Here is a 115,343-nt window from a genome sequence, read left to right on the forward strand (position 1 = left end):
ACCCCCCGACGCCCCTCACAGCGCCGGGCACCCCACCACGCCCACTCACCACCACATCTACGCGTCAGGTGAGAGCCGTGCGAGCTTGCTCGTACGGCCGAACCGATTGAGCCTCTGAGTGGCGAAGCCGCGATAGAGGCGACTGAGGTGAGAGCCGTGCGAGCTTGCTCGTACGGCCGAACCGATTGAGCCTTCGAGGGACTCGGCCGCGAGCGCACCGCAACGAAGCGCGAGCGCGGCGCCACGCTCGACCGAACGTGGCTGGACGCTGCCGTCTAGTCCACGCCGAGCGGGTCGAGCATGCCGACGAACACCAGTTCACGCACGCGCGACAGCAATTCCGCGCCGAGTTCCGCAGGATCCACATCGAGCAGGTCCGCGAGCGCCCCGACGATGACGCCAACCGGGAGGTCGCCGTCGCAAGCGCCGACGAAGGCCGCCAGGGCGGTGTCCGCCTTCAGGCGCCGACCGAATCCACCACCCTGGATCAGCGCGAGCATGGTCGGGTCGTCGTCGCCTGGCCAGTAGTGCCGCTCCTCCGTGACATCCCTCGCGGTGGTCAGGGTCGCAAGCCCGAGCTGTTCGTCGTCGACGGATGCCAGCCACTGCGCCATGCGCAGACCGCGCGCCAGGTGCGCCCCGAGTCCGCCCTCTGCCGAGCCGGCCGACGCGGGCGAACCCGTCGATGAGACGGATTCCAGTCTGCGCAGCGTGACGGACTCGTCGGCGGGACGCCGCAGGGTGACGTATCCGAAGCCGACGTGGCTCACTCCGCGGGCGGTGAAGTCGTCGAGCCAGGCATCCGTCAGCCGTTCGAACTCGACGCTGCCACGGCGCGTGCCGCCGTCGCGGATCCAGGTCTCGGCGTACTGCGCGGCATCCTGCAGCTCCCGTTCCACGATCCAGGCGTCCAGTGCTCCCGGCTCGCGCTCGTCGCCGAGCCAGGAACGCAACCGGTCGAACGCCTCACTCTCGCCGTGGTACTCCCAGTTGCCGAGGAACTGGGCAATGCCCCCCGGATTCAGATGTTCCCGCGTGCCGCGCACGACAGCCTTGACGATCGCGTCCCCCGTGAGACCGCCGTCGCGGTATTCGTACTCGGGAACCCCGGAGACCCGTGGTGTGATGACGAACGGCGGATTCGAGACGATCAGGTCGAACGACTCCCCCTCGACGGGCTCGAACAGGTTCCCGTGCCGGAACTCGACGGTGTGCACTCCGTTCAGCAGCGCGTTGAACTCCGCGAAGCGCAGTGCCCGGTTCGAGATGTCGGTGGCGACCACCCGGTCGGCGTGCCTTGCCGCGTGCAGTGCCTGGATGCCGCATCCGGTTCCCAGGTCGAGCGCCGTTCCGACACGATCGCGCATCATGATCGAGCTGAGCGTGTTCGACGCTCCCCCGACACCCAGCACGTGGTCCTCGCGGAGCGCTCGCCCCAGGGCGAGCTCACCCAGGTCCGAGCAGATCCACCAGCACCCAGCACCGCCATCGTCGACGTACGAATACGGTCGCAGATCTACGAGCGGACGGGCGAGGCCGCCCTCGGCGAATTCCTCGGCCACCTCGTCGAATGCGACGAGCCCGAGCATGCATGCGCCATCGAGTCCGAGTGCCGGCAGAGCGGATGCCAGTGGCCGCGCCCCCACCGGCAGCCCGAGCACGAACATGGTCGCGAGCACCGGCAGCGGCTCGAACCGGGCGACACCGGGTGCTACTGCACGTCGTGCCGCGACGCGCTGACCGCGGAACAGTGCGGCGGCCGCCTCGTCGCCCCAGAGGGCATCCAGTGCGTCGACCGTGAAGCCGGCCGAATGCAGGTCGTCACGGAGGCGCCCGATCAGAGCGGCGTCGACGGCGACGACGTTGTGCGGCCGCGCGGGCGGGGACTTGCAGGCGACGGAGGAGCTATCGAGAGCGTCATCCGGCATCTCGCCATTCAATCATGCGCGAGCACTACTCCTCCGTGTAGAACTGCCGCACCTCGACCAGGCCGCCACGGGCCATCGGGTGGCGTGACGCGATCTCCAGTGCACGGTCCAGAGATTCCGCCTCGATCACGTCGAATCCGGCGATCTGCTCCTTCGTCTCTGCGAACGGGCCGTCCGTCACCAACAGTCGGTCGCCTCGGCGGCGCACGACCTTCGCGGTTTCCGCAGGGAGGACCTCGCCGAGGATGCGTTCGCCGGACGCGTCCAGTTCGTCCACCCACTGGTCGATGGGCACGTCGGCGGATGTCTCGGGCTCGCCGGTCGGGTCGGTGCAGATCAGCAGCATGTATCGCATGAGCGTTCCTTTCGTCGTTCACTCACCACCACGTCGAGCGGATGCCCGCATGTTCGACAAACCGCTGCCACCGAGTCTCGATCTCGATGATCCAGCGCTTCGATCGGCCCCCGAGGTCGGTGATCGGAGGGCGCTTCATGCCTCCGACAGCCTCCGCCGACACCGAATCCGCCGACTCGGCATGAAGCCCGACTCCTGCTTCCCTGCTACTGCTGCCCTGCGCGCTCCAACACCAGCTCCCGCACCCGGGCGGCGTCGGCCTGACCCTTCATCGCCTTCATCACCGCGCCGATCACGGCACCTGCCGCCTGCACCTTGCCGTCGCGAATCTTCTGCAACACGTCCGGCTGAGCCGCCAGCGCCTCATCGATCGCCGCGATCAGAGGACCGTCGTCCGAGACGACCTTCAGGCCGCGCGACTCGACGACCGCAGCCGGCGAGCCCTCGCCGTCGATGACGCCTTCGAGCACCTGCCGCGCCAGGCGGTCGGTCAGGTCTCCGCTTTCGACGAGAGCGACGAGTTCCGACACGTGCAGGGGCGATACCAGTATGATCGCGGCCACGCCCCGCGTGTTGGCGATGCGGGTGATCTCACCGGTCCACCACTTGCGGGCGGATGCCGGTGCCGCACCCTCTGCGACGGTCGCCTCGACGGCATCCAGCAGGTCGCCGTTGACGACGTCCTGGAACTCCAGTGCCGTGAATCCCCATGCCTCGCGCAGACGTGCACGACGCTCCGACGGCGGCTCGGGCAAAGTCGCACGCAGCTCCTCGACCCACTCAAGGCTCGGCGCAACAGGAACGAGATCGGGCTCGGGGAAGTAGCGGTAGTCGTCGGCGTCGCTCTTCGGCCGCCCCGCTGAGGTGGTGCCGGTGTCTTCGTGCCAGTGGCGCGTCTCCTGCGTGATGGTGCCACCGGCATGCAGGACCGCGGCCTGCCGCTGGATCTCGTACCGCACGGCCCGCTCCACCGACCGCAGCGAGTTGACGTTCTTCGTCTCGGTGCGGGTGCCCAGCACGTGCGAGCCGCGTGGACGCAACGACACGTTCGCATCGCACCGCACGTTGCCCTCCTCCATGCGTGCGTTGGAGACGCCGAGCGCCTTCACCAGCTCACGGATGTGGGCGACATACGTTCGACCCACCTCCGGAGCATCTCCGTCAACCCCCTCGATGATCCTCGTGACGATCTCGACAAGCGGCACGCCACCGCGGTTGTAGTCCACGAGGGAGTAGTCCGCACCTTGGATGCGCCCGGTCGTGCCGGCGTGCGTGAGCTTGCCGGCGTCCTCCTCCATATGCGCGCGCTCGATGAGGATGGTGACCTGCCGGCCGCTCTCCAGCTCGACCGTCACCTCACCGTCGTGGGCGATCGGCTCGTCGTACTGCGACGTCTGGAAGTTCTTCGACGTGTCGGGGTAGAAGTAATTCTTTCGCGCGAATCGCGAGCTCTCCGCGATGCCGCAGCCGAGCGCGAGCCCTAGTCGGATGCTCGACTCCACCGCTTTGTGATTCACCTGCGGCAGCCCGCCGGGAAGGCCGAGGCATGTGGGGCAGGTGTTCGCGTTGGAGCCGGAGCCGAACTCGTTCGCGCAGCCGCAGAACATCTTGGTCTTCGTGTTCAGTTCGACGTGCACCTCGAAACCGAGCACGGGCTCGAAGAGTTCGAGCGCCCTGTCGTAGTCCATCAGCCGGTCTTTGGCCATCAGACCACTCCCTCTTCGCTCGCGAACATCTCGGTCTGGCTCAACTGCGGCGCGCGGCGGAGCAGCTGCCCGCCCCATCCGGACTCGAGCAGTCGTTCCAGCGCCGCGCCCACGGTGTAGAGGCGGGCATCCTCGCGGGCGGGAGCCATGATCTGCAGCCCGACGGGAAGGTCGTCCTCCGGTGCGAGGCCGATCGGCAGCGCAAGCCCCGGAACGCCGGCCAGGTTCGCCGGAATGGTGGTGACGTCGTTCAGGTACATCGCCAGCGGGTCGTCGATCTTCTCGCCGAGCTTGAACGCCGTGGTCGGCGCGGCGGGGCTGATCAGCACGTCGACCTGGTCGAACGCTGCGGCGAAGTCACGCTGGATGAGCGTGCGAACCTTCTGCGCGCTGCCGTAGTAGGCGTCGTAGTAACCGGCGCTGAGGGCGTAGGTGCCGAGGATGATGCGGCGCTTCACCTCTGCGCCGAATCCGGCGTCGCGCGTCGCCGACATCACGCGCTCGCTGGTCACCTGCCCGCTCTCCGGGGCGACCCGGAGGCCGAACCGCACGGAGTCGAATCGGGCCAGGTTGCTCGACGCCTCGGCCGGCAGGATCAGGTAGTACGCGGCAACCGCGTATTCGAAGCTCGGGGCCGACACCTCGACGACCTCGGCGCCCGCCGCGGTGAGCAGCTGCACCGTCTCGTCGAAGCGCTGCTTGACGCCGGGCTGGAATCCCTCGCCGCTGCCGGAGATCTCGCGCACGACGCCGACGCGCAGGCCCTTGAGGGCATCATCGCGCTGTCCTGCGCGGGCGGCCTCGGCCATGGACGGCCAGGCATCCGTGAGCGAAGTGGAATCGAGCGGGTCGTATCCGGCGATCACGTCGTGCAGGAGTGCCGCGTCGAGCACGCTGCGGGACACAGGTCCGACCTGGTCGAGCGAGCTCGCCAAGGCGATGGCGCCGTAACGGCTCACGCCGCCGTACGTCGGCTTGACGCCCACGGATCCGGTCACGGCCGCCGGCTGGCGGATGGATCCGCCCGTGTCGCTGCCGAGGGCGAAGGGTGCTTCGAACGCCGCGACGGCCGCGGCGGATCCGCCGCCGGAACCTCCCGGGATCCGCTCAAGGTCCCATGGGTTGCGGGTCGGACCGAACGCGGAGTGCTCGGTGGAGGACCCCATGGCGAACTCGTCCATGTTCGTCTTGCCGAGCGGGATCAGGTCCGCCTCGCGGAGGCGCCGAACGACCGTGGCGTCGTACGGTGGGATCCAGCCCTCGAGAATCTTCGACCCCGAGGTGGAGGGCATGTCGTACGTGCACAGCACGTCCTTGACGGCGACCGGAACACCGGCCAGCTCTCCCAGCTTCTCACCGGCGGCGCGACGTGCGTCGACGGCCTTCGCCGTCTCGATCGCCTTCGCGGATGCCACGTGCAGGAACGCGTGCACATCGGAGTCGACGGCCGCGATGCGGTCGAGGTGTGCACGTGTCGCCTCCTCGCTGGAGACCTCGGATGCGGCCAGCTTGCCGGCCAGCTCGGCGGCGGAGAGCCTCGTCAGGTCGCTCATCAGGCCTCCTCGCCCAGGATCGGGGCCACGCGGAAGAAGTCGCCCTCACGGTCGGGCGCCCCCGAGAGCGCCTGCTCGACGGTGAGACCTGGCACCACGACATCCTCGCGGAACACGTTGTCCATCGGGATCGGATGGCTCGTGGCGGGCACGTCGGGCGTCGCCACCTCACTCACCTTCGCCACGGATTCCACGATCTGCGCCAGCTCGGCCGTAAGGCTGGTCAGTTCGGCCTCGCTCAAGTCGATGCGGGCCAGGTCGGCTAGATGCCGCACCTGGTCGGCGCTGATCTGTGTTGCTCCTTGTCGGGCAGCACTGTTGTCGGGCATGCGTCTCCGTTGGTAGAACGTCGTACGGGATGCCGTCCAGTCTATTCGCGCGCGGTCATCGGTTCCGGGCTTCGCTCTGGCGCGGACCCCATGTTCTGGATCCCGCTTCCGGGCGACCGGATACCTCTGCGAGCGCGACCGCACGACGCACATCCGCGGCATACGCTTGCGGTTCCTCCCATGCGGCGAAGTGGCCCCCGCGCTCGTGCTGCACATATTCCTGGATGTCGACGAACCGGGCTGCGAAGCCGCGCGGCTCCGGCTTGGTGTCGTGACCGAAGACGCCGAGCACCGTCGGAGTCGGGACGAACGAGGGAGGTCGCACGGATTCCGAGTACGGCGCGAAGGAGGTGCTGATGGCGCCCGTGAACCAGTAGGCACTGACCCACGTCGCAAGGTCGTCGACCTCGAAGGGGGCGTCCGACCAGACGTTCAGCTTCTCGACGATCCAGGCGGCAAGGCCGGCGGGCGAATCCGCGAGACCCACCGCCAGAGTGTGCGGCTTCGACGACTGCTCGGCGATGTATCCACCTTCCGCACGCTGCCAGGCCGCGATCGCGTCGAGATAGGCGAGCTCCTCCCGACCGAGCTCGGAACGGTCCGCGAAGACGGCATGCAGCGGCGAGATGTTCGTCAGGTGCAGGCTGGCGACGTTGGCGGGGCGCAGCACGGCCAGGTGTTCGGCGATGTCCGCGCCGATGTCGCCACCCGAAACCACGTAGCGCTCGTATCCGAGTACCTGCATCAGGCCTGCCACGAGCGACGCGGTGGCCGCGACGGTCATCTCGGCGCCCGGCAACTCGATGCCGCCGGCCGATGCGCCGGTCAACTCGTTGTCAGCGGTGACGGCGAGGCCATGGCCACTCGTCTCCGCACTGAACGGGAAGCCGGGCAGTGCGGGCACGACGAGGTTCAGGTCGGCGAGCACGGGCAGAAGGCGCTCGAACCGCAGCACCGAGTCCGGCCATCCGTGCAGGAGGACGACCGTCGGAGCGTTCGAGGAGGATGCACGACTGTGCACGAAGCGCACGGCCCGACCGCCGACCTCCGCGGCCTCCCACGGCAGGTTCAGGATGCGCGCCTCGTGCGCCCGCCAGTCGTACCGCGCGCGCCAGTGCTCGAGGAGCTCGGTCAGCTCGCCGGCATCCATTCCCCTGACACCTGCGGTGCCGCGCACGAGGCGCGGCCGTTTCGTCGCGGCGAGACGACGATGCAGGTCGTCGAGTTCGTCGTCCGATACCGGGACAAGTGGGGCGAGAATACTCATGTGTACGACCATACACATGTGTATTCACGCGTACACATAGGCGAATGCCGCGGTACCCTTTCGGCGTGAACGGAGCCACGAGCAGACCGAGGGATGCCGAACGGACCCGCGAGCACATCCTCGCCTCCGCACGCCGCGAGTTCGCCCGCGTGGGGTTCGCCCGGGCCACCGTGCGCGCGATCGCGACCTCGGCCGGGGTGTCACCCAACCTCGTCACCCGCTACTTCGGCGGCAAGGACGGCCTCTTCGTCGCCGCGACGGAGGTGCGCCTCCGGTTGGACGACGTCTTCGACGGCGATCGCGCCTCGCTCGGCCGCCGACTGGCGGAGAGCATGGTCGCCCGCTGGACGACCGTTGAGGGCGACGACCCGCTCCTCGTGCTTCTGAGGGCTTCCGGAGAGCGTGAGGAAGCCGCGCGGACCTTGTCGGAGTTCCTCGACCGGGAGTCGATGGAGCCGTTCCGCGAACAGTTGCTGTCCTACGGTCTGACCCCTGACGACGCGGCAGCACGCGCAAAGGCGGTCGACGCCTTCGCACTCGGGGTCTCCGCGAGGTATCGCGTGCTCCGCGATGCACTCGGCGACACCGATGCGCTGACCGAGTGGATCGCCGTCACAGTGCAGCGACTCGTCGACGCTCCGTGAGGCTGCCGCCGCACGCCCATCGCGGCGTCCTCAAGGCCTACGACCCTGGTATCTCCTTATCGAGATCCAGCCCTCCCGGGCCCTCGGAGACCAGGACGGCGAACTGCGCTGCATCCAACACCGGGATCCCGAACTCCTCCGCCTTGGCGAGCTTGGAGCCGGCGCCAGGGCCGGCCGCCACGTAGTCCGTCTTCTTCGAGACACTCGACGCCGCCTTGCCACCGGCGGCGATGATCGCCTCCTGCGCCCCCTCCCTGGTGAATCCCTCGAGGGACCCGGTCGCCACGACGGTGATTCCGGCCAGTGGGCCACCGGCATCCTCCGCCTTGCCCGGTCCCGGATGCCCCGGCGTCGCGAACGGCACACCCGCCTCGGTCCACCGCTCGACGATGTCTCGGTGCCAGTCGACCTCGAACCAGGCCAGTACGGCATCGGCGATGATGCCGCCCACGCCGTCCACCGCGGCGAGCTCGTCTCTCGAAGACGAGCGGATGGCATCCAGCGACCCGAACCATCCGGCCAGCGCCCTGGCCGCAACAGGTCCGACATGCCGGATGTTCAGAGCGACGATGAATCGCCACAACTCCTTCTGTTTCGACGCGTCGATGTTGGCGAGCATGTCGTGCGCCGTCTTCGATGGAACGTGCGACGGAGTCCCTGCGAACACGTCGGCGTTCGGGTCGAACGGGCCGTCGGCATCCTTGCCGGTGAGCTTGCGCTGCCTGCGGAACGGCGTATCGGTGCGGACCCGGATGGTGACCCCGTCATCGGTCGTGAGCTCGTGCCCTGGCTCGCCAGGCTCGGCTTCTTTCGGCAGTCCGGTCTCGTGGTCGCGCACGATGACCTCGATGTCGAAGATGCGCTCCAACGTCAGGTCGAACAGGCCGGCCTCCGTGGGCAGCGACGGAGTCGGAGGATTCAAGGGTTGCGTGAGCGCCGCGGCCACCACCTCGCCGAGCGCCTCGATGTCGAGCGATCCGCGGCCGGCGATGTGCTCGACGCGCCCCCGCACCTGGGCGGGGCACGACCGCGAGTTCGGGCAGCGCAGATCGATGTCGCCCTCCTTCGCCGGAGCCAGACGGGTGCCGCATTCCGGGCAGAATTCGGGCATCCGCCATCGAACCTGCGTACCGTCGCGGCGTTCCTCCACGGCGCCGAGGATCTCGGGGATGACGTCGCCCGCTTTGCGCAGCACGACGGTGTCGCCGATCAACACGCCCTTGGCTTCGACCACCTGCTGGTTGTGCAGAGTGGCCTGCCGCACCGTACTGCCTGCCACCTTCACCGGCGTCATCACCGCGTAGGGCGTCGCCCGTCCGGTGCGACCGATGCCGACGAGGATGTCGAGCAGGGTGGTGAAGACCTCCTCTGGCGGGTACTTGTACGCGATTGCCCACCGCGGCGCACGGCTCGTCGCGCCAAGCTCCTCATGCGTGGCGAGGTCGTCGACCTTGACGACGACGCCGTCGATCTCGTGCTCGAGCGAGTGGCGCCGTTCCCCCATTTCGGCGATGTAATCGGCCACTTCGTCGAGATAGGCGAGCACGCGGTTGTGCGGCGACACCGGCAGCCCCCACGAGCGCAGCAGGTCGTACATCTCCGATTGAGTGCGCACCGGTGGATTCGCCCACGCGCCGATGCCGTGAAGGTACAGCGACAACCGTGCCTGCCGCTCGCGCATCAGGTCGAGTTCCTGGGCCGACTTGTTCTCCCGTCGCTGGCGCAGGCTCCCGGCCGCGGTGTTGCGCGCGTTCGCGAACTCCGGGTAGCGGGTCTTGATCTCGGCGTCCGGCTTCCCCTTCGCGCGTTGCGACAGAACGTAATTCTCCTGCAGCTGGTGCTGCCGTTCGTTGAGGAACTCGAAGTCGGCCGTCTTCAAGAACACCTCGCCGCGCACCTCGAAGAACGGCGGCCATGTGGTGCCTTCGAGCCTCCGCGGGATGACCGGAATCCAGTCCACATTCTCGGTGATGTCTTCGCCGACGGTCCCGTCGCCGCGCGTGGTCGCCGTCTCCAGCGCGCCGTCCCGGTACGCCAGGCTGATCGCCAGGCCGTCGATCTTGACCTCGGTGAGCCAGCGCACCTGGTGACCGGCGGCGAGTTGCGTCTTGTTGGTCCAGTCGCGCAGTTCGTCCACACTGAACACGTTGTCGAGGCTGAGCATCCTCTCGGCGTGCTCGTGCGGCGGAAATCCGGCGGACGCGATCTCCGCCCCCACCGTCTGCGTCGGGCTGTCCTGGCTGAGAAGTGCGGGGAACAGCTGCTCGATCGCCTCGAGCCGATGGATGTCGCCGTCGTACTCGGCGTCGCTGATCAAGCTCCCGCCGGCGTAGTACGCGATGCGGTTCAGCTCGATGTGCTCGCGCAGAGTGGCTGCCTCGGCACGAGCGGAGTCGAAATCTGCAGGGATGTCCGTCACGTCGCCATCCTAGGATCGGCCGCCGACGCCTCCGCCGCTGTCTCAGTGCGGCTCGCCGCAGGCAGCCGGACCCCGGCAGACTGGGCGCGAAGCACGTGCACCCCGAGGAGAGCCATGCGCACCATCATCGTCCCCGGCATCGACGATTCGCCCCGCGACCACTGGCAGTCGCTCTGGCAGGAGTCGCTCGGACCATCTGCTGTGCGCATCGCACCGGCATCCTTCACAGCACCCGTCGAAGCGGACTGGGTCGCCGCAATCGACTGGGTCACCGGCGTCGGCGATGTTCTTGTCGCGCACAGCCTCGGATGTCTCGCCGTGGCATCCTGGATCGCCCGCGGCGGTCGCGCGGCCGGCGCGTTCCTGGTCGCACCGCCCGACGAGTGCGGGCCGGCGTTTCCGGCCGCCGCGACCGGATTCGCATCACCGCGGAACGCTCTCGCGATTCCGTCGGTGATCGTCGCATCCGATGACGATCCGTACTCGTCCCCTGATCATCTCGCGCAGCTCAGCGCGCTGTGGGCTGCGCCGCTGATCACGGTGGGCAGGCATGGACACCTCAACCTGGCAAGCCGCCTCGGCGAATGGAACGAGGGGCGACGCCTGCTCGCCGCGTTCGGAGCCGGCCTCGGAACCGGCCTCGGAGCCGGCCTCGGAGCCTCGAACCGTAAGCCTGACCGTGGCGACGACTTCGTCTGATCGCCCCAAGGAGCGGCGATTCAACCGGCGGTCGCCGGAACCGCACTCACCGTGCGATCGATCGTGCACTGGCCGAGCACGCGAGTTCCCACGTAGACGACAGCGCTCTGCCCGGTTGCGATCCCGTTGATGGGCGTCGCCGGCCGGATGACCAGCTCGCCCTCGCGCAGAAACGCGGTGGCGGTCACCGGATCGGCGTGCGCGCGGATCTGCACCTCGCATGCGAAAGGCGTCGTGGCTTCCTCAGGCGGCAGCCCCGCCCACGTGACGCGCCGGCCGGCGAGCTCGGCGATGTCGAGTGCCTCCTTGGGTCCTACGACGACCGTGTTCTCCTTCGGGCGTACCTCGAGCACGAAACGCGGACGCCCGTCGGGAGCCGGCACGGTGATGCCCAGGCCGCGGCGCTGGCCGATGGTGTACGCCGTCGCACCGTCGTGGCTGCCGACGACGCTGCCAGCACGGTCGACGATGTCCCCTGGGGCTGTGCCGACATGCTCGGCCAGCCAGCCCCGCGTGTCGCCGTCGGGGATGAAACAGATGTCGTGCGAGTCCGGCTTCGACGCCACCGTGAACCCACGTTCGGCCGCCTCGGCACGCACCAGATCCTTCGACGGAGTCGCGCCCAGCGGGAACATCGCGTGGGCCAGCTGCTCGGCCGTGAGCACGCCGAGCACGTACGACTGGTCCTTCGCCCAGGCGGCCGCACGGTGCAGTTCCCGGTTGCCGCCGGCATCCGTCACGATGTCCGCGTAGTGGCCGGTGCACACAGCGTCGAAACCGAGTGCCATGGCCTTCTCCAGCAACGCCGCGAACTTGATCTTCTCGTTGCAGCGCAGGCACGGGTTCGGCGTGCGTCCGGCCGAATACTCGGCGATGAAGTCGTCGACCACATCGAGCTTGAACCGTTCGGAGAAGTCCCACACGTAGTACGGGATGCCGATCAGGTTGGCCACCCGCTGCGCATCCATCGAGTCCTCGATGGTGCAGCAGCCTCGGCTGCCCGTGCGCAGCGTTCCAGGCATGCGGCTCAGCGCCAGGTGCACGCCGACGACGTCATGCCCGGCGTCCACGGCACGCGCGGCTGCCACTGCGGAGTCCACTCCTCCACTCATCGCCGCCAGAACACGCATGGGGTACAGCCTACGAAATGGTCCCTGAACGCATGCGGACCCGCTACGCGGATCGGGGATTTCGCCAGTGCTGGGCGCCGCCGACATGACATCCGCCCGAGAACATGCCGGTTCGTCCTGCTCTCGGCAGGACAGCCCGATCCGTCATGTTGACGGAATCTGCAGGAGGTACGGACGAGGACTAGCGGGACTAGCGGGCGCCGAGCACGGACTCGCGGGTGGCGAGACCGGCACGGGATGCCTGTGCATACGCGGCAGGCAGCGCTGCCAGGAAGGTGTCGACGTCGGCGTCCGTCGAGGTTCGCCCCAGCGTGATGCGCAGTGCGCCGCGCGCCTCGTCCTCGGTCCGTCCCATGGCACGGAGCACGTGAGAAGGCTCCGGGATGCCCGCTTGGCACGCGGATCCCGTGGACACCTCGATGCCGGCCGCGTCCAGCAGAAACAGCAGCGAGTCGCCCTCGCAGCCGGGGAAGGTGAAGTGGGCGTTCGAGGCGAGCCGGGCATCCGGATGCCCGTCAGTCGCACCCGAGCCCGGTTCCGGGCCGCTGAGCAGCGCCTCGGGCACGGCACTGCGTACGCCGTCGATGAGACGGTCGCGCAGAGCGGTGAGCCGCTCCGCCTCTACGGCGCGCGCCTCGTCAGCTGATACTGCGGCTACCGCGAACGCGCAGGCGGCAGCCACGTCCTGCGTACCGCTGCGCACCTGCCGCTGCTGGCCGCCGCCGTGAATGAGCGGAACGATCGTGGCATCTCTCGACAGCACGAGTGCGCCCGCACCGACCGGACCGCCGATCTTGTGGGCCGACACGCTCAGCGCCGCCAGCCCGGCTCCCGCCCTCGAGTCGGTGCGCCTGCGCATCCCGGCGAAGTCCACAGGCAGATGCCCGAAGACGGAGACGGCGTCCACGTGCACCGGGACACCCGCGGATGCCGCCAATGCGATCATCCGTTCCGCGGGCTGCACGCTCCCCACCTCGTTGTTCGCCCACAGGAACGTGAGCAGCGCCGCGGTGTGCGGATCGCGCGCCAGGGCTTGTTCCAGCACGTCGAGCCGCACGAACCCCTCCCGGTCGAGCGGGATCCACTCCACCCGCGCGCCCTCGTACGATTGCAGCCACTCGACCGTGTCGAGCGTGGCGTGGTGCTCGCCCTCCGGCACGAGGATGCGATTCGCACCGCGGCGGGCGCCCGCCCAGTACAGACCTTTCACGCCCAGGTTGATCGCCTCGGTGCCGCCAGACGTGAGCACCACCTCGATGCCCTGGCAGCCGACCGTGGCCGCAAGTTGCTCGCGGGCGTCCTCGAGCGCGCGTTTGGCGGACTGACCTGCCGAATGGATGCTCGACGGATTGCCGACCTCCTGCAGGGCGCGCGTGTACGCCTCGATCGCCTCAGGCAGAACGGGCGTGGTGGCGGCGTGGTCAAGGTAGACCGGCATACGAATTACTGTAGAACGCATGTCGAGCGAGGATCCCCTGTCACAGCTCGGCGTGCACGCCGAGGCCGACGGCGGGACGATCGGGGTCTACTCGAAGAACGCGACGTCGATCGAACTGTTGATCTTCGACGACTCCGACCCGAACTGGCTCATCGAGACGGTGCCCCTCACCCGCGGGCACGGAGACGTGTGGACCGCGCAGTCGCCACACCTGCGACCGGGCACCCGCTACGACATCAGATGCTCAGGCCCACGCGGACCCGAGCATCACTTCAACGAGCGCAAGCTGCTGATCGAGCCCTATTCGCGCGGCCTTCTCCGCGCAGGCACGAAGGAGTGGCGCTCCGTCGTCATAGACGGCGGCTTCGACTGGGCTGGAACAGGCAAGCCGCATGTGCCGCGTGACCACACGGTGGTCTACGAAGCGCACGTGAAGGGTCTCACCACGCTCAACACGGCGATTCCCGGGGACCTGCGCGGCACGTACGCAGGCCTCGCGCATCCTGCGACCATCGAGCACTTGCGCCGGCTGGGGGTCACCAGCATCGAGTTGCTGCCGGTGCAGGCGTTCGCCACCGAGCAGCGACTGTCACGGCTCGGACTGTCGAACTACTGGGGCTACAACACGCTGAACTTCTTCACTCCGCACGCTCCATACGCGACGAAGCAGGCGCAGGCATCCGGTGCCGAGGCCGTGCTGCGGGAGTTCAAGGGGATGGTGCGGCTACTGCACGAGGCGGGCCTGGAGGTCATCCTCGACGTCGTCTACAACCATACGGCGGAGGAAGGACTCGGCGGCCCGACGACGAGTCTGCGCGGGATCGACAACGCCACGTACTACCGGCAGAACGCCGACGGCTCCTACATCGACACCACCGGCGTCGGCAACACGATCGACTACGGCAACACCGCCGCAAAGCGCCTGGTGCTCGACTCGCTCAAGTACTGGGCGAACGACGTGCAGATCGACGGCTTCCGCTTCGACCTCGCCGCCACCCTCGGCCGCGACGAGACCGGCGAGTTCGACAACGACCACTCACTGCTGACCGCGATCGTCGACGACCCGTACCTCGAGGGCGTCAAGCTCATCGCGGAGCCGTGGGATGTCGGCCCGGGCGGCTGGCAGACCGGCGGGTTCCCGAACGGCTGGCACGAGTGGAACGATCGATACCGCGGCCGTGCCCGCTCATTCTGGCTGGCCGACATCGCGGATGCCCGCGCGAACGGCTCCGCACCCACCGGAATCGGCTCATTCGCTACCCGCCTCGCCGGATCGTCGAACCTCTTCAGTCCGGAGCGCGGACCGCTGGCATCCGTCAACTTCGTCACGGCGCACGACGGCTTCACGCTCGCCGACCTCGTCTCATACGACGAGAAGCACAACCTCGGCAACGGCGAAGACAACCGGGACGGCACGAACGACAACCGGTCGTTCAACCACGGTGTGGAAGGACCGACCGACGACGAGGGCATCCGCGCCGTGCGGCGCAAGGCGGCGCGCAACCTGATGGGCACGCTGCTGCTGTCGGCGGGCATCCCGATGATCACGGCGGGCGACGAGTACGGCAGGAGCCAGTCCGGCAACAACAATGCCTACTGCCACGACGATGAGCTCACGTGGTTCAGCTGGGACTGGGACGAACGGCAGCGCGACTTCGCCGCCGTCACGACCGAGCTGATCAGGCTGCGCAGGGAGAATCCCGCGCTGCGTCCGGTGCGGTTCGGCAAGTTCGGCGAGACCGTACCGGGCGCCAGCCAGTTGGACTGGTACGACGCGTCGGGACGGACGATGGCGCAGGAGGACTGGGATTCTCCTGAGAACCGCACGCTGCAGTACCTCACCGCGTCGACCCCGGAGTTCGAGGAGTTCAACCGCATGCTTCTTGTCGTGCACGGACTCGAGACCGACACCTCGGTGGCGCTTCCCGAGCACGAGGGCGTCGGCGGCTACACGCTTCTGTGGGACAGCGCACTGGAGGCGGTGGCGGATGCCGACGGAGAGCACGCGCCGGGCGACGACGTCGACATGGGCCCGACGTCGATGAAGCTGTTCCGGGCGCACGAGTAGCAGTGCCTCAGAAGTCGTCCGGATCCACCCGCCCGGCAGGGACACCGGCCACGGCGGCCCTCATGCGCGCCGGCGTTGCGTTCAAGGCGCACGCGTACGAGCACGACCCGGGCGTGACGGCGTTCGGGGTCGAGGCGGCGCACGAGCTGGAGGTCGACCCTGCGCGCGTGTTCAAGACACTGGTGGCGGATGCCGACGGGCGACTCGTCGTCGGCATCGTTCCGGTCACCGGCCTGCTCGACCTCAAGGCGCTGGCGGTGGCGGTCGGCGCGAAACGGGCGTCGCTCGCCGCGCCCGCGGTCGCGCAACGCAAGACCGGCTTCGTCGTCGGCGGCATCTCCCCGATCGGCCAGAAGACGCGATTGACGACGCTGTTGGATGCATCGGCCTCGGTCTTCGAGACCATCTACGTCTCAGGCGGTCGCCGCGGCTTCGACATCGAACTGACGCCGGCCGACCTGCTCGCGGTCACCGGTGCACGTCTGGTCGCCATCGCGCGCTGACGCCGCCTCAGCGCGCCGCTGTCACCAGGCCCAGCTCCGCCGGATTCGCCATGGCGGCGTTGCACGGCAGCACGCGCACGGTGTAGCCGAACGATCCGGCGCGGTCCAGCGGCACCACGCCCTCGAACGCGGCAGTGCCGCCGGTGCCTCCATCGTGGTGACTCAGTCGCTGATGCCCGACCTTCTCGAGCTCGTCGTTCTCGCCGATGCGGCCGTATACGACCTCCACCGCGACATCCGACGGCTCCAGCGTTCCGAGCGCGACGTGGGCTCGCAGGCGAAGGCGATCACCGACCTGCGGCACGGCATCCACTCCCCCGGACTCCACGTGCACGACCGCGACATCCGACCACGCGTTCGTGACCCTTTCCTTCCACGCGGCGAACTCGCGGGCGCCCTGGTACCGGTTCGCACCGAGTCGGGTCGCCTCGGCGTACGCGGGCAGATACAGCTCGGTGACGTACTGAGACACCATCCGGTCTGCACTGAGCGCCGGGGACAGCGTCGTCAGCGTGTGCCGCACCTGCTGCATCCATGTGATCGGCACTCCGGACTCGTCGTGGTCGTAGAAGCGTGGCGCGATCTGGTGCTCGATCAGGTCGTAGAGCGCGTTCGCCTCGAGCGCGTCGCGTTCGGCGGCATCCCCCGCGGCGTCCGCCGACGGGATGGCCCAGCCGTTGTCGCCGTCGAAGTACTCGGCCCACCAACCGTCGAGGATCGACAGGTTCAGCGCGCCGTTCAGCGCAGCTTTCATGCCGCTCGTGCCGCACGCCTCGAGCGGCCGGAGCGGGTTGTTCAGCCAGATGTCGCACCCCGGATAGAGCGTCTGCGCCATCGTGATGTCGTAGTCCGGCAGGAACACGAGGCGATTGCGCACCTCGGGCGATGCGGCGAACTCGACGAGCTCCTGGATGAGCCGCTTGCCACCGTCATCCGCCGGATGCGCCTTGCCTGCGATGACGAGCTGCACCGGGCGCTCGGGGTCGTTCAGCAGACGCGTGAGCCGTTCCTTGTCGTGCAACATGAGCGTGAGCCGCTTGTAGGTCGCGACGCGGCGGGCGAATCCGATGGTGAGCAGGTGCGGGTCGAGCACACCCGACAGCCACGCGGGAGCGATCGCGCCGCGAGAACGGCGGTGCCACTCGCCGGCGACACGCGTGCGGGCATCCTGCACCAGGTTCTCGCGCAACCTGCCGCGCACATTCCAGAGGTCGTGGTCGCTGAGCGCCGGCGAGAGCCAGTCGGCGTGGGTCGTGTCGGATGTGCCGAGCGTGTTCTGTGCCAGCTCCGTCAGCAAGGGGTCGGTCCACGTCGGCGCGTGCACGCCGTTGGTGACCGAACCGATCGGCACCTCGTCGTGGTCGAATCCCGGCCAGAGCCCGGCGAACATGTTCCGCGAGACGTCGCCGTGAAGCTGAGAGACCCCGTTGGCGCGCTGCGCGAGCCTCAGCCCCATCACTGCCATGTTGAACACATCGGGCGAGCCGCTCCCGTGGTCCTCGGCACCGAGACGCATCACGTCGTCGACATCGATTCCCGGCACGAGTTCGTGGGCTTGGAAGTAGCGGCGCACGAGGGATGCCTCGAACCGGTCGATTCCCGCGGCGACCGGCGTGTGCGTGGTGAACACGGTTCCGGCGCGCACCGCCTCCAGCGCCTGCTGGAAGGTGAGGCCCTCGCCGATCAGCTCTGCGATGCGTTCCAGCCCCTGGAATCCGGCGTGGCCTTCGTTGGTGTGGTAGACGGTCGGGGCCGCAAGGCCGAGCAGGATCGTTGCGGCACGCAGCGCCCGAACGCCGCCGACGCCCAGCAGCAGTTCCTGCAGCAGCCGGTGCTCTCCCCCGCCGCCATACAGCCGGTCGGTGACGCTGCGCAGATCTTCGTCGTTCTCCGGGATGTTCGTGTCCAGCAGGAGCAGTCGCACCCGGCCGACGAGCGTGGTCCAGATGCGGGCGCTCAGAGTGCGGCCGTCCGGCATGGCCAATGCCACCATCGCCGGAGTGGCGTCAGCGTGGCGCAGCACCGAGAGGGGCATGCCGTCGGGATCCAGCACCGGATAGCTCTCCTGCTGCCAGCCGTCCGCCGTCAGCGACTGCGCGAAGTACCCGGATCGGTAGAACAGTCCCACTCCGGTCAGCGGCACACCGAGATCCGACGCGCTCTTCAGGTGATCGCCGGCGAGGATGCCGAGACCGCCGGAGTACTGCGGAAGCGCCGCCGCGATGCCGAATTCGGGCGAGAAGTACGCGATCGACTGCGGGGCATCCTGAAGCGTCTGATACGACCGCGGTTCGCCGATGTAGCGTCGCAGGTCGTCGCGCAGGCCGTTCGCCCAGCCGACGAAGCCCTCGTCGTCGGCTAGCTCGGCCAGACGCGCAGGGCTCACCGCCCCGAGCAGCGCGATCGGGTCGTGGTTTGTGCCGCGCCACAGGCTCTCGGAGATGTGGCGGAACAGATCCCTGGTCGGCTCGTGCCACGACCAGCGCAGGTTCGACGCGAGCTCGTCGAGGGCGCGCAGAGAGTCCGGGATGACCGCGCGAACGGTGAGTCGACGGATGGCTTTCACTCGCGCAACCCTACCCACGCCGCGTATCGAACGCGTGAACGCCCGCTCGTTTCAGGGCTTCGCAGCGTCGGATGCGAGGGCGACGCGCGCGGCGCGCTCGCAGTGGCGACTTCGGGGCTCCGGAGCGCTACGGTCGGAGAATGCCGACCACGTCGTCACGCTCGTCCCGTACCCGCCGCCCGACGGAACCGGCACCGCGCGACGCATACCAACCGGTGACCGGCAGGCTCCCGATCCTTGATGTCAGTCCGGTCGTCGAAGGCGGCGCATGGCCGGCGAAGGCGTACAACGGCGAGGTGGTGCCGTTCTCGGCCGTAGCGTTCCGGGAGGGCCATGACCTGATCGGCGTGGAACTCGTGCTCACGGCACCCTCCGGCGCGACGCACAGGCGCCGGATGTCCGCACTCGCCCCGGGAACGGACAGCTGGGGAACGACGGCGCTCCTGAACGAGCAGGGCACCTGGCGTTTCGGCGTCGAGGCGTGGGGCGACGATGTCGCGACCTGGTGGCACGCCGCGGGCATCAAAGTGCCTGCAGGCATCGACGTCGACCTGGTGCTCGCCGCAGGCGCCGAACTCCTGAACCGCGCGGCGGCGGAGCAGGCCGCCCAGCCGGAAGGGCGATGGCTCGCAGACGAGGCGAAAGCACTCGTGAAGCGCAGGAGCTCCCCGATCGCGCGGCTGGAAGCCCTTGAGACGAACGGGGTGCTCGAGTACCTCGCCCGCAATCCGCTGCGCAGCCTCGTGACGGCATCCCGTGATTACGAGGTGCTCGTGGAACGGGAGCGCGCCGGCGTCGGCGCCTGGTACGAGTTCTTCCCGCGCTCGGTCGGCGCCGCGCGCCGCTCCGACGGGTCGTGGAAGTCCGGCACGTTCCGCACGGCGCAGTCCCGGCTGCCTCGGATCGCCCAGATGGGATTCGACGTCGTCTATCTGCCACCGATCCACCCGATCGGGTCTGCCTACCGCAAGGGGCCCAACAACTCACTGGATGCCGGCGCGCACGATCCGGGCTCGCCATGGGCCATCGGCGGTGCCGACGGCGGACACGATGTGATCCACCCGGACCTCGGCACGGAGGCCGACTTCAAGCGGTTCCTCACCCGGGCGAAGAAGGCCGGGCTCGAGGTGGCGCTCGATCTCGCGCTGCAGGCCTCGCCTGATCATCCGTGGGTGCGCGAGCATCCGGAGTGGTTCTCACGGTTGCCGGACGGCACCATCGCGTACGCCGAGAACCCACCGAAGAAGTACCAGGACATCTACCCGGTCAACTTCGACGGCGATCCGGCCGGTATCCGCGCGGAGGTGCTGCGAATCGTGCGCCACTGGATGGGTCTGGGAATCCGCATCTTCCGTGTCGACAACCCGCACACGAAGCCCGTCGACTTCTGGGAATGGCTCATCCACACCGTGAACGGGGAGGACCCCGACGTCGTCTTCCTCGCCGAGGCATTCACCCGACCGGCGGTGATGCAGACGCTCGCGAAGGCCGGGTTCCAGCAGTCGTACTCGTACTTCACCTGGCGCAACACGAAGCCCGAACTCGAGGAGTTCCTCGACTCCATCACGCACGACACCGACTCGTTCATGCGCCCGAACCTGTTCGTGAACACGCCGGACATCCTCACCGAGTACCTGCAGTTCGGTGGTCGGCCCGCCTTCAAGGTGCGGGCGGCGATCGCGGCGACCGGTGCTCCGCTCTGGGGCGTCTACTCGGGGTACGAACTCTACGAATCGGTGGCCCGCAGCGGCGCAGAGGAATACCTCGACAACGAGAAGTACGAGTACCGACCCCGCGACTACGACGGCGCCGAGGCTCGAGGCGAATCGCTGGCCCCGTACCTCACGATGCTGAACCGGGCGAGGCGCGAGCATCCGTCGCTGAGGCAGCTGCGCAACCTGCACGTGCACGCCAGCGACGACGACGCGGTGCTCGTCTACAGCAAGCACCTGCCCGCCGAGTTCACCGGGACCGGCGAGCCCGACACGGTGATCGTGGTCGCCAATGTCGACCCGCACGCGGTGCGCGAGACCCTCGTGCACCTCGACCTTCCGGCGATCGGCGTTCCGCACGGTGCGACGTACGAGGTGACGGATGCCGTCACCGGGCAGGTCTGGTCGTGGGGTGCCGTCAACTACGTGCGACTGGATTCCTTCAACGAGCCCGTGCACATCCTCAGCGTGCGTTCCCCTGCAAGTCCTCCGGCGTAAGGCGGCCCGATGTCCGAGAACCAGAACACGACGACGCCGCACGCGGACGGATCAGCAGCGATCCAGGCACCGGTTCCGGACGACGCCGTGCTGCTGGCCGTCGCCGAAGGGCGCTACCACGAACCGCATTCCGTGCTCGGCCAGCACCTGGTGGCGGCGGACGGCGTCGAGGACCGCGTCACGGTCATCCGTGCCCTGCGGCCACTGGCACGGTCGGTCACGGCGGTGCTCGCCACCGGCGCTCGGGTCGCCCTCGGTCATCTCGGGCACGGCGTGTGGCAGGGCGTGAGCGTGATCGGACCGCAGCAGTACCGACTGGAAGCACGCTACGAGGACGCAACGGTGTGGACCGCCGAGGACCCGTACCGTTTCACGCCCACCATCGGCGAACTCGACCTGCACCTGATCAGTGAAGGCCGGCACGAGCGGCTCTGGGACGCGCTCGGCGCACACCACCGCGAGCACGAGGGAGCCTCGGGAACCGCGTTCACGGTGTGGGCGCCGAACGCGACTGCCGTTCGCGTGATCGGCGACTTCGACGACTGGAACGGCGTCGGCTCTGCCATGCGGTCCATGGGTGCAAGTGGCGTGTGGGAGCTTTTCCTCCCTGAGGTGGTTCCGGGTGCGGTGTACAAGTTCGAGCTGCGCGACAAGCACGGCCAGTGGAGACTCAAGGCGGATCCGCTGGCGAGGTTCGCCGAGGTGCCGCCCGCGACCGGGTCGATCGTGGCGTGGAGCGACTACATCTGGAACGACGACGACTGGATGCTCGCCCGCAGCTCCCGTGACCCGCACATCGGGCCGATGAGCGTGTACGAGTTGCACCTGGGATCGTGGCGACCGGGACTCGGGTACCGCGAGGCGGCGGATGCCCTCATCGACTACCTGACGCCGCTCGGGTACACCCACGTGGAGTTCCTGCCATTGGCGGAGCATCCGTTCGGCGGGTCGTGGGGCTACCAGGTGACCGGGTACTACGCGCCGACCAGCCGCTTCGGGCATCCGGACGACCTGCGCTACCTGATCGACCGGCTGCACCGCGCCGGTATCGGGGTGTTCATGGACTGGGTTCCCGGACACTTCCCGAAGGATGCCTGGGCCCTCGCGCGGTTCGACGGGGAGGCCCTGTACGAGCATCCGGACCCCCGCCGCGGCGAACAGAAGGACTGGGGCACGTACGTGTTCGACTTCGGCCGACCGGAGGTGCGCAACTTCTTGGTGGCGAACGCGTTGTACTGGATCGAGGAGTTCCACGTCGACGGGCTGCGGGTGGACGCTGTGGCCTCCATGCTGTACCTCGATTACTCGCGTTCCGACGGCGAGTGGGCGCCGAACGTTCATGGCGGGCGCGAGAACCTCGAGGCGATCTCGTTCCTGCAGGAGGCGACCGCAACGTCATACAAGCGCAATCCGGGCATCGTGATGATCGCCGAGGAGTCCACCGCGTACCCGGGTGTCACGTCGCCGACACGTACAGGTGGGCTCGGGTTCGGGCTGAAGTGGAACATGGGCTGGATGCACGACTCGTTGCAGTATATGCACGAGGACCCGATGTACCGTTCGTACCACCACGGCGAGATCACGTTCTCGTTCGCGTATGCGTTCAGTGAGCATTTCCTTCTGCCGATCAGCCACGACGAGGTCGTGCACGGCAAGGGGTCGCTGCTGGCGAAGATGCCCGGCGACCACTGGCAGCAACTGGCGAATGTGCGTGCCTACCTCGCGTTCATGTGGGCGCACCCGGGCAAACAACTGCTCTTCATGGGCCAGGAGTTCGGGCAGCCTTCGGAGTGGAGCGAGGAGCGCGGGCTCGACTGGTGGATCCTCGACCAGCCCGCTCACCGCGGTCTGTGGAACCTGGTCGCACGGCTCAACACCGTCTACCGCGACGAGCCGGCCTTGTGGCGTTACGACCAGGATCCGCGCGGTTTCCAGTGGATCGAGGGCGGTGACGCGCAGGGCAACGTCGTTGCGTTCGCCCGTCGGGCCGATGGCGATCCGCTGGTGTGCGTCGTGAACTTCGCCGGAATACCGCACAACGGTTACCGACTGCCGCTGCCGTTCGCCGGCGACTGGGATGAGGTGCTGAACACCGACGCCGTCGAATACGGCGGGTCTGGTGTCGGCAACCTGGGCGCCGTCAAGGCGACGGATGCCCCGTGGGGCGGGATGCAGGCATCCGCCGTTCTCGACCTGCCGCCGCTCGGTGCCCTCTGGCTGCGCCCGAAGCGCTGAGTCGGTTCACGCCGAGCTAATACAGCAGCGACGCCAGGCGACCGCGAGCCTTGATCACACGCGGATCGGTGACGCCGACGATCTCGAAGTAGTCCACGAGGCGCGTGCGGATCAGGTCGCGAGTGGCCGCATCGGCCGTGGCGAACACGTCGAGCAGCCGCCCGAACGCGTCGTCGACGTGGCCGCCGGAGAGGTCGAGGTCAGCGACCGCGAGGGCGGCATCGGCGTCTTTCGGGGCCGACGCAGCGGCAGCTCGCACGTGGCCGGAGTCGAGCGCGGAGAGCCGCTTGAGCAGGCCGACCTGGGCGAGCCCGGCTACCGCGAGGTCGTCGGCCGGGTTCTGAGCGATCGCCAGCCGGTACTCGGCGATCGCACCGTCGAAGTCACCGCGCTCGATCGCGTCGTACGCCTCCTGGTGGTGCGGCGGCAGTGGTTCCGGTTCCGGCTCGGATGTCGTCTCCGGGCCCTCCGCGCCCGCCGCGTCGTCGAGGTTCACGCTGCCGGTCACCCCGTTCTGCTCGGCGATCTGCAACACCTGGTCGAACACCTCGCGCACCTGCTGCTCCGGGATGGCGCCGACGAAAAGCGGCGCGGGACGGCCGCCGATGATCGCGACGACCGTCGGGATCGATTGCGCCTGGAACGCCTGCGCCAGCTGAGGGTTCGCGTCGACGTCGACCTTCACGAGCACGAGGCGGCCGGCGTAGTCGTTCACCGCGCGCTCCAGCGCCGGGGAGAGCTGCTTGCACGGCCCGCACCACTCGGCCCAGAGGTCGACGATCACCGGCACCGTGTTCGACAGCTCGATGAACTGCGTGAAGTTCTCGTCGGTGCCGTCGTAGATCAGTCCTGGCAGAGTCTGCTCGGTCGCGGCATCCGTTGCGCCGGATCGTCCTGCAGGGCGGTTCGCGAGTGCAGAGAGGTCGATCGCACCTCGAAAGGATGCGGCATCAGGGGTGTTGGTCATCCGAGTTCCTTCGCGCCGAGCAGCGCCTGAGTGAAACCGAGCATCACGATCTTGTGCTTCGACTCCGCAGGCGGCACGTAAAACAGTAGCTGGTAGCCGTACGTGGTCTCGAGACCCTTGGTGCTGTCGGTCACACCCGTGAGCGCCTGAACATTCGGATTGCTGGTCGAGACGGTGGCGCCGGCCTCGACCGGTTTCAGCGTGGACACCTCGTTCAGACTCGTGGCGACTATGGCGCCCGAATCGTTCGTCGCCATCGCGATCGGCCCGTCCGTTCCGACCTGGCTCGCAAAGGTGAGCGATGCGGTCTTCGGCAGGTTCGCGATCTGCGACGCCTTGTACGCCGCACCCACCTGCGGTGCCAGCTTGTCGGATTTCGAGTCGAAGAGGCTGTAGTACTTGCTCTTCTCGCCGTTCTGGAGCACATCGCCGTAGTACTCGGCCAACTTGTTCGGCGCGACCGACAGCAGCTTCGAGTCCGGCGGCACGATCGAGGTGCCGATGTTGGCCGGTGGCAGGTCGGGCACGTTCGCGTCGGCCTCCAGCGCGATCGCGTACTCGACCGTGTAGTTGTCCCGCGGAGACTTCTGGATCATCACCAGGTCGAGCGGAGCCGCCTTGGAATTCTTCGAGTCGTGCACGACCGCGCTGACCACTCGCGGCCAGTCATTCGTGGCCTCCGGCAACGCGAGCGAGACGGAATTGCTCGGAATGGCCTGCTCGGCGGGCGCGTCTGACTTCTTGGCACGCAGCGCATAGTCCCCGGTACGGGCATCCAGCGCCGGCCCGCTGAACCGCGTCGCGGCGAGCGTTCCGTCCAGGGCTCCGTCGGCCTTGCCCGCAGTCTTCGCGATCGAGTTCACGATGTTGTCCAGCTGCGGACCGGTCACCGCCGGCGGCGGCGTCTGTTTGCCCTGACCCGGGAGGTCGGTGGCGATCGGGGTCGAGGTCGGCTTCGCCGTCGAAGCGGCGAACTGGGGCCAATAGTCCGACGAGCATCCGGCGAGCGCGAGGGTTCCCACGAGCACGACCGGCAGGGCGACGAATGCCCTCCCTATCGAGCGCCTGCCCTTCGCCGGAGCCTCGACCTCTGGCGGCTCCTTGTAGTCGGTGGGGTAGCCGGTGGGCTCCAGCGGCTCGGAGCCGCGAGTCGGCTTCGGCGTCTTGCCTCCGCCACGAGGCAGCTTCGGCGGCTTGCCGCCACCGCGACGCGGTCCGCGCGAACGTCGCAGATGGCGGATGGCGAGCACGTACATCAGCACTCCGAACGCGGCGACGACGATTCCTCCGACGATGAGCGGACCCGCGAACGGCGTGCGGCTGTCGAGCGGCCAGTTGATGGTGATCTTGTCGGGTGCCGGCTTCGTTCCATCGCTGGCGACGATGACGCTGACCGTATCGGGCACGTTCATCTTCGTGATCGAGGCGGCGTCTCCGCTGAACTCCTCCAGCCACAAGTCCGAACCAGCCGGGTTCGGACCCTTGCGGACCGCACTCTTCGTGGAGTCGCTCGAGGTCGAGCCGGAACCGGCCGTTGCGCTCGGCGTCGGCGTCGCAGTCGGGGCGGGGGTCGCGGTGCCGGATGGCTGCGGAGTGGACGTCTTGCTCGGCTTGGGCGTGACGACGTGCGACGACAGCGTGTCGGTGGACGCGTTGTAGGAGACCTTGGCGTACTTCTCCGTGCCGAGCCAGGCGAGCACGTCGGCGGTACGGCCGTATGCGACGAACGGCTTGCTGCCGCCGGAGACGGTGAGCGTCTGTTGTCCGGGGAGGGCGCGCAGTACTGATCCGTCGATGACGGTGAACGGCTCCCCGCCCTTCACGATGGTGCCGGTGACGATGTTCGCCGGCGGGATCCAGATGGTCCGCTGGGCGAACCCCAGGCCGATCATCACGGCCGCGGCGATGAACGCCAGGATGGCGATCAGGAATCGCACGAACTCTCCTTCGCTGTCGCATCCGCACGCAGGGTGCCGTAGCGACGGGCACGATCGGCGCCGAATGGTGGCGCCGCAATCGGTGGCTTCGGGTGACGGCCGCCGCGCGCGGCGCCCGGCAGGCATCCCACGATACCGAAATGGCCCTGGGAACCCGCTCCCAGCGCGCTGAACGGCGGGTCGTCGGACGGTGAGGCGGCCCAGAACCCCCGTCCCATCGGATGCCCGGCCCGGCTACACTCGAAAGGCCCGGCGCGTCGTCGCGCCGGCTTCGTGCCGCCTGCCCACTCCCCCCTACGGCTGTGCCGCGCGCGAAGATCATCCCCCGATACCACCTGTGGAGAGAAGAAGCCCGTGGCCCCCGAAGAGACCGAGTTCACTCAAGTCTTCCGCGGTTATGACAAGGACGAGGTCGACAAGGCGCTCCAAGACCTGCGACGCGAGCTGATCCAGGCGAACACGCAGACCGCGGACTCCGCCAAAGAGGTCAAGCGCCTGTCCGCACGCATCGACGAGCTCAACGCGGAGATCGAAGAGGTCGGCAGCCCGACGTTCTCCGGCCTAGGAACGAAGCTCGAGAACACACTGCGCGTTGCCGAGGAACAGTCGACGCGCATGATCGCGCAGGCCGACATCGACGCCGAGAAGCTGCGTTCAGCGGTCGCGGCCGAGGTCGAGAAGACGCGCCGCACAGCAGAGGAGCAGGCTCAGCGCATTCTCGCCGAAGCGCACGCGCAGGCTGACACGACGCTGCAGGATGCCGGCATCGACGCGAACGAGCTGGTGAGCGATGCCAGGACCAGGGCCGACACGCTGAATCAGGAGTCCCAGCGTCAGGCCGCCGCCCTGCGCACGTCGGTCGCCACCGAGGTGGCCGAGCTTCGGGCGACGGCCAAGCGCGAGGCCGCGGCCACGCAGGCCGAAGCGGAACACGAAGCGGCCGAGACGAAAGCGGCGGCCACCCGTGAGGCCGCCGAGGCGCGGACGGATGCCGAAGGGCTCAGCCGCGAGGTCGAGGAGACCCGGGCGGCCCTCGCCCGGGAGATCGAGGCACGGCGTGCCGAGGTCGAGGCGGAACTGGCCGACCGCCGCACCATGGTCGACGAGGAGATCGCCCAGGCGCGGCGCGACCTCGCCGCAGACACCCAACAGGCCCGCATCGACCTCGCCAACGAGATCGAACAGGGCCGGGCCGCGCTGTCACGCGAGATCGATCAGCGCCGGTCAGAGGCGGCCGCCCAAGCGGAGAAGGAGCGCACGGCGTTCCAACGAACCGCGGAGAAGGCGCGCAAGGAGCTCGAGGAGGAGCTTGCGGGCATCCGCTCGGAGATCGCTGCGGAGTCGGAACGGCTCGCCCACGAGGCCGAACGTGCGCGCATGGAGCTCGAGGTGGAGCTCAAGGGCCGCCGTGACGAGTCCGAGAAGGAGCACCTCGCCCGCCATCAGGAGGCGGTCGCGCAGACGCAGAAGTACCTCGACGACGCGAACGCGGAGTTGGCGGAGGTCACCAACCGCACCAACGACGTGCGCTCCGAGGGAGATGCGATCGAGCAGGAGATGCGTTCCGAGGTGAAGGCGGCGCGCAAAGAAGCCGAGGGGTCCGCGCGGGAGATCGTGCGCTCCGCCGAGGACCGCGGAGCCGCGATCATCGACGAGGCGGAAGAGCGCACCCGCAGGCTCGTGGCTGACGCGGAAGAGCGACTGTCGCAGATTAGGATCGAACGCGAAGCCGTGGCCGGCTACTTCGAGAGCCTGCGCAGCGTGCTGAGCCAGGCGGAGCAGGTGGCTGCCGTAGACGACTGACGGTGCAGGCGAGGGGGGCCGCGTGAAGATCCAGAATGCATTCCGGGTCGGACTGATCGGGACTCTCGGAGTCGGACTCGGCGTTCTCATCCTCACGTCGATCGTCTCGTTGTCGACCATCCTGACCTACATCGGGGCCGCCCTCTTCCTCGCACTCGGCATCGAGCCGATCGTGGCATTCCTGGAACGGCGCAAGATCCCGCGCTGGGCGGCCATCTTGATCGTGCTCGTCGTGCTGCTCGTGCTGCTCGGCCTGCTGCTGTGGGCGATCATCCCGATCATCGTCAGCCAGGGCACGAGTCTCGTGAAGCAGATCACGACCTTCGTCGAGAAGGGCACATACCAAGACTGGTATCAGGCGTTGCAGAAGCAGTTCCCGGCGATCGACTTCGACAAGTCGCTCCAGGAGATCTGGGGCTACGTGCAGAAGTCCGCCGGCAGCATCGGCGCGGGCCTGCTGTCTGTCGGCATCGGCATCATCTCCGGGTTCTTCGGCGCGCTGATCGTCATCATCCTGACCATCTACTTCACCGCTTCCCTGCCGAACATCAAGCGGGCGGCATACGAACTCGTGCCGGCCAGCAAGCGCGGCCGGTTCGCCGACATCGCCGAGCAGATCACGGACGCGGTCGGCAAGTACGTCATGGGTCAGGTGAGCCTGGCATTCATCAACGGCATCTTGAGCGCGATCTTCCTCACGATCATCGGCGCTCCGTTCCCGATCCTGCTGGCGGTGATCGCGTTCCTGTTCTCGCTCATCCCGCTGATCGGCACGATCTCCGGTTCGATCGTCATCGTGCTGCTGTCGCTGCTGCTGGCATCGCCGCTCACCGCGCTCGTCGCGGCCATCTACTACGTGATCTATATGCAGGTCGAGGCATATGTGCTGAGCCCACGCATCATGAACCGCGCAGTGTCGGTGCCTGGCGCCGTCGTCGTGATCGCGGCGCTGGCCGGCGGCTCGCTGCTGGGCATCCTCGGCGCGCTGATCGCGATCCCGGTCGCCGCGTCGATCCTGCTGATCATCAAGCAGGTCGTCATCCCCAGACAGAATGAGCTCTGAGTGAAGACGCAGTGCGTCTTCACTCAGAGCTCAGATCGAGTAGGCGTGCGCTGACGCGCACCGTATCGAGATCCAGATCGAGTAGGCGTGCGCTGACGCGCACCGTATCGAGATCCAGATCGAGTAGGCGTGCGCTGACGCGCGCCGTATCGAGATCCAGATCGAGTAGGCGTGCGCTCACGCGCACCGTATCGAGATCCAGATCGAGTAGGCGTGCGCTCACGCGCGCCGTATCGAGATCCAGATCGAGTAGGCGTGCGCTCACGCGCGCCGTATCGAGATCCAGATGATCACACGATGCGCCAGCATCCGCTGTGCCAATGACGTCTCGCCTCAAGATCGGCGGTGTCTCCGGTCACTCCATCGGCACGCCACACCACCACGTGTGCGACCCCAGGCGCGATCACGCCGCCGCATCCGGGGCACGTGTAGTTCTTGATGGCCGACGCCCCGCCCGCGGGCTGCACGTGCCACTCGCGTTCCCTGCGCACTTCGGTGCGCCGCCATCCGTCCAGGAGCCGGCTCAGATCACCGTACTCGTGGTGCCCTGCAGCGCCGCGCTTGCGGGGGTGGTTGTTGCGCGGCATCCGCCCATTTTACGATCCGCCCGTGCGAGTCGCGTCAGGCGACCTCAGTCCCCTGCGTCGCGACGTTCCAGGCGGGCCTCCTCTTGGTCGAGCAGCGACTGGGCTTTACTCAGAACCCGCGACGGATAGGCGCCCTTCGACCGCGCCTCCAGCAGCGCCTCGCGCTGAGCGTCGATGGCGATACGCAGCAGCAGTCCGTACTGAGCGTGCGGACCCACCGCGCTCTGACCATCGCGAACGGCCGCGCGTTCCCACGTCGCCTCTGCGAGCACCCCGATGTCGTCGCGAAGGCGTTGCACGACATCCGGGTCGACGGACTGCCCCTCGGGCAGACCGATGTCGGGCGCGTCGATGGCCCGATCGGCGGCCTCGGCGATCTCGTCGAGGAGCGACGCCAGCTCGCGCGTGTCGGCGGCGTCATCCGTTCCGCGAATTCTGGTCAGCCTGATGATCCAGGGCAGCGTTCCGCCCTGCGCGAGCAACGACACGATCGCGACGACGAACGCGATGAGGATGAGCTGCGGTCGATAAGGAGTGCCGTTCGGCAGTGACTGTGCGGCCGCCAGCGTGACGACTCCGCGCATGCCTGCCCAGGTGAGCACGACCCCGTCGCGCCAGCCGACGTTGTTCTTCTGAAGGTCGACCATGTCGGCGTCGCGTTGCGCGATCCGGTGTTCTGCCCGGTCTGCGCGATGCTGAACCCGGTCGTCGTCGAACCGCTCCCGCCACGCCTTCATGCGCTCCCGGAGCGTCGAAAGACGTTCGCGTCCGTCATCCGCCCGACCGGCGGCTCTGCGCACGCGCCACAGCACGGGGGCGACGATCAGTGCCCGCACAAGCAGTAGTACGACGACGACCAGCAGGCCGAGCGCGAAAGTCTCGGGAAGTCCGATGTCCGGATGCTTCACCGATGCCTGCACGAGTCCGGTGAGCTGCCCGCCCATGATGAGAAAGACACCGTTCTCGATCACGAATGCGATCACGCGCCAGTTCACCCGCTCGCTGATGCGCGACTGCGCGCTGAACTTGCGTGCCGCCTGATGCCCGGAGTACAGGCCGGCGACGACGACCGAAAGAGCGCCGGACGCCTGCAACGCTTCCGCTGGGATGAACGCGGCGAAAGGCACCACGAACGAGAGCACCGTGTCGAGCACGGGTTCCGAGAACTTCGAACGCACCCACACTGTGACGAATCCGATCACCACGCCGACGACGATCGCGACGACGACGGACTTGGCGAAGTCCCCTGCAACACTCCAGAGGCTGACGGATGCCGCCGTGGCAGCGATTGCTGACTTCAGCAGCACCAGCGCGGTCGCATCGTTGACCAGGCTCTCGCCCTCCAGCAGAGTGACGTCTCGCGCCGGCAGGCCCAGCCGTTTGGCGACCGCTGTCGCCGCGACGGCGTCCGTCGGGCTGACGACCGCCCCGAGCGCGATCGCCGCGGCAAGATTCAGCTGAGGCAGAAGTGCATACAGAATGAAGCCGATCACGACGGCGGAGATGACCACGAGCACGACGGAGAGCATGCCGATGCCTCCGAGGTTGCGCCTGAAGTCGACGATCGGCACCTGCACGGCCGCCGCGTAGAGCAGAAGCGGCAGGAGCAGGTCGAGCACCACCTCGGGGTTCAGGGCGAGATGTGGCGCGCCGGGCACGAACGAGTACGCGATTCCGATGACGACGAGCACGATGGGCGTGGCGATGCCCAGCTTCTTGGAGAACACCGCTGCGGCGACGAGCACGACGATGCCGGCGATGACCAGAAGCGCGTACTCCATGCGGTCAGCTTATGGGCGACTCAGCGTCTGTCATGAGAGCTCGCTTCCGAGACAGACACGTCGGGGCCGGTGAGCTGCGCCGGTGATCGGCGCGACCGACGAGAGTGCCGGACCAGGCCGCCTAATACCAGCCGGTCGACTCGGAGTGGCTCCATGCGCCGCATGGTGTGCCGTAGCGTCCGTCGACGTAGCCGAGTCCCCAGTTCACCTGGGTGACGAAGTTCGTCGCCCAATCGGCGCCCGCCGACGCCATCTTGCTGCCCGGGAGTGCCTGCGGGATGCCGTAGGCACCGGTGCTCGAGTTGTACGCGTAAACGTTCCAGTGCGACTCGCGGTTCCAGAGCGCGACGAGACAGTTGAACTGGTCGGCGCCCATGCCCTGGGACGCGAGCACTCCCTGCGCATATGCCTGGGCGCTTCCCGGGTCGGGCGTGCCTGCGGCCGGTGCGCCACCCGACGAACTGCCTCCGGAGGACGAGGATGCCGCGACGACCGGTTTCACGACCGGCTTCGGCGCCTCCTTGGAGCTGAAGGTGTCGATGCTGACCGTCTCGGCCGTGGCTTTGCCGGACACGTCGAGTTTCTGTATGGGCTGGTCGAGGAATCGAGAATGTGCTGACGCGAACTCGGGAGACGCTGTCGCTCCGGAGTACGGGTCGACGATGTTCACCAGGAAGAACCCGATGGCGGCGAGGAAGGCCACGCCGACGACCACGGGACGCGCGCCCCGCCGGAGCCGCGTCTGCGACCGCCGACCGCTGGGGCGGTGCCGCTGAACCGACTCGGGCCGCTGAACCGGCTGGGGTCGCCGAGCGGACGCCTCCACCGCGCTTCGGGTCGGTGTCGGAGGCTCTGCTAGGTGTCGTACTCGCCTGCCCACGATCACACCACGATAACGAAGATCGCCCGGAGGGCAAAAGCGATTGCCATGCGATTCGCCTTATCGCCGGAATCTCGGGCCGAGTTCGCGCGTCAACGGACGGCCAGCATGACATCCACGACGGCATCCAGCAGGAGGTCCGCCTGGGCCTCGCGGTACCCGTGGCGCTGCTGCCGGAACACGACCGTGCGCACCTCATCGACCGACATCGGCATGCCGTCTCGGAAGTAGCGGGTCAGCCGCTTCGCGAATCGGTCGACCTCACGCTTGTTGTATCCGATCGTGAAGATGCTCGTGCGTTCGAATCGATGCCCCTCCGGCCGACCGAGCCGGTTCAGGATGACTTGGGCCGTGCCCCGCGCCTCGTCCAAGAAGCGACGCTCTCCCAGCTCTCGGCGAGTCTCGGTGCGCTCGCGTGCTGCGAATGCGTCCTCGAGACGCTCCAGTGCCCCGTCGACCAGATCGGGCTGATAGCCGCCGCGCTGCAAAGCGAAACCGGTGCGCCGGATGTCTTCGGCCGTCAAGGGCACGTCGGGATCGCCCTCGTAGGCGCGGCGGGCGAGCCGCAGGAAGCGGTCGACCTCTTCGGGGTCGTATCCGCGTTTGCTGCGTTTGACAGTGGGGAACGTGGCCACGGGCTCATTCTCTCAAAAGGGTTGATGTCTACCTCAAAGCGAGCCGTGGGCGCGTGGCGGCCCACAAGCATCCGGCCTCCACCTGCTAGCGGAAAAGCGGCTCGAAGATCACGTATAGCACGTAGGCGAGCGCGACAGAGGGAAGGATCGAGTCCAAGCGATCGAGGAATCCGCCGTGTCCGGGCAGCCAGGAACTCATGTCTTTGATGCCGATGTCACGCTTGATCAGCGATTCCGTGAGGTCACCCATCGTCGCCGAGATCAGGATGAGCGCACCGAACACGAGTCCGAACCACCACGGCGCGTGCAGCATGAAGATCGCGAGCACGATCCCGGCGACAAGCGCGGTCGCCGCCGCTCCGGCGAACCCCTCCCAGGTCTTCTTCGGGCTGATGGTGGGCGCCATCGGATGCTTGCCGAACGACAGTCCTGCCGCATACGCCCCGGTATCCACCGAGACGACGACGATCAGCGCGGCCAGAGTCCACCATTGTCCGTGCGGTTGTGCGACGAGCAGCACAGAGAAGCACGCCAGGAACGGCACGTAGAGAATGGCCAGCACAGAGGCCACGAGGTCGCGCACGAGTGCCGGCCCTCCGACTCGCCTCGACGCCGGCAGCCCTTCGGCGATGCGCCAGAGCCAGAGGAACAGGATGCCCGCGATCGCCACGACCCACTCCCCCGACGCGTGGAGGTAGTACGCGGCCGGTACGAGCACGACGCCGACGACGGTGAGTGCGACGCGCGGCACGCGGAGTCCCGCGATGCGCAGCGCAGTGGCGAACTCGAACCCGGCGAACCCGGCCAGTGCCGCAGCGAAGACGATGAAGATCTCTTTGACCACGATCAGGCTGACCAGCAGCAGTGCACCGCCGACCAGCCCGATCAGGATCGCGAAGATGAGATTGCGACCGGTGCGCTGCTGGATCTTCTCATTGGTGGCATCCAGCTGCGCCCTGGTCGCCTGCACCTGCGCCTGGACCTGGCGCTCGATGTCGGCCCGGCGATCGCGGATACGGCGCCCGAACGGCGACGCCCCACCGTCATGACGCGCGCCGTCGTCCGGCGGTGGCGGGGATGCGTCAGGCGGCTGGGTCATCTCAGGCTCAGACCTCGAGGAGTTCGGCTTCCTTGCGCCCCAGGGCATCGTCGACCTGGTCGATGTGCTTCTTCGTCATCGACTCGAGCTCCTTCTCAGCGCGCGCCACCTCGTCGTCACCCACCTCGGACTTGAGCGCGTCGAGCTCGTCCTTCGCCTTCCGGCGGATGTTTCGGATCGACACGCGGGCATCCTCCGCCTTCGAGCGCACGATCTTCACATACTCCTTGCGACGCTCTTCGTTGAGCTCCGGCATGGTGATCCGGATGATCGTGCCGTCGTTGTTGGGCGTCGCACCGAGGTTCGGGGCTGCGACGATCGCCTTCTCGATCTCCTTCAGCGCGGACTTGTCATATGGCGTGATGATGAGCGTGCGCGCCTCGGGGTTCTGCAATGAGGCGAGCTGCGCGAGCGGAGTGGGCGTTCCGTAGTAGTCCACGAGGATGCGCTGGAACAACTGGGGATTCGCCCGCCCGGTGCGCACCATCGAGAAGTCGTCCTTGGCCACGTCGACGGCCTTCGTCATGCGATCGGTCGCCGTGGCGAGTGAGTCAGCGATCACCTGTCGCTCCTTCGTTCGTTGGGGTCAGCTCAAGCTTAGGGCCGCCGGGGCCCGGCGCCCGGCGTACGCTCAGCCGCCGACGATCGTGCCGATCTCCTTGCCCAGGATGGCTGCGGTGACGCTTCCCTCCGGCTCGATTCCGAAGATCTGCATCGGCATCGCGTTATCACGGCACAGGCTGAGCGCCGTCGCGTCGATCGCCTTCAGATCGCGCACGAGGGCGTCCTGATACGTGATGCGCTCCAGCTTGACCGCCTCCGGATTCTTGCGCGGATCGTCGCTGTAGAGGCCGTCGACGCCGTTCTTGGCCATCAGCACAGTGTGCGCACCGATCTCCAGGGCGCGCTGCACCGCCACGGTGTCCGTCGAGAAGTAGGGCAGGCCGGCGCCCGCACCGAAGATGACGACGCGACCCTTCTCGAGGTGGCGTTCAGCACGGCGCGGAATGTACGGCTCGGCCACCTGCGTCATGCTGATCGCCGATTGCACCCGCGTCTCGGCGCCTGCCTGTTCCAGGAAGTCCTGCAGTGCGAGCGCATTCATCACGGTTCCGAGCATGCCCATGTAGTCGGCGCGCCCGCGGTCCATCCCGCGCTGGCTCAGCTCCGCTCCACGGAAGAAGTTTCCTCCGCCGACGACGACCGCGACCTCGACGTCTTCTGCGGCCCGTGCGATCTCCCTGGCCAGCGAGCTCACCACGTCGGGGTTCACGCCAAGGGCGCCGCCACCGAACGCCTCACCGGACAGTTTGAGAAGTACCCTCCGTCTCGTGGCAGTTGGCATGTGGCGAGTCCCTTCTCGAGCGTGTACGGAATCTAACGTAGTGGCGGCCGACTAGGCCGTAAGACAACAAAAAGGAGTCCGGATCGGTGGACGATCCGGACTCCTCTTCACCGTTCTCAGGCGCCGACCTTGAATCGGGCGAAACCCGTGATCGCGATGCCTGCGGCGGAAGCGACCTTGCCGACGGTCAGCTTGTTGTCTTTCGCGTAGTCCTGGTCGAGCAGCGAGACCTGCTTGAAGTAGGCGCCGAGACGCCCCTCGATGATCTTCGGCAGAGCAGCCTCCGGCTTGCCCTCGTTGCGCGAGATCTCCTCGACGATGCGGCGCTCGTTCTCGACCTTCTCGGCCGGAACGTCGTCGCGCGTGAGGTACTCGGGGTTGGCGAACGAGATGTGCTGGGCGATGCTGCGCGCCGTCTCTGCATCGTCGCCGGTGTAGGCGAGGATGACGCCGACCTGTGGAGGCAGGTCCTTCGATGTGCGGTGCAGATAGATCGAGAACGCGTCGCCGTCGAGGCTCGCGAAGCGACGCAGGTCGACCTTCTCACCGAGGATCGCGGCCTCGTCGTTGATGACGTCGGCCACTGTCTTCGTGGCGGCCGGTGCTGCCAGCGCTTGCTCGAGCGTGGTGGCGCCCGCCTCGACGACGGCCTCCTCGACGCCGCCCGCGAGGGCGATGAACTTGTCGTTCTTCGCGACGAAGTCGGTCTCGCAGTTCAGCTCGAGCATGTACGCACGACCGTCGTGTTCGCGAGCCGTGACGAGGCCCTCGCTCGTGGAGCGGTCCGCACGCTTGGCGTTGCCCTTCGCACCCTTCAGGCGCAAGATCTCAGTGGCCTTCTCGATGTCTCCATCGGCCTCTTCGAGCGCCTTCTTGGTGTCGACCATGCCGGTGCCGAGCTGCTCACGCAGCGCCTTGATGTCGGCGATGCTGACGTTTGCCATGGTGATGTGAACTCCTGAAAGAAGAGAAGAAAGGGTGGACTACTTGGCTTCGGCGGCTGCGCCCTCGGCGGCCTCATCCGCTTCGACGACGGCCTCGGCCTCGGCATCCGCGCCCTCGACGTCCGCCTCGGACTCGGTGGCCTCGACCTGCTCGGCCTCCTCGTCGACGATGGCAGCGGCTTCGGCCTTGCCCTCGGCGAGGTCGGCGTCGGCGACCTTGGCGGTCTCGGCGCTGGACTGCACTGCACCGTCGCCGGTCTCCAGCAGCTCGCGCTCCCACTCGGCCAGAGGCTCAGCGCCCTCCTCGCCCTCTTCGGGCTTCTGGTGGCGCTGGATGAGACCCTCGGCCGCCGCGTCGGCAACGATGCGGGTGAGCAACGAAACGGAGCGGATCGCGTCGTCGTTGCCCGGGATGGGGTACTGCACCTCGTCAGGATCGCAGTTGGTGTCGAGGATGGCGATCACCGGGATGCCGAGCTTGCGCGCCTCGTCGATGGCGAGGTGCTCCTTCTTGGTGTCGACGACCCAGATCGCGCTCGGGGTTTTGCTGAGGTTGCGGATGCCCCCAAGCGACTTGTGCAGCTTGTCGAGCTCCCGCTTCTTGATCAGCAGTTCCTTCTTGGTGAAGCCGCTGGTCGTGCCCTCGAAGTCGAGCTCCTCGAGCTCCTTCATGCGCGCGAGGCGCTTCGACACGGTCTGGAAGTTCGTGAGCAGACCGCCGAGCCAGCGCTGGTTCACGTACGGCTGACCGACGCGCTGCGCCTGCTCGGCGATGGCGTTCTGCGCCTGCTTCTTCGTGCCCACGAACAGCACGGTGCCGCCGTGTGCGACGGTCTCCTTGACGAAGTCGTACGCCTTGTCGATGTAGGCCAGCGACTGCTGGAGGTCGATGATGTAGCTGCCGCTTCGCTCGGTCAGGATGAAGCGCTTCATCTTCGGGTTCCAGCGTCGGGTCTGGTGTCCGAAGTGCACTCCGCTGTCGAGCAGCTGGCGCATGGTGACGACGGCCATGGCCGTTCTCCTTGTCTCAAGGCGCTGGGCGCGAGGGCTGCAGCATGCCTTGGTCGGTTTCTTCGCGAGAGCCGGACGGCCTCGCACCTGGCGCCCGACAGTCATCCGCTCCGACCGGAGTCGAAGACCGATGGATTCCTGTACCGATTCGCGAAGATTCCGAGCGATCGGAACTCCGCCGGCGAACGGGCGCGCGTAGTCACCCCGACGAAGCCGGGGCGCCCGACCATCATAGCAGGGGCGGAATGGCCGTCAGCCGTCAGCCGTCAGCCGGCTTCGGCGTGCTCGCGATGCAGGTGCCCCAGCTTGGTCTTGTCTTCGAGCTCGAGCCCCGTGATCTCCGGCAGCGCCGAGAACACGAACCAGAAGGACAGCGCTGCGAACAGCGCGAACCCCGCGTAGACCCAGCCGAGACCGACCGCCTGGCTGAGGATCGGGAAGAGGAGTGTGACGAGAAAGTTGAAGATCCAGTTGAATGCCGCCGCGATGCCGAGTCCGAGTCCGCGGATCTTGTTCGGGAACACCTCGCCGAGCACCACCCACATCACCGGACCCCACGTGGCGGCGAAGAAGATGACGAACAGATTCGCACCGATGAGGGCGATGACCCCCCACGGCTGCGGCAGTGTCACCGTGCCGCCGGAGGTGTGCGCTTGCGAGAACGAGATGGCCGCCAGCACGAGGCCGACGAACATGCCTGCTGATCCCCAGAGCAGCAGCACCTTGCGTCCGACCCTGTCGACGAACAGGATCGCCACGAACGTGAGCACCACGTTGATCACCGAGGTGATGACGGAGGTGACGAACGAGTCGCTCGAACTGAAGCCGACGGACTTCCACAGCGTCGTCGAGTAGTAGAAGATCGCGTTGATGCCGACCAACTGCTGGAATGCGGCCATGCCGATGCCGATCCACAGGATGGGCTGCAGGCCGAGGGCCTTGCCTCGCAGGTCGCGGTAGCGGGCGCGGCGCTCGCTCTCCAGGCTCTCTTCGATCTCATCGATGCGCTTGTCGATGTCGATCGCCCCGGTCACGTCACGGACCACCGATCTGGCCTCGTCGCGTCGACCTTTGCGCAGCAGGTACTGCGGCGATTCGGGAATGGAGAGCGACAGGATGCCGTAGACCACGGCGGGAACCACGCCGACCAGGAGCATCCACCGCCAGGCGGGCAGCCCCAACCAGAGCGTGCGCATCGCGTTGCCTTCTGATCCGGCGAGCGCGGCATCCGACAGCAGCGCGAGGAAGATGCCGAGTGTGATCGCCAGCTGCTGCAGGGAGCTGAGGCCACCGCGAAGCTTCGCCGGCGCGATCTCTCCGATGTAGGCCGGCGCGATGACCGACGCGATGCCGATGGCGAGGCCGCCGATGAACCGCCAGAGCATGAGGAACCAGTCGGCGAACGCGAGCCCCGATGCGATCGAGCTCGCCACGAACAGGATGGCCGCGAGCACCATGACGGACTTGCGGCCCCAGGCGTCGGCCAGTTGCCCTGCGAACCAGGCGCCGACGGCGCACCCGATCAGCGTGATGGCCACCGTGAAGCCGACCGCTGCGGATCCGAGGTTGAACGTGTGCTGGATCGAGTCGACCGCGCCGTTGATCACCGACGTGTCGAAACCGAATAGCAATCCGCCCAGTGCAGCGGAGATCGTGACGCCCAGCACCTTGCCGGTGTGCGCGGTCCCCGTTCTCGAATTCGCGGCCGCGGACTGCCCGCCCTCTGTCTGGTCCTGCTCGTTCGTCTGACTGTCCGACATCGAGATCGCCCCCTCGCTCTCCCGTTGGCACGCCAACAGTTAGCACGCTAACACCACGCCGGGCAGATGAGACCGTCTTCCCCTCCCCCGCCGCCCCGTCCGTCTCGTACTCCACAGCAGGGCCGGTACCGCCCTGCCACGACGACGGTCGGTGTCAGGATCTCGACATGTCGCCGCCGCGCCGTCTCATCGCAACCCGAGCGCTGAGCACCGTCGCGGCGGCGGCTCTGACGCTCGCGCTCGCCGGCACCCCCCAGTCGGCGAGCGCGAGTCGCTCGGTTCCGAAATCTGCGACATCCGCTCCTGTCACAGCATCGTCGTCGGCGTCGGGTTCAGCCGGGGAAGCGAGTGACGCCGGCTGGATGTGGCCGGTCGCCGGCACGCGCACGGTCTTTCGCCCGTACGAAGCGCCGGCATCGCGCTACACGGCGGGACATCGCGGCATCGACATCGCCACACCACCGGGCACCCCGGTCGTCGCCCCCGAGTCTGGAACGGTACGGTTCGCGGGCGTCGTCGTCGACCGACCCACCATCACCGTGCAGACGGGCCAGGGGGTTCTGATCAGCATCGAACCCGTTACGACGACCATTGCCGTCGGAGGCCTCGTACTCCGCGGCGGCGCACTGGGTGTCGTCGGTGATGGCGGGCATTGCGACGGCACCTGCATACACCTCGGCGTGCGGGTCGGTGGCGAGTACGTCTCACCGATGCGGTTCTTCGGTGGTGTGCCACGCGCCGTGCTGCTGCCGTTGCGGTGAACTCCGTTCTCGAACTGCCGCGCCGCATCCGATCCCGCGTCGCTGCGGCGGCTGCGTTTCCCGCACAGCCGCAGCGACCGGGTGGACGCGAGGAAGGGACCACACCGCTGCACGAGTGCGGCTGCACCGGTTCACGCGCGCGGGTGCGCCCGCTGATACGTCTCCTTGAGCCGCTCCGCCGACACATGCGTATAGAGCTGGGTGGTGCCAAGGCTGGCGTGGCCGAGCAGCTCCTGCACGGCACGCAGGTCGGCGCCACCGTCGAGGAGATGCGTCGCCGCCGTGTGCCGCAGCGTGTGCGGGCCCGACGGTCCCGACCCTGGGAAGTCCTCGAGCAGCGAGGATACGAGACGGTAGACGGTCCTGGTGCCGAGTCGACCACCGCGGGCGCCGAGGAAGAGCGCCACCGAGTCAGACCCGACCGCGAGCGCCGGACGTGCGGTTCGAAGGTAGTCGACGATGGCGTTCAGCGCGGGCACACCGAACGGGACGACCCGTTCCTTCGAACCCTTGCCTGTGACACGCACCGTGAGCCGGTCCAGGTCGACGTCTGCGACGTCGATGCCGGTCAACTCGGAGACACGTAGCCCTGACGCGTACAACAGTTCGACCACGGCCAGATCGCGCAGCCGCCCGGGGTCGCCGTCTCCGGCCCGATCCTTCAGCCGGCCGAGCAGATCTGCGGCCTGCTCTCGCGTCACCACCCGCGGGAGCCTCCGGTCCGCCTTCGGAGCGCGCAGTCGCCTGCCGGTATCGACAGGGGCGGCGCCCGACCGTTCGAGCCAGGCGGTGAATCCGCGCGCGGCCGCTGCCCGGCGGGCTATCGACGCCTTCGCAAGCCCGTCCTGCTGCGATTTCCACAGCCAGTCCCGAAGAAGAGGAAGGCTGAGGTCGGCGGCTGCCTGCGCCCCTCCTTGTTCGGCGAATGCGCCGAGCGAGCGCAGATCGGAGCCGTAGGCGCGCACCGTGCTGGACGAGTATCCGCGCTCGATGCGCAGATGCGTCTCGAAGTCCACGATCGTCTCGTCCCACGACATGGTTCCAGCTTGGCCCCGCTCCGTACCGTGCAGGACCCGACACTCTCGAAGCGGTGTTCTCGTCCCCTCGGGGAAAGTTCCAGCACGCCCGGAGGGACGTTCTCGCACCCGCGGGTTTGGTCCTCAGGGGCGGCGCGGAATCGCCCGCCAACCATTGGCATCCTCCCGCACCCTGGCCTCCACCTCGAGCGTGCCCAGCACGCCGATCACCACGCCCACCGCCAGGCCGGAGCGGGCTGCGATGTCGCCAGGCGTCCGCCGGGTCCTCGTTCCGAGCGCATCGAGTACGCGCACCGTTTCCGCACTGTCACGGCCTGCACCGCTGCCGTGTGTCGTGACGTCGTGTCGAGCACTGCCACCCGCAGGAACCTCTGATGCGTCGCGCGCGAGTGTGACTTCGGATCTACTCGAGCGTGGCGTGACGAGTTCGGCGATCTCCCTGGCGTTCGTGACACAGACCGCGTCGTACTCGCGCAGCAACCGGTGGCAGCCGGCGGATGAGGGCGAGGTCACCGGACCAGGAACGGCGCCGAGGGGCCGTCCGAGGGCGGAAGCGTGCCCTGCAGTGTTCAGCGATCCTGATCGGGCTCCCGCCTCCACGACCACGGTCGCTTCGCTACAGGCTGCGATGAGCCGATTACGCTGCAAGAACCGCCACTTCGTGGGCGCCGCACCGCACGGCAGCTCGGACAGCACCACGCCGTGCAGCGTGATGCGATGCAGCAAGTCATCGTGACCGGCCGGGTAGAAGCGATCCACCCCGCCGGCGAGGAAGGCGAGCGTAAGCCCACCAGCAGCCAGTGCCGCGCGATGCGCCATCCCGTCGATGCCGTAGGCGGCTCCGGAGACGATCGCGTACCCGAGTTCGACCAGGCCCGCGGATGCCTCGCCCGCCACGTGTTCCCCGTAACCGGTGGCCGCTCTGGCACCGACAAGTGCAACGCCGACGCGCTCCCGGGCGATACGGGCCGGATCTCCGCGGGCCCAGAGGGCGATCGGTGCGTGCGGTCCGAGGTCATCCGCACCGGCGGACCACGGGCCGCAGTCGCTGCCGGGAACGAGCAACCGGGCTCCGACGCGCGTGGCAAGCAAAAGCGCGCGTTCCACGTCACCGGATCGCATTCGGGGACGCCAGCGATCGAGCCCGGCCTTGAGTTCATCCGAAGCCCCCTCTGATCCACCCACCCCATCGATGGATCGACGTGACGGGTCGGCGGACGCCCGTGGGGCACCGGGCCGCCCCGGCGAAACGGAGTGAACGTCGTTCGCAGTGCGGCTCTGCGCGTCGCGCAGCGCGAGGCGGAGCGCCTCGACGGCCCCGCGCTCCGCGACCAACGCTCCAGCTGTGCCATCGCCGGGCTCGGTGATCACGGACCAGGCCGCTCGCGCGAAACGGTGCGCGATCTCGTCATCGGTGAAGTCGACGTTCCCGCCCTGGGACTCGCTGACACCGGTCACGAGCGCTCTGATGTGCGCCTCGTCGAGTCCGAAGACAGTCATGTCGCGACTCCCTTTCTGAGGTAGAGCGCGGTACCGATGTGCACGGCGGTCGGATGCTCGGCACCCGCCACATCCGCGATCGACCAGGCAAGCCGCAGCGAGCGGTCGTATCCGCGCATCGTGATGGCGCCGCGCTCCAGCGCCCGGTCGAGCACAGACGTCGCACCGCGCGGGAGCATCCGTGAGTTCTCTCGAAGCCAGGAGCCGGGCACCTGAGAATTGGTGCTCCATGGCGTACTTGCAAGCCGTGCGGAGGCCGCTTCGCGCGCACGAACGACTCTCGCGCGAGCTTCGGCCGTGCCGGTTCGGGGCATCCCGGCACTCAATTTCAGCTGCGCCGCCGTCACCCTCCGAACGCTGAGTCGGATATCGACGCGGTCGAGAAGCGGTCCCGAGATCTTGCCCAGGTATCGCCGGATGGCGGAAGGCGCGCAGGTGCACTCGGCGTCGCCGACGTTGTACTGTCCGCATGGGCACGGGTTTGCGGCCATGATGAGCTGGAATCGGCCAGGGAACGTCGCCATGGCGTTGGCGCGATGAATGCGGATCTCACCCGATTCCAGCGGCTGCCGCAGCACATCGAGCACGGAGCTCGGAAACTCCGGCGCCTCATCGAGGAACAGCACACCGTGTGCGGCCCGCACGGCCGCTCCCGGTCGGATCTGCCCGCTGCCTCCGCCTACGATCGCGGCAGCGGTGGCGGTGTGATGCGGAGCTTCGAAGGGGGGACGGGTCACGAGGCCGGTGACGCAGCCTCCGACCAGCGAGCGGATCGAGGTGGCCTCGAGCGAGGCATCCGTGTCGAGATCGGGAAGGAGCCCGGGCAGCCGTTCTGCCAACATCGTCTTGCCCGCACCGGGTGGTCCGAGCAGGAACATGTGGTGGCCGCCCGCCGCGGCGATGACGAGCGCCTCGATGGCCTCTTCGTTGCCGACGACCTCGGCAAGGTCCGCGTGTGTCGTGTCGGGACCATCCGGCTCTCGCGTCGCCGCCCACGCCTCGACGGGCACCGGGTCGAGCTCGGCGCCGTGTCGAATCGCCGCTTCGTGTAGCGACGCCACCGGGATCACTTCCATGCCCGGCACGAGTCGTGCTTCTTCCGCGTTGGCGGCGGGCACCATCACGCGGCCAAGGCCGGCCCGAGCGGCCCCGATGACTGCGGGAAGCACTCCGGGAGTCGGACGCAACCTGCCGTCGAGCCCTAGCTCGCCGAGATGGACCGTCGATGCCACGGAGTCCAGCGGCACATCTCCGGCCGCCGCGAGTGCGGCCAGCGCAACACCCAGGTCGAATCCGCTGCCATGTTTCGGCAGCGCCGCCGGCGACAGACTGACGGTGAGCTTGCGCGATGTGATCGGAAGTCCCGAGTTCGATGCCGCGGCCCGCACGCGGTGGCGGGACTCGCCGAGCGCGGCATCCGGAAGTCCGATCACCGAGAAGGCCGGCAGCCCCGGCGATATGTCGGCCTCGACGTCGACGACGTGCGGGGTGAGGCCGACGAGGGCGATGCCCTTCGTGCGTGCGACGGCCATCAGCACACCCCGATCAGGTGTTCGATGACGACGTCGCGATCAGCGATGCCGTCGGGCGCCAGCACGGCGATGGCGTCGATCCGCAACGAGCCCGGAGGGTGCTCTACCGTCTCGCACCATACGCCCGCAAGTAGACGCAGCCTGGCGGCCTTGACCGGGGTGATGGCGTCGAATGGATGCCCGTACACGGTCGACGAACGCGTCTTGACCTCGACCACCGCAACCTCGCCGCCACGCTCGGCGACGATGTCGATCTCGCCCCTGGCGCATCGCCAGTTGCGCGCGATCACACGGTAGCCGCGTGCCTTCAGATAGCCGGCCGCGAGCTCCTCGCCGCGCCTGCCCAGTTCGTCCTTCTTCGCCATCGGGTGCCTCCACAGCCAGAGTGGCGGGAGGGAGACCGACGACATGGCCGCGGAGCGTCCGATCGGGAGAACCTCACGATCCGCGTGCCTGGGGACGGAGGGCCGGGCGCAGCAATGGTGGAATGCGAGGCACCTCGATCACGCGGGGAAGCAGAGCCGCACACGCGCCTCGAGGTCGCTATTCGTCGAGCGCGAGCTCCTTCGGGAGCTCGAACTCCTTGCTCGAGAGCTCCTCGATGTTGACGTCTTTGAAAGTGAGCACGCGTACGGACTTCACGAAACGATCAGCGCGGTAGACATCCCAGACCCAGACATCGTGCATCGTGATCTCGAAGTAGAAGTCGTTCGCGGTATCGCGACGCACGAACTCCACCTCGTTCGCCAGGTAGAACCGGCGCTCGGTCTCGATCACGTACTTGAACTGCGAGACGATGTCGCGGTACTCGCGGTAGAGGGCAAGCTCGACCTCGCGGTCGTAGTCGTCGAATTCGTCTTCGTCCATTTCCGATAAGTCTAGAGGCGATTGAGGGTCGCACGGGCGAGCTTGCTCGAACGGGCGGCCCGATCGAGTCTCTGAACGGCGAAGCCGTGATAGAGGCGATTGAGGGTCGCACGGGCGAGCTTGCTCGAACGGGCGGCCCGATCGAGTCTCTGAACGGCGAAGCCGTGATAGAGGCGATTGAGGGTCGCACGGGCGAGCTTGCTCGAACGGGCGGCCCGATTGAGTCTCTGAACGGCGAAGCCGTGACAGAGGCGAAGCCACGAGGGAAGCCGGTGGAGACACTGCGGAGCTCGTCCGCGCCGCCGCGCTCCCGTTGCTATGCGGCGGTCTCGTCTGCGCCTTCTGCTGCCGACGCTCCGGCCCCGTGCATGACCTCTTCGCCGAGATCCAACTCGAGTTGCACCTCCCTACGCTCGCGGTGGAGCCAGGTGCGGCGATGCAGCGGGCTCGGCCCGAGGCGATCGATCGCCTCGAAATGCGCCTGGCTCGCGTACCCCTTGTTGCTCGCCCACGCGTACCCGGGGATGACGGCATCCTGTTCGATCATGATCGCGTCGCGGTGCACCTTGGCGATGACGGATGCCGCGGCCACCGATGCGCAGGACTGATCGGCCTTGATGCGCGAAACCACGGGCACATGCACGGGAAGCGCCCTGGAGAGGTAGTCGTAATTGCCGTCGAGGATGATCGTGCCGGCGTCGAGCGGGGCACCGGCGGCCTGCAGAGACGCGAACGCCCGCGCCCCCGCCATGCCGAGACAGGCCATGATGCCGTACCTGTCGATCTCCTCGGCCGATGCGAGACCCACTGCGTGGTGGCGCACCCACCGCGTGCAGGCAGGGGCGAGCTCCTCGCGCTTGGGCTCCGACAGCAGCTTGGAGTCGCGCAGGCCCTTCGGCCAGCGGCCGACTTCAGCGTCGACCACCACCATGCCTACGGCAACCGGGCCGGCGAGTGCTCCGCGACCGACTTCGTCGCACCCGATCACGACGACGCTGCCTTCGATGTGCAGTTCGGTCTCGAACCGATAGTCGGGGGTGGGGGGTCGTTTGCGCCTGCTCGTGCGTTTCGTCGGAGTGCGAGGGGCCGGCGCCCTGCCTGTGGAAGCGGCGCCCGTAGAAGCGCTGGCCGTAGAAGACGTGCGGGCCGTGGACGCACTGGCCGTCGTCACGCCCCCTGCCGGCGTTCTGGCATCCGTTGTTCTCGCCGCCACGTCGTCGACGTTACTTCTTGTCGTCCACGACGCCGCGGAACACGTCCGGATAGTTCGAGAGCCAGGTCCAGTGACTGATCGGCCAGCTGATCAGAATGGCGCGACCCACGACATCCTTCTCGGGCACGAATCCTTTGCCTGGCAGGTTCTGGTTACGAGAAGAGTCCTGCGAATCCCATCGGTTGTCGCCCATCACCCAGAGATCGCCTCGGGGAACGGTGACGTTGAAGTGCAACGAGGCCGCGTCGTTCTCGCCCGGTGGCAACTTGATGTACGGCTCGTTGAGCGGCGATCCGTTCACGCTCAACTGGCCGAGCGCGTTGCAACACGACACCCGGTCGCCCGGCAAGCCGATCACCCGCTTGACCAGGTGGTCATCACTGTCCGGAGCTGCCAGTCCGATCAAGGACAGCGCCCATTCGACCGGGTTCGTGCTCGTCTTCTTCTCCGTCGATGGCGGCAACCATCCACCCGGATCGGTGAACACGACCACGTCGCCGTGGGAGATCGGCATGAGATTCGGCTCGAGTTCGTTCACGATGATCAGATCGTTGATCTGCAGCGTGTTCTCCATCGAGCCGGACGGGATGTAGAACGAACGGACGATGAACGTCTTGATCAGGAACGAGACGAGGATCGCGACCAGGAAGATGATCAGCAGATCACGCAGGAAGTACTTGACGCTGCGCTGTTTTGTCTTCGTCTCCGACGCCGCGCGGTTCGACCGCCTCGACAGGGACTCGTCGTGCCGGCCGGGCAGAGATTCGTCTGTCATCTGTGTGTGAATTCCCGCCCTCGAACCGCTCGAGCCGGCCCCTCAACGACCTGAGCTCCCGCCTCATCATATCGGCGACTGCGGCGAGGGCTGGGCGAGCTTGCTCGTCTGGCCGAACCGACCGAGCCGTCGAGCGGCGGAGCCGCGTGAAGGGGCGGGAGCTCAGAATCGTGATGCGGGTGAGAGGGGTATACGCTTCGGCGGGCACTGAGTCCGCGCCCCGCGTTGCTATGTGCGACGACGAGAAGTCGTCGTCGCATCAGACGTCGCGACGCTCTTTGATCTTGGCCTTCTTGCCGCGCAGTTCGCGGAGGTAGTAGAGCTTCGCACGACGCACATCACCGCGGGTGACGACCTCGATGTGGTCGATCACCGGCGAGTGCACCGGGAAAGTGCGCTCCACTCCGACCTGGAAGCTGACCTTGCGCACGGTGAAGGTCTCGCGCACACCCTCGCCGCTGCGCGCGATGACGACGCCCTGGAAGACCTGGACGCGGGAACGGTTGCCCTCGGTGATGTTGACGTGCACCTTGACGGTGTCGCCCGGACGGAACTCGGGAACGTCGCTACGCAACGAGGCGGCATCGAGGGCGTCGAGGATGTGCATGATGATTCGCTCTCTGCGCCCGCCACCGGTCGAACGCGGATCAAGTGGATGAAGAATGTGGATGTTGCGCCGTTCGCGCTTCGCTCATGAAGCGCAGTGCGTGACTCCCCGGAGGCAGAGCACGTGCCACGGCACGGTCTTCCATTCTGCCACGAAGCGGGTGCCCGGCCAAAACGTCCGTCGCCGACCGGGCGTTCGCACGGGTGGCGGCATTCATGTCGGTGATGCGTTCAGTGACCCGACTCGTGCACGATGATGACTTCGCCGTCTTCCGGCCCCCGACGTCGACTCGGCCCGTCGGCGGTCTGCTCCGCTGTGCCGGGCGCGGCGGATGCCCGTGTCACCGCCGACGAGACCCGGTCACGCCACTCGCGCACCAGCTCCCACAGCGTGAGCCAGAACGTTCCGAGACCGAGGACGACCGCCGCGAGCCCGAACGCGACGCCGGTGGCGCCGAAGAAGCCGAGGCCCACGAGGGCGAGGTGGAAGGCGAGCGTGGCTGCGGCATCCCACCAGCCAGGCGCCTTCCTCTCGCGCACACGAGGACGCAACCTCGTGAGCCCGGCAAGCACAGCAAGAAAGACGAAAAGCACCCCGGAGCCGAGGAAGAGCAGAAAGAACCCGCCGACACCGCTGCCGAAGATGCCGAAACCCACCAGGAGCCACAGCGGAAGCACCGGAACGGCGACCAACTGCCACCTCAGAAGAGCCCTGCGCAGCGCCATGCGGCCAGGCTAGGCGCCGGCCATGCGCATCGGCTGGGAAGGCGGGCGAGTTCGCCGAGGGCGTGACGGCGGCTCGAGCGCGCCCCCTGGGCGTCCCGTCAGCCCTCGTCGAGCAGATCGGGCCGCACGCGGCGGGTGCGTTCGAGCTGCTGCTCGCGCCGCCACGCCGCGATCGCACCGTGGTTGCCGCTGAGCAGCACAGGCGGCACCTCGCGCCCGCGCCAGACGGGCGGCTTCGTGTACGACGGGTACTCCAGCAGGCCGTCTTCGTGCGACTCCTCGACGAGGCTCTGCGGATTGCCGACCACGCCGGGGATCAGCCTCGCAATCGCCTCCACCATGGCGAGCACGGCCACCTCTCCCCCGTTCAGCACGTAGTCGCCGAGGCTGACCAGCCGCACGCGGGCGCGGGACTGAGCGTCGTCGAAGACGCGCTGGTCGATGCCCTCGTAGCGTCCGCACCCGAACACGAGGTGCTCCTCCTCGGCGAGGTTCTTGGCCAGGCGCTGGCTGAATACCTCGCCTGCAGGCGACGGGAAGATGACGACAGGGTCGCCGGAAACGACAGCATCCAGCGCCTCGCCCCAGGGATCGGGCTTCATCACCATTCCGGCGCCACCGCCGTACGGGGTGTCGTCGACCGTGCGGTGACGGTCGTTCGTGTAGGAGCGCAGATCGGTCACGCGCAGGTCGATGATCCCATTCTGCCTGGCCTTGCCGAGCAACGAGATGTCGAGGGCATCGAAGATCGCGGGAAAGATCGTCACGATGTCGATGCGCACACCGTGAAGTCTAGGAGGAGCGTGCCGCGGGTCAGGCCCGGGCCAGGAGCGCCCCGACGTCGACGCCGGAGGGCAGCGTGCCGTAGAGCGCGTCGCGGCCCTCGCCGAGGCGGGATGCGCAGAAGGCGTCGGCGACGGCATGCGGTGCACCCGTGATGAGCACCGCTGCCTGAAGCGCGACGGCGAGGTCCTCGGCGAGGCGGCGCGCGTCGAACGCGACGGAATCCGGATCGGATCCGGCTGCCTGTGCGATTCGCCGGTCGAGCGAGCGCAGCGCTTCTCCGAGCCGGCGATCTGCGGATGCCGCGGAGGCGAGTTCGTCGCGGACAGCGGCCACGGCATCCGGTTCCCTGGACAGCACCCGCAGGATATCGAGCGCTATGACGTTGCCCGAGCCCTCCCACACGGCCATGACCGGCTGTTCGCGGTAGCGACGGGCGAGCGGGTAGTCCTCGGTGTAGCCGTTGCCGCCGAGGCATTCCAGCGCCTCATACGCATGCCCGGGGCCGCGCTTGCAGATCCAGTACTTGGCTGCGGCGGTGGCCAGCCGTCGGTACGCCGCTTCGGAGTCGGAGGCATCCTCGTCGTGCGCCCTGGCCAGTCGCAGCCCCAGCGCCGTCGCCGCCTCGGACTCCAGCGCCAGGTCGGCGACGACGTTGCGCATCAGCGGCTGGTCGATCAGCGTGCGGCCGAACGCCGCGCGGTGTCGCACGTGACAGGCCGCCTCCGCGACGCTCTGCCGCATGCCGGCCGCCGTGCCCAGCACGCAGTCCAGCCGGGTACGCGCGACCATCTCGATGATCGTGCGGATCCCCCGACCCGGCTCCCCGACGGCGTACCCGACAGTGCCGTCGAACTCGACCTCGCACGAGGCGTTCGACCTGTTGCCGAGCTTGTTCTTGAGCCGCTGAATGCGGAACACGTTGCGCGATCCGTCGTCGAGCACGCGAGGGACGAGGAAGCAGCCGATGCCGGCATCCGTCTGCGCGAGCACGAGGAACGCGTCGCTCATCGGCGCAGAACAGAACCATTTGTGGCCGGTCAGCAGCCAGACATCACCCGCCGGTTGCGCGATCGTCGTGTTGGCGCGTGCATCGCTTCCACCCTGCTTCTCCGTCATCGCCATGCCGAACAGGGCTCCGGGCTTGCCCGAAACCAGTCGGCCGTCGTATTCGCGGCTCAGAATGCGCGGCATCCATTCGGCGGCAAGCTCCGGTTGCCGGCGCAGCGCAGGCACGACCGCATGGGTCATCGAGATCGGGCACGCGTGTCCTGCCTCTATCTGGGCGAAGAGCATGAAGGCGGCGGCGCGTGCGACGTTGGCGCCGGGCCGGGGCCGTTCCCACGCCGACGTGTGCGCGCCGTGTGCGACGGCCGCACCGATGACTCGGTGATACGACTCGTCATAGTCGACCTCGTCGAGGCGGATGCCGCGCCGGTCGAAGACGCGCAGCACCGGCTCGTGCACGTTCGCGAGTTCCGCGTCGCGTTGGAATGCGGCACTCCCGACGAGTGTGCCGATCGACGTGAGCTCGCCGAAGGCCCACGCCGCGTCGTGTCGTGCGACACCCTCCACGAGGGCTGCGTTCGTCGTGAACTCGTCGACGTCGACGCGGTCCGGTGCCTGGTTCGTGACGTCGTGCGTGAGATGCGGTGCCGGTCTCGCCATCGAGAGCCGTCCTTTCGGCCGAAGGGTGCGCATCCATCCTCACCCAGGGCGTGAAGAAACAAGCACTCGCAGGGTCGGAAATGCGCAAGCTCGGCGGGACGAACGCGCACCATCGGCACGACGGACGCGCACGCTCGGAAGGCGGTCAGGCGGCGAGGGCGATCTCGATGTAGCCGGCCACGATCCTGGTGCGATAGGTGGCGAGGGCGGGGCCGGGCTCGCTCAGGCACTCCCCCGTCGCCAGGTCGTACACCTGCTTGAGCAACGGCGACGCCACTGTGGTGCGCTCGCCCTTCGAGCCGACGATGCCCCTCGCGATCACCGGGGCGGAGGTCTTCGGGTCGATGTGGTCGACGGCGTACAGTTCATGGTCGTCGAGCCGGAAGAGCGCGACCTGCCGCTCGGCGACGAGCACCGCCTCGCCCCATCCCGCCTCGAGGTCGTCGACGAGGCATATCCTCTGCCAGCGATTCGGCGGTGCGATCGGTGCTGTGCCGGTGGCAGGTCGCTCGACGGTCAGCGTCATGGTGTGCCCCTCTCGGCCGGCGGTGAGAAGCCCGGTGATGTGCGGGCATCCGTCAGGCCATCGAACGTGGTGTCGTGATCGACCATAGGAGTCGCTTGTTACGGCGGGTCGCACGGGTGTTTCGGGGGCGTGAAGTCCGCCTCACCGTGCACGACGCCGCGTAGAAGGTGCGCTGTAACGGCTGTTCACAACCACGAAAAGCGTTCGAAACAGGCCGCCCCTAGCCTCGGGAGCAGTTCGGGCACAGCGGCCGTGCGCCGGCCGCTCGCCGCGGATCGGCGGTCGACACACCGATCCGCGACGGACCCGTCGGGAGGGGAATGCGCATGGCGCACGCAGACGCAACTGCAGACGAGACGCGGGACCGGCCGGCGCGGCGCGTCGTCGTGATCGGGGCTGGGCCCGCCGCGCACCGCCTGGTGGATGCCGTCGCCTCGCGCGACGAAACCGGTTCGGTTCACCTCACGGTCGTCGGCGAGGAGCCGCACCTGCCATATGATCGCGTCGCGCTCAGCCACCGGCTGCACGGGCCCGAGGACCTCACCCTGCAGCCGTCTGCGGTGTGGGATGACGCACGCGTGAGCCTGCGCACCGGAGTGCGGGCGACCTCCGTCGATCGTCGCGAACGCACCGTGTACACGGATGACGGTGCCCGTCTCCCGTACGACGATCTCGTGTTGGCCACCGGCTCGAGTGCGCCGGTTCCCGGAATCCGGGGCAGCGAGCACGCCCGCGTCTATCGCACGATAGACGACGTCGACGCGCTCGTGGCCGAGTGCGCGGGCCTGCGCGAACAGCTGGGACGTGCGCCGAAGGTGGTCGTCGCGGGAGGCGGTCTGCTCGGGCTGGAGGCGGCAGGAGGGCTGGCGCAGCTGGGAGTCGAGGCATCCGTCGTGCATTCGGGCGGCTGGCTGATGTCGGCCCAGCTCGACGAGGGCGCCGGACAGGCGCTCTCGCGGCTCATCGTGCAGCGCGGCATCCGCCTGCATCTCGGCACGCGGCCGCAGGAGCTCGTCGCGGACGAGGCGGGAGTGCACGCGGTCGAGCTCGCGAACGGGCAGAGAATCGACGCGGACGTCGTGGTCTTCGCCATCGGTGTGACGCCGCGCGACGAACTGGCAAGGCAGGCCGGACTCGAACTCGGGGAACGGGGCGGCGTCGCGATCGGGCCGGACTGCCGCAGCTCAGATCCGCACGTGTTCGCGATCGGCGAGGTGGCCAATGCGTTCGGGCGGTGCATCGGTCTGGTCGCCCCTGCCAACGCGATGGCGGAGACGGTCGCGGACCGGTTGCTCGGCGGCGACGCGGAGTTCACCACGATCGACGACGCGACCAGCCTCAAGCTCTCCGGGGTGGACGTGGCGAGCTTCGGCGACACGCTCGGCTCCACGCCTGCTGCCCTCGAGATCGTCTATGCGGATCCGGCTCGCGGCCTCTATCAGAAGATCGTCGTCACCCAGGATGCGAAGACGCTGCTCGGCGGTGTCTTCGTCGGCGACGCCGCACCGTACTCGGCGCTCCGCCCGCTGCTCGGACGCCAACTCGGGGCCGAGCCTGCCGCCTACCTCTCCGCCGGCGGCGAACTGCCTGAGGGGACCGCCCTGCCCGACGACGCGCTGGTGTGCTCGTGCAACAACGTCTCGGTCGCGGCCGTTCGCGGGGCGGTGCACGCGGGAGGCGACGACGGGACGGGATGCCACGACCTCGCCGCGCTGAAGGCATGCACGCGGGCGGGCACGCAGTGCGGTTCATGCGTTCCGCTCGTGAAGAAGCTGCTGGAGAAAGAACTCGCCTCCGCGGGAATCGCGGTGTCCACCGCGATGTGCGAGCACTTCCCGATGAGCCGCCAGGAACTGTTCGAGGGCGTGCGGATGCTCGGACTCGTCTCGTTCGACGACATCGTCGCGCGATTCGGCAGGGGCCGCGGCTGTGACATCTGCAAGCCGGCCGTAGCGTCCATGCTCGCCAGCCAGCACGGCGGATACATCCTCGACGGCGGCCGGGGCACCCTGCAGGACACGAACGACCGGGCCCTCGCCAACATGCAGAAGGACGGCAGCTACTCCGTCGTGCCGCGCATTCCCGGAGGCGAGATCACCCCGCAGAAGCTCGCCGTCATCGCGGCGGTGGCCGAGGAGTTCGACCTGTACACGAAGATCACCGGCGGCCAGCGCATCGACCTGTTCGGAGCGCGTCTGGATCAACTGCCCGACATCTGGCGCAAGCTCGTCGACGCCGGATTCGAGTCCGGCCAGGCGTACGGCAAGGCGCTGAGAAACGTGAAGAGCTGCGTAGGTTCCACCTGGTGCCGCTTCGGCGTGCAGGACTCGGTGGGAATGGCGATCCGTCTCGAACTGCGCTATCGCGGGCTGCGAGCACCGCACAAGTTGAAGTTCGGAGTCTCCGGATGCGCGCGAGAGTGTGCTGAGGCGCGCGGCAAGGACGTCGGCGTGATCGCCACCGCCGAGGGCTGGAATCTGTACATCGGCGGTAACGGCGGCATGCAACCGGCCCACGCTCAGCTGCTCGCGTCGGACCTCGACGACGACATGCTCATCAGATACATCGACCGCTATCTCGTGTACTACATCCGCACCGCCGACCGCCTGCAGCGCACGGCCCGTTGGATCGAGGACCTCGACGGCGGCCTCGAGCATGTGCGCAGCGTCGTCGTCGACGATGCTCTCGGCCTCGCCGACGAGCTGGAGTCGACCATGCGCAAGCACGTCGACGATTACGAGGACGAGTGGGCGGCCACCCTCGCCGACCCTGACCGGCTCAGACGCTTCCGCTCCTTCGTCAACGCACCCGATGCGCCGGACACCGGCATTCCCCGCGTGATCGAGCGCGAGCAGGCACGGCCCGCTCGAGCCGACGAGAGACTCGAAGCCGTCGCGTTGGGCATGCCCTCCATGCGAGACGTGGGCTCGGATACCGCGCCAAGGTCAGTCGGGAAAGGCCCTCGAACGTGAGCGGCCGTGCGCCCGACGCCGTGGGCGAGGTCACTCTTGTCGGCGGCGGCCCTGGCACCATCGATCTGATGACGGTCGCCGGCCTTGAAGCGCTGCACCGCGCCGACGTCGTGCTCTGTGACCGCCTGGCCCCGCACGAACGGCTTGCCGAGCTCGCCCCGGATGCACTGATCATCGACGTCGGCAAGCGCCCGGGCCATCACGCTGTTCCGCAGAGCGAGATCGAACGGATGCTCGTGCAGCACGCTCTCGGAGGATCCCGTGTCGTGCGGCTGAAGGGTGGCGACGCGTTCGTGTTGGGTCGGGGCGGCGAAGAGGTCGCAGCGTGCCGGAGGGCGGGTGTACCGGTGCGCGTGATCCCCGGGGTCACGAGCGCGACCGCCGTGCCGGCGGCTGCGGGCATCCCGCTGACCCACCGCGGCGTCAGCCACCTCTTCACGGTCGTGTCCGGCCACGCGCCACTCACCGACGACGAACACCGGCACCTCGCCGGACTCGGTGGAACGATCGTGGTCTTGATGGGCGTCGGAACATTGCCCGGCCTCGTCGCGGGGTTGGCGCGCCACGGGCTGGATGCCGGTACTCCCGTCGCGGCTGTCGAGCGCGGATTCGCGCCGGACCAGCGCATGACGATCTCCGACCTCGGCGGCATCGTGGCCGCCTCCGCCAGAGCCGGGGTGAGTTCTCCGGCAGTCATCGTGATCGGCGACGTCGTCCGGCTGGCCGCCGCATGACAGAGACCGCTCCCGCGCCCGGATTCCAGCCGGACCAGCTGCGCGGCTTCCGCATCGGGGTGACGAGCGACCGGCGCAGCGCCGACCTCATCGACGCGTTCGAGCGGCGCGGCGCACGGGTGATGCACGCACCGACGATCCACCTGGTGAACGCGGATGCCGACGACGCGGTCATCGCCGACACGAAGGCGGTGATCGAAGCGCAACCGCAGCTGCTGCTCGCAACGACGGCGTACGGCATCCGGCGCTGGTTCGAAGTGGCGGATGCCGCGGGGCTCGGAGAGTCGCTGGTGACGGCCCTGGCGGGAGCCGACATCCTCGTTCGCGGTCCGAAGGCGCGGGGCGGCGTGCGCGCTGCGGGATTCGACGACGCGGGAATGAGCGACGAAGAGACCACGGCATCGCTGGTCGATCGGGTGCTCGAGCGATACGAGTCGGCGCTCACGATCGTGGTTCAAGTGCACGGGAACACCGACGAGGCCCAGCTGGAACGGCTACGTCGGGCGGGTCACCGCGTGCTCACCGTCGCTCCGTACCGCTGGCGCGCTCCTGGCGCGGCGGACCGACGGGTGCAGCAACTCATCGAGGCGGCCTGCACCGACCAGCTCGACTGCATCACGTTCACCAGCGCACCCGCGGCCGAGGCGCTCCTGGACGCGGCGCACGAGCATCGGCGCCGCGAGGACCTGCTGGATGCCTTCACCGACCGAGTCATCCCGGCGGTGGTCGGACCGGTCACCGCGGCGCCCCTGATCGCGGCGGGCGTGCGGCCGATTCAGCCGGAGCGGTTCCGAATGGGTGCACTCGTGCGCCTTGTTTGCGAGGAGTTGGAGAGCCGCAGCGCACACGGCCTCACGACGCCTCACGGCGAGCTTCAGCTGCGCGGTACCGTCGTGCGGATCGGCGAGCGCGCGGTGTCGCTTTCGCCCGCGCAACTGGCTGTCTTCCGGCCGATCTTCCGCGCGGGCGGCGCCGTCGTGCCGCGCGACCGATTGTCGCGCATCCTCGTCGGTACCCCCGACGATCACGTTCTCGATATGGCGCTCAGCCGACTACGGTCGGCGCTCGGTGAACCGGGGCTCGTGTCGACGGTGGTCAAGCGCGGGTATCGCATCAACGTGCTGGATGTCTGACGCGCGGCCCCGCCGTTCCCGGTGACCTCACCGTGCAGTAACGCACAGGTGCGGACAACGTTCCGTCGCGGTTACCGCAGGTGCGATCCACCGAAACTGCGCCTTTCTAGCGTCAGTCGTATCGCGTTCCCCGACCGTCTCAGGAGGTCCCCATGACGGAAACGCTCGACGCAGACATCCCGGCGGGCAACCTGGCCGCCACGACTCGCTCCACCCTGACTCGGCGGCCGGGTCGTTGGATCGACGGCTGGAATCCGGAGAACGCGAGCCAATGGCGAAGCGGGGGCAGGGCGATCGCCCGCCGGAATCTCGGCTGGTCGGTGTTCGCGGAGTTCCTCGGTTTCGTGGTCTGGCAACTCTGGTCCATCGTGGTGGTGCTCCTCCCGGGCGCTGGTTTCCACCTGACGACGACCGAGAGTTTCTGGCTGATCTCACTGCCCAGCCTGGTCGGGGCGACGCTGCGCATCCCATACTCGTTCATGGTTCCGCTCGTCGGCGGGCGCAACTGGACCATCGTCTCGGCAGGCCTTCTTCTCGTCCCTGCCGTGGGTCTGGCGCTCGCCGTCAGTTCGCCGGCGACGCCGTTCTGGGCGCTCCTCACGGTCGCCGGGCTCGCCGGCTTCGGTGGCGGCAACTTCGCCAGCTCCATGTCGAACATCACGTTCTACTTCCCTCATGCGCAGAAGGGCTGGGCGCTCGGGCTGAACGCCGCAGGCGGCAACCTCGGGGCGGCCGTGGCACAGCTTCTCGTTCCGATCGCCGTCGCCCTGGCCGCCGGCGCAGGGCTGGCCTCCGACACCGGACTGGGAGTGGCCGGCTGGATCTGGGTTCCGCTGATCGCAGTCGCCATGATCGGCGCGTGGAAGGGGATGGACAACCTGTCGAGCGCCCGCAACGACTTCGGTGCATCGCTTGCCGCCCTGAAACAACCGCATCTTTGGCTGCTCGCGCTGCTCTACGTCGGCACATTCGGCTCGTTCATCGGCTTCTCCGGGGTGTTCCCCAAGCTGATCGTCGATCAGTTCCCCGCCTTCGCCACGATTCCGATCGGCCCGATCGCCGTGTCGCTGGCATTCCTCGGCGCGCTCGTCGGCTCCCTCGGCCGGCCGTACGGCGGCAGGCTCGCGGATCGCTTCGGCGGCGCGAGAGTGGCCGCCGGGTCATTCGCGGTGATGGGCGTCGTGGCGCTGTCGGTGGTGCTGACGCTGCCGCTCGGGTCGTTCTGGCTGTTCCTCGGCTGCTTCCTCGTGCTCTTCGCCGCCAGCGGCGTCGGCAACGGGGCGACGTACCGCATGATCCCCACCGTGTTCCTCGCAACGAGCGGTGCTACCTCGCCCGACGATCCTCGTGCGCAGGGTGCCCAGCGCCGGTCCGCGGCGGCGCTGGGCATCGTCTCCGCCATCGGCGCTTACGGCGGGTTCGTGATCCCGCAGATGCTGAGCGCGTCCGTGGTCGCGACGGGCGGATACGCATCCGCGTTCCTCGGCTTCGTGGGCGGCTACGCCCTGCTGCTGATTCTGACGCTCACCGTCTACGCCAGGCCCCGTGGACGCCTGGCTGGGCATCGCATCTGATGCGGGTGCTCATCGTCGGTGCGGGGCCGGTGGGCGCGCGGCTGGCCGAAGAGTTGCTCCCCGCCGTGCGTTCCGGGGACATCGCGCTGACGATCGTCGGCGCCGAGCCGCTCGCCGCATACAACCGGGTGCTGGTGGCCGAGCACGCCGTAGGGTCGGTCTCGCTCGACGACATGGTGCTGCAGGATGCCGACGGGCTCTCCTCTGCCGGCGTTGACATGCGACTCGGCGCTCGCGTGACCCGTGTGGACACCGCCACGCGTACGGCGACGGTCGACGACGGATCAGGCGCGTCTTCCAGGGTCGAGTACGACCGGGTCGTGTTCGCGACCGGCGCCCGGGCGAACATACCCAGTCTGAACGGCGTTCCGCGCGCGGGAGCGCGGGATGCGCTCGGGCGCTCGGTCCCACGACCCATCGGCGTCGATGACCGCCTGCCACGCGGAGTCACGGCGCTGCGGGATCTGGCGGATGCGGCGCGCGTGGCGGATGCCATCGGCCGGCGCGAGCGCATCGTCGTGCTCGGGGCAGGCGTTCTCGGTCTGGAGTTCGCCCTGCTCGCAGCGCGAGCGGGCTGTGAGACGCTGGTCGTACATCACGGTGAGATTCCGATGCCGCGCCACCTCGACCGAGGGGCAGGCCTCACTCTGGTGCAGTCGCTACGAGCGGCGGGCGTGACCGCGCTGCCGCACTCCCGCGCGGAGGCGATCGCGGTTCGGCACGAGCCGGCCGGAACGGGCATCACGGGCACCGACGCGAGCGATGCCGAGGCGCATTTCGACGCGCTCATCACCGCCGACGGCAAGCACGTGCACGGCGGCCTGCTGGTGCTCTCATGCGGCGTAGGTGCACGCACCGAACTCGCCGCACTGGCCGGTCTGCGAGTGGAGCGCGGCATCCTCGTCGATCGCACGCTGACGTCGTGGAGCGACCCGAACGTGCACGCCGTCGGCGACTGCGCACACGTTGCGGATCGCCCCGCCTGCGATCTCGGCGGCACCGTTGCGGGCGGCCCGAGCGGCCTCGTCGGGCCCGGCTGGCAGCAGGCCGACTGGCTGGGCGCGCGGCTGACGGCGGAGGCCCGCGGGCATCCGTTCGATCGACAGCCACCGACGCAACGGCCGGCGATCGTCATGCTCAAGGGCGAGAACGTCGAGTGCGTCGCGGTGGGCGACGTCTCGCCTGAGCCGTGGGACTGCGAACCGGAACGCGGCCGCAGCGTAGCGGTATGGGCCGATCCCGAGCACGGTGCCTACGTCAAAACGGTGACCGATCAGGGCGTGCTCACGGCGTTCGCCGCCGTAGGCATGCCTCGAACGGCCGCCGAGCTCACGCTGCTGTTCGAGCGCGGCGCCGAGCTGCCTGCCGACCGGTCGCTGATCTTGCGCTACGACGGTGTGGACCACGGCATTGCGGAGTCCGCGGAGATCGGTCCCGACGCGACAGTGTGCTGGTGCAACGGTGTCAGCGCCGCACGCATCACCGACGCCGCGGTCGCCGCCGGAGAAGATCGCGAGGGCGTGTGCACCGTTGCGGAGATCGGTGCCGCGACGCGTGCGGGCACGGGGTGCGGCGGGTGCCGCGGACGCATTCAGTCGATTCTCGACGCACTGGCCAGTGACGGCCTCACCGGCGACCGCACGGAAGCGAAGGTATCGGTGTGAGTGGCGCGGATCGAGTCGGCACAGCTCCAGCCCAGGCAGCGGCGCCTCCCGACCGCGGCACCCCGACGCACTGCCCGTACTGTGCGCTGCAGTGCGCGATGACGTTGAGCGCCCCGAAAGTGCGCGAGCCGGGAGGCCCGCTTCTCGAGGTCGCGGGCCGTGACTTTCCCACGAACGGCGGCGGCCTCTGCAAGAAGGGTTGGACGTCTGCCGTCGTCCTCGACGCGCCGGGCCGGCTGACCGAGCCGCTGATGCGCGACGCCCACGGACGACTCGTCCCGGTCTCGTGGGAGACCGCGCTGGATGCCGTCGCCGAGCGGATCGCGCGGGCGCAGGCATCCTTCGGGCGCGACGCTGTAGGTGTCTACGGTGGCGGCGGGCTGATGAACGAGAAGGCGTACCAGCTCGGCAAGTTCGCCAGGGCCGCGTTGGGCAGCTCGCGCATCGACTACAACGGGCGGTTCTGCATGTCGTCCGCTGCCGCGGCGGCGAATCGCGCGTTCGGCCTCGACCGCGGGCTGCCGTTCCCGGTGACCGACCTGGACTCCGCGCGCACCGTGCTCGTGCTCGGGTCGAACATGGCCGACACGATGCCGCCGTTCCTGCGCCACCTGCAGGGTGTGCGCGCGGCGGGCGGGCTCATCGTGGTGGATCCGCGTCGTTCCTCGACGGCGAAGCTCACCGCGGAGGGGGGCGGGGTGCATCTGGCTCCCGCTCCGGGAACCGACCTGGCGCTACTGCTCGGGCTTGCGCACATCGCGATCGCGGAGCGGCTGGTCGATGCCGCGTTCGTGGAGTCCCGGACGACCGGATACGCTGCCGTGCGCCGCAGCGTCGCCGGGTGGTGGCCTGAGCGCACCCAGGCGGTCACGGGCGTGCCCGCCGAGCGGCTGCGCGCGCTTGTCCGGCGGCTAGCGGAGGGCGACGCCTATATCCTCACCGGCCGCGGAGTCGAGCAGCACGCCGACGGCACGGACACGGCGACAGCAGCGATCAACCTCGCCCTGCTCCTGGGGCTGCCGGGCCGTGCCGGAAGCGGCTACGGCACGATGACCGGCCAGGGCAACGGTCAGGGCGGGCGTGAACACGGTCAGAAGGCGGACCAGCTGCCCGGCTACCGGTCGATCACCGATCCGGATGCCCGCGCCCACGTCGCGTCGGTCTGGGGCGTCGACGCCGACGAGCTCCCTGGGCCGGGTGTGCCGGCCGTGCAGCTGCTGGAGACCGCCGGCGCACCGGATGGCGTGCGCTGTCTCCTGGTGCACGGCGCCAATCCTGTGGTGTCGGCACCGAACGCCGGGGTCGTGCGCGAGGCGTTCGACCGGCTCGACACGCTCGTCGTGTGCGATTTCGTGCTCAGCGAGACGGCCGAGCGAGCGCACATCGTGCTGCCTGTCACGCAGTGGGCCGAGGAGGAAGGCACGATGACGAACCTGGAGGGCCGGGTGCTGCGTCGTCGGCGAGCCGTCGACCCTCCTGGACAGGCCAGGAGCGAGCTGTGGATCCTCGCCGAACTCGCCGGGCGCCTTGCGCCGCAGGTGCCGTTCGACACGGACCCGGAGACCGTCTTCGCTGAGCTGGCACGGGCATCCGCGGGCGGCAAGGCCGACTATTCGGGCATCGGCTACCGGATGCTCGAAAACGGCCGGTCCGTGCACTGGCCGTTCCCGGCGGAGGGCGCGTCGACACCGCGCCCGTTCCTTGACCGGTTCTGGCACGAGGACGGACGCGCCCGCTTCGTGGCGGTGCAGCACAGACCGGGAGTCGAAGTACCGCGCGGAGTCGACGAGCTGTGGCTGGTGACCGGACGGCTGCTCGAGCACTACCAGTCCGGTGCGCAGACCAGACGTGTGCCCGAGCTGATGACGGCGCGCCCGCGCCTCGTGGCCGTGCTGCATCCCGCCGTTGCGGCCGCGCGGGGCCTGGGCCCCGGCGATCTCGCTGTCATCGAGAACGCCAGGGGGCGGGTGACGGCTCCCGTCGAGCTGGATGCGGGCATCCGAGCCGACACGGTGTTCCTGCCGTTCCACTTTCCCGGTGCGGACAGCGCGAACCTGCTGACCAGCGACAAGGTCGACCCGGTATCGGGGATGCCGGAGTTCAAGACGACGGTGGTGACGGTGTCGCGGGCGTGAGCATGCGACACGGCCTCCTCATCCGCCGAAGGCGATGACGCCGGTGCGGGTGCCGAGGAAGAGCATCCCGCCGGCGAACGACGGTGTCGCGAACGTGGGCAGTGGCCCCGTAGCGAGCGTCTGCCGGCGAGTGCCCGAACTCGCCGTGTACCCGTGCAGGCCTCCGGCCGGGTACTGAGCAGCCCAGACCGTGTCCCCGACCACGATGGGCGCACCGTTCGCGCCGGGCAGCCGCGAGCCGAGCATCCGCTTGGCGAGGTCGATGACCTGGATGCCGCCGCCGCGACATGGCACGAACAACATCTTCGTCGTGGGGTCGTAGGCGGGGCCGCCGTCGGGGTCGCTGCTGCAGACGCCACGGATCGTCGCGACGCGGCCGAGGTCGGATGCCCGCAGCAGGTATCCGGCATCCGTCTTGCCGACCGCGAACACTTCGCCGCCGGGCAGCAGAACCGGATTGCCGGTGGCGAGGTCTTCGTCGCCGCTCGCCGTCGGGTCTTTGAACGAGGCGAGCACCTTCAGACCCGGCGAGAGCTTCACGACGCTCTCGGTGTATTCGAACCGGTCCCGCCCCGGTGGAAAGGGGTTGGCGTTGCCGGTGGTGACGTAGACGCTGCCGTCCCCGCCGATCGCGGGTGCGCCACCGGAGAGCCAGATCGCCCCTCCCTCGCCGTCGCGGGCGACTTCGAAGCTCACGAGGTCGCCGGGCTTGGTCTCCGACGCCCCCACGAGCCAGCCGTGGTAGCTGCCGCAGTCTCCGATGTTGCCGCCATACCCGATGTAGACGCGGCCGCTGCCGATCGCGAGCCCGGCGCGCTGCAGCAGATGGATGCTCTGCTCCCCGGCGGGCAGCGGCGGATCCACGTTCTCGGTGAGCAGCTCACGTCCGGTATCGATGGCCAGGCCCACCAGCCGGTGATGCACCGAGCCGCCGTTGGCGACCTCGCCGACGGCGAACACCTCGCCGAGTTCGGCGTCGATCGCGAGTGTGGAGGTGATTCCGAGCGGGTCGATGTTGCCGCATCCCGCCCGCCCGCCGACGTTCGTGAGCGGTGTGCCGAGGCGATGCGACCAGAGCCGGCGGCCTGTGCTTCGGTTCAGCGCGACCACGTCATCGGACTCGGTGCCGACGATGACCGTGTCGCCGAGCACTACGGGTTGCCCGTAGACCGCTGCTCCCAGCTCGGCCGTCCACACCCTCCGTGCCGGGTCCGGCACGGAACCGGCAACCTCCGCGGTCCGCGCCTGGTCGGCGTGGTAGCCGGCCCAGAGCGGCGAGGTGCCCGGTGTTGCGGATGGTGTTGCGGGTGGTGTCGCCACCGGTCCGGTCGCCTGCACCGTCGGCCGAAAGGTCGCCGGTGCGTGCGTCGCGCCGCCTGTGCATGCTGTGAGTGCGAACACCGCGCCGCAGGCGATCGCGACGCGAAGCATCCGTCGCCGTCGCATGCCCTCAGTCTCCCCTGCCGAAGCCGCGAAGCCGGAGTGGTCTCGGGCCGCCGGCGAATCCCGGATTGTGCGTCCGCGAGAACGACGGAGCTTCCGGGTGCGCCCGGTGCTACTCCGAGGAACCTTCCGCGCCGGAAGCCGGTCGTCCGTCGGACTCCGCGTCCGACTCCCTGTCGGGCGCCCCCGCACCCGGCACACCTTCTTCGTCGTCAGGCAGGTCCTCGAACAACCCGGGCGGCGGCGTCACCGTGACGGTGCCGGCCTTGACGTCCACCCCGGGCACGATCGCGGAGACGAACGGCACGAGAACCTCGCCGCCTCGCGTCGTGACCGCGAGCAGATCTTGAGCGGGCAGGTGGTCGACCCTGGCGATCGTGCCGACCTCTACGCCGTCGCGCAGCACGCGCAGGCCGACGAGTTGGTGGTCGTACCAGGCATCCTCTTCGACCGTGTCGTCCTGATCGACCCACAGGATCGCCTTGATGAGCGTTTCGGCCTCCGAGCGGTCGGTGACGCCCTCGAAGAACCCGACCGGATGCGAGTTGTACCAACGCAACTCGGTCAGACGGATGGTCTTGCCGTGCCACTTGGATCCGGTGGGCACCTGCAACGAGAACTCGGCACCCGGCACGAAACGCCGCTCGGGATCATCCGTGTAGAGCTCGAGCTTGATGGCCCCTTTGAGACCGTGGGCCTTGGTCAGTCTGCCGACGCGAAGCTGCTGCCTCGGCTGTTTCGGCTCGGTTTGCTTGCCGCTCACCGTTCGTCAGTCGATGAGGTCGACACGCACGCGACGGCCGTCGGCCAGCGCGTTCACAACAGTGCGGAGCGCCTTCGCCGTGCGGCCGGAGCGACCGATCACCCGGCCGAGGTCCTCGGGGTTCACACGAACCTCGAGGACCTCGCCGCGCGATGACTCCTTCGCCACGACATGCACGTCGTCGGGGTGGTCGACGATTCCCTCGACCAGGTGCTGCAGAGCAGGAGCGAGCAAGGTCTTACGCCTCGGTCGTCTCGTCGGCGGGCGCGTCAGCCTCAGTGGCCGGCGCAGCCTTCGGCGCCGGCTTCTCGCTCTTCGGCTTGAGAACCGGCTTCTTCTTCTCGTCGGCGACGAACGCGACCTTCGGCTCGCGCACCTTGACCGTGCTCGTGGCGTTCTTGTCGCCCTTGAACTTGCCCCAGTCGCCCGTGAGCTTCAGGATGGCCAGCACCTGCTCGGTCGGCTGCGCGCCGACGCCGAGCCAGTACTGGGCGCGGTCGGAGTCGACCTCGATGAACGAGGGCTCCTCGGTCGGGTGGTACTTGCCGATCTCCTCGATCACTCGACCATCGCGCTTGGTGCGCGAGTCGGCGACGACGATGCGGTAGTACGGGGCACGGATCTTTCCGAGCCGCTTGAGGCGGATCTTGACAGCCACTTTTCTCCAGAGTTTTTCGTGTTTCAGGCGAACTGACTGCCGAGGGCGTGGGGCACACGCGGCAGGAGGTCTGATGAGTGAGTCTTCCCACGAAAGATAGAGGGTCGTTCCGTGAGAACTCGACTGACCATTCTTGCAGATTCCGCGCCCCGACCGATAATCGCATTCTCGCGGGCATGTGGTCTCAGGGCGCGATGCGGCGCGCTGCCGCCAGTCCCTCGGTCGTCGCCCGCACGGCGTCGACGCGCGAGGCATCCCTCGCACCGCCGACCACCTCGTGACGGATGCCTCGCGACTCCAACTCTCCTCGCAGCGGGTCGTGGGATTCCTGACCTGCGCATACCACGACGGTCGCCGCCGGAACGAGCTCCGCCGTCCCGTCGTCGTTCTCGATCTCCACGCCGTCCGGTGTGATGCGACGATAGGAGAGCCCGCTCAGCATTCGCACGCCGGCATCGCGCAAAGCGCCCAGCACCACCCATCTCGCGGTGATCCCGATGCCCTGCCCGAACTTGCCCGACCGGCGCAGCACGGTCACTTCGCCTCCCGGGCGCACGGGCAGGGAGGGGTTGCGATTCGCCCACTGCCCTCGACGCTCCTCGAGAAGGTCGACCGGCCACGGCAGACCGAACCGCGGGCCGAATTCCGCGGCGCGCTCACGGGCATCCGCCGGCTCCACGAGCATCGTGGCGACGTCGACTCCGATTCCGCCGCCGCCGATCACCGCCACGGGGCCCACAGGTACGCCGTAGCGGATCGCCTGCTCGTAATCCATGACGTGCGGAAGGTCGACGCCGGGCAGATCTATCCGCCGCGGACGCACACCGGAGGCGATGACGACCCCGTCGAAGGCCGCGAGCCGATCGGCGGTGGCGATCGTCGACGTGGCGACGACGGCTCCCAGCCGACCGAGTTCGACTGCCACCGACCGTGGCGTGGCAGCGTAATCCTCCTTGCCTGGAATGCGCGCGGCCAGCGCGAACTGGCCGCCGAGCGAATCCGCGGCTTCGAACAGCACAACCGCGTGGCCGCGCCGGGCGAGGTCGAGTGCTGCCGCCATGCCCGCCGGGCCCCCGCCGACCACGGCGACGCGGGCCCTCATACGGCTCGCGGCGATCGGGAATTCGCTCTCCCGACCGGCTCGCGGGTTCACCAGGCACGACACCGGCTCGAAGACGAGCGAGCGGTCGATGCACGCCTGGTCGCATCCGATGCAGGTGTTCACCGCGGCGAAGTCGCCCGCCCTGGATCGCTCGATCAGCAGCGGGTCGGCGAGGAACGGCCGGGCGAGCGCCACCGCGTCGACGGTGCCGCGCCGCAGCACCTGCTCCACGTCGCGCAGATCGGTGAAACGGTTGCTGGCGATCACCGCGGTCGGCCGCGGCTGACGGTCGGCCGCAGCGAGCGCCGCCGAGACGCGTTCGGCCGCAGCCAGCCACGCACCGTGCGGAACGGATGCCTGCACCGTCGGCACACGGGACTCGTGCCAGCCGATGCCGACACTGATCCCATCCGCACCGTTCGCTGCCAGCCGCACGGCCAGTCGCGCGTACTGGTCGGGCGAGGGAGCGCCCGGCATGAGGTCGTCGCCGGAGATCCGAACCATCACCGGGAGCTCCCGCACGGCGTCGCGCACGGCACGGACCACCTCGATCGCGAACCGTTCGCGGCGTTCCTGGTCGCCACCCCACTCGTCGTCGCGGAGGTTGGTGATGGACGAGCAGAACTGGTTGATCAGATAGCCCTCGGAAGCCATGACCTCCACGGCGTCGAACCCGATCCGTCTCGCGGTCGTCGCGGCGGTCGCGAACTGCCCAATGATCCCCTCGATCTGTGGGCCGGTGAGCTCGCGCGGCACCGCGCCCCTCGCCGCAGCCCACGGCACGGGCGACGGCGCCACCGACTGCACAGCGGCGCCCGCGTCGTCGGCCAGCCCGCTCAGCACGGCGTAGCGGCCGGCATGGAACAGCTGTGCACTGACGGCGCCGCCGGCCTCGTGTACAGCGTTCACCGCGAATGCGAGGCGCTGCTGCACCGCCGGATCGGAGAGCACGACGTAGTCGGGACCGCCGCGCCCCTCAGGCGAAATCGCCAGCCCGCCGGTGACGATCAGAGACGCCCCGCCCGCGATCCGCTCGCGGTAGAACGCCGCGAGAGAAGCGCCTCCGTCGTCCCGCGCTTCCAATCCGGTGTGCATGCTGCCCACGACGACGCGGTGCGGCAGCCGCAGGGAGCCCAACGACCACGGGGTGAACGTGCTTACGAGCAGATCGGCCGGGGCGGGCATCCGTCGGTCGCCGAGTTCTACCGGTCCGCCGACCGCGACGGCACGCCCTGACCGGCGGCATCCTCCGATCCGTACACCGCGGCGCGCAGATCGCCGCTGGTGTCGGCCCAGAACGGCGGCGCGACCACGGTGAGGCCGCCGTCGACCGTGATGACCTGCCCTGTGATGTAACCCGCATGCGCGCCAAGCAGGAACTCGACCGCCGAGGCCATGTCATCCGCCGTTCCCGGCCGGCCGAGCGGCACCTTCTCGATCACACTCGACATCGGCGCCATGCCTGGCACGCGCTGGTAGAAGTATTCGAGCGAGTCGGTGTCGATGAGACCGCCGTTCACCGCGTTGACCGTGATGTCGCGCGGACCGAACTCCGCAGCCATGAACTTCACATACGACTCGACCGCGGCCTTCGCCGCGCCCAGGGACGCGTACGTGGGGAACGCGCGCAACGATCCGTAGCTGGTCAGCGCGACGATTCGTCCGCCGTCGGTCATGAGCTGCGACGCGCGCTGCCCGCCGAGCACGAACGAGCGCACGTTCATGGCCCAGGTGCGGTCCAGGTGGTGCAACTTGAGCTCCGCGACGGGCTTGAACGCGCTGGCCGCGGCGTTGGCGACGAACCCGTCGAGGCGGCCATACTCCGCGCGCACCTTCTCGAACAGCGCATCGATATCGTCGGGCTCCTCGATGTTCGCCTGCACGGCGATTCCGCCACCGCCGGCCGCGCGGGCCTCTCGCACGACGCCCTCGGCGAGCTCGGCGTTCGTCTTGTAGTTCACCACCACGTGCTCGCCTCGCGCGGCGAGCTTCAGTGCCAGCACCCGGCCGATGCCGCGCGAGCTTCCGGTGATGAGGGTGACGCGGGGGGATGCGTCGGTGTCGGTCGGGGCGGACGTCATGGGCGAAGGTGCTCCTGTTCTGGTCTGTTCTGTTCTGTTCGTTCTGGGACGGTGTCGTGACGGCGAGTGCTGCGGCGAGCGCGAGCGGTCGGATCAGGCCGTCACACCTGCCCGGTCAGCACGGCGCGGCCGACGACGAGCTTCTGGATCTCGTTGGTGCCCTCCTCGAAGCGCTGCGCACGAGCATCCCGATACACGCGTTCGATCGGGTTGCGCTTCCAGTAGCCCTGGCCGCCATGAATCTGCAACGCCTTATCGGTCACCCGGGTCAGCATGTCGACGGCGACCATCTTGCAGGCGCTGGAGAGCACTCCCGCCTCAGGGTCGTCGTTCTCGTACGCGCGCGCGGCCTCGAGCACGAGGGCCCTTGCCGCACGGATGTCCGCGAAGTTCTCAGCGAGCAGGAACTGCACCGCCTGCCGTTGGCTAAGCTTCTTGCCGAACGTCTCGCGGCGCTGCGCGTACTGCACGGCCAGCTCCTGCGCCCGCTCCGCCAAGCCGATGCAACTCATTGCGACGGAGACGCGGCTCGGCAGCAGGAACCCGCCGAGCATGACCTCGAGCCCTTGATCTTCCTCGCCGACCCGGTTCGACACCGGCACCGGGGTGTCGTGGAAGCGCAGGATGGCGTGATCGGTGCCGTGCACCCCCATCGTCTCGGAGTCGTCGATCACCTCCGCGCCGGGCAGACCGGTGTTCGGCACCATGAGCGCCACGACGCCGTGCTTGCCGCTGGAGCCTTCCAGTCGCGCCGCCAGCAACCACCAGTCGCACTTCACGCCGAAGGTGATGAGGTGCTTCTCACCGTTCAAGAGGTAGGTGTCGCCCTCGCGGCGCACCGTGGTGTGGATGTCGGCACCGGTCCCGCCCGTCGCCTCGGTCAACGTGAAGGCTACGAGCTTACACCCGGCCACCGACGGCACGACGAACTCCGCGCGCTGCTCCTCGGTCATGTAGGGGTCCATTGCGCGCCAGGTGCCGTTGATCACGTGCACGAGCATGCGGATGGAGGCGTGCGAGCGGGAGAAGATCTCCATCAACTCCAGATATTGGGGGAACGGGATGCCTCGCCCCCCGAGCCGCTGCGGAGCCGCGAGCGAGAGATAGCCATGATCACGCAATTCGCCGAACAGCTCCGGCGGGAGGGCGCCAGCGGCCTCGATCCGCTCCGCGAAGGCTTCACCTGGGCCGGTGACCCACTCCGTGATCTCGCGCTTGAGGTCGGCGAAGCCACCCTCCGCGACCTGGCTCGTGACGGTCTCCTGTTCGGCGTACTCCGTGCCGGCGACCTGGCTCATGCATTCTCCTTCCGGTGCGGCGCGTCTTCGGCGACGAGGGCCGCCGCCTGTTCGCGCAGCAGGTTCTTCTGGATCTTCCCCACCACGTTGCGGGGCAGCGCGGCGATGTGCTCGATACGTTCGGGCCAGTAGTACTTCGACGTGCCCGCCCGACCGAGATAATCCTGCACCTCGGCAAGAGTCAGGGGCGAACCGCCGGCAGCCGGCACGACGAACGCGCAAGCCCGCTCCCCCAGCCGCGGATCGGGCATCGCCACGATGGCGACGTCGGTGACCTTCGGATGCTGGTACAGCAGGTTCTCGATCTCGACGACCGGGATCTTCTCGCCGCCGCGATTGATCACATCCTTGACGCGGCCGGTGATGTGCAGGAAACCGGCCGTGTCGAGGTAGGCGAGATCGCCTGTGCGGTACCACCCGTCGTCGGTGAAGACGTCCGAGGTCAGGTCGAAGCGGTCGAGGTATCCGTCGAACACGGTCGGCGAGCGCAGCTCGTAATTGCCCTCGACGCCTGCCTCCACGGGCCGGCCCTGGTCGTCGACGATGCGCACGTCGACGCCGAACAGGGCGCGGCCGTCGCTGCCCCAGGCATCTTCCGCCTTGTCATCGGTGCCGGCCAGTGTTCCGAGGCACGTCTCGGTGGTGCCGAACGCGCCCAGCACTCGGGTGCCGAGTACCTCGGTGGCGCGTTGCGAGAGTGCTCGCGGGACCGCCGCGCCGGTCGCCACGAAGATTCGCAGGCTGCTCGGCTTGGGCTCGCCCGCCTCGACGAGCGTGAGCAGGTCGGACAGGAACGGCGTGGCCGCCTGCACGAACGTGGCACGACCCTCTCCGAACGCTCGCTCCAGCGCGACGCGGCCGTCCCAGATGGGCTGGATGACGACGGCGACCTTCAGCCGCCACGCGAGCAGCATTCCGTACAGGAACCCGGTCTGGTGGGCCAGCGGCGACGGTACGTAGATGCGGTCGTCGTGTGTGAGACCGAGGTGGCGCACCTCCATGGCGGTCGCCAATCCCAGGCTGCGGTATGTGTGCTGCACACCCTTGGGCTCACCTGTGGTGCCGGAGGTGAACAGCAGCTGGCAGTAGTCGTCGATCCGGGGCGCCACGCGGGCGAGCACGTCCTTGTCGACGGTCACGGCCGCCAGGGCGGCGTCGTAGTACCGCCAGTTCCAGTCCGTGGTTCTGGCGTCGTCGAGCGCGTCGTTCGGCATCGGCGTCATCTCCACCGAGGCGTCGGCCCCGCGCCTGTTCTCGCTGCGCAGCACAACCACGTGCTCGACCGACAGGCGCCTGCCCCGCGTCTCCGCCTCGCCGATCGTGGCCAGCAGTTCCACGACGGGCTGCCTGCCACGGAAGTAGTTCGGCAGGAACACCACGCGGGCCCGCGAACGACTGAGCGTCATCGACGTCTCGCGCGGACCGAACACCGGCATGATCGGCGTCACGATGGCACCGACCTGCATGATGCCCAGCGCGATCGCGACGAACTCGCTCCAGTTCGGCAGCTGTACGGCAACTGGCTCACCGCGGCGAACACCCATCTCCAGCAGCAGCGCGGAGACCTTGTCGGCCTCCTCACCGAGCTCGCGCCACGTGAGCGAGGTCAGACGGCCGTTCGCCTCGAACACGGCCGGAGCGTCCGGCTCGGTCGCCCTGGCCTCGGCGACGGCCTCGGTGAGCAGTAGCGGCTCGGCGAGCGATCCGAGCGAGGCCGCCACGTCGTTGGCCGTCGCCGCGTGCTCCTCCTGTTCGTCTTCGACGGGGCGGGTGCCGACATCCATGTGCAGTCCTATGCCGTTCATCTCGTCGAGGAACATCGGATACGAAATTCGATACGCGTGCGGGTACGTGAGCGTGGACTCCCCCTCGGCCCGGGTGGCCGCCACGGCCAACGCCATCAGCACGCGATGGTCGTTGAACGACGACATCGAGGCACCCGTCAACGAGTCGACGCCCGTGATCCGCAATTCGTCGGGACTCTGCTCGAGGCGGCCGCCCATGCGGTTCAGCTGCAGCATCGCCGCCACTCGGTCGGACTCCTTGAGCCTGATGTGCTTCACGTTGTGCAGGCGCGACGTGCCGTCGGCGAATGTGGCAAGCGTCGACAACACCGGCAACAGGTCGGGGATCGGCCCGCAGTCGACGTCGATCGGCTTGAGCGCCAGACCCTCGTGGGCGATCCGCACGAAGCCGGTCTTCTGATCGACGGTCATCGGCACCCCCATCTCGGCGGCGAGGTCGAGGAACTCGGCTTCCGGATGATCCGTCTCGGCGGCGCGTGTCGCCGAAAGTCCGCGCAGCAGCACGTCGCCCGGGTGCAGGGCGGCCGCCGCGATGCCGAACGCCGCTGAGCCGATGTCCGGCGGGATGCGGTACTCGGTGGGCCGCGCTGCCTGCCCGGCGGGAACGCGGTAGGTGAGCCAGTCGTCGGAGACCTCCACGCGCAGCCCGAACATACGCATCATGCGGACGGTCAGGTCGACGTAGGGCTGCTCGTTGAGGTGGCCGCCCGTGACGTGGATCGTCGTGTCGTTCTGCGCGAACGGTGCGAGCAGCAGTAGCCCGCTCAGCCACTGTGACAGCGTTCCAGCGATCGAGACGTCTCCCCCGAGCGGCGGGTGCGGCTGCACGGTGATCGGCGGGCAGTCATCCGTACCCTGAAGCTGCACGCCCATCTGCCGAAGCGAGTCGAGCAGTGCCTTGATGGGACGGCGCTGGAAGTACTTCATGCCGGTGAGCGTCATCGGGCGGTCCGCCAGCGATGCGAGGCCGACCATGAAGTACAGCGTCGTACCACTGGAGCCCACGTTGAGCACGCCCTCCGGGCCGCTCGATCCCCGCTCCACGACGTCGGACGCGCGGTACCTGCCGCCGTGCACGATGTACGAGTCGCCGTCGATGTCGATACGCGTGCCGAGCGCCCGCAGAACACTCACCGTCCACTCGATCTGACGCGTCGCCGACAAGCCCTTCACGACACTTGTGCCCTCTGCCAGCGACGCCAGCACGAGGGCACGATGTGCGTGATATTTCGAAACGGGGATATCGAGTTCGTTCTCCAGCCGATCGCGGGTTCCTTGCACCATCAGTCGCATATATCGCTCTCCCGTTCCGTTCGCACCAGGTCGGCTCCTCCCCCTGTCGCGACCGTGCGACACCGACGGGACCAGCCGCAGCGCCTGTACCGAGCCTCCCACGTTGGTGAACTCGGCGAACGATAGGCTAGCCCCAAGTCCCGGGTCGGGAAGCCCCTTGCGCCCGTCAGTCGCAGTACTCCAGGCATCGAGGATGTCTCGGCTTGAGCGGTGCGGTCGCCAGGGAAGGGGCAGCGCATGCGGATCGATTTCGCCGAATCCGAGCGCTCCACCGTGGGCATCGAGTGGGAGATCGCGCTCGTCGACCGCGACACCGGCGACCTGGTGCAGGTGGCCGACGCGGTGCTTCCGGCTCTGGGCCCCGGCGACGGCAGCGAGCATCCGCAGATCACGCACGAGCTCTTGCTGAACACGATCGAACTGGTCAGCGGCGTGCACCACAGTGTTCCCGATGCCGTCGCCGATCTGCAGCGCCTCATCGACCGGGTACGCGCGGTGACGGACGACATGGATGTCGAGCTCATGTGCGCAGGAACGCATCCCTTCGCGCTGTGGTTCGACCAGCTGTCGACGCAGTCCGAGCGCTACGACCGCCTGCTGGAGCGAACCCAGTGGTGGGGGCGCCAGATGCTCATCTGGGGCGTGCACGTGCACGTGGGCATCGAGAAGCGCGACAGGGTGCTTCCGATCGTGAACGGGCTGCTCGCGTTCTACCCCCATTTGCAGGCGCTCAGCGCGTCCAGCCCGTTCTGGGCCGGCGTGGCGACCGGCTATGCCTCGAACCGGGCGCTGATGTTCCAACAGCTCCCCACCGCGGGCCTGCCCTGGCAGCTGACCGACTGGAACGAGTACGAGGGCTACGTCGACGACCTGATCACCACGGGCGTGATCAGGGACTACACCGAGGTGCGCTGGGACATCCGGCCATCACCGCGCTGGGGCACGGTGGAGATGCGTGCTTGCGATGGCGTGTCCACCGCCACTGAGCTGGGGGCGCTGGCCGCGCTCATCCATTGCCTCGTCGATCGGATGTCCGCACAGCTCGACCGCGGAGAACCGCCGCTGGTGCTGCAACCGTGGTTCGTGCGCGAGAACAAATGGCGCGCGGCGAGGTACGGCATCGACGCCGACATCATCGTGGATGCCGGCGGGGCGCAGCGCAAGGTGGCTGACGGCATCCGCTCGCTCGTGACGGAACTGGCGCCCACGGCCGAACGACTCGGATGCGCTCAGGAACTGGCCGACGTCGAGCGCATCCTCCAGCGTGGCGTCAGCTATCAGCGACAGCTCGCCGTCGCCGGCGCAAACGGCGGAAGCCTGCCGGCGGTCGTCTCCTCGCTCACGAAGGAGCTGCGGAACGGGCTGGGGTGAAGCTCGGCGACCGAGACTAGCCGAATGCGCCGACACCAGGTGCACTACGGCCAGTCTCAGCGCATACGGCTAGTCTCGCGAAAAGTGCCCCGATCAGCCGCGGCCGAAGAGCCGCTGTACTGCGGCGAGCTCCTCACCCGTCGGAGGCTGCTGGCCGCCGGTCTGACCGGCTGCCGGCGCCGACCCCAGGCCGAAGCCCGACCCACCGGTCGACGGGCCACCTGCTGGCTTCACTCCGGCTGCGAGCGCCGCGTTCTCGGCAGCACGCTTCGCCGGATTCCCCGATCGCGAGGACTTGCCCTTCTTCTGCTGCTGCTTGCGTCCGCCGTAGCCGGCACCGGGGATCGGTCCCATGCCCGGCACGTTGGGCACACCGCCCTTGGCGACGGTCTTCATCATCTTCGAAGCCTGCTCGAATCGCTGAACGAGCTGGTTGACATCTGTCACCGTCATCCCGGCGCCCTTCGCGATGCGCAGGCGGCGAGCTCCGTTCAGCAGCTTCGGGTTGTGCCGTTCCGCCGGTGTCATCGACTGGATGATCGCCTCGGTGCGAACGACCTCTTTCTCGTCGAACTGGTCGAGCTGCTGACGCATGGCCCCCGCTCCGGGCAGCATGCCGATCATCTTCTTGATCGAGCCCATGTTGCGCAGCTGCTGCATCTGTTTCAGGAAATCGTCGAGCGTGAAGCTGTCGGTCGCGAACTTCTCCGCGACCTTGCGCGCCTCCTCCTCGTCGAACGCCTGCTGCGCCTGCTCGATGAGCGTGAGCACGTCGCCGAGGTCGAGGATGCGACTGGCCATGCGGTCGGGGTAGAACGGTTCGAAATCGTCGAGACCCTCGCCTGTCGACGCGAAGATGATGGGCCGGCCCGTGACGGAGGCGATCGAGAGCGCCGCGCCGCCTCGGGCATCGCCGTCGAGCTTGGTGAGCACGACGCCGGTGAAGTCGACGCCCTCTTGGAACGCCTTGGCCGTGTTGACCGCGTCTTGTCCGATCATCGCGTCGATGACGAACAGGACCTCGTCGGGGTCCGTCGCCTTGCGGATGTCCGACGCCTGCTTCATCAACTGCGCATCGATGCCGAGGCGGCCGGCCGTGTCGATCACGACGACGTCGTGCTGCTGCCGCTCGGCGTGCTTCACGGCATCCTTCGCCACGCGCACCGGGTCGCCGACACCGTTGCCCGGCTCCGGCGCGAACACCGGCACACCGGCCTGCTCCCCCACCACCTGCAGCTGCGTGACCGCGTTCGGGCGCTGCAGGTCGGCCGCGACGAGCATGGGCGTGTGGCCGTCTTTCTTCAGCCACTTCGCGAGCTTTCCGGCGAGGGTCGTCTTGCCCGCACCCTGCAGGCCGGCCAGCATGATGACCGTCGGCGGGTTCTTCGCGAACTCGAGCCTGCGCTGCGCTCCGCCGAGGATGCCGACCAGCTCCTCATTGACGATCTGCACCACCTGCTGGGCGGGGTTCAGTGCCTGGTTGACCTCGTCGCCGAGCGCGCGATCGCGCACGGTCGCGGTGAACTGCTTGACGACGTCGAGCGAGACGTCCGCTTCGAGCAGTGCGCGACGGATCTCACGGACGGTGCCGTCGACATCCGATGCCGAGAGCTTGCCCTTGGTGCGGAGGTTCTTGAAGGTCTCGGTGAGCCGGTCGGAGAGCGTGCCGAAGGTAGCCATGGTGCCTCAATGGTAGTGGAGGCTGCTGGGCACCACTCGTCGCCGGCGCCGGTTGAGCCTGTCGAAACCAGCCTGAGTGACGACCTGGTTTCGACGAGCTCAACCAGCGGTAGGCACGCTCAACCAGCGGTAGCACGCTCAACCAGCGGCAGACGGGCTCAACCAGCGGTAGGCACACTCCGCCCGCGGTGAGCATGCTCCGGCGGCGGTAGGCGGGCTCAGCCCGCGATTCCCTCAACGCCGACCACGTCACCGCGATCGTCGAAGCTCACCTGAAGCACGGCATCCGTCTCGTCGGGGTCGATCGAGTACGTGAAGATCGCGAACACCTCATCGTCGTCGGTGGCCTGCGGATGCAGCGACACCGTGAGCAGTTGCAGCGAGCGCAGCACGTCCATGGCGATATCGCCCGAGTTGTGCACGAGCAGGTCGAGGAGCGATTCGCCCATGTCGTCCATGCGCTGGTCGATGTACTGCGTCGTCACCGAGCCGCGCTGGCTCAGCTCGGCGATGAGGGCGTCGCGGGCCCTGGTATCCAGCCCCTCCAGCGAGAGGATGACCGCGGCCGCGGCATCCAGACCGCTCACCGCGACGTCGTCGGCGACCGGTGCGGCGAGCTCGACCTGCACCGGCTGTTCGGCGACCTCGACGGTCTCGCTCCAATACAGGCCGCCTGTGGAGTCCTCCTCCACGATGCCGAAGAAGTCGTGCTCGATGGCCATGCTCGGTATGCCTTTCGCTGATGTTCGTCCCGTCGAACGAGCCGGTCAGCCGACCAGCTGCTGGGCGAAGACGTGCGGCGTGAATCCGGTGAGATCGCCGATGCCCTCACCCTGCCCGACGAGCTTGATCGGAAGGCCGGTGCGCTCCTGCACGGAGAGCACGAAGCCGCCCTTGGCCGACCCGTCGAGTTTCGTCAGCACGAGTCCGGTCACACCGGCGTGCTCGATGAAGGCCTGCGCCTGGGCCAGCCCGTTCTGTCCGGTCGTCGCGTCGAGCACGAGCAGCACCTCCGAGATCGGCGCCTGCTTCTCCACCACGCGCTTGATCTTCGTCAGCTCGTCCATCAGGCCGCCCTTGGTGTGCAGCCGGCCGGCCGTGTCGATGATCACGATCTCGGTTCCGGTGCTCTTGGCGTACTCGATGGTCTGGAACGCGACCGACGCTGGATCCTGCCGCTCCTGCTGCGGCCGCACGATCTGCGCGCCCGCCCGCTGCGCCCAGGTCGCCAGTTGTTCGACGGCTGCGGCACGGAACGTGTCCGCGGCGCCGACGACGACGGTGCGATCGAAGTTGCGCACGAACTTCGCGAACTTGCCGATCGTCGTGGTCTTGCCGACCCCGTTCACACCAACGACGATCACGACGGCCGGACGCTCGGTGAGCTTCAAGGTGGGATCGAAGCGCGCCAGACGCTCCTCGATGGTCTCGCGGAGCATCCGCTGCAGGTCCGCGGGGTCTGTCGTGCGGTAGCGCTCGACCTTCTGGTGCAGTTCCTCGACGATCTCCTCGGTGAGCGAGGGACCGAAGTCGGCTGTGATGAGGGCAGCCTCGAGGTCGTCCCAGGTCTCGTCGTCGATCGTGCGCTTCGCGAACATGCCGCGGAGCGCGCCGGCCAGGGACCAGGAGCGTTCAGCCATGCGGTCAAGACTATGGGCGATTCGGTCGAGAGACATGCGAGCGCGTTCGCAGACCCGGCCTGACCGGGCATCTGAGCGGCGTGAGCCGCGATGCGATCCGGTCTCACGGTTCACACGCGACTGCCGACGTCGGTGGCTGTGCCTAGCGTGTTGTCCATGCAGCAGACTTCCTCCATCGACGACCTCCGCTCCAGCCTCACCGGCAGCCTTTTCCTCCCCGACGACGACGGCTACCAGCAGGCCAGGCTCGCCTGGAACCTCGCCGTCGACCAGCGGCCGGCAGCGGTCGCCATGCCTGCCGACGTGGGCGACGTGCAGCGCATAGTGCGTGCCGCCGCCGCATCAGGTCTCGGTGTGCTCACTCAGCCGAACGGGCACGCCGCTGCGCGTGACCTGTCCGGCATCGTGCTGGTGCGCCCGCGCGCCTTCGACGAGGTCTCGATCGACGTGAAGCACCGCACCGCACGCGTCGGCGCCGGCGTCAACTGGGGCCGCGTGCTCCAGTGTCTGCAAGGGACCGGGCTCGTCGCCCTCGCCGGCAGCAATCCGGAGGTGAACACGGTCGGATACTCATTGGGCGGCGGCCACTCCATGTTCGGACGTGTCTACGGGCTGCAGGCCCCGGCGATCACCGCTGTGGAACTCGTGGATGCTTCGGGCGAGGCCCAGCGCATCACCGACGACAGCGATCCCGAGTTGCTGTGGGCGCTGCGTGGTGCCGGCGGCCTCTTCGGAGTGGTCACCGCCGTCGAGTTCTCCCTCTTCGAGGGCGGCGAGCTGTACGGCGGATCGATGCTGTTCCCTGCGGAGCGCGCCACCGACCTGCTCGCCGCGGTCTTCGAAGTGGCCGGCACGGAGCCTGAGATCGGACTGTCGTTCGGCATGATGAACTTTCCGGCCGCACCGCACCTGCCGGAGCCGCTCCGCGGCAAGACGCTCGCGTCGGTCAGTGCGCTGCACGTCGGAGGTGCCGCGTCGGGGGCCTCCAGAATCGAGGCGCTTCGTTCGATCGGCGCACCGGTGGCCGACACCATCCGCACCTTCGGAATCGAGGAGCTGGCCGCCGTCGCCGCCGAGCCGACCGACCCGATGGCGTTCGAGGACTGGAGCAGTGCCACCAGTGGATACGATGCCGAATCGGCAGCGGAACTGGTGCAGTCGTTCCACGCAGCCTCCGCACACGGGCTGAGCCGGCTGGAGGTTCGTCCGTTCGGCGGTGCGCTCGTCGGCGGGGACCCCTCCCGCTCGATCGCAGCCCGTGTCGCAGCTCCCGCATACATCGGAGCCAGCGTGTTCGCTTCCAGCGACCGTGGTCTCGACGAAGCGGGCGCGGCATTCGCACCGCTGGCATCCGCCGTGGCGACGACACCCGCCACCGGCAACGTTGCGACGCTGATGGACCACCGTGCGAACCTCGCCGACGCGTACGACGCGGCGTCGATCGCGAGGCTGCGCGCTTTGAAGGCCGAGCGTGACCCGAGCGGACTCATCCGTGCCGCGCAGGAACTCCCGTCGTGAGAACAGGCAGATCGCGTGGGACAGGCAGCTACAGCCTGCTCTCGGGTGGGAAGCGCATACGTGACTGTCTCGGGGGCAGGACGGGTCAGGCCGACCGGCGCTCCTCCACGGCGACCTCGGCTCCGGCCTCCCGCTCGGCGACCCGCTGGCCGACGACCGCCGAGACGCCGTCCTGGCGCATCGAGACGCCGTAGAGGGCATCCGCGATCTCCATCGTGCGCTTCTGGTGCGTGATGACGATCAGCTGGCTGTCCGCTCGAAGGTCCTCGAACGTCGTGAGCAGCCGCCCGAGGTTGGCGTCGTCGAGTGCGGCCTCCACCTCGTCCATGATGTAGAACGGGCTGGGGCGGGCCTTGAAGATCGCCAACAGGAACGCCACCGCCGCCAGCGATCGCTCGCCGCCGGAGAGCAGCGAAAGCCGTTCGATCTTCTTCCCGGCCGGTCGCACCGTGACCTCGATTCCCGTGGTCAGGAGGTCGTCCGGCTCTGTCAGGCGAATGCTTCCGCTGCCGCCGGGGAACAACACCGGGAATACCTCGGCGAATGAACGGCGGGTGTCCTCGAACGCGTCAGAGAAGATCCCCTGCATGCGCTCGTCGATGTCGGCGATGATCGTGAGAAGATCCTTGCGCGTGTTCGCGAGGTCGGTGAGCTGTTCGGTGAGGAACTTGTGCCGCTGCTCAAGGGCTGCGAACTCCTCCAGCGCGAGAGGATTCACCCGGCCCAGCCTCCCCAGCTTGCGCTCGGCATCCTGCAGCCGCTTCTCCTGCTCGGCGCGAACGAACGCTCGCTCCTCTCGACCCTCCGACTCGGCCGGAATGGACACCGCCGGTCCGTACTCGGCCACCAGCACATCCTCGACCAGTCCGAGTTCGCTGCCCGCACGTTCCAGCAGCGACGACAGATGCAGCTTCTTCTCGTAGATCTGCAATTCGAGTCCGTGCACGCTCTCGCTCACGGCCTGCAAGCGGTCGCGCAGCGCCGCGTCGTCGCGACGCAACGCCATCAGTTCCTCGTTCTGTCCAGCCCTGGCAGCCTCGGCTGCCGCCAGAGCGGTGCGAGCGCCGCTGACGGATCGGTCGACGGAGTCGAGCACTCGCGGCAGCACAGCGATGACACGCTCGGCGGCATCGAGCTGGTGTCTGCGAACGACCTCGCGCCGCGCAGCCTCCGCCGCCGCCGCACGTTCGGCCTCAAGTCGTTTCACGAGCGACGCGGTGCGCGTCTCCTCGGCACGCACCCTCTCCCGCGCGGTCTCCCCAGCCATCCGCGCCTGAACCTCGGCCTCGCGGCAGGTGTCGAGCTCGGCCGAGACGGCGTCCCGCTCGCCGACGTCGAGGATCGGCCGCGGCTTCGACGCGTGCGTCTCGCGGGCGCGCTTGGCGGTCGCCGCTATCTGCTCCGCCTCGGCGACCTTCGCCTCGGACTCGGCGATCCCCCGCTCGATGCGTCCGGCCTCCGCGTTCGCCCCCTCCAGTTGCGCGGTCAGCCGGCTGGACTTCTCGGTCTGCTCCGCGAGCTGAGCGTCGTACGCGCGCAACTGCGTCAGAGCCGCAGCAGATGCCTGCTTCGCCGCCTGCAGCGCCTCCCGCCGGCCGTCATGCTCGGCCTTCGCCGTCGCGATGGCCGACTCCAGCTCATCCAGACGCGCCGCCGCGGCGTCACGCTCGGCCAGCAGTTCGATGCGGCCGGCTCCCTTGCCCGACCCGCCCTTGAGCGTGTGGGCGGAAAGCACCTCGCCGGCGCGCGTCACGAGCACCGTGTTGCTGTCAGCCACCGCGGGCCAGAGCCTGTGCGCCTCGTCCAGGTCGGCGACTACAACGGTGCGCCGCAGCAGCGCACGGATGCTGTCCGTTCCGGCCAGCATCAAGTCTTCGGCGCGCGGCACGCCCTCCGGCAGGCCGGCAGGCGTTTCAACGCCGGGATCGGCTCCGGGCGTGCTTCCGGTGACGCGAGACCCGACGACCAACTCGATCGAGCCGAGATCTTGGTCAGCGGCGAATCGCGCCGCCCCCACGGCGGCATCCCGGTCGGCCACGAGCACCGCGTCGGCCAGCGACCCCAGCGCTGCCGCGATGGCCGCTTCGAAGCCCGGCTCCACCTTGATCGCGTCGGCGAGGCGGCCATCGACGCCCTTTCGTCCTGCGGCGATGAGCGCGGCCGATCCGTCCCGCGCTTCGAGTGCACGACCGAGCGCGCCCACCTGCCCGGACAACGCATCGCGTTCGCGCTCCAGCGTGCGCAGCTCGTCGCGCAGCCGTTCGATCTCGGCCTCGGCCTCGAACACGGCGGCCTGCGCCACCTCGTACGCTTCTGCGAGCTCGCCCTGGGCATCTGGCCCGAGCGGCGAGTCCCCCTCGCTATCGGCCAGCGCCTCCTCTGCGGAGGCCCTGCGTTGATCAGCCGCCTCGAGTTGATTGCGCTGACGCAGCACCTCGCCGCGGAGCGTCGCGAGGCGCCCGGCCGCGGCATCCGCCTGTCCTGCGAGCTTGGTGAGCTCCAGGTCGTGCTGCGAGACGAGTGCGCTCTGCGCGGCGATCTGCTCGTCGAGCGCGTCGAGGCGGGACCGAGCGGCACGGGTCGCGGACTGCGCGGCCGACACGGCGGCATCCGCTTCGCCAACGCCGTCGCGCAGCAGCGCTGCCTCCGCCTTCGACACCCCGATCATGTCGGGGGTGACGGTTCGCGCCGACTCGGAAAGGTCAGCCTGCGAACCCAGCAGCGCCAGTCGCTGGTTCGCCAGCGTGTACAGGGAACGCAGGCGCTCCTGCGCCGACTCCAGGGCGAACGCCGTGCGGCGAGCCGCATCGACCGCATCGCCCACCTGCTCCTGCTCGATCCGTGCGATACGCAGTTGCTTCTGCTCGAGTTGCTCCTGCAGCACTATGCGCTCGCTGTGCCGCCGCGATTCGTCGCGCGAGTAATCGTCGAGCGCGGCACGCAGGCCGACCACCTCGTCGGCCAGCAGTCGCGCACGCGCGTCACGCACGACCGCCGCGATGGTCTGCGCCTCCCTGGCCACCTCGGCCTGCGCTCCGAGCGGTTTCAGCTGCCGGCGGAGCTCCCCCGCGAGGTCGCTGAGTCGCGTGAGGTTGGTCTGCATGGCCTCGAGCTTGCGCAGGGTCTTCTCCTTGCGCCTGCGGTGCTTCAGGATGCCGGCGGCCTCCTCGATGAAGCCGCGTCGGTCATCGGGGCTCGCGTGCAGCACGGCATCCAGCTGGCCCTGACCGACGATGACATGCATCTCGCGACCGAGTCCGGAGTCGCTGAGCAGCTCCTGCACGTCGAGCAGACGGCACTGCTTGCCGTTGATGGCGTACTCGCTGCCGCCGTTGCGGAACAGCGTGCGGCTGATCGTCACCTCGGAGTACTCGATCGGCAGCGCGCCGTCGGCATTGTCGATCGTGAGCGTCACCTCGGCGCGGCCCAGCGGTCCCCTGGTCGACGTTCCGGCGAAGATGACGTCTTCCATCTTTCCGCCTCGGAGGGTCTTGACGCCCTGCTCCCCCATGACCCAGGCGAGCGCGTCGACGACGTTCGACTTGCCGGAACCATTCGGTCCGACGATGCACGTGACACCGGGTTCGAACGCGAAGGTCGTCGGCTGAGCGAAGGACTTGAAGCCCTTGAGCGTCAAGCTCTTCAGATGCAACCGGCGCCCCCTTCTGATGCACGGCACGCCCCCGTGTGCGCCGACGTGCCGCGAAGCCGTCTCTACGGTACCGGACGCTCGGCGCCCTGCCCGGCATCGACGAAGGCTGGTCGGGCGATCGGTCCCGTGACACACTCGCACCATGACCGACGAGTGGCCACCCGGTTCACGTTCGCAGGAGGCGGCCGTGCTGGTGACGATCGGCCGTGTGACGGTGCCAGAGAGCATGGATGCAGACGACAGCGCCGACTTCGCCGGTTTCGTGGACGTCGGAAACGACTGCGCCCTTCACCTGTGGCGGAGCGACGATTTCGTCTACGACCCATCGGACCAGCTCGCTTGGTACCGAGACAGTCCCTTCCGCCTGCGGCTGCTCTATCTCGCCCGACTCGACGGCGTTCCGACGGGACGGATGCTGGTGACCGTTCCGCTCGAGGAGGACGCGACGACCGCGGAGATCGAGGTGCACGTCATCCCCGCCGCACGACGGCACGGCATCGGCGCGGCGCTGCTGCGCCGAGGCGAGGAGCTGGTCGCCGAAGCCGGGCGCGTCGACATCTCGACATTCACCGAGCATGTGCTGGTGGACATCCCTCCGGATGCGCGCACAGTGGCTCCGGAAGCCGGTCCCACTGGACTGCCGATGGACGAGGCGACGCGTTTCGCCCTTCAGTCGGGGTACCGGCTCGGCCAGGTGGAACTGGTCGGTCGGCAGAACCTGCCGCTTCCCGACGGTCTGCGCGAACGGCTGCAGGGGGAAGCGGACGGGCACGGGGTCGGGTACCGCGTGGTCACCTGGTGGTCGCACTGCCCTGACGAGTTCGTCGACGGCTACGCCGCGGCCCGTGCCCGGATGGTGCTCGACGTGCCGCACGAGGGCATCGTGCTCGACTCGGAGCACTGGGACGCCCAGCGGGTGCGCGATGAGGAGCAGCGCTGGATCGACGCAGGCGAGCCGACGCTCGTAGCGGCGGCCGTGCAGGAGGCCACCGGCGAGATCGTCGCGTACACGATTCTGCTCGTGGCCCAGGGCTCGAAGAAGGTCGAGCAGTGGGACACTCTCGTGGTGGCCGCCCACCGCGGGCACCGGCTCGGCCTAGCGGTGAAACTCGCCAACCTGCGGGCGCTTTCGCAGGTGGCTCCGGGGGTGGAGCGCATCCTCACCTGGAATGCCGCGGAGAACGGCCCGATGCGCGCGATCAACGATGCGCTGGGCTACGAGTCGATGGCGCTGAACGGTACCTGGCAGAAGCACCTGGACTGACCCTCAGGCGCCCGACGTGGGAGTCGGCGCGGGCACGCTCGGTGCGGGCGTGCCCGTGGATGGCGCCGTCTGCTTGTTCGTGGATCCGGAGGCCTGCACGCGCGCCACGCACTTGTCGAGCCGGGTCTTCACCTTGTCGACGGCAGCCTTCACGCGGTCGCCGTAGCCGCCGGACTCCGCCTTCGACACGACGGCTTTCAGGTCGGAGGTGCGCGTGTCGCCGCTCGCCGCCTTCGCCTTCTTCAGGTCGCTGCGCAGCGAGGACGGCAGTCGATCCCACGCCGCCTTGAAGCCCGCGAGCGTCTTCTTGTCTTTCGCGACCGACTCGATGTCGGTGCCGTAGCCGCCGGACTGCGCCTTCTTCAGCACGTTCGCCAGCGCCGTGTGCTCGGCGGCCTTCGAAGACTGATGGCGAGCGGATGCCACGTCCTTGCGCAGCGCGTCGGGCAGCCGGTCGTAGTCGCGCTTCACCACGAGCAGCACAGGACCGCACAGGTGACCCTTCGCATTCGAACCGGACGTGCCCGCGGCCGGAACGATGGGCGAGATGGCCGCAACTGTGCGCATCGCGATCGTCTGCGGCGACGATGCCGGCACCGACGCCGCGGCGAGGCCGCCGACCACGGCCGCCGCCGCCGTCACACCGACCGCCGCAAGCACCAGGCGTTCCTTGACGATCCTCCGGCGGAGCCCGTCTGCGATGTCGCGGTTCGAGTCGTCCCGGTTCGGGATGTCGCTGCTCGGTTCCTTCATGGTGGTTCCCTTCGGTCTGGTCTCGTGTCGATGCGCAGCATCGCTATGCCTGGCGAGCCGTGCTCGCGCGGTACGACCCATCGAGAGTCGCAAACCCGTGTGCGGCAGGCGTCGGGCGTGTGTTCGGGGAATGTAAGGGTTGTCTGAGAGGCGCAGCATGCCGGGGCGCGGGCATCGTGCACCGGCTTGAATGGAGCAATGGATGCGCCCTCCGGACTCGTCGTCGTGGTCGAAGACGAGCGCGCAATCGCCGATCTCGAACGGCTTTACCTCACGCGTGCCGGGTTCGGCGTGGAGGTGGTGGGCGACGGCGATGCCGCGCTGACGGTCATCCGGTCCCGACGTCCGGTGGCCATCGTGCTCGACGTCGGGCTGCCCGGAGTGGACGGCATCGAACTCTGCAGGCGCCTGCGGTCCGACGACGACTGGACCCCGATCATCTTCGTGACGGCGCGCGACGACGAGATCGAGCGACTCGTCGCACTGGAACTCGGCGGCGACGACTACCTCACCAAACCGTTCTCACCGCGGGAGCTGGTGACACGACTCAAGGTCGTGCTGCGCCGCACTCATGGCGCGCCCGGCCGCCACGACGTGCGCCTCGGCACTCTCGTCCTCGATCAGGACACACGTTCGGCGACGTTCGACGGTGTCCAGCTGACGCTCACGGCCACCGAGTTCGACCTTGTGTCCTATCTGGCGCGTTCCCCCGGCCGCGTGTTCACCCGCGAGCAGCTGCTCTCGTCGGTATGGGGTCACGCCGACTATGCCTCCGGTAGGACGGTCGACGTGCACATCGCCCAGTTGCGCTCGAAACTCGGGCCCGGTTCGGGCATCCGCACGGTACGCGGCGTCGGCTACGCCATCGACGCGATCGCCTCGGCGCCGGAATCGGATGCCCGAGGCCGCGATCCGCGATCGGCCGGCTGAATGCGCATCCTCCCCCGCACTCTCGCCGGACGCATCGTCTTCACGACGGTCACCGTCGCCCTGGTGACCGCGGTCGTCGCCGGCGCCGTGTCGCTGGGCCTTGTGCGAGCGGCGTCGCTCGGCGATGCCCGGTCGGAGGCATCGACGCTCGCCGTCCAGCTGGCGGCGCTGCCGCGGGAGCAGTTGGAGCAGCACGTCGCCGAGCAGACGACGGCATCCGGGGAGCCGAAGGTCGCGCTCATCAACGCGGACGGCACTGTCGCCGGATCGATCGGCGTCGTGCTGCGGCCGAAGGTGCGGCAAAGGCTCGAGCAGGGCTCCACGCTCTCGACGACCGTGCAACTCGGCGGCCGGCGTTTCATCGTCGAGGCGCGGCAGACACTCGACGGCGGAACCGTCGTGGTCGCCCGGTCGCTCACCTCGGTGGATGCCGCGGTGTCCAGGGTGGCCGAACAGCTGCTCATCGCTCTGGCGATCGGGCTCGCGGTGGCGATCGGAGCGGGCATCCTTCTCGCACGGGTCGTCTCGCGCCCGCTGTCGAGAACGGCGTCGGCGGCTCGAAGACTCGCGCGGGGCGATCGCAACGTCGAATTGCCGCATACTGCCACGACGGAGGTGTCGGACGTGGTGAGCGCACTCGACGAGCTCGACGATGCGCTGACGGTGAGCGAAGCGCGCCAGCGCGAGTTCCTGCTGTCCATCTCACACGACCTTCGAACGCCGCTGACCGCCTTGCGCGGGTACGCGGAGGCGCTGGCGGACGGCGTCGTGGGCGCGGAGGACGCCCGCGATGTGGGTTCCACCATGCTCACCGAGACCCGTCGCCTCGATCGTTTCGTCGCCGACCTCCTCGAACTCGCGCGACTCGAAGCGCATGACTTCGCCGCCGAGCTGACACCGGTCGACACCGCCGGGGTTCTGGCGGAGGCCGCTGCGGCCTGGCGTGCCGTCGCGTCTTCGGGCAACGTCGAGTTGCGCATCGATGCGCCTCACGGCGTGATGGCGAACACGGATGCCCACCGCCTGCGGCAGATCGTCGACGGCCTTCTCGAGAACGCGTTGCGGGCAACACCGTCGGGCGGTGTCGTCGAAGTGGATGCGCGCGCACTGCCGGGGGAAGGCGGCCGCTCTCGCGTCGCCGTCACCGTCAGCGACAGCGGCGCCGGGCTCACGGCCGAAGACCGTGACGCAGCCTTCGTGCGCGGGGCATTGCACGGCAAGTACCGGCAGACACGGGCGGTGGGGACGGGACTCGGCCTCTCGATCGCGCAGCGGCTCACCGCTCGCCTCGGCGGCACATTGACCGCCGTCGACACGGCAGGCACCCCGTGGGGCGCGTCGTTCCGTCTGGAGCTGCCGGGAGCGGACGTGCAGGGCGCGGTGGGCTCTGGCGACACCTCGTAAGGCGATGCGGCATACGTTGGTCGGATGGGTGCTGAAACCGATGGATCAGGCGCCATGCGTGCCGCCGTCATCCACGAACTCGGGCCGGCCGACTCGATTCGGCTGGAGACGCTTCCCGTGCCGCATCCCGCGCCACACGAGGTGCTCGTGCGGGTGGGCGCCACCACGGTGAATCCCGTCGACACGTTCGTGCGAAGCGGTGCATACCGCACACCGATGACGTTCCCGTTCATCGTGGGGCGCGATGCGGTGGGAGTCGTCGAAGCGCTGGGCGCCGGCGTATCGGCGTTCCGCGTCGGCGACCTCGTCTGGTGCAACAGCCTCGGCCACGGCGGCCGGCAGGGCGCTGCCGCCGAGTTCGTGTCGGTGCCGGTCGATCGGCTCTACCGACTGCCGAGCGACGTGGACCCGATCGAGTTCATCGCGACTGCGCATCCGGCCGCGACCGCGTGGCTCGCCCTCGTAGAACACGCACGCCTCGCGGCGGGTGGAACCGTCTTCGTCGGCGGAGGAGGCGGCAACGTGGGCTCGTGCGCGGTGGCGTTCGCGCGCGGGATGGACTGCGACGTGGTCACCACGGCGGGTGCGCGCGACCTGGAACGCCTGGCCGCAAGCGGAGCGACGGCCGTCGACTACCGCAGCGGGCGCGCAGACGCCGAGATCGCGGCGGCTCTGGGCGCCGTCGACTCCGAGAGCCGGCCAGCCGGGGCGGATGTCTGGCTGGACACCTCAGGCACGCTGAAGCTCGCGCAGGCGATGGATTCACTGGCCGAGCGCGGCCGCATCGTACTCATCGCCGGCGTCACCCGGCGCGATCTGCTCGAGTTCGGCCGGCTGTACACGCACGACCGTTCGGTGATCGGCTTCGCGATCAGCAACGCCGCAGTCGATGAGCTCGCCCGCGCGGCGGAGGCGATCACACGAGCCGTGGCCGCCGGAGCACTGCCGACGCCACGCATCCGTAAGGCTTCACTGAACGACGCCGCAGCAGCGCACGCCGCGATCGAGCGCGGAGAGACGCACGGCGAGCGCATCGTGCTCGTGCCGTGAGTCGCTGTCGTGAGGAGCGGGCACCCGTCAGCGCAGGCGCTGGCAGCGCGGACAATAGTGCGACGACCGGTTCATGAACGACGCCCGCGCGATCGCGGTCCCGCATCGCGGGCACGGCTGCCCGCTGCGGCCGTAAGCGTTGAGGCTGTGCGCGAAGTACCCGGACGCGCCGTTCACGTTCACGTACTGCGCGTCGAAGCTGGTGCCGCCCTCGGCGAGCGCCTTGTGCAGGACCGCACGCACCTCGGCGAGCACTTCGCGCGCCTTGCGCGTCGACAGAGTCGCCGTCGGCTGGTCGAAGTGGACCCGCGCAGCCCAGAGCGCCTCGTCGGCGTAGATGTTGCCCACCCCGCTGACCAGCGTCTGATCGAGGATCGCGCGCTTGACGGCGGTGCGCCGCAAGGCCAGTGCAGCCAGAAACCGTCCGTCGTCGAAGGCGGGATCGAGCGGGTCCCGCGCGATGTGCGCCACCTGGCTCGGCACCCGTGCCTGCACGACGCCGAATCCGCCTGCGGCGCCGTCCGGAGTCGGAAGCATGCGGTCCACAGCGAGCGAGCCGAACGTGCGCTGGTCGACGAAGTGCACCGCCAGCTCACCGCGCACAGGATGTTCCACCATCAGCCGCACCCGTGCGTGGCGCTCCAGCGGTGCCCCAGCCTCCCGAAGCAGCACCTGGCCGCTCATGGCCAGATGAAGCAGCAACGCTTCCTGTGACCCGAATGCCTCAGCCCGCTGCCCGGATACGTCGACCTCCGTGTCGTGGACCCCAGTGTCCTGGACATCCGCGTCCTGGAGTTCTGAGTCCGGGACATCCGGGTTCTGGACATCCGTGTCCTGGACATCCGTGTCCTGGACATCCGACGCCGTTCTGCGCCCGAGCGGCAGCCACAGGAACTTTCCACGGCGGGCGGCTCCCAGCATCCGTCGCCCCGTCAGCAGATCGGCGAGGTCACCCCGCCTGCGATCGTGGCGCGTGATGGCGCGTTCGTCGAGCACCTCGACTGAAGCGATCACGGCATCGGTGACGGCCGGTTCGAGACCGGCCCGCACCACCTCAACCTCGGGAAGCTCTGGCACTGCTGTCGTCGGCCGTACCGCCGGCCCCCGCGCCGGACGTGGCCAGCGACCACGCCTGAAGGGCCGCGGCCATCTCGGCGTTCTTCTTGCTGGTGCCCTCGCCGGTCGCGGTGACCACTCCCTCGACCGTCACCCTGGCATGGAAGGTCTTGTTGTGATCGGGTCCGGTGTCGGTCACCACGTATTGCGGCGGCGGCGCAGAATGACGCGATGCCAGTTCTTGCAGGCTGGTCTTCGGATCCATCGCTGCGCCGAACCGGTCCGGGTCGTGCAACAGCGGTTCGACTAAGCGCAGCACGAGCGCCGTGGCGACATCGCCACCGGCATCCAGGTAGACGGCCCCGATGATCGCCTCCACCGTGTCGGCGAGGATCGACGACTTGTCGGCACCGCCGCTGGATGCCTCGCCGCGGCCGAGCAGAATGAACTCGCCGAGTCCGATCCCCCGGGCGACCTCCGCGAGTGCGACGCTGCTCACCAGTGACGCACGGCGCTTGGCCAGCCCGCCTTCATCGAGGCGCGGATGCTCGCGGTACAGCTTGACCGTCACGGCCTGACCGAGAATCGAGTCGCCGAGGAACTCGAGGCGCTCGTTGTTCGGGATGCCGCCGTGTTCGTACGCATATGAACGGTGCGTGAGCGCAAGCGTCAGCAGGTCCGGGTCGATCCTGACCCCGAGGCGCCCCTGAAGCTCATCTGTCGACGCGCCCGCAGCACGACTCAGGCGCGCATCATTGGCGATGCGCGCCTGAGTCTGCGCACGCTGGGCATGCGCCGCATTACTAGACGTCGGCGACCTTGCGGCCCTTGTACTCCAGGAACAGCGGGGTACCGGCCGAGTCCTCGACGACCTTCGCGTGATGCGGAAGGCTGTAGGTCACCTTGCCGTTCTCGACGGTCTTGACGAGGTTGGGGACCTCCGCCTTCCACTGCGAGCGGCGTGCGTGGGTGTTGGCGCGCGACTTCTTCCGCTTGGGAACAGCCATGTCTCTACTCTTCTCTGTCTGGGGAGCCGGCCTTTTCAGGCGAACCGCTCCGGCCGGCGGCGTCATCGGAAGCGGGGAAGTCCGCGAGCGCAGCCCATCTCTGGTCGATGAATTCACTGGGTTCGCGATCCGGCAGATCGGCCAACCGCTCGCCGGTCTCTGGGTCGAGACCGGGGCAATCCGGTCGGCACACCGGCTGGAACGGCAGTGACAACACCACCGCATCCCTGACAGGAGGTTCAAGATCCACGTGGTCGTCGTGAACCTCGGCGTCGAAAGCTTCCCCAGAAGAATACGCGAAAAGCTCCTGGAAGTCGACTTGGACAGGCTCCGAGATGTCGGTCAGGCAGCGTCCGCAGACGCCCGTGGCGACCGCTGAGGCCTCCCCGGAGATGAGGATGCCCTCGTGAACGGACTCGAGACGAAGGTCGAGTTCGAGAGGCGCGCCGGCGGCCACACTCAGCAGGCCTTCGCCCAGCTTCTCGGGCACTTCGACTGTCAGCGACTCCTCGCGCATCTCGCCCGGCCTGTGCATCAGGTCGCGAACACCGAGGGAGTAGGGATTGCGGACGGCGGGAGACACGAACGACGATCCTACCCGTCGTACCCGACGCCATCCTGCGCGGTGTCTGTCGGGCTCGGCTTGTCGGGAGATCGTCGAAGGGAGGAGGGCCGACCGGACGGTTTCGACAAGCTCAACCAACGGGATGGAGGGGGGGCTCCACCAGCGGGCTGGAGGGGCTCAACCCGCGGACTGGAGGGGGCTCCACCCTCGGACTGGAGGGGGCTCAACCGGCGGGGCCCGGCTCAACCATTGCTGGCGCGGGCCGTCGCCGGCGCGCGCAGCCGACCCTCGAGCAGCGACACCGGAAGGAGGGTCGCGCGCAACCGTCTGGCCAGTCCGGCCGTCGCGGCCAGAGCCGACACCACCGTGACGACGTCGTCGACGAGCACCGGGTCCGCCCACCGCCCGTCTGGCGGACCGTACCTCTCCCGCTCGATCGCCTCCACGAGTCCGACAAGGGCGAGTGACGCCGCATCCTGTCTGACGGCATCCGGCCCGGTCTCCGACGAATCGGCCCACGTTCGGCGTAATCGCTCCGCGAATGCGCGGGGGGTTTCGGTCGGCGGCGCGGCCAGGCCGAGATCCAGCGTCGACGCGCGTAGCTCTGCCCAGGCCATGTATGCCCTCCCGCCGCCCTGGCGCACCGTCGCGAACCGTTTCGCACGCATCCGTCGCCTCAGCACGGCGGGTGTCAGCACCATCGCGAGGATGAGCAGGCCGACGGCGGCGACGCTGCTGCTGGAGGAGAACGCGGCGGTGGCCGTGTCCACCGCACCGCCGCCTGCTACCGGTTGATCGGTGGCCAGTCTGCGCTGGGTGCCGCCGGCCGCGCCGGCGCTCGACGTATCCGTCGGAACGGGCGCGGCCGCCCCACTCGTGTTGTAGTCCGGAACGGTTCCACGGCCGACCGTAGGTTCGAATGGCACCCAGCCGATGCCCGGGAAGTAGAGCTCCGGCCAGGCGTGCAGATCGTCGGAGGTGACCTGGTACTGGGTGGTCGACCCCGACGTGCCGGTGATGACACCGGGCAGGTAGCCGACCGCGATCCTGGCCGGGATGCCGAGTTCGCGCGCCATGAACACCATGGCCGCCGCGAAGTGCACGCAATAGCCGGCCTTCTGCTTGAGGAACGTCGCGATCGTGCCGGGCGTGTCGCCGTCGTAGCCACCGTTCTTAGGCGCATCCAGGGAGTAGCGGAAGGCGCCGTCGTGGAAGTACGACTGCAACGCCACGGCCATGTCGTACGGGGAGGTCGCGCCGGCGGTGACCGACAGCGCGGTCGCCCGGATCACCCCAGGCGCGTTGCGGGGAACGGTCAGATCCTCCTGCACCGAGTTCGGATAACGCGTTCCCGCGTCTCTCAGCTGCTGGGCCGTCGGCTGGATCGCTTTGGAGACCACGGTGTACTGCTGGTCGACCGTCGTGGCCGTGAGACCTGAGATCGTCAGGTCGTTGCGCTCCCACGCCCAGCTGCCGTTCAGCCCCTCGATCTTCGATGCCGGGTACGGCGCCGGCAGCCACTGGCTGGTCATGTTGTGCACCTGCACGTCGGTGACGACCTTGCTGGTCTTCACGTGCTTGTTCAGGCCGGGAACCGTGCCGATCGAGGTGGACGAGCTGAAGAATGTGGAGGGCGACTTGGTGTGCCGCCACACCTCGCCGGAGAACGCATCCAGCGTCGTCATCTGGAGATAGCCGGGCGAGGATGCCGTGGTCGAGTAGTCGATCACCGTCACGGGCACCGGCCGTCTGAGGTCGGCTCCGAGATCGATCAGCGGGCTCACGCCTTGGCCGAACAGTACGCCCGCCGCCGGGATCGCCTGTCTGCCGATCTGCTGGAAGCCGGGCGCCGTCGTGCCGATCACCAGCGCGACCACGATCGCACCAGCGGCGATGGAAAGCGATGCGGCGATCTCGGCTCCGGTGCCCCGGCGTGCCCGCACGTCGACCCGGAGCAGCACGAGATAGGCGATCAGACACAGGATGAGCGCCATCGGCGAGATTCCACCGTCCAGCAACGCGGCGGGCGCGATGAGCGCCGAAGCGACCACCACGCCGACGAGGGCGGGCCGGCGGAGCACGATCGCCACGAGATCGGACGTCCACGCGATGACACCGCCGACGGCGACCATGAGGAACAAGAACTCCGGGAGCGGATCGGCCGGAACCCCCTGGTCGTAGAACGACACCCTCGCACGGGAGACGAGGTCGCCGAATCCGACGGCCGTGGCAGGAGTAGGCACGAACCCGAGCAGCGCCGTCTGCGGGGCGAACAACGCGGTGATGAGCAGAACGAGCGCCACGAGTGAGAGCACGGGGGCCAGCGCGCGTGGGAGAGCGAGCGCACGGCACGCAGCAGACACGCCGAGAACCACGATGAAGGTGAGCAGCAGTTCCCACCACCATTCGGCGCCCGAGACGAGTCCGACGAGTGCGACCGCAAGTGCGGTCATGAGGGCGAGCAGCGCCCCGCTGCGCCGCGTGTCGGCCTGGCGGGGCGACAACCGCGAGACGGCGTTCTCGAAGCGGGCACGCGGCGCAGGCGGACCCGACACGCCGGGCAGCCTGCTGCGTGCCGCGCCACCGGGCGCGGCACCGCGCACCGTGTCAGCCATGGTGCACGACCGCCGAGCGGATGCCCGCCCGCTTCCACACGTCGCTCGGCGACTCCCCCGCCTTCACGTCGACGCAGGTCCAGCCGCGCCGCTCATAATGTTCGCGCAGCTCTGCGCGTTCACCGACGAAGAACACCACGGCCGGATCGCACAGCCCTCGCAGCGATGCCACGGCTGCCAGTTCGTCGTGGTCACCGTCGACGACGATCACGAACACCGGCACGGCCTGCGGGTTGCGGCGAAGCGCGGAGCCGAGGACTCCGGCCGGATCGGCGTTGTCGCGCCCGCACTGTTGGGCAGCGGCCAGGCCGACCAGAAGCGAATGCGCGCCGCCCGGCGGGTCGTACGCCGACACGGCAAGGCCGGCCAGTCCCGCGCGACCGGTGCCGGCCCTGCCCTGCAGCTGCAGCGGTGCGGATTCGGCCACTCCCAGCACATAGCCCTGGTCGATCAGGTGAGCGCCCAGCGATGCCGCGAGGTCGATCGCCGTCTCGAACCGGTCGTTCCCCGCGTCGCCGTGCAGATGCCGATGCTCGAGGCGGGCGCCCCCGTCGGTGTCCACCAGCATCCACGTCTCCGGATTGCTGCGCGGTTCCTCCTGCCGCACCATGAGCTTGTCGTGCCTTGCGGTCGCTCGCCAGTGCACGCGTCGCATCGGGTCGCCCGGGCGGTACTCGCGCGCGATCAGCTCGTCCGCGTTCGGGATGCTGTGCTTCACCAGTTCGTGCTCGTACCCCTCGCTGCGGGAGAGATCGAACTCGCCCCCTCCCAGGTCGTCCACGTGCGGAACGACGATCAGCGGCTTGCCCGAGCCCACCGCATACACGCAGCGCACGAGTGCGAACGGATCCGTGCGCTCCAGCAGCAGCGGCCCGACCGAGAACACGCCTCGCCGCGTCGTGCCCATCGTGTACCGAACCGTCGCGGAGTCGGAATGATCGCGGCTAGCCACGGCGTGCTCACCGAGCGGTGGAAGCGGCGCGAGGGAGGATGCCATGAGTCCGGCAGGGCACGCATCCCGCCACCTCAGGCTGGGCGCGCGGCGGCTCGCCTCATTGCGCACCGTGACCGAGACCTGCGCGGGCTCGACCGCCGTGACGACATCGGACTCGAACTGTCGGGCGACACTGATCCACGGCCGATCGACGGTCACGGCGATCGCGGCGGCGAGCGGGAGAAGGAGCAGCACCAGGCCGAGCACGAGCAGGTCCACCCTGCCGAACCAGGCTGCACCCACCATCGAGAGGGCACCCGCCAGCGTCAGCCCGACGCCTCGCCAGGTCGGTCTCGGCCGCTGCGCTGCTGACCGGGCACGTGTGGCCCTCATGCGGCACAGGCTACTTCGGTTGCCCCGTGGGCACGGGGGTGGCTGCGACGATACGGGAGACGACGTCGGCGAGCACGGCAGCACGCTCGTGATGCTGGCCCATTGCACGGCTGGTGGGCAGCAAGCGGTGCGCCAGCACGGGCACGGCCAGCGCGTCGACGTCGTCAGGCAGCACGAAGTCACGACCCTCCAGCGCGGCACGCGCCTTGGCAGCGCGCACCAGCTGAAGCGTTGCCCGCGGGCTCGCTCCGAGCCTCAGGTCGGCGTCGTCGCGAGTGCCGTGAGCGATGGCGACCGCATACTGCTTGAGGGCGTCCGACGCGAAGACCCGCCTGGCCAGCGCCATCATCTCGCGCAGCCGGTCACTGGTGACGACGGCACCGATGCGGGCGAGCGGGCTTGACGTGTCCCGGCCGGTCAGCATCTCGATCTCGGCCTGTTCGTCCGGATAACCCATCGCGATGCGTGCCATGAAGCGGTCACGCTGGGCCTCGGGGAGTTCGTACGTGCCCTCCATCTCGACCGGGTTCTGAGTGGCGATCACGATGAACGGTTCGGGCAGCGGATACGTCGACCCGTCTACCGTGACGTGCCGCTCCTCCATGCACTCCAGCAGCGCGGACTGCGTCTTCGGGCTGGCGCGATTGATCTCGTCGCCGATGACGATGTTGGCGAACACCGCGCCGGGCTTGAACTCGAACCGTCGTTCCGGCTGGTTGTACACCGAGACGCCGGTGACATCCGATGGAAGCAGGTCGGGCGTGAACTGAATGCGGCTCACGCTGCAGTCCACCGACTTCGCCAGCGCCTTAGCCAGCATCGTCTTGCCCACCCCTGGCACGTCTTCGATCAGCAGGTGCCCGTCGGCCAGCAACACGGTCAGCGCGACCCGAACCGCATCATGCTTGCCGTCGATCACCGCCTCGACGTTGGCCGCGATCTGCTCGGCCTCTTCGCGCAGTTCGTCGGGTGTGATGCGCGGTTCCGTGTCGGATGCCTCGGCCGAGGCATCCGTGGGCTGTTTGGTCGGAAGCGTGTTCATATTTCCTGCAGATAGTCGTATACCGCACGCGGCACGTACGGGCTCACGTCGCCGCCCAGCGCGGCGACCTGACGCACCAGCGAACTCGACACGTGAGCGTTCGCAGGGCTGGGCAGCATGAAGACCGTCTCGACACCGGCCAGGTCGCGGTTCACGATCGCCATCGGTGTCTCGTACGCGACGTCGACCTGGGAGCGGATGCCTTTGACCAGTGCGTTCGCTCCGACATCGGTGCAGTAGTCGACGAGCAGCCCGACGCTCCACGCCGCCACGATGATGTTGCCGGGCAATCGCTCGTCGGCGATGGATCGCTCCAGCAGAGACACCCGCTGAGCGATCGGCAGCATCGCACTCTTGTCGGGGTTGTGAACCACCAGCACATGGATCTCATCGAACAGGCGCGCCGAACGGGCGATCACATCCAAGTGACCCAATGTGACCGGGTCGAACGAACCAGGGACAACGGCGATCCTGCTCATAGGGCTCCAGTGCTCATAGGGTTTCAGAATAGCGGCCGGGGTTTACCCGATCGTTATCATTCAGCGGATGCTCGGCGTGCCCGTCACGCGCGCGCCAGGAAGTCTCGGGACCGCTCCGTCAGCCGCTCAGCGATCGCCGATGCCAGAACCGGGTGCGCGAACAGCTCGGGGTCGCTCTCGAGCAAGGCTGCGGCATCCGCTCTGGCCTTCTCGATGACGGCGCCGTCGCGGGCGACCCGCAGCAGTCGAAGCGACGACCTGCCGCCCGACTGGTTGCTGCCGAGCACATCACCCTCCCTGCGGAGGTCGAGGTCGGCCTCGGCGAGTGCGAACCCGTCGAGCGTGGCCGCAACGGTGTCGACGCGTTCTCGGGCGAGTGTCCCGGCCTCGGCGGTCGTGACGAACAGGCAGAGGCCTGGCACACTGCCGCGGCCGACGCGGCCGCGCAGCTGGTGCAACTGCGAGACGCCGAACCGGTCGGCGTCGAGCACGATCATCGCGGAAGCGTTCGGCACGTCGACGCCCACTTCGATCACGGTCGTGGCCACGATCAGGTCGAGCGCGCCGGCCGCAAACGAGCGCATCACGGCGTCTTTGTCGTCGGCCGTCATCCGCCCGTGCAGTGCCGCGGCCCGAGCGCTGGACAGCAGCGGGTCGGCCTGGATCGCTGCGATGGTCTGCTCGACGGAGGCGACGGGGGCGACCGCGCGGTCGGCATCCGTCTCGTTCGGCTCTGCGAGTTCGTCGTCTTCGACCTCCTTGGCGCTGATCGCGGGGCAGACGACGAACACCTGATGCCCTGCGGCGATCTCCTCGGACGCTCGTTCCCAGATGCGCTGCTCCCAGCGCGGATGCTCGGCCAGCGGCACGACGAAACTCTCGATGCGCTGCCGACCGGCCGGCAACTGCGCGATGGTCGACACGTCGAGATCGCCGAACACGGTCATCGCCACGGTGCGCGGGATGGGCGTGGCGGTGAGCACCAGCTGGTGCGGCGGGGTGGATGCCTTCGCCCGCAGTATGTCTCGCTGTTCGACGCCGAAGCGGTGCTGTTCGTCGACCACGACGAGTCCGAGATCGAAGAACGACACGTTCTCACTCAGCAGGGCGTGCGTGCCGACCACGATCTGCGCCTGTCCGCTCACTGCCCGGAGCAGGGCCTTCTTGCGTTCGGCGGCGGTGAGCCTGCCCGTGATCAGGGTGGGCATGAGCTCTGCGGACAGATCCGGACCGAGCGCGGCAGCGATCGAGCGCAGGTGCTGCGATGCGAGCACCTCGGTCGGGGCGAGGAACGCCGACTGGCCGCCGTTGTCTGCGATCTGAAGCATGGCGCGGAGTGCGACCACCGTCTTGCCGCTTCCCACCTCGCCCTGCACGAGCCGGTTCATCGGAACCGGCTGAGCGAGGTCATGCGCGATCTGGTCGCCCACAACGTGCTGGTCATCGGTGAGCTCGAACGGGAGCGCCTTCTCGAAGCGGGCCGCGTATCCGTCGGATACAGGCATGCGCGCGGTTGCGGCCGTTTCGCGCAGTCGCTCGCGCTCCCGCAGCAAGGCGGCCTGCAGCACGAAAGCCTCTTGATATCGCAGCGCGTCCCTGGCTCGCCGCCAGTCCGCGTCATCGGCGGGGGTGTGGATGCCCGACAACGCCTTCTCGAAGCGGGCCAGCTTGCGCTGAAGCACGATCGCATCCGGCACGGGGTCTTCGACCTGGCCGAGCCTCGGCAGAACCTCCTCGCGGATGACCTTGGCGATCTTCCAGCTCGCCAGTGTCGACGTGGCCGGATAGATCGGGATCGGCCGGACTTGCCAGCTCTCGGCATCGGAATCGCTCGTGTCTGCGTCGAACAGCTCGTACTCCGGATGCGTGAGCTGCGGCACTCCCTTGTACCGGTTCACTTTGCCGGCGAAGATGCCACGACGACCGGGAACCAGCTCGTTCTCCCGCCATTTCTGGTTGAAGAACGTCAGCGACAGGGTTCCGGTCCCGTCGGAGATCACCGCCTCCACGATCGACCCGTGCCGCTGCCGCATGGGCCGCGAGGAGCAATGCTTCACCTCGGCGACGATGGTGACGTCCTCATCGTTCGGCAACTCGGCCAGTGCCGTCAGCTCGCCACGGTGCGCGTACCTGCGGGGATAGTGCGCCAATAGATCGCCGACCGTTCGATGTCCGAACGCCCGCGCGAACAGCGCGGCCTCACGCTCGCCGAGCATGGCTCGCAGCGGAGTGGCGAGACCGATGACACCGGATGTTCCGTCGCGGCCGATCGACGATGCGCCGGTCTCACCCACGAGATTCGTCGACGACGGCGCCATGAACCCAGGCTAGAGCAGACGGCCGACACGCATGCCGTCGCGTGCTCCGAGGTTCGCCAACATGACGGATCGCGCTCTCCCGCCGAAAACATGCCAGTTCGGCCTGTTCTCGGTCGATAGTCCTGCTGAGGCACGCGGGCGATCGATACCCTCGTAGACATGACGCGCATCGTGTCCGGATTCGCCGGGTCTCTGAGCCTGGCCGTGCCGCGATCCGGTACCCGGCCGACGAGCGACCGGGTGCGCGAGGCCATGTTCTCCTCACTCGAGGCGATGGATGCCGTGAGCGGCATGAATGTTCTCGACCTGTATGCCGGCTCGGGCGCGCTCGCGCTGGAGGCAGTGAGCCGCGGTGCCGCATCCGCGGTGCTCGTCGAGCAGAACGGACAGGCCGCCGACGTCTGCAGAGCGAACACCGCTGCCGTTCTGAAGGCGAACGACCGAGCGCGCACCGGCACCCGTCCTCGTGCGCAGGTTCGCCAGACATCGGTGCGCTCTTACCTCGCGCAGCCCGCGGACCGATCGATGGACCTGGTGTTTCTCGACCCGCCGTACGACGTCACAGACGACGAGCTGAGCGAGGCGCTGACCGCACTAGTCCCCCGGCTGAGCGAGGACGCTCTCGTCGTCGTGGAACGCAGCGCGCGATCCCCCGAACCGCGCTGGCCCGACGCGCTCGAACTACTTCGCTCGAAGTCGTACGGCGAGACCGCGGTGTGGTTCGCTCAGCCGGCCGCGCCGTCCCAGCCGGCGTAAGGGTCCCAGCCCCCGGCTCCGTCATACGGATGCCCGTCCACGCTCACCGACGCCTGCGGCTCGTCAGTCGCCCCCAGCACGACGCCGATCGCACGGAACCCCGACGGCAGCGCGGCTTCCGAGGGGAAGCATGCCAGAAGCGCGTGGTCCTCTCCCCCGGCAAGCGCCGACGCAGGATCGTCGCCGAGGGCTTCCGAATGAAGGTCGAGCCGCACGCCGGATGCCTCGGCGATGCGCCCCGCATCCAGCGCGAGACCGTCGCTGACGTCGAGCATCGCGGTCGCCCTTGCCACGGCGGCCGCGACTCCCGCGGCGATCGGCGGCTGCGGCCGGCGTTGCACGGCTACCTCGGGAACACGCAAGGCAACGTCGGCGGCGAGGCGGGCATCCGGTACCCCATCGGCGTCGACGGCATCAGCGAAGAGCGCGCGCAGACCCCGCGCGGCACGGCCGAGCGTGCCGGCCACCGCTACCACGTTGCCCGGACGCGCGCCGGAGCGGAGTACGGGGAGACGCCCTTCGAGATCGCCGAACGCGGTCACGGCGATGGTGAACGCGTCGGATGCCGAAAGGTCCCCTCCCACGACGCCGCAGCCGGGTGCCAGCGACTCGCACGCCTCCCGGAACCCGTCGGCCACGGATTCCAGCACGTCGACCCGGGTGTCGGTCGGTGCGGCGATCGCCACCACCAGCGCCGTCGGCCGGGCACCCATTGCGGCGACGTCCGCGAGGTTGGTGGCGGCGGCCTTCCAACCGATGTCCGCCGGCGACGACCACGCCCAGCGGAAGTCAGGACCGGCGATCATCATGTCGGTCGTCACGACGTACCGTCCATCGGGCGCGGCGAGCACTGCTGCGTCATCGCCGGGCCCGACGATCGTCGCGGACGACTGCGGAAGCCGCGGGAAGATGCGCCGCAGAGTGTCGATCTCGCCCACGGACGCCACAGTGTCGGCATCCGCCGGCGCCGCACCGTCGGACTGAGCGCGGTCGCCGTCACGATGCGTGCCGCACCCGGAATCCGCCATGCATCCCACGTTATCGCGAGCACTGCCGCTCACTCACCGGGTCGGCTCGAACCCGGGCGCCGGCGCCCAGGTCTTTCACCTCGATCGCCTCTATCGTTGACGTGATGCCCCCTCGTTTTCGGCGCTCCCTCGCCGCCCTGCTCGCCGTCGGCGCCTCGACCGTGCTTCTGACCGCGTGCGCGCCGACGGTCGCGATGGAACCCGCCGCGGACGCCAACAGTCCACGCTGCGCCGACGTCATCGTGCACTTGCCCGACTCGATCGCTGGCAAGGCGCAACGCGAGACCGATGCGCAGGCGACGAGTGCGTGGGGCGACCCGGCGGTCGTGCTGCTGCGCTGTGGAGTCACACCCATCGGTCCCACGACAAGACCGTGCATCACCGTGAACGGGATCGACTGGGTGCTCGAGAACGACCCCGCCGACTCGGCCCTTCGCTACATCACCTTCGGCCGAACGCCGGCCACCGAGATCGTGATCCAGCACGGCAAGGGCGGCGTCGCCGACGCTTCGGTGCTTCCTGCCCTCGCCGACGCGATCGGCGAGATACCGCAGCAGAAGAACGAGAAGTGTCTGGGGACCGCCGACGTCACCTCACCGAGTGGCACGCCCACACCGACACCGACGACGACGGCCACCCAAACAGGCTGACCCCGGTCCGTGACACACGACCCGGGTTTCGACGAGCTCAACCGGCGGGGACGAGCTCAACCGGCGGGGATGAACTCAACCCGCGGGGATGAGCCCAACCGGCGGGCATGAGCCCACCGGCGGGGATGGGCTCAACCGGCGAGGCGACCCGAACGTCGGGGCGACGCCTATCGCTGGAGCGCCAGGTCGATCAACTCGTCGATCAGTGCCGGATAGCTGAGCCCGGATGCCTGCCATACCTTCGGGAACATCGAGATCGGCGTGAACCCTGGCATCGTGTTCACCTCGTTGATCACCCATCCGTCGTCGGTGAGGAAGAAGTCGACGCGTGCGAGTCCGGCACAGTCGATCGCCTGGAACGCGCGCACCGCGAGGCTCTGCATGTCGGCGAGCTGTGCGTCCGTGAGGTCCGCGGGGCACACCAGGTCGATGCCGGGCGCATCCAGGTACTTCGCCTCGAAGTCGTAGAACCCGCGACCAGACACCACGATCTCACCGGCAACGGATGCCCGTGGCTGCTCCCCCGTGCGCCCGCCGAGAACGCCGATCTCGACCTCGCGCCCGATCACGGCCGACTCGATCAGGGCCTTCTCGTCTTCGGCGAACGCGACATCGAGCGCATCCGAAAGGCCCTCAGCCGAGGTGATCTTCGTCACGCCGACGCTGGAGCCCGCGCGTGCCGGCTTCACGAACAGCGGCGAGCCGAGCGTGCGCACCCGATCGGCGACGACGTCCTGCGCGCGTTCCCATTCGTCGCGCGTGACCGTCACCCAGGGCGCGACGGCGATGCCTGCGGCTTGCAACACGATCTTCGTGAAGTGCTTGTCCATGCCGAGCGCGCTGCCGAGCACACCCGAACCCGCGTACGGGATGCCGGTGAGCTCGAGGAGGCCCTGGATCGTACCGTCCTCGCCCCACAGGCCGTGCAGGATGGGCAGCACCACGTCGACCTCGCCGAGCGAGGTGATGACGCCGCCTCGCTCGACGGTCAGCTCTCGTGACCGCGTCGACTCCGGCCAACGTACCCGGCTGCCGTCGTCACGCACCTCGGGGAGGGCATCCGGATCGAGTGCGAAGACGTGCGGATCGTCACGCTCGAGCACGAACGCACCGTCGCGCGTGATCCCCACCGGGATGACGTCGTAGCGATCGCGGTCAAGCGCCCCGAGCACCCCGCCCGCCGTGGCGCAGCTGATCGAATGCTCGCTCGAACGCCCGCCGAAAAGAAGCACGAGGACGCGCTTGTGAGTCATCCGTAGTCCTTTCACCCCGCGGGGTGTCGTCGGTGGTCAGATGGGGGGCCAGATCCGCCGGTGCAAGCGTACCGGCCAGCACCTGTCCCACCTGTTCGACGATCGGCATCTGCACGCCCTTCGCCTTCGCCAGGGCGAGGATCGGCGCAACGGATGCCAACCCCTCCGCCGTCTGATTCATCTGCTTCACGACCTCCGCGAAGGCATACCCCTGGCCGAGCAGTCGTCCGGCGGTGTTGTTGCGCGACAGCGGCGACTGGCAGGTGGCGATCAGGTCGCCGAGTCCCGCGAGGCCGGCGAGCGTTTCGCGCTCGGCGCCGTGCGCGACAGCGAAGTCGGTCATCTCGACGAGGCCGCGCGTGATGATGGACGCCTTCGTGTTCTCGCCGTAGCCGACGCCGTCGACTATGCCGATCGCCACCGCGATCAGGTTCTTCAACACACCACCGAACTCGGTGCCGATCACGTCGGTGTTCACGAACGAGCGGAAGTACGGGTTGCGGGCGGCGAGCGCGACCCCGTGCGCGGTGTCCATGCTGACCGATGACACGACGGCCGCGGTCGGCTGCTTCTTCGCGATCTCCAGCGCCAGGTTCGGGCCGGATGCCACCGCGATGCGCTCCGGATCGATCGCCAGAACCTCGGCGATCACCTCGCTCATCCGCAATCCCGTGCTCTTCTCGACACCCTTCATCAGGCTGACCACGGGCACATCCGCCGGCAGCATCGGCTCGAGCGCCACCAGGTTCTCCCGCAGAGTCTGGCTGGGCACCGAGACGAACAGCTGATCGACGTGCGCCAGCGCCTCCTGGAGATCGGAGGTCGCAGTGAGGTTGCGAGGCAGGTTGATGCCCGGCAGGTACTGACTGTTTCGCCTGGCTTCCCGGATCTCGCGCGCCGCCTCCGGTCGCCTGGCCCACAGCGTCACCTGCGAGCCGCCATCCGCCAGCACCTTGGCGAAGGTGGTTCCCCAGCTGCCTGCTCCCAGGACCGTGACGCGCCTCGCCGGCGCCGGCTTAGCCCTCAAAGCGCCCCGTCTCGCTCTGCGCGTGCGCGGCCGGATCCCAGCGCGTCGGCGGCGCCTTCTCGCCGCGCAGCTTTTCCAGCTCGTGGGTGATCGCCTGCATGATCTTGTCGGTCGCCGCGGACAGCACGGTGGCCGTGCGTGGCCCGTCGCGGTACTCGGAGAGGTCGACGGGAGCACCGATCGAGAACGTGATGGTCTTGCGCGGGAAGACGCTGATCTTCTTCGCGTAGCGCTCCATGATCTGCTGGGTGCCCCAATGCGCGACCGGAATGACCGGGATGCCATAGTCCAAGGCGAGTCTTGCGGCTCCCGTCTTTCCCCGCATCGGCCACAGATCGGGGTCGCGGGTCAGCGTGCCCTCCGGGTACACGATGACGACGTTGCCGTCGTCCACGATGTGCTGCGCCTGCGCGATCGGCGCGCCGCGGCCGCCGTGGCTCCGACTCACCGGCACCTGCCCCGAGCGCTTGAGGAACCAGCCCACCACGGGAACGGAGAAGAGGCTCTCCTTCGTCAGGAATCGTGGAGCCCGTCCACGCCGCCAGATCATGGAGCCGACGACGAGCGGATCGATCTCGCTGTAGTGGTTGGGGGCGATGATGAACGCTCCCGTCAGCGGCAGGTTCTCGCGCCCGTGCACCTTGAACCGGGCGATCCAGCCGACGATCGGAACCACCACGCCTGCCATGATCCAGAACACGCTCGGGCGGCTGGTCTCCTTGCGGATCCTGCGCGGCTTCACCGCCGCAGGTTCCGCCCCGTCGTGGCGCGCGGCATCCGGTTCTTCGGGTGTTTTCGGCACCCGCCCATTATCCGCTATCCCGTACGCCCGATCCGGGCATGCTTCGACCCACGCCCAGGCCCTAGCCCTGGTGGTCAGTCGCACGCTCCGCCGGAATTCGCACGATCGGCCGCATCAAAAAAACGATTTCGTCCGGCGGATCGTACGATTTCCGGCCGATCGCGTGAACGAGATTTCCGGCCGATCGTGTGAACGAGCACGGCCGCGGGTCGGCCTACGGCTCGAAGACGAAGTCGGCGCCGAGCTGCTCGAGCTTGCCGATGAAGTTCTCGTAGCCGCGGCTGATGATGCCGACGTTGCTGACCGTCGATGTGCCGTTCGCGGTGAGCGCGGCGATCAGGTGGCTGAATCCGCCGCGAAGATCGGGTACCTCGATGTCGGCGCCGTACAACTCGGTGGGTCCGGAAATGACGGCGGAGTGGTCGAAGTTGCGCTGACCGAAGCGGCACGGATGTCCACCGAGGCACTCCTTGTGGATCTCGATCGTCGCACCCATCTCGACCAGGGCATCCACGAAGCCGAAACGCTGCTCGTACACCGTCTCGTGCACGATGGAGACGCCCCTGGCCTTGGTAAGGGCGACCACGAGCGGCTGCTGCCAGTCGGTCATGAATCCGGGGTGAACATCCGTCTCGATGATCACCGGCCTGAGCTCTCCACCCGGGTGGTAGAAGCGGATGCCGTCATCGTCGATGTCGAACGCGCCGCCCACCTTGCGGAACACATTCAGGAACGTCAGCATCTCGGCCTGGCGCGCACCGCCGACGAAGATGTCTCCCTCGGTCGCCAGCGCAGCAGCCGCCCAGCTTGCGGCTTCATTGCGGTCGAACAACGCCGTGTGACTGTACCCGGTGAGCCGGTCGACACCCTCGATGCGGATCACCCGGTCGGTGTCGACCGTGATGATGGCGCCCATCTTCTGCAGGATGTTGATGAGATCCATGATCTCGGGCTCGATCGCGGCACCGCGCAGTTCCGTGATGCCCTCCGACTTGACCGCCGTGAGCAGCACCTGTTCGGTGGCCCCCACGCTCGGGTACGGCAGCTCCACCTTTGCACCGTGCAGGCCGTTCGGCGCGGTCATGCGGATGCCGCTGGGCAGCTTCTCCACGACCGCGCCGAACCGGCGAAGCACCTCGAGGTGGTAGTCGATCGGCCGGTCGCCGATGCGGCACCCGCCCAGGTCGGGGATGAACGCCTCGCCGAGCGCGTGCAGCAGCGGCCCGCAGAACAGGATCGGGATGCGGCTGGAACCCGCGTGCGCGTCGATGTCGGCCATGTGGGCACTCTCGACACCCGTGGGGTCGAGCAGCAGCACGCCCTCGTCCGGTCCGTCGGTGACCTTGACGCCGTGGATCTCCAAAAGCCCGCGCACGACGCGCACGTCGCTGATGTCGGGCACGTCGCGCAGTTCGCTCGGTCCGTCGGCGAGGATCGCGGCGACCATCGCCTTCGTGACGAGGTTCTTCGCCCCCTTCAACCGGATGCGTCCGCGGAGCGGCTGTCCACCGTTGATGGTGATCTTCTCGGCTGTCAGCCCCACTCGGGCTCCTGCGGCCTGCGCATCCTGAAGAAGTGAGTTCACTAGATTTTCACCGGCAATGTCTTAGGCCGCCAAGACTCTCGGCGGGCTTCGAATTCTGTGATCTGCGCTTCATCACGCATAGTGAGGCCGATGTCATCCAGCCCCTCGAGCAACCGCCACCTAGTGTAATCGTCGATATCGAAGTCGACGGTCAGGTCGGCGAGCCGCGCCTCACGTGCAACCAGATCGACGGTCACCTCTATTCCGGGGTTCGCGTCGATGGCAGCCCACAGCTTCTCGAGATCATCCTCGGCGATCGTTCCGGTCAGCAGGCCCTGCTTGCCCGAGTTGCCTCGGAAGATGTCGCCGAACCGCGGACTCAGCACCGCCGAGAATCCGTAGTCGCGTAGCGCCCAGACGGCGTGCTCGCGGGATGATCCGGTGCCGAAGTCGGGACCGGCGATGAGGATGCCGCCGTTCTTGTACGGCTCCTGGTTGAGCACGAAGCCAGGGTCCTGGCGCCAGGCGTAGAACAGAGCGTCGTCGAACCCGGTCTTCGTCACCCGCTTCAGGAACACTGCAGGGATGATCTGGTCGGTGTCGACGTTCGACCGTTTCAGTGGCACCGCAGTACCGGTCAGTGTCGAGATCTTCTCCATGTCAGGCACCTGCCTTCGTCTCGGAAGCGACATCTGTATGGTCGAGGTCCCACGGGCTGGAGAGCGTGCCGCGAATGGCCGTGGCCGCCGCGACCAGCGGTGAGACCAGGTGGGTGCGCCCGCCCTTGCCCTGGCGACCTTCGAAGTTGCGATTGCTCGTCGACGCGCAACGCTCCCCCGGTGCGAGCTGGTCGGGGTTCATGCCGAGGCACATCGAGCATCCGGCGAAGCGCCACTCCGCACCGAACTCCTCGACGATCTTGTCTATGCCCTCGGCCTCCGCCTCCAAACGCACGCGGGCGGAGCCCGGAACGACCATGACGCGCACGCCGTCGGCCTTCTTTCTGCCTTTGATGATCGAGGCGAAGGCACGCAGGTCTTCGATGCGCGAGTTGGTGCAGGAGCCCATGAACACGGCATCCACCTGGATGTCTTTCAGCGGTGTTCCCGCCTTCAGATCCATGTACTCGAGCGCGCGTTCGGCGGCCGCGCGGGCGTTCGGGTCGGCGAAGCCGGCCGGCTCAGGCACGACGTCGCTGAGCGACACGCCCTGTCCGGGGTTGGTGCCCCAGGTGACGAACGGTTCGAGGGCGTCGGCGTCGATGAACACTTCCGCGTCGAACACGGCGTCGTCGTCGGTGGCGAGTGTCTTCCAGTACTCGACCGCGACATCCCAGTCGTCGCCCTGCGGCGCATGCGGGCGCCCCTTCAGGTACGCGAACGTGGTCTCATCCGGGGCCACCATGCCGGCTCGGGCGCCGGCCTCGATCGACATGTTGCAGATCGTCATGCGGCCCTCCATCGAGAGCGCACGGATGGCGCTGCCGCGGTACTCGAGCACGTAACCCTGCCCCCCGCCGGTGCCGATCTTCGCAATCACCGCCAGGATGATGTCCTTCGCCGTCACCCCAGGGCGCAGCGTGCCCTCGACCGTGATCGCCATCGTCTTGAACGGCTTCAGCGGCAGCGTCTGCGTGGCGAGCACGTGCTCGACCTCGCTGGTGCCGATGCCGAACGCCATCGCACCGAACGCGCCGTGCGTCGAGGTGTGCGAGTCGCCGCACACGACGGTGATGCCCGGCATGGTGAGCCCCAGCTGCGGCCCCACAACGTGCACGATGCCCTGCTCGATGTCGCCGAGGGAGTGCAGGCGCACGCCGAACTCGGCGCAGTTCTTGCGCAGCGTCTCGATCTGCGTGCGGCTGGTGAGGTCGGCGATCGGCTTGTCGATGCCGATCGTCGGCGTGTTGTGATCCTCGGTCGCGATGGTGAGGTCCGGCCGGCGCACCGGTCGGCCCGCCATCCGCAGCCCGTCGAACGCCTGCGGACTGGTGACCTCGTGCACCAGGTGCAGGTCGATGTAGATGAGGTCGGGGGTGCCGTCCTCGCCCTTCACGACGAGGTGGTCCGCCCAGATCTTCTCGGCCAGTGTGCGGGGACGTGACAGCCCTGACTGCTCTGCCTGTGTCGGCGACGCAACGCCGGACGGATGCGCGTCAGGCGCGCCGTCCGTGCGCACGGCATCGGATGCTGTGCTCATGCTGAACGATTTCTCCTTGCGTGTGGGACCGGGTGTACGACCCGGTGGTGAAGCCACGAAAGAACTCCGCGACGAGCGAGGCCCGAATGTTAGGACTCGTCGCGGCGAGTAAGGAGGAGTGAGACGACCAGCACCCGTTCAGGGTAACACCGCGCGCGTGGCGAAATGCTGCCCGTCGAGCTTGCCCTCACCGTCGGTTGAGCTTCCACTCGCCGCCGATCGGGCTTGCCCGTTACCGCCGGCCGAACTTCCTCTCGCCGTCGGTTGAGGTTCCCCTTGCCGTCGGTTGAGCTGCCGTTGCCGTTGCCGTCGGTTGAGCTTGTCGAAACCGCGTCGCGTGCGGCGTCTGGTTTCGACAAGCTCAACCAGCGGACCGCGAGCCCAACCTGCGGACCGCGACCTCAACCAGCGGACCGCGAGCCCAACCAGCGGACCAGCGACCTCAACCAGCCGACCGCGAGCTCAACCAGCCGACCGCGAGCTCAACCAGCGGACCAGCGGGCAGCGCTCAGGCGGTGACGAGTTGCACGCGGTAGCTGCCGAACAGCACCGCCACTCCGGGCGCGAGCGGAGTGGCAACGCCCGGTGTGAGCGTGGTGGCCGCGTCCGCCGCATCCTGAACGCTCACGCCATTCGTGGAGTGCAGATCGGTGATCCGGATGCCCTCAGCCGATTCCTCGAGAACAGCGTGCGTCTTCGAGACGCTGCGGGCCGGGTCGTCTACGGGGAGCAGTTCGGCGCTCGTCCACGGTTCGAAGCGCACCGGGTTGCGCCCGACCAGCAGAGCACCGTTGACGGGCACGCGCGCACCGGTCGGGAGCACGACGAGCCACGCCGGCAGCACGTCGGTATGCGCACCCTCCGGGCCGGGCGCGGGCGGATTGAACACGGGGAGCGACGCCGCACGCGGGGGCATCCGCTCGGTGCGGGTGTCTGTGTCGTGGCGCGGCGGAACCAGGCCGGGCGGCGGCGTGATGAAACCCGACGAGTCCACCCGCGCCACTATACCGATGCCGCCGGGTCGGCCGCGGGTGCGCCTGAGGCCGCCGCACGCATTGCACGAGACCGGGCCGCACCGGATCGCGACGACGTACGGCGACGGAAGAACCGATACGAGGCGAGGCGCCTGCGCAGCCAGCCCGCTGACTCGTACACCGACGCGAGCGTCTGCTCGACGCCGTGCCACAGCAGAGTGCTGCGTTCCTCCGACACGTCGGTTCCGTCGAAGACCGCGGCGTCGGCATCCGCCGCGAGCCCGGACAGCGCTCCGGCCTCCAGCGGTATGCCCTGCTGAACCGACTGCGCCTGAAGCGACGCGGCCGTCTGGCACCTCGTCGCCACCCTCGGCACGCTGAAGCCCAGCTCGCCGAAGCCGTCGACGAGCTCGTCCCAGGCGCCGGCCGCCCGCCGGTCTCCCGGCCCCCTTGCGCGTCGCAGCCGCCTGCGATTCTTGAGTGCGGCGATGATGAGCATGGGCACGAAGATCGCGAGAGCGACCAGCAGCAGGGAACCGACAATGTAGTACGCCCAGGCCGGAAGCACGAACGCGTGCTTGTCCTGCGGCGGCTTGTTGTCTTTCGTCTTGACCGGGGTCAGCAGATCGTCGGCCTTCGGCGGCGTGTTCGGGGGCTGCCGTACCTGCGGCTGAGGCTGCAGCTTGGGCTTGACGGTCTGGTCCTTCGGGGCGTCGGTCTTGGTGGGCGTCGGGAAGAACGGCACCCAGCCGACACCCTGGAACGCGACCTCGTCCCACGCCGTCACGTCATTGCCGGTGAACGTCACGGTGCCCTTGCCGTCGCTGTGCGACTTGAAACCCATGACGATGCGAACCGGGTAGCCGAGGTGGCGGGCCATCAGCGCGAACGCCGACGTGTACTGCTCCTGATCGCCGACCATCGGCGTCTTCTGCAGCAGATCGTTCATGCGGTCGGCACCTTCGCCGGCGCGCGATGGCACCGGATCGGAGGCGCGGCCGTGGCTCAGATAGCCCAGCTTCTTCAGCGACCTCTCGATGTTGCGCAGCTTCTGGATGGCGCTGGCCGAGCCGCCGGAATACTGCTCGGCCTTCGTGGCGATCACGTCGGGCACGTTGGTGATGCTCGGCATCGCGAGCTTCGCGACCGGCACGTTCTTCAGCGCCTTGTCGTCCGGTACCTTCTGCGCGGTCGCCTGCACCGTGTAGGCGAGGCCGCGGGAGACGCCACTGGTCACGGCGGTCGTTCCGGTCGCCGCGTTCACGCGGACCGTGTCACGAGGATCGATGTCGCCGGGATGCGCATCGAACCGCAGCTCGTCGGTGTACCCGAGTTCGGGAAGCCACACGTTGTCGTAGCCGAGCACCGAGAACTTCGATATGGTCTTGGCGCCCGCAGTGAAGAGCGGCGGCGTGGGGATCGTGCTTCCGAGCAGCTCGAAGCTGCCCGATCCGTCCGTCTGCTCGCCGGGACCGGTCACGCTCCAGACGACGCCGTTGTAGCTGTCCATGGTCGCCAGCCTGACGAGGCTTCCGCTGGGCAGATTCGTCGCCGTGAACAGCTTGGTCTTCTGCAGTTCGTTCGTGTACTTGCGGAACCCGGCCAACGGCGCCGGGTAGTCCAGAGGGTTGAACGGCGGCTGCACGGCATCGCGCACCACCACGCGCGACGAGGATGCCGGCGCGACGAACGTGCCCAATGCGCCGCCCGCCACGACGGCCACGAAGATCACAACGGCTGAGCCGGCGATCGCGCGTCTGGTCAGTCCGGGATCGGGGGCGATGGAGCGCTTGGATGAGCGGATGCGCCAGCCCAGCCAGCCGAGCGCGATCGCAGCGAACGCGACGCCGCGGATGCCGGCGAGGTAGGCATCCTTCGTTCCGAGCAGGATGGTCACCAGGAACAGCAGCGTGGGCCCAGCGACCAGCAACGCGGCGCGCAACGTGGGGCGGCGGCCGCCGGAGGGCATCCGCATGGCCGACGACACGCACGCGAGCGAGACGACGAGCGTCGCCGCGAACGGCACGACGGCGAGGTACGGCGGCGCCTCCAGGGGCGCGCGGAGCGTGACGGAATCCGACCAGCCGAACACGGCTCCGGTCGCCAGATCGCCCAGCGATGTCGGCGTGGGCACGACGCCGAAAAGGCCCTCCCCGGGAAGAGCGAGCGCGGTTCCGAACACGAAATACGCGCCGACGCCGATCAGCACCGTCACCACCATCGGCAGCCGCAGGAGCACACCGGTCACCGCGACGACGCTGCCGACGACAAGACCGCCGATAGCCGCCACCAGGTAGCCGAGATGGCCGAACGCCGGGCCGAACCCGAGCACGGCGATGAAGGCGAGCACGGCGAAGACCGCGATGTCGGCCCAGACGGATGCCCGCACCTCGGGCAGGCGTCTCGCGCTCGCCGGCTTCGCGGCGACCCGTGCGGGTGCCGAAGGTGCGGCCGCGGTCATCGTCCGGCCCTCTGCAGCAGCCCGGCGAGCTCCGGCAGCTTGGTGAACGTGGCGACGAAAGCGTCGCCGACCTTGCGCAGGCCGGCGCCCTCCGCCGCCGCCCGCACGAAGATCACCGGTGTGTCAGACGGATAGAGCGTGGTGACCCCGTGCAGCTCCCGGTGCGTGACGGTGCTGCCGACGACGGCGATGACCAGGCTCGGTTCGGCGAGCCTCGCACCGATCGTTCGGGCGAACTCGCGCAGCGACTCGTACCGACTGTCGATCTGTTCAATGCGGCAGGTGTCATCCAGCAGCGTCATCGGCGTGCGCTCGCGCAGCCTCGCATTCTCCCACACGACGTCGAGCTCGGACTCCTCGGAGATGACCTCGACGGCGATGGATGCGAGCGCGGAGACGGCGAGCTCGAACTCGTCGTCGGAGACGTAGAACCGCCGGTCGGCGCTCATCAGGAGCAGCAGTTGCGAGCGACGGGTCTCCTGGTACTGGCGCACCATGAGCTGACCCGTTCGTGCGGAGCTGCGCCAGTGCACGTTGCGGATGTCATCGCCCGGTTCATACGACCGCAGCGCATGGAACGCAAGGTCGCTGTCGGTGATGGCCTTCGTGGTCTGGCCCTCGAGGTCTTTCACGAGGCCGCGGGCGGTGGCGGCGATGCGCGTCACCTTCGGATGCACGAACAGCTCCACCTGGTCCGTCCAGCGGGTGGTGCGGCGTAGCAGGCCGAGCTGGTCGCCGCGCACACTGATCGCGGGCCCCGCCACGATGAGCGCCCGGCGTTCGGTCGGGATCGTGAACAGGCTCTCGTCGTCTGCGCCCGGCGCCAGGCGCGGCACCACGAACTCCGCAAGTCCCTCACCGACCGGCAGCTCCATGCGAGTGGGCAGCACGGGGCGGGCTCCGGTGTTGATGACCTCCATGCGCCCCATGGCGCGGTCCCCCGCGGTGACACGGCGAGGGTTGAGCTCGATGGCGACCGTGTAGGTGGCGCGACCGAAGAGGTACGCGCAGGCCGCCAGCATCCCGCCGGCCAGCGCGAATCCGATGAAAGCGAACTCGGACCAGCCCAGCGCGAAGGCGAGCAGGAACGACGCAAGGGCTGCGCAGACGACGATCCAGCCCAGCGGAGTGACCGTTGCAGCCGCCCGTTTCGCGACGGCCGACGGCTTCTCGACCGATCGCAACGCCACACGCCACAGGCCCAGCAGACCATCGCGCAGGGCTCGCAGAAGCTCTCGCAGGGCGAAGGATGCCTGCGAGCGCGTCCGCTCGTCCGCCGTCGTCATTCCGCTTGTCACGCCGCCCGGTACACCGGCGGGTTCACTGTGGCGACCGCGCGGTCCACGATGTCTTCGGACTTCACGCCCGCGAACTCCGCCTCGGGGTCGACAATCACGCGGTGCGCGAGAACCGGGACTGCCAGCTCGCGCACGTCGTCGGGGGTGACGTACGTGCGACCGGCCGCGATGGCCCAGGTCTTGGCGGCTCGCGCCAGCGCGAGGGCTCCGCGGATGCTCACGCCCAGCGCGGCATCCTTGTCGCTGCGCGTCGCGGTGACGAGTTCGCTCAGGTAGCCCATCACGGCGCCGTCGGCGTGCACGTCGGCAGCGAGTTGCTCCATGGTCGCCACCGAGTCGGAGGCGATGATCGCCGAAACCGATGCCGCACGTGCCCGGTTCGAGGACTCCATCAGGAGGCGAACGGTCGTGTCGTGGTCGGGGTAGCCGAGGGACGTCTTGATCAGGAAGCGGTCGAGCTGCGCCTCAGGCAGGGTGTACGTTCCGGCCTGCTCGATCGGGTTCTGGGTGGCGATGACCATGAACGGGTTGCCGACCGGGTGGCTGACGCCGTCGACCGTCACGATGCCCTCCTCCATCACCTCCAGCAGCGCGGACTGCGTCTTCGGCGAGGCACGGTTGATCTCATCGGCGAGCACGATGGAGGCGAAGATCGGCCCCTGATGGAACTCGAAGCGCCCGGTGGACTGGTCGTAGATCGTGACGCCCGTGACATCGGAGGGCAGCAGATCGGGCGTGAACTGGATGCGCGACTGCGTGCCCTGGATCGTGTTCGCCAGGGCCTTCGCGAGCACCGTCTTACCCGTGCCCGGCACGTCTTCCAGGAGCACATGACCGCCGGAGAGCATCGCCGCCACGACGAGCTTGATGGCGTGCTCCTTGCCGAGGATCGCCTTGTCGACGTTGCCGACCAGCTGCCCGAAAGCGCCTGCGAACCAGGTCGCCTGTTCTTGCGTTACTGCCATGGTTGCTGCCTTCTCGTGATCTGAGGTCGGTCGGGGATTCGTCGGCGCGGCCTAGAAGGGCACAGTGGGACTCTGCACCCCGCCGATGATGATGTAGCCGCTTTCAAACGTGCCGCAGTTCGGTTTGTGGCTTGTGTAGTACGAGCTCGTGTCGATGTTGCCGTTGCCATCCGCGGTCACGACAGGGCTGGAGAGCTGGGAGCCTCCGCAGTACGTCTGCACGGTGTACTGCTGCCCAGGGCTGAAGTGCTGCCCCTTGATCAAGAAGTAGTGACACGTGCCGCCACCGACCTGACAGCCGACCGCATGCGCGTTGTCCGGCCCCGTCTGAGCGGCCGGTTGCGGCGGTGGCGTCGGGTTGATCGTTCCGTACCCGGTGGCCGATCCCCCGGTGCCGCCACCGCCGTCATTGACGGCGTAGACGGTGAACGAGTAGTTGTTCGCGCCGACCGAGCCGGTCGTGACAGAAGTACCTCTGGTGGTGCCAGAGCCCCCGCCGCTGAACGACCAGTGGTACGTCACGCTCCCGCCACCGGTGTTGGACACTGCCGGCCAGTTCACCGAGAACGAGTTCGGCGCCGTGCCGTTCGCACGCATCGTCACACTCGACACCGCGTCCGGCTGCCCGTACGGTGTGACGGCCTGCGACCACCCCGACGGGGCACTCCACCCGTCGGCATTGTGCGCCTTGACCTGGAACGTGTACGTGGTTCCGTTGGTCAGCTTCGGGATCGTGTTGGAGCCCACCTGTGCCGACCAGCTGCCGCTGTGATTGTCGGTGATCTGGTACTGGTCGATGGGCAGCCCGTTGTCCGTGGGCGCCTTGATCGACATGGTCGCCTGACCACTGCTGGCGGTGACGCCGGAGGGCGGAGACGGCTGCGCCGGTACGTCGTGGATCGTCGCGTTGAGCTGCCCGATCGTGGCGGCGGTCCGCGCCGGATCGTTCGTCGCGTCCTCGACCGTGTATTGCACGTTCACCGTGCCGATACCTGCCCCGCTGCCTGCGCTGACCGTGATCGAACTGGACGTGTACGTCACCGTCGCGCCGCTGGGTCCGCTCACCTGCTTCGCACTCGTGATCGTCAGCGAATGCCCCGGGAACGGGTTCACCCAGTACTGGTCACCTGTCGCACCGGAGAGCGTCTTGCTCTCCCCACGCTTCATGTCCACCGTCTGCGGTGCGTTCTTCTGCTGAGCGAGCGGTCGTGTCGAACTGACGACCCGTACGTTGACGGACCCGTCGATCGAGACAGTCGGCGAGTTCACCTTGAAGTGAATGGTCGATGTGGCGCCCGGCTGCGTCCCGAACGGCGCAGAGACCGACAGCGTCGACCCGCTGGGGCTGGCGACGATGCCGCCGGACGCGCCGGAGAAGTCGGTGTAGGTGAGCTTGCTCAGGATCGCCGGGTTCGGGTGGAAGCTCGAGGCTCGCAGGTCGACGACCGTGGCGCTCTCGCCGGCCTGGATGGTGACATTCGGCGGGGTGAACGTCGGCGGGACATCCGACTGGTCCGGGTTGCCGACCGTGATCGGCAACACCAGCGAGGTGACCCGGTCGCGCGATGCACCGGGCTCGCGGCCATCGTTCACCTCGAACGTGACCGCTGCCGGTCCGCGGTAGTCCTTCTGCGCGGTGAACGTAAGCGTCTGGTCATCCACGTAGCCCGTCACGGACGAATGCGTGACCGTCACGCCGCCCTTGCCGGTGATCTTCGCGGGACGTCCGGAGGGTACGTCGATGATGTCCGAGAGCTTCCACGTCTTCGTGCCGTTCATCGACACGATCTGCTGCGGCACCTTCACCTTCGGCGGCGCGGTGCCGTCCGAAGCCGGAGGCACGACGATGAATGCCTCGCCTGCCAGCCCTGTCGCCGGGTCCGTCAGCGTGTAAGCCACAGCTATCCGCGAGTGCTGCGGCTTGACCACCACCTGGCCGTTCGAGCCCACCGTCGCGTACTTCGCGTTCGGCCCGGTCACCCCGACCTTCAGCTTGTTCACGAGGTTCGACGGGTTGACCGCTCCTTCGTAGACATCCACCTTCACCGAGCTCTTGCCCGCCACCTGGTCGGCTTGCACGTTCTGGTCGATCGCGGTCGGGTACACCGGCTTCGCGTCCTTCGTCACGATGACCTGCACGTAGGCGCTGTCCTGACCGCCCTGCCCGTTCGTGATGGTGTAGCGGGCGACGTAGACGCCCTCCTTCTCGGGCGCCTGCACCAGAACGATCTGCCCGTGCACGGATGCCTTCAACGCCGGATCGACGTCGGTCAGCTTCTTCTCCACCGAGATGGTGTAGCCGTTCGGGTCGGAATCATTGGCGAGAACCGGCACAGCCGCGGTGCGTCCCGGCTTGACCTGCACCGTGTCGTTCACCGCGACCGGCGGCTGCAGACTGGACGGTCGCGGGATCACGCCGACCCGCACGGTTCCCGTTGCGCTCTTGCCGTACGTGTCCGTCACCTTGTAGGTGAACGTGTCGGTACCACCCGATCCCGGGTACGCCTCGTAGATGAACGAGTTCGAGGTCGAGCTCACGATACGGCCGAGGCTCGGCTGACTGACGATCCCGTCCAGCGTCACCGAGTCGCCGTCCGGATCGATGCCGTCCAGCGGGACCGTCACCGGGATGCTCGAGCCGGCGAAGGCGCGCACCGTGAGCGGGGCCGGGTTCGGCGGCTGGTCCTTGCCGTTCTTCGCCGTGACGATGAACGTCACGGTTGCCACGGCCGTCTGCTGCCATTTGTCGGTGATCGAGTACGAGACCGAATACTGGCCAGGCGTGTTCGGCGCCTGGTAGCGCACCGTCTTGCCGCTGACGAACGCCGTGGCCCCCGGCCCCTCGTTCGAGGTGTCCTTCAACTTCGGATCCAGGTTGAACGGCTCGTTGTCAGGCGAGTAGTCGTTCTTCAGCACACTCACCGTGGCGATGTCCCCTGCACGCACGGTCGCAGAGTCGTCCACTGCCACCGGCGGTTGATGCACCACCAGCGGCGGAATCGGCACCACCGTGATCGTCGACGCCGCCTCCCTGACACCGTCCGAGACCACGTAGTTCAACTGCACCTGGCTCGGCAGCACGGCCGGGGAGGTGATCTTCACCACCTGGTTGTCGAGCACCTGCACGTTGAGGTCGGCAGCGGCATCCGTCTTCGTCACCGTTCGCAGCGCGAGCACACGCCCCGACGGCGACGAGTCGTTGGCCAGTGGATCCACCGTCGCG

Annotated in this window: 92 protein-coding genes (1 of these 92 running past the window's edge); 23 read left to right on the forward strand and 69 right to left on the reverse strand. The window is 68.3% G+C overall.

What is annotated here, in order from left to right; all coding sequences use genetic code 11:
- Positions 1 to 275: 275 nt before the first annotated feature.
- The 6 genes from ACYVDK_RS09230 to ACYVDK_RS09255 form a co-directional block, all read right to left on the reverse strand.
- On the reverse strand, positions 276 to 1,928 hold the full coding sequence (locus ACYVDK_RS09230; protein WP_460520937.1) for a class I SAM-dependent methyltransferase: 1,653 nt from the start codon (positions 1,926 to 1,928) through the stop codon (positions 276 to 278).
- Between the two features lie 25 nt (positions 1,929 to 1,953).
- Complete coding sequence (locus tag ACYVDK_RS09235) at positions 1,954 to 2,283, reverse strand: YciI family protein (protein ID WP_460520939.1); 330 nt, start codon at positions 2,281 to 2,283, stop codon at positions 1,954 to 1,956.
- A 206-nt stretch (positions 2,284 to 2,489) separates the two neighbouring features.
- Positions 2,490 to 3,989: an Asp-tRNA(Asn)/Glu-tRNA(Gln) amidotransferase subunit GatB gene (gatB, locus tag ACYVDK_RS09240; protein WP_460520941.1), complete on the reverse strand. Its 1,500-nt coding sequence runs from the start codon at positions 3,987 to 3,989 to the stop codon at positions 2,490 to 2,492.
- A complete protein-coding gene (gatA, locus tag ACYVDK_RS09245) occupies positions 3,989 to 5,542 on the reverse strand; it encodes an amidase (RefSeq protein ID WP_460520943.1) in 1,554 nt (517 codons plus the stop codon). Before gatA ends, gatB begins: the two co-directional genes overlap by 1 nt.
- A complete protein-coding gene (gatC, locus tag ACYVDK_RS09250) occupies positions 5,542 to 5,871 on the reverse strand; it encodes an Asp-tRNA(Asn)/Glu-tRNA(Gln) amidotransferase subunit GatC (RefSeq protein ID WP_460520945.1) in 330 nt (109 codons plus the stop codon). The genes gatA and gatC overlap by 1 nt, the downstream gene beginning before the upstream one ends.
- 55 nt (positions 5,872 to 5,926) lie before the next feature.
- Positions 5,927 to 7,138, reverse strand: coding sequence for an epoxide hydrolase family protein (locus ACYVDK_RS09255; RefSeq protein WP_460520947.1), 1,212 nt, complete (start codon positions 7,136 to 7,138; stop codon positions 5,927 to 5,929).
- Positions 7,139 to 7,203: 65 nt separating this feature from the next.
- Between ACYVDK_RS09255 and ACYVDK_RS09260 the strand changes: the two genes are divergently transcribed.
- Positions 7,204 to 7,782, forward strand: coding sequence for a TetR/AcrR family transcriptional regulator (locus tag ACYVDK_RS09260; protein WP_460520949.1), 579 nt, complete (start codon positions 7,204 to 7,206; stop codon positions 7,780 to 7,782).
- A gap of 37 nt (positions 7,783 to 7,819) precedes the next feature.
- Here ACYVDK_RS09260 and ligA read toward each other — a convergent pair whose 3' ends face one another.
- Entirely contained in the window at positions 7,820 to 10,201 is a 2,382-nt protein-coding gene (ligA, locus tag ACYVDK_RS09265; RefSeq protein ID WP_460520951.1) for an NAD-dependent DNA ligase LigA, read from the reverse strand.
- A gap of 114 nt (positions 10,202 to 10,315) precedes the next feature.
- On the opposite strand from ligA, the gene ACYVDK_RS09270 reads away from it, so the two are divergent.
- On the forward strand, positions 10,316 to 10,900 hold the full coding sequence (locus ACYVDK_RS09270; protein WP_460520953.1) for an RBBP9/YdeN family alpha/beta hydrolase: 585 nt from the start codon (positions 10,316 to 10,318) through the stop codon (positions 10,898 to 10,900).
- Between the two features lie 20 nt (positions 10,901 to 10,920).
- On the opposite strand, the gene mnmA is transcribed toward ACYVDK_RS09270, so the two are convergent.
- Both mnmA and ACYVDK_RS09280 read right to left on the reverse strand, forming a co-directional pair.
- Positions 10,921 to 12,030: a tRNA 2-thiouridine(34) synthase MnmA gene (gene mnmA, locus ACYVDK_RS09275; protein WP_460520955.1), complete on the reverse strand. Its 1,110-nt coding sequence runs from the start codon at positions 12,028 to 12,030 to the stop codon at positions 10,921 to 10,923.
- 190 nt (positions 12,031 to 12,220) lie between these two features.
- Complete coding sequence (locus tag ACYVDK_RS09280; protein WP_460520957.1) at positions 12,221 to 13,468, reverse strand: cysteine desulfurase family protein; 1,248 nt, start codon at positions 13,466 to 13,468, stop codon at positions 12,221 to 12,223.
- Between the two features lie 19 nt (positions 13,469 to 13,487).
- Between ACYVDK_RS09280 and glgX the strand changes: the two genes are divergently transcribed.
- Together glgX and ybaK are read left to right on the forward strand one after the other, a co-directional pair.
- Positions 13,488 to 15,536 (forward strand): glycogen debranching protein, encoded by a 2,049-nt coding sequence (gene glgX, locus ACYVDK_RS09285; RefSeq protein ID WP_460520959.1) that lies wholly within the window; start codon positions 13,488 to 13,490, stop codon positions 15,534 to 15,536.
- A gap of 2 nt (positions 15,537 to 15,538) precedes the next feature.
- Positions 15,539 to 16,039 (forward strand): aminoacyl-tRNA deacylase, encoded by a 501-nt coding sequence (gene ybaK, locus ACYVDK_RS09290; protein WP_460520961.1) that lies wholly within the window; start codon positions 15,539 to 15,541, stop codon positions 16,037 to 16,039.
- 7 nt (positions 16,040 to 16,046) lie between these two features.
- Here the strand turns inward: ybaK and glgP are convergent, their stop codons facing one another.
- On the reverse strand, positions 16,047 to 18,605 hold the full coding sequence (gene glgP, locus ACYVDK_RS09295) for a glycosyltransferase family protein (protein ID WP_460520963.1): 2,559 nt from the start codon (positions 18,603 to 18,605) through the stop codon (positions 16,047 to 16,049).
- A gap of 140 nt (positions 18,606 to 18,745) precedes the next feature.
- On the opposite strand from glgP, the gene ACYVDK_RS09300 reads away from it, so the two are divergent.
- Both ACYVDK_RS09300 and glgB read left to right on the forward strand, forming a co-directional pair.
- Positions 18,746 to 20,815 carry an alpha-1,4-glucan--maltose-1-phosphate maltosyltransferase gene (locus ACYVDK_RS09300; RefSeq protein WP_460520965.1) on the forward strand — a complete coding sequence of 690 codons (2,070 nt, stop codon included), beginning with the start codon at positions 18,746 to 18,748 and terminating at the stop codon, positions 20,813 to 20,815.
- A gap of 9 nt (positions 20,816 to 20,824) precedes the next feature.
- Positions 20,825 to 23,050, forward strand: coding sequence for a 1,4-alpha-glucan-branching protein (gene glgB / locus ACYVDK_RS09305; RefSeq protein WP_460520967.1), 2,226 nt, complete (start codon positions 20,825 to 20,827; stop codon positions 23,048 to 23,050).
- A 16-nt stretch (positions 23,051 to 23,066) separates the two neighbouring features.
- On the opposite strand, the gene ACYVDK_RS09310 is transcribed toward glgB, so the two are convergent.
- Both ACYVDK_RS09310 and ACYVDK_RS09315 read right to left on the reverse strand, forming a co-directional pair.
- Entirely contained in the window at positions 23,067 to 24,017 is a 951-nt protein-coding gene (locus ACYVDK_RS09310) for a tetratricopeptide repeat protein (RefSeq protein WP_460520969.1), read from the reverse strand.
- Entirely contained in the window at positions 24,014 to 25,954 is a 1,941-nt protein-coding gene (locus ACYVDK_RS09315; RefSeq protein WP_460520971.1) for a hypothetical protein, read from the reverse strand. Before ACYVDK_RS09315 ends, ACYVDK_RS09310 begins: the two co-directional genes overlap by 4 nt.
- A gap of 354 nt (positions 25,955 to 26,308) precedes the next feature.
- Between ACYVDK_RS09315 and ACYVDK_RS09320 the strand changes: the two genes are divergently transcribed.
- Together ACYVDK_RS09320 and ACYVDK_RS09325 are read left to right on the forward strand one after the other, a co-directional pair.
- Complete coding sequence (locus tag ACYVDK_RS09320; RefSeq protein ID WP_460520973.1) at positions 26,309 to 27,757, forward strand: coiled-coil domain-containing protein; 1,449 nt, start codon at positions 26,309 to 26,311, stop codon at positions 27,755 to 27,757.
- Positions 27,758 to 27,779: 22 nt separating this feature from the next.
- Positions 27,780 to 28,820, forward strand: a complete 1,041-nt coding sequence (locus ACYVDK_RS09325; RefSeq protein ID WP_460520975.1) for an AI-2E family transporter — start codon at positions 27,780 to 27,782, stop codon at positions 28,818 to 28,820.
- A gap of 19 nt (positions 28,821 to 28,839) precedes the next feature.
- Here ACYVDK_RS09325 and ACYVDK_RS09330 read toward each other — a convergent pair whose 3' ends face one another.
- From ACYVDK_RS09330 to ACYVDK_RS09380, 11 genes are all read right to left on the reverse strand, one after another.
- A complete protein-coding gene (locus tag ACYVDK_RS09330) occupies positions 28,840 to 29,085 on the reverse strand; it encodes a hypothetical protein (RefSeq protein ID WP_460520977.1) in 246 nt (81 codons plus the stop codon).
- 25 nt (positions 29,086 to 29,110) lie between these two features.
- Positions 29,111 to 29,407, reverse strand: coding sequence for a hypothetical protein (locus ACYVDK_RS09335; RefSeq protein ID WP_460520979.1), 297 nt, complete (start codon positions 29,405 to 29,407; stop codon positions 29,111 to 29,113).
- A gap of 44 nt (positions 29,408 to 29,451) precedes the next feature.
- Positions 29,452 to 31,188, reverse strand: a complete 1,737-nt coding sequence (locus tag ACYVDK_RS09340) for a cation:proton antiporter (RefSeq protein WP_460520981.1) — start codon at positions 31,186 to 31,188, stop codon at positions 29,452 to 29,454.
- A 121-nt stretch (positions 31,189 to 31,309) separates the two neighbouring features.
- Positions 31,310 to 31,903, reverse strand: a complete 594-nt coding sequence (locus ACYVDK_RS09345) for a lysozyme family protein (protein WP_460520983.1) — start codon at positions 31,901 to 31,903, stop codon at positions 31,310 to 31,312.
- 257 nt (positions 31,904 to 32,160) lie between these two features.
- Positions 32,161 to 32,703: a DivIVA domain-containing protein gene (locus tag ACYVDK_RS09350; RefSeq protein WP_460520985.1), complete on the reverse strand. Its 543-nt coding sequence runs from the start codon at positions 32,701 to 32,703 to the stop codon at positions 32,161 to 32,163.
- Between the two features lie 85 nt (positions 32,704 to 32,788).
- On the reverse strand, positions 32,789 to 33,802 hold the full coding sequence (locus ACYVDK_RS09355) for a phosphatidate cytidylyltransferase (protein ID WP_460520987.1): 1,014 nt from the start codon (positions 33,800 to 33,802) through the stop codon (positions 32,789 to 32,791).
- Between the two features lie 7 nt (positions 33,803 to 33,809).
- Positions 33,810 to 34,364: a ribosome-recycling factor gene (gene frr / locus ACYVDK_RS09360; RefSeq protein WP_460520989.1), complete on the reverse strand. Its 555-nt coding sequence runs from the start codon at positions 34,362 to 34,364 to the stop codon at positions 33,810 to 33,812.
- A gap of 69 nt (positions 34,365 to 34,433) precedes the next feature.
- Entirely contained in the window at positions 34,434 to 35,147 is a 714-nt protein-coding gene (gene pyrH / locus ACYVDK_RS09365; RefSeq protein WP_440295033.1) for a UMP kinase, read from the reverse strand.
- 116 nt (positions 35,148 to 35,263) lie between these two features.
- The gene (tsf, locus tag ACYVDK_RS09370) at positions 35,264 to 36,091 is read right to left on the reverse strand and encodes a translation elongation factor Ts (protein ID WP_460520991.1); all 828 of its coding nucleotides are present in this window, start codon (positions 36,089 to 36,091) and stop codon (positions 35,264 to 35,266) included.
- Positions 36,092 to 36,130: 39 nt separating this feature from the next.
- Positions 36,131 to 37,102 (reverse strand): small ribosomal subunit protein uS2, encoded by a 972-nt coding sequence (rpsB, locus tag ACYVDK_RS09375; protein ID WP_460520993.1) that lies wholly within the window; start codon positions 37,100 to 37,102, stop codon positions 36,131 to 36,133.
- Positions 37,103 to 37,368: 266 nt separating this feature from the next.
- The gene (locus ACYVDK_RS09380) at positions 37,369 to 38,862 is read right to left on the reverse strand and encodes a sugar porter family MFS transporter (protein WP_460520995.1); all 1,494 of its coding nucleotides are present in this window, start codon (positions 38,860 to 38,862) and stop codon (positions 37,369 to 37,371) included.
- A gap of 167 nt (positions 38,863 to 39,029) precedes the next feature.
- Between ACYVDK_RS09380 and ACYVDK_RS09385 the strand changes: the two genes are divergently transcribed.
- Positions 39,030 to 39,623 (forward strand): M23 family metallopeptidase, encoded by a 594-nt coding sequence (locus tag ACYVDK_RS09385; RefSeq protein WP_460520997.1) that lies wholly within the window; start codon positions 39,030 to 39,032, stop codon positions 39,621 to 39,623.
- A 131-nt stretch (positions 39,624 to 39,754) separates the two neighbouring features.
- Here ACYVDK_RS09385 and ACYVDK_RS09390 read toward each other — a convergent pair whose 3' ends face one another.
- From ACYVDK_RS09390 to nirD, 12 genes are all read right to left on the reverse strand, one after another.
- Positions 39,755 to 40,660 (reverse strand): tyrosine recombinase XerC, encoded by a 906-nt coding sequence (locus tag ACYVDK_RS09390; RefSeq protein WP_460520999.1) that lies wholly within the window; start codon positions 40,658 to 40,660, stop codon positions 39,755 to 39,757.
- A gap of 123 nt (positions 40,661 to 40,783) precedes the next feature.
- A complete protein-coding gene (locus ACYVDK_RS09395; protein WP_460521001.1) occupies positions 40,784 to 42,160 on the reverse strand; it encodes a DNA-processing protein DprA in 1,377 nt (458 codons plus the stop codon).
- Positions 42,157 to 43,692: a YifB family Mg chelatase-like AAA ATPase gene (locus ACYVDK_RS09400; protein ID WP_460521003.1), complete on the reverse strand. Its 1,536-nt coding sequence runs from the start codon at positions 43,690 to 43,692 to the stop codon at positions 42,157 to 42,159. Before ACYVDK_RS09400 ends, ACYVDK_RS09395 begins: the two co-directional genes overlap by 4 nt.
- On the reverse strand, positions 43,692 to 44,057 hold the full coding sequence (locus ACYVDK_RS09405; RefSeq protein ID WP_460521005.1) for a YraN family protein: 366 nt from the start codon (positions 44,055 to 44,057) through the stop codon (positions 43,692 to 43,694). Before ACYVDK_RS09405 ends, ACYVDK_RS09400 begins: the two co-directional genes overlap by 1 nt.
- A 178-nt stretch (positions 44,058 to 44,235) precedes the next feature.
- Positions 44,236 to 44,559: a DUF2469 domain-containing protein gene (locus tag ACYVDK_RS09410; RefSeq protein ID WP_170024148.1), complete on the reverse strand. Its 324-nt coding sequence runs from the start codon at positions 44,557 to 44,559 to the stop codon at positions 44,236 to 44,238.
- Positions 44,560 to 44,875: 316 nt separating this feature from the next.
- Entirely contained in the window at positions 44,876 to 45,772 is an 897-nt protein-coding gene (locus tag ACYVDK_RS09415) for a ribonuclease HII (protein ID WP_460521008.1), read from the reverse strand.
- Positions 45,773 to 45,782: 10 nt separating this feature from the next.
- Complete coding sequence (lepB, locus tag ACYVDK_RS09420; RefSeq protein WP_460521010.1) at positions 45,783 to 46,547, reverse strand: S26 family signal peptidase; 765 nt, start codon at positions 46,545 to 46,547, stop codon at positions 45,783 to 45,785.
- 259 nt (positions 46,548 to 46,806) lie between these two features.
- Complete coding sequence (gene rplS / locus ACYVDK_RS09425) at positions 46,807 to 47,154, reverse strand: 50S ribosomal protein L19 (protein ID WP_460521012.1); 348 nt, start codon at positions 47,152 to 47,154, stop codon at positions 46,807 to 46,809.
- A 230-nt stretch (positions 47,155 to 47,384) separates the two neighbouring features.
- A complete protein-coding gene (locus ACYVDK_RS09430; RefSeq protein ID WP_460521014.1) occupies positions 47,385 to 47,879 on the reverse strand; it encodes an MFS transporter in 495 nt (164 codons plus the stop codon).
- Positions 47,880 to 47,977: 98 nt separating this feature from the next.
- Positions 47,978 to 48,661 (reverse strand): tRNA (guanosine(37)-N1)-methyltransferase TrmD, encoded by a 684-nt coding sequence (trmD, locus tag ACYVDK_RS09435; protein WP_460521016.1) that lies wholly within the window; start codon positions 48,659 to 48,661, stop codon positions 47,978 to 47,980.
- 31 nt (positions 48,662 to 48,692) lie between these two features.
- The gene (locus tag ACYVDK_RS09440) at positions 48,693 to 50,330 is read right to left on the reverse strand and encodes an acyl-CoA dehydrogenase family protein (RefSeq protein ID WP_460521018.1); all 1,638 of its coding nucleotides are present in this window, start codon (positions 50,328 to 50,330) and stop codon (positions 48,693 to 48,695) included.
- A 145-nt stretch (positions 50,331 to 50,475) separates the two neighbouring features.
- The gene (nirD, locus tag ACYVDK_RS09445; RefSeq protein WP_460521020.1) at positions 50,476 to 50,856 is read right to left on the reverse strand and encodes a nitrite reductase (NAD(P)H) small subunit family protein; all 381 of its coding nucleotides are present in this window, start codon (positions 50,854 to 50,856) and stop codon (positions 50,476 to 50,478) included.
- Between the two features lie 326 nt (positions 50,857 to 51,182).
- On the opposite strand from nirD, the gene nirB reads away from it, so the two are divergent.
- The 6 genes from nirB (at position 51,183) to ACYVDK_RS09475 (ending at position 61,068) form a co-directional block, all read left to right on the forward strand.
- Positions 51,183 to 53,828, forward strand: coding sequence for a nitrite reductase large subunit NirB (nirB, locus tag ACYVDK_RS09450; protein ID WP_460521022.1), 2,646 nt, complete (start codon positions 51,183 to 51,185; stop codon positions 53,826 to 53,828).
- Positions 53,825 to 54,562, forward strand: coding sequence for a uroporphyrinogen-III C-methyltransferase (gene cobA, locus ACYVDK_RS09455; protein WP_460521024.1), 738 nt, complete (start codon positions 53,825 to 53,827; stop codon positions 54,560 to 54,562). The genes nirB and cobA overlap by 4 nt, the downstream gene beginning before the upstream one ends.
- The gene (locus ACYVDK_RS09460) at positions 54,559 to 55,695 is read left to right on the forward strand and encodes a uroporphyrinogen-III synthase (protein ID WP_460521026.1); all 1,137 of its coding nucleotides are present in this window, start codon (positions 54,559 to 54,561) and stop codon (positions 55,693 to 55,695) included. Before cobA ends, ACYVDK_RS09460 begins: the two co-directional genes overlap by 4 nt.
- Positions 55,696 to 55,847: 152 nt before the next feature.
- The gene (locus tag ACYVDK_RS09465; RefSeq protein ID WP_460521028.1) at positions 55,848 to 57,269 is read left to right on the forward strand and encodes an MFS transporter; all 1,422 of its coding nucleotides are present in this window, start codon (positions 55,848 to 55,850) and stop codon (positions 57,267 to 57,269) included.
- Positions 57,269 to 58,933: an NAD(P)/FAD-dependent oxidoreductase gene (locus tag ACYVDK_RS09470; protein WP_460521030.1), complete on the forward strand. Its 1,665-nt coding sequence runs from the start codon at positions 57,269 to 57,271 to the stop codon at positions 58,931 to 58,933. Before ACYVDK_RS09465 ends, ACYVDK_RS09470 begins: the two co-directional genes overlap by 1 nt.
- The gene (locus ACYVDK_RS09475; protein ID WP_460521032.1) at positions 58,930 to 61,068 is read left to right on the forward strand and encodes a molybdopterin oxidoreductase family protein; all 2,139 of its coding nucleotides are present in this window, start codon (positions 58,930 to 58,932) and stop codon (positions 61,066 to 61,068) included. The genes ACYVDK_RS09470 and ACYVDK_RS09475 overlap by 4 nt, the downstream gene beginning before the upstream one ends.
- A gap of 18 nt (positions 61,069 to 61,086) precedes the next feature.
- Here the strand turns inward: ACYVDK_RS09475 and ACYVDK_RS09480 are convergent, their stop codons facing one another.
- From ACYVDK_RS09480 to aroA, 8 genes are all read right to left on the reverse strand, one after another.
- Positions 61,087 to 62,514 (reverse strand): outer membrane protein assembly factor BamB family protein, encoded by a 1,428-nt coding sequence (locus ACYVDK_RS09480; RefSeq protein ID WP_460521034.1) that lies wholly within the window; start codon positions 62,512 to 62,514, stop codon positions 61,087 to 61,089.
- A 109-nt stretch (positions 62,515 to 62,623) separates the two neighbouring features.
- Entirely contained in the window at positions 62,624 to 63,274 is a 651-nt protein-coding gene (gene rimM / locus ACYVDK_RS09485; protein WP_460521036.1) for a ribosome maturation factor RimM, read from the reverse strand.
- A 6-nt stretch (positions 63,275 to 63,280) separates the two neighbouring features.
- Complete coding sequence (locus ACYVDK_RS09490) at positions 63,281 to 63,508, reverse strand: RNA-binding protein (protein WP_460521038.1); 228 nt, start codon at positions 63,506 to 63,508, stop codon at positions 63,281 to 63,283.
- A gap of 4 nt (positions 63,509 to 63,512) precedes the next feature.
- On the reverse strand, positions 63,513 to 63,932 hold the full coding sequence (rpsP, locus tag ACYVDK_RS09495; protein WP_460521040.1) for a 30S ribosomal protein S16: 420 nt from the start codon (positions 63,930 to 63,932) through the stop codon (positions 63,513 to 63,515).
- 184 nt (positions 63,933 to 64,116) lie between these two features.
- Complete coding sequence (locus ACYVDK_RS09500; RefSeq protein ID WP_460521042.1) at positions 64,117 to 66,219, reverse strand: FAD-dependent oxidoreductase; 2,103 nt, start codon at positions 66,217 to 66,219, stop codon at positions 64,117 to 64,119.
- Between the two features lie 17 nt (positions 66,220 to 66,236).
- Entirely contained in the window at positions 66,237 to 67,115 is an 879-nt protein-coding gene (locus ACYVDK_RS09505) for an SDR family oxidoreductase (protein WP_460521044.1), read from the reverse strand.
- Between the two features lie 101 nt (positions 67,116 to 67,216).
- Complete coding sequence (locus ACYVDK_RS09510; protein WP_460521046.1) at positions 67,217 to 68,413, reverse strand: acyl-CoA dehydrogenase family protein; 1,197 nt, start codon at positions 68,411 to 68,413, stop codon at positions 67,217 to 67,219.
- Positions 68,410 to 71,502, reverse strand: coding sequence for a 3-phosphoshikimate 1-carboxyvinyltransferase (aroA, locus tag ACYVDK_RS09515; RefSeq protein WP_460521048.1), 3,093 nt, complete (start codon positions 71,500 to 71,502; stop codon positions 68,410 to 68,412). Before aroA ends, ACYVDK_RS09510 begins: the two co-directional genes overlap by 4 nt.
- Positions 71,503 to 71,748: 246 nt before the next feature.
- Here aroA and ACYVDK_RS09520 point away from each other — a divergent pair, with 246 nt between their 5' ends.
- Positions 71,749 to 72,882 carry a glutamate--cysteine ligase 2 gene (locus ACYVDK_RS09520; protein ID WP_460521050.1) on the forward strand — a complete coding sequence of 378 codons (1,134 nt, stop codon included), beginning with the start codon at positions 71,749 to 71,751 and terminating at the stop codon, positions 72,880 to 72,882.
- 93 nt (positions 72,883 to 72,975) lie between these two features.
- Here ACYVDK_RS09520 and ffh read toward each other — a convergent pair whose 3' ends face one another.
- The 3 genes from ffh to ftsY all read right to left on the reverse strand — a co-directional run bounded on the left by ffh (position 72,976) and on the right by ftsY (position 76,202).
- Positions 72,976 to 74,562 carry a signal recognition particle protein gene (ffh, locus tag ACYVDK_RS09525; RefSeq protein WP_460521052.1) on the reverse strand — a complete coding sequence of 529 codons (1,587 nt, stop codon included), beginning with the start codon at positions 74,560 to 74,562 and terminating at the stop codon, positions 72,976 to 72,978.
- Positions 74,563 to 74,780: 218 nt separating this feature from the next.
- Positions 74,781 to 75,284, reverse strand: a complete 504-nt coding sequence (locus ACYVDK_RS09530) for a DUF2004 domain-containing protein (protein WP_460521054.1) — start codon at positions 75,282 to 75,284, stop codon at positions 74,781 to 74,783.
- Positions 75,285 to 75,329: 45 nt separating this feature from the next.
- Positions 75,330 to 76,202: a signal recognition particle-docking protein FtsY gene (gene ftsY / locus ACYVDK_RS09535; protein WP_460521056.1), complete on the reverse strand. Its 873-nt coding sequence runs from the start codon at positions 76,200 to 76,202 to the stop codon at positions 75,330 to 75,332.
- A 156-nt stretch (positions 76,203 to 76,358) separates the two neighbouring features.
- Between ftsY and ACYVDK_RS09540 the strand changes: the two genes are divergently transcribed.
- On the forward strand, positions 76,359 to 77,720 hold the full coding sequence (locus tag ACYVDK_RS09540) for an FAD-binding oxidoreductase (protein WP_460521058.1): 1,362 nt from the start codon (positions 76,359 to 76,361) through the stop codon (positions 77,718 to 77,720).
- An 85-nt stretch (positions 77,721 to 77,805) separates the two neighbouring features.
- On the opposite strand, the gene smc is transcribed toward ACYVDK_RS09540, so the two are convergent.
- Positions 77,806 to 81,372, reverse strand: coding sequence for a coiled-coil domain-containing protein (smc, locus tag ACYVDK_RS09545; RefSeq protein WP_460521060.1), 3,567 nt, complete (start codon positions 81,370 to 81,372; stop codon positions 77,806 to 77,808).
- A 142-nt stretch (positions 81,373 to 81,514) separates the two neighbouring features.
- Between smc and ACYVDK_RS09550 the strand changes: the two genes are divergently transcribed.
- Complete coding sequence (locus tag ACYVDK_RS09550; RefSeq protein ID WP_460521062.1) at positions 81,515 to 82,636, forward strand: GNAT family N-acetyltransferase; 1,122 nt, start codon at positions 81,515 to 81,517, stop codon at positions 82,634 to 82,636.
- Between the two features lie 3 nt (positions 82,637 to 82,639).
- On the opposite strand, the gene ACYVDK_RS09555 is transcribed toward ACYVDK_RS09550, so the two are convergent.
- Positions 82,640 to 83,389: a hypothetical protein gene (locus ACYVDK_RS09555; protein ID WP_460521064.1), complete on the reverse strand. Its 750-nt coding sequence runs from the start codon at positions 83,387 to 83,389 to the stop codon at positions 82,640 to 82,642.
- Positions 83,390 to 83,587: 198 nt separating this feature from the next.
- On the opposite strand from ACYVDK_RS09555, the gene ACYVDK_RS09560 reads away from it, so the two are divergent.
- Genes ACYVDK_RS09560 through ACYVDK_RS09570 form a run of 3 tightly spaced genes read left to right on the forward strand, consistent with a single transcriptional unit; the run spans position 83,588 to position 86,773 of the window.
- A complete protein-coding gene (locus tag ACYVDK_RS09560) occupies positions 83,588 to 84,319 on the forward strand; it encodes a response regulator transcription factor (protein WP_460521066.1) in 732 nt (243 codons plus the stop codon).
- On the forward strand, positions 84,320 to 85,723 hold the full coding sequence (locus tag ACYVDK_RS09565; protein WP_460521068.1) for a sensor histidine kinase: 1,404 nt from the start codon (positions 84,320 to 84,322) through the stop codon (positions 85,721 to 85,723). It begins immediately after the preceding gene.
- A 24-nt stretch (positions 85,724 to 85,747) separates the two neighbouring features.
- Positions 85,748 to 86,773: an NADPH:quinone reductase gene (locus tag ACYVDK_RS09570; protein ID WP_460521070.1), complete on the forward strand. Its 1,026-nt coding sequence runs from the start codon at positions 85,748 to 85,750 to the stop codon at positions 86,771 to 86,773.
- Positions 86,774 to 86,800: 27 nt separating this feature from the next.
- Here ACYVDK_RS09570 and mutM read toward each other — a convergent pair whose 3' ends face one another.
- From mutM to ACYVDK_RS09615, 9 genes are all read right to left on the reverse strand, one after another.
- Positions 86,801 to 87,850, reverse strand: coding sequence for a bifunctional DNA-formamidopyrimidine glycosylase/DNA-(apurinic or apyrimidinic site) lyase (mutM, locus tag ACYVDK_RS09575; RefSeq protein ID WP_460521072.1), 1,050 nt, complete (start codon positions 87,848 to 87,850; stop codon positions 86,801 to 86,803).
- Positions 87,828 to 88,574 carry a ribonuclease III gene (rnc, locus tag ACYVDK_RS09580; protein ID WP_460521423.1) on the reverse strand — a complete coding sequence of 249 codons (747 nt, stop codon included), beginning with the start codon at positions 88,572 to 88,574 and terminating at the stop codon, positions 87,828 to 87,830. The genes mutM and rnc overlap by 23 nt, the downstream gene beginning before the upstream one ends.
- A gap of 58 nt (positions 88,575 to 88,632) precedes the next feature.
- The gene (gene rpmF, locus ACYVDK_RS09585) at positions 88,633 to 88,836 is read right to left on the reverse strand and encodes a 50S ribosomal protein L32 (protein WP_146318687.1); all 204 of its coding nucleotides are present in this window, start codon (positions 88,834 to 88,836) and stop codon (positions 88,633 to 88,635) included.
- Positions 88,837 to 88,840: 4 nt separating this feature from the next.
- Complete coding sequence (locus tag ACYVDK_RS09590) at positions 88,841 to 89,353, reverse strand: YceD family protein (RefSeq protein WP_460521074.1); 513 nt, start codon at positions 89,351 to 89,353, stop codon at positions 88,841 to 88,843.
- Between the two features lie 290 nt (positions 89,354 to 89,643).
- Complete coding sequence (locus ACYVDK_RS09595) at positions 89,644 to 92,016, reverse strand: transglutaminase TgpA family protein (RefSeq protein ID WP_460521076.1); 2,373 nt, start codon at positions 92,014 to 92,016, stop codon at positions 89,644 to 89,646.
- Entirely contained in the window at positions 92,009 to 93,343 is a 1,335-nt protein-coding gene (locus tag ACYVDK_RS09600) for a DUF58 domain-containing protein (RefSeq protein ID WP_460521078.1), read from the reverse strand. The genes ACYVDK_RS09595 and ACYVDK_RS09600 overlap by 8 nt, the downstream gene beginning before the upstream one ends.
- 10 nt (positions 93,344 to 93,353) lie before the next feature.
- A complete protein-coding gene (locus tag ACYVDK_RS09605) occupies positions 93,354 to 94,385 on the reverse strand; it encodes an AAA family ATPase (protein ID WP_460521080.1) in 1,032 nt (343 codons plus the stop codon).
- A complete protein-coding gene (coaD, locus tag ACYVDK_RS09610; protein WP_460521082.1) occupies positions 94,382 to 94,864 on the reverse strand; it encodes a pantetheine-phosphate adenylyltransferase in 483 nt (160 codons plus the stop codon). The genes ACYVDK_RS09605 and coaD overlap by 4 nt, the downstream gene beginning before the upstream one ends.
- Positions 94,865 to 94,947: 83 nt before the next feature.
- A complete protein-coding gene (locus ACYVDK_RS09615; RefSeq protein WP_460521425.1) occupies positions 94,948 to 97,080 on the reverse strand; it encodes an ATP-dependent DNA helicase RecG in 2,133 nt (710 codons plus the stop codon).
- A 261-nt stretch (positions 97,081 to 97,341) separates the two neighbouring features.
- On the opposite strand from ACYVDK_RS09615, the gene rsmD reads away from it, so the two are divergent.
- Entirely contained in the window at positions 97,342 to 97,938 is a 597-nt protein-coding gene (gene rsmD / locus ACYVDK_RS09620) for an RsmD family RNA methyltransferase (protein ID WP_460521084.1), read from the forward strand.
- Here rsmD and thiL read toward each other — a convergent pair.
- On the reverse strand, positions 97,908 to 98,966 hold the full coding sequence (gene thiL / locus ACYVDK_RS09625) for a thiamine-phosphate kinase (RefSeq protein ID WP_460521086.1): 1,059 nt from the start codon (positions 98,964 to 98,966) through the stop codon (positions 97,908 to 97,910). The genes rsmD and thiL overlap by 31 nt on opposite strands.
- 104 nt (positions 98,967 to 99,070) lie before the next feature.
- On the opposite strand from thiL, the gene ACYVDK_RS09630 reads away from it, so the two are divergent.
- A complete protein-coding gene (locus ACYVDK_RS09630; protein ID WP_460521088.1) occupies positions 99,071 to 99,616 on the forward strand; it encodes a DUF3515 family protein in 546 nt (181 codons plus the stop codon).
- Positions 99,617 to 99,783: 167 nt separating this feature from the next.
- Here the strand turns inward: ACYVDK_RS09630 and ACYVDK_RS09635 are convergent, their stop codons facing one another.
- The 11 genes from ACYVDK_RS09635 to ACYVDK_RS09685 all read right to left on the reverse strand — a co-directional run.
- A complete protein-coding gene (locus ACYVDK_RS09635) occupies positions 99,784 to 100,869 on the reverse strand; it encodes a D-alanine--D-alanine ligase family protein (RefSeq protein ID WP_460521090.1) in 1,086 nt (361 codons plus the stop codon).
- Positions 100,772 to 101,896 (reverse strand): NAD(P)H-dependent glycerol-3-phosphate dehydrogenase, encoded by a 1,125-nt coding sequence (locus tag ACYVDK_RS09640; RefSeq protein WP_460521092.1) that lies wholly within the window; start codon positions 101,894 to 101,896, stop codon positions 100,772 to 100,774. Before ACYVDK_RS09640 ends, ACYVDK_RS09635 begins: the two co-directional genes overlap by 98 nt.
- Positions 101,886 to 102,698 carry a lysophospholipid acyltransferase family protein gene (locus tag ACYVDK_RS09645; RefSeq protein ID WP_460521094.1) on the reverse strand — a complete coding sequence of 271 codons (813 nt, stop codon included), beginning with the start codon at positions 102,696 to 102,698 and terminating at the stop codon, positions 101,886 to 101,888. The genes ACYVDK_RS09640 and ACYVDK_RS09645 overlap by 11 nt, the downstream gene beginning before the upstream one ends.
- Before the next feature lie 214 nt (positions 102,699 to 102,912).
- Entirely contained in the window at positions 102,913 to 104,283 is a 1,371-nt protein-coding gene (murA, locus tag ACYVDK_RS09650; RefSeq protein ID WP_460521096.1) for a UDP-N-acetylglucosamine 1-carboxyvinyltransferase, read from the reverse strand.
- Positions 104,283 to 104,882, reverse strand: coding sequence for a 3-isopropylmalate dehydratase small subunit (gene leuD, locus ACYVDK_RS09655; RefSeq protein WP_460521098.1), 600 nt, complete (start codon positions 104,880 to 104,882; stop codon positions 104,283 to 104,285). Before leuD ends, murA begins: the two co-directional genes overlap by 1 nt.
- 1 nt (position 104,883) lies before the next feature.
- Positions 104,884 to 106,422 (reverse strand): 3-isopropylmalate dehydratase large subunit, encoded by a 1,539-nt coding sequence (gene leuC / locus ACYVDK_RS09660; protein WP_460521100.1) that lies wholly within the window; start codon positions 106,420 to 106,422, stop codon positions 104,884 to 104,886.
- A gap of 508 nt (positions 106,423 to 106,930) precedes the next feature.
- A complete protein-coding gene (locus ACYVDK_RS09665; protein ID WP_460521102.1) occupies positions 106,931 to 107,416 on the reverse strand; it encodes an FHA domain-containing protein in 486 nt (161 codons plus the stop codon).
- An 8-nt stretch (positions 107,417 to 107,424) separates the two neighbouring features.
- The gene (locus ACYVDK_RS09670) at positions 107,425 to 109,857 is read right to left on the reverse strand and encodes a transglutaminase-like domain-containing protein (protein WP_460521104.1); all 2,433 of its coding nucleotides are present in this window, start codon (positions 109,855 to 109,857) and stop codon (positions 107,425 to 107,427) included.
- The gene (locus tag ACYVDK_RS09675) at positions 109,854 to 111,143 is read right to left on the reverse strand and encodes a DUF58 domain-containing protein (protein ID WP_460521106.1); all 1,290 of its coding nucleotides are present in this window, start codon (positions 111,141 to 111,143) and stop codon (positions 109,854 to 109,856) included. The genes ACYVDK_RS09670 and ACYVDK_RS09675 overlap by 4 nt, the downstream gene beginning before the upstream one ends.
- Before the next feature lie 8 nt (positions 111,144 to 111,151).
- The gene (locus ACYVDK_RS09680) at positions 111,152 to 112,120 is read right to left on the reverse strand and encodes an AAA family ATPase (RefSeq protein ID WP_460521108.1); all 969 of its coding nucleotides are present in this window, start codon (positions 112,118 to 112,120) and stop codon (positions 111,152 to 111,154) included.
- 51 nt (positions 112,121 to 112,171) lie between these two features.
- Positions 112,172 to 115,343 carry the 3' portion of an Ig-like domain-containing protein gene (locus ACYVDK_RS09685; protein WP_460521110.1) on the reverse strand. The gene runs 2,102 nt beyond the window's last position, so the window shows 3,172 of its 5,274 coding nt (coding positions 2,103-5,274); its start codon lies beyond the right edge, outside the window; it ends in the stop codon at positions 112,172 to 112,174.

It is taken from the genome of Humibacter antri (assembly GCF_054777235.1).

Coding starts and splice junctions, on each gene's coding strand:
- ACYVDK_RS09230 (WP_460520937.1), bottom strand. CDS start 1,928: ATGCCGGATGACGCTCTCGATAGCTCCTCCGTCGCCTGCAAGTCCCCG.
- ACYVDK_RS09235 (WP_460520939.1), bottom strand. CDS start 2,283: ATGCGATACATGCTGCTGATCTGCACCGACCCGACCGGCGAGCCCGAG.
- gatB (WP_460520941.1), bottom strand. CDS start 3,989: ATGGCCAAAGACCGGCTGATGGACTACGACAGGGCGCTCGAACTCTTC.
- gatA (WP_460520943.1), bottom strand. CDS start 5,542: ATGAGCGACCTGACGAGGCTCTCCGCCGCCGAGCTGGCCGGCAAGCTG.
- gatC (WP_460520945.1), bottom strand. CDS start 5,871: ATGCCCGACAACAGTGCTGCCCGACAAGGAGCAACACAGATCAGCGCC.
- ACYVDK_RS09255 (WP_460520947.1), bottom strand. CDS start 7,138: ATGAGTATTCTCGCCCCACTTGTCCCGGTATCGGACGACGAACTCGAC.
- ACYVDK_RS09270 (WP_460520953.1), top strand. CDS start 10,316: ATGCGCACCATCATCGTCCCCGGCATCGACGATTCGCCCCGCGACCAC.
- mnmA (WP_460520955.1), bottom strand. CDS start 12,030: ATGCGTGTTCTGGCGGCGATGAGTGGAGGAGTGGACTCCGCAGTGGCA.
- ACYVDK_RS09280 (WP_460520957.1), bottom strand. CDS start 13,468: ATGCCGGTCTACCTTGACCACGCCGCCACCACGCCCGTTCTGCCTGAG.
- glgX (WP_460520959.1), top strand. CDS start 13,488: ATGTCGAGCGAGGATCCCCTGTCACAGCTCGGCGTGCACGCCGAGGCC.
- ACYVDK_RS09300 (WP_460520965.1), top strand. CDS start 18,746: ATGCCGACCACGTCGTCACGCTCGTCCCGTACCCGCCGCCCGACGGAA.
- glgB (WP_460520967.1), top strand. CDS start 20,825: ATGTCCGAGAACCAGAACACGACGACGCCGCACGCGGACGGATCAGCA.
- ACYVDK_RS09310 (WP_460520969.1), bottom strand. CDS start 24,017: ATGACCAACACCCCTGATGCCGCATCCTTTCGAGGTGCGATCGACCTC.
- ACYVDK_RS09335 (WP_460520979.1), bottom strand. CDS start 29,407: ATGCCGCGCAACAACCACCCCCGCAAGCGCGGCGCTGCAGGGCACCAC.
- ACYVDK_RS09340 (WP_460520981.1), bottom strand. CDS start 31,188: ATGGAGTACGCGCTTCTGGTCATCGCCGGCATCGTCGTGCTCGTCGCC.
- ACYVDK_RS09355 (WP_460520987.1), bottom strand. CDS start 33,802: ATGACCCAGCCGCCTGACGCATCCCCGCCACCGCCGGACGACGGCGCG.
- pyrH (WP_440295033.1), bottom strand. CDS start 35,147: ATGCCAACTGCCACGAGACGGAGGGTACTTCTCAAACTGTCCGGTGAG.
- tsf (WP_460520991.1), bottom strand. CDS start 36,091: ATGGCAAACGTCAGCATCGCCGACATCAAGGCGCTGCGTGAGCAGCTC.
- rpsB (WP_460520993.1), bottom strand. CDS start 37,102: ATGGCCGTCGTCACCATGCGCCAGCTGCTCGACAGCGGAGTGCACTTC.
- ACYVDK_RS09380 (WP_460520995.1), bottom strand. CDS start 38,862: ATGTCGGACAGTCAGACGAACGAGCAGGACCAGACAGAGGGCGGGCAG.
- ACYVDK_RS09385 (WP_460520997.1), top strand. CDS start 39,030: ATGTCGCCGCCGCGCCGTCTCATCGCAACCCGAGCGCTGAGCACCGTC.
- ACYVDK_RS09390 (WP_460520999.1), bottom strand. CDS start 40,660: ATGTCGTGGGACGAGACGATCGTGGACTTCGAGACGCATCTGCGCATC.
- ACYVDK_RS09395 (WP_460521001.1), bottom strand. CDS start 42,160: ATGACTGTCTTCGGACTCGACGAGGCGCACATCAGAGCGCTCGTGACC.
- ACYVDK_RS09400 (WP_460521003.1), bottom strand. CDS start 43,692: ATGGCCGTCGCACGCACGAAGGGCATCGCCCTCGTCGGCCTCACCCCG.
- ACYVDK_RS09405 (WP_460521005.1), bottom strand. CDS start 44,057: ATGGCGAAGAAGGACGAACTGGGCAGGCGCGGCGAGGAGCTCGCGGCC.
- ACYVDK_RS09410 (WP_170024148.1), bottom strand. CDS start 44,559: ATGGACGAAGACGAATTCGACGACTACGACCGCGAGGTCGAGCTTGCC.
- lepB (WP_460521010.1), bottom strand. CDS start 46,547: ATGACAGACGAATCTCTGCCCGGCCGGCACGACGAGTCCCTGTCGAGG.
- rplS (WP_460521012.1), bottom strand. CDS start 47,154: ATGCACATCCTCGACGCCCTCGATGCCGCCTCGTTGCGTAGCGACGTT.
- ACYVDK_RS09430 (WP_460521014.1), bottom strand. CDS start 47,879: ATGGCGCTGCGCAGGGCTCTTCTGAGGTGGCAGTTGGTCGCCGTTCCG.
- ACYVDK_RS09440 (WP_460521018.1), bottom strand. CDS start 50,330: ATGGCGAGACCGGCACCGCATCTCACGCACGACGTCACGAACCAGGCA.
- nirD (WP_460521020.1), bottom strand. CDS start 50,856: ATGACGCTGACCGTCGAGCGACCTGCCACCGGCACAGCACCGATCGCA.
- nirB (WP_460521022.1), top strand. CDS start 51,183: ATGGCGCACGCAGACGCAACTGCAGACGAGACGCGGGACCGGCCGGCG.
- ACYVDK_RS09460 (WP_460521026.1), top strand. CDS start 54,559: ATGACAGAGACCGCTCCCGCGCCCGGATTCCAGCCGGACCAGCTGCGC.
- ACYVDK_RS09465 (WP_460521028.1), top strand. CDS start 55,848: ATGACGGAAACGCTCGACGCAGACATCCCGGCGGGCAACCTGGCCGCC.
- ACYVDK_RS09470 (WP_460521030.1), top strand. CDS start 57,269: ATGCGGGTGCTCATCGTCGGTGCGGGGCCGGTGGGCGCGCGGCTGGCC.
- ACYVDK_RS09480 (WP_460521034.1), bottom strand. CDS start 62,514: ATGCGACGGCGACGGATGCTTCGCGTCGCGATCGCCTGCGGCGCGGTG.
- ACYVDK_RS09500 (WP_460521042.1), bottom strand. CDS start 66,219: ATGCCCGCCCCGGCCGATCTGCTCGTAAGCACGTTCACCCCGTGGTCG.
- ACYVDK_RS09505 (WP_460521044.1), bottom strand. CDS start 67,115: ATGACGTCCGCCCCGACCGACACCGACGCATCCCCCCGCGTCACCCTC.
- ACYVDK_RS09510 (WP_460521046.1), bottom strand. CDS start 68,413: ATGAGCCAGGTCGCCGGCACGGAGTACGCCGAACAGGAGACCGTCACG.
- aroA (WP_460521048.1), bottom strand. CDS start 71,502: ATGGTGCAAGGAACCCGCGATCGGCTGGAGAACGAACTCGATATCCCC.
- ACYVDK_RS09520 (WP_460521050.1), top strand. CDS start 71,749: ATGCGGATCGATTTCGCCGAATCCGAGCGCTCCACCGTGGGCATCGAG.
- ffh (WP_460521052.1), bottom strand. CDS start 74,562: ATGGCTACCTTCGGCACGCTCTCCGACCGGCTCACCGAGACCTTCAAG.
- ACYVDK_RS09530 (WP_460521054.1), bottom strand. CDS start 75,284: ATGGCCATCGAGCACGACTTCTTCGGCATCGTGGAGGAGGACTCCACA.
- ftsY (WP_460521056.1), bottom strand. CDS start 76,202: ATGGCTGAACGCTCCTGGTCCCTGGCCGGCGCGCTCCGCGGCATGTTC.
- ACYVDK_RS09540 (WP_460521058.1), top strand. CDS start 76,359: ATGCAGCAGACTTCCTCCATCGACGACCTCCGCTCCAGCCTCACCGGC.
- ACYVDK_RS09550 (WP_460521062.1), top strand. CDS start 81,515: ATGACCGACGAGTGGCCACCCGGTTCACGTTCGCAGGAGGCGGCCGTG.
- ACYVDK_RS09555 (WP_460521064.1), bottom strand. CDS start 83,389: ATGAAGGAACCGAGCAGCGACATCCCGAACCGGGACGACTCGAACCGC.
- ACYVDK_RS09560 (WP_460521066.1), top strand. CDS start 83,588: ATGGATGCGCCCTCCGGACTCGTCGTCGTGGTCGAAGACGAGCGCGCA.
- ACYVDK_RS09565 (WP_460521068.1), top strand. CDS start 84,320: ATGCGCATCCTCCCCCGCACTCTCGCCGGACGCATCGTCTTCACGACG.
- ACYVDK_RS09570 (WP_460521070.1), top strand. CDS start 85,748: ATGGGTGCTGAAACCGATGGATCAGGCGCCATGCGTGCCGCCGTCATC.
- rpmF (WP_146318687.1), bottom strand. CDS start 88,836: ATGGCTGTTCCCAAGCGGAAGAAGTCGCGCGCCAACACCCACGCACGC.
- ACYVDK_RS09590 (WP_460521074.1), bottom strand. CDS start 89,353: ATGCGCGAGGAGTCGCTGACAGTCGAAGTGCCCGAGAAGCTGGGCGAA.
- ACYVDK_RS09595 (WP_460521076.1), bottom strand. CDS start 92,016: ATGGCTGACACGGTGCGCGGTGCCGCGCCCGGTGGCGCGGCACGCAGC.
- ACYVDK_RS09600 (WP_460521078.1), bottom strand. CDS start 93,343: ATGAGGGCCACACGTGCCCGGTCAGCAGCGCAGCGGCCGAGACCGACC.
- ACYVDK_RS09605 (WP_460521080.1), bottom strand. CDS start 94,385: ATGAACACGCTTCCGACCAAACAGCCCACGGATGCCTCGGCCGAGGCA.
- coaD (WP_460521082.1), bottom strand. CDS start 94,864: ATGAGCAGGATCGCCGTTGTCCCTGGTTCGTTCGACCCGGTCACATTG.
- ACYVDK_RS09615 (WP_460521425.1), bottom strand. CDS start 97,080: ATGCTCGGCGAGCGTGAGGCCGCGCTGTTCGCGCGGGCGTTCGGACAT.
- rsmD (WP_460521084.1), top strand. CDS start 97,342: ATGACGCGCATCGTGTCCGGATTCGCCGGGTCTCTGAGCCTGGCCGTG.
- thiL (WP_460521086.1), bottom strand. CDS start 98,966: ATGGCGGATTCCGGGTGCGGCACGCATCGTGACGGCGACCGCGCTCAG.
- ACYVDK_RS09630 (WP_460521088.1), top strand. CDS start 99,071: ATGCCCCCTCGTTTTCGGCGCTCCCTCGCCGCCCTGCTCGCCGTCGGC.
- ACYVDK_RS09635 (WP_460521090.1), bottom strand. CDS start 100,869: ATGACTCACAAGCGCGTCCTCGTGCTTCTTTTCGGCGGGCGTTCGAGC.
- leuD (WP_460521098.1), bottom strand. CDS start 104,882: ATGGAGAAGATCTCGACACTGACCGGTACTGCGGTGCCACTGAAACGG.
- leuC (WP_460521100.1), bottom strand. CDS start 106,422: ATGAGCACAGCATCCGATGCCGTGCGCACGGACGGCGCGCCTGACGCG.
- ACYVDK_RS09670 (WP_460521104.1), bottom strand. CDS start 109,857: ATGACCGCGGCCGCACCTTCGGCACCCGCACGGGTCGCCGCGAAGCCG.
- ACYVDK_RS09675 (WP_460521106.1), bottom strand. CDS start 111,143: ATGACGACGGCGGACGAGCGGACGCGCTCGCAGGCATCCTTCGCCCTG.
- ACYVDK_RS09680 (WP_460521108.1), bottom strand. CDS start 112,120: ATGGCAGTAACGCAAGAACAGGCGACCTGGTTCGCAGGCGCTTTCGGG.